Raw genomic sequence first — 108,989 nt, forward strand, 5'->3', positions numbered from 1 at the left:
TCGCGACCCGCGGGCCTCTCGTCGTCGAACCCGAACGGCGGGTCGTCCGGCTGGAGTCCGGCAGCGTGATGCTGTGGGAGCCCGCGGCGCCCACCGAGCCGCTGCACCTGTCCGCCTGCACGGCCGCCGGCCCCCCGGCCCACGCGCTGGTCCTGCACCTTCCCGAGGCCGCGCTGGCGGTGACCGGTGAGGCGCTGCGGGACCTGTCCGGCCGTCCCGTCCCCACCGGTTCGGGCCCCGCGGCCCTCCTGGCGTCGTTCGTCCACGCCCTCGCCGCCCACACGCCCGCCCCCGAGGTCCGGCACGGTGGCTGGCTCGGCTCCGCCGCGGTCAACCTCGTGACCGCCTTCCTCGACAGCGAGACCGGGTCACCGCAGGACACTTCTGGCCCTCAACCGCTCTCCGCCGCAGCCGAGTTCACCCCGTCGGCCACCGATGTGCTGCTGCGGGAGATCAAGACGCACATCGAACGGCACCTCGGCGATCCTGACCTGTCGCCGACCGCGATTGCCGCGGCCGCGCACATCTCGGTGCGCTACCTGCACCACCTTTTCCAGCGGGACGGCCGCACCGTCGGAGCGTTCCTGCGGGAACGCCGCCTGGAGCACTGCCGGGCCGAACTGTCCGATCCGGCGCACGCCGGCCGCGGCGTCTGCGAGATCGGGCGACGCTGGGGTTTCCGCGACCCCGCGGTCTTCAACCGCACCTTCAAGTCCGCCTACGGCGTCACCCCGGGCGCCTTCCGCACCGAGCGCCTGCGTCCCGGCCGGCGGCCCTGACACCCCTGCCGCACAGCCGTGGTGAAGCGTGCGGGTTCCGGCCTGGACGCTCCTCGCCCACCCTGCGCGTGGCATGGCGCTCACTCGTACGGAGGCGAGTAGTGCGGACTGGTGATGGCCTTGAACCCCGCTTCCAGTTCCTGGGACTTGTACGCGTCCAGGAGTTCCGAGACACGCGCCCCGTCCGTGCCGCCGACGGTGTACCTGGTCAGATCTCCGCTGAGCACCTCGCGCAGGGTGTTGCGGTCCGTTGCCTGGTCACCGGTGAGGTGGACCAGGTGGTTCGAGGGGTCGCGGAGCTGGTTCCGCATGGCGAGCAGGGTGAGGGTCTGGGCGAAACCCCCGAGGGCGAGTTTCTCGTTCATCCCGTCGGTGTCGGGATACCTGCCTGCCGACAGACCGAGGTTCTCGATGATCGGGTCGTTCGCCGAGACCACGCTCTGCACGGTGCCCAGGGCCGCTGAGAACGCGATCTTGGCGCCCCATGCCTCCGGTTCCAGGGGACCGGCGAGAAGGAAGACCGCGTTCACGTAACCGCCCTGGACCATGCTCTTGACGAGTGCGTCATCGGGCTGGGAGTCATGCAGCGCTTTGAGGAAGAGCGCCAGGTCCTCGCCGTTCTGCGCGCCCGCGATGTGCTCCCACTCCTCCAGGCCGTCGCGCGAGAAGTCGGTCGGCGCCGGGACGCTGTTCAGCATGCCCGTGCCGTAGAAGGCGCGGACCGGGCCGATCAGCGACTTCCAGTCACTGTTGGAGAGCTTCGGCGCTCCGCTCCCGAACAGCCCGAGGGACACCTTGTGCATGAGCTCGCGGGCGGCCTGCGGAGAGCGCTCGCAGTTCATCGCGGTCTGGAGGACGGCCATCACCTTGCCGCTGTACTGCCGGTCCCCGTAGAACATCTCGCGCACCTCGGCCGGCGTCAGGGCCTTGGCGAAGTGGTAGGCCGCCGACGGGTTGGCGGCGAGGGCGTCGAGCAACTGAGCCTTCTGCTCACTGGTCATCCGGTAGAAGGGGCTGGTCGGGCTTTCGGGACCGCCGACCACCGCCGGGATGCCGATCCGCGCCGCGACCATCGCCGTGGTGTGCGGACTGACGGCCCCGCTGGAGTACGCACTGATCAGAGCCGGGATGCCGCCGAGTGCCAGAACCGTGGTGAGAAGCGGTTGAAGGGTCAGCGCGTTGAAGAACCCCGCGCAGAAATACGGGTCGTTGGCGTGCTTGGCCAGTTCCTCCACGATCGGCCGGGCGGCGTCGGGGTTGTCGCGGTCACCGAGGTCCTGAAGCGGCGTGAGCCTGGCGGCCAGCGCGGCGCCTGCCCTCATCTTCGCCTGGTTCTGCGCCAGCAGCTGGGTGTAGGCGGTGTCGACGTCCGATTCGTGCGCCCTGACCAGACCGCCGGGACCCAACGCGCCGCCGTGCTGCGTGGCCTGGAACGCGCGCGCGACGTCGTGGACGTCCCGGTCGGTGTAGTAGGCCCGGGAGATCGCCACCGCGACCTCACCGTCCAGATCGACGCAGGGCTGACCGGTGTTCTGGTAGGCCAGCAGCGCGGGGGTCAGCACGCTCCTGACCCAGTTCTGGAGCTCCTGGGCGGCCGCGGTGCACGTCGCGGAGTACTTGATGAGGTTCTCAGGAATCGCCGACACCATGGACGGGGCACTTTCTCCTCAGTGATGGGGTTTCCGGTCGTCGGCCAGGACCTGGGCGACCGATTTCTGGAGGGAGGCCGCCGCCGTCTTGAGAGCGACCAGCGCGTCGTGCTGCTGCTTGAACGTGGTGTCGAAATTCCGCCGCTTCGCCCCCTGCCAGTTGTCGCTGTGCGGATGGCCGAGCAGCGCCTTCCTCTGGTCGGTCCGCAGACGGATGAAGACGTCCAGCTTGGCGATGAGCTGTGTCAGTTGCTGATCGAGCCAGTAGGCCGCTCGCGGTGGCGTGGTCTCGGCCATATCGCCGCTCCATCCGGTAGAGGTCGGTGACGAGTGGGTCCCCGCCGGGCGGGAGGTTCACGACCGCAGCTCGGACCAGGTTTGGGTGCCGACCTCGCCGTCGACCGTGAGGTGGTGGGCGCTCTGGAACTTCTTGACCTCGGTCAGGGTGTCGGCGCCGAAGTCGCCGTCCACGCCGGCGGGGCCGATGTTGTAGCCCCGGGCCCTCAGGATGCACTGGACCTCCTTGACCCGGGAGTTCTTCTGGCCGAAGCGGGTGAGCGCGGTGCCGGAGTAGTAGGTGCAGCGCTTCCAGGCCGGGGTGGTGGCGGGCGGCGGGGCGGGCTTCGTGGTCGGCGCGGCGGTGGTCGTCGGGGCGGCCGGCGGCGGGTCGGGCGGCAGGTCGGGCGGCGGGGCCGGTGCGTGGCCACCGGTCGTGCCGTTCCCGGGGACGCCCGGGACCGTGACGGTGACGACGGCCGTCGCGCCCTTCGTGGGCCGGGGCGTCGGCGTCCTGGTCATGGCCGGAGTGCGGGCGGACGTCGTGGCCGCAGCGGCGGGGTGGGTGCCGGTGGGCCCGGACGCGGCCCGCTGTCCGCTCGCGCCGCCGCCGGAGGCCGCCAGCGCCACGGCGGCACCGGCGACCGCGACCGCGACCGCCGCCGCGACGGCCAGCGGCCAGCGGCGCCGACGGGCCGGCCGGTCCGCCGGTTCCTCCGGCCTGGTGCGCCGCAGGATCGTCAACTGCTCCATGGGCTCGACCGCCTGGGCCGTGCCCGTCCAGCCGGCACGGGCCGCGATGGTGTCGGCGATCGTGGCGGGCCACCCGGGGTCGCCGGCGTGCCCGCCGGTGGTCTCGACGACGTCCTGCGGAGTCGGCCGCTGCCGCGGGTCCTTGTCCAGGCAGCGGCCGACCAGTGCGGCGAGGTCCACGTCGCGGCGGGCGGCATCGGCGAGGACCTGGGCGCTGGGCGGGGCGTAGATGATGCGGTGGACGACATCGCCGGTGGTGCCCTCGCCGAAGGGCCCTGAGCCCGTGACGGCCACGGCGAGGACCGAGCCGAGGGAGAACACGTCCGAGGCCGTGCCCACGTCGCGTCCCTCGGCCTGTTCCGGCGACATGAACGCGGGCGTGCCCAGGTGCTGACCGGTCATGGTGAGCGAGCTGGCGTCGGCGGTGTGCGCGACGCCGAAGTCGATGAGGCGCGCCCCGTCCGGGCCCAGCAGGACGTTGGACGGTTTGAGGTCCCGGTGGACGATGCCGACGGCGGCGATCGCGGTGAGCGCCTGGGCGATCTGGTGCCCCAGCCGCCAGACGACCGGCGCGGGCAGCGACCCGCACCGCACGACGGCGTCGGCAAGGCTCAGCCCGGGCACGAAGGCGGTCGCCATCCAGAGCAACTCGTCCCGGTCGTAGCCGGAGTCCAGCAGTTCGGCGGTGTACGCGCCGTGCACCCGGCGCACCGCCTCGACCTCGCGCTCGAAGCGGCGGCGGAACCGCTCGTCCTCCGCGTACTCCGAGCGGATCACCTTGACGGCCACCAGCGACGCCGCCCCGTACGTGCCCTCGATGTCCGCGTCCCGCCCGAGGTACAGCCGCCCCATCCCGCCGCCGCCCAGCCGGGCGAGCACCCGGTAGGGGCCGATGGCGGCCGGGTCGGACCGGCGCAGCGGCGCGGCGCCCAGCAGCGCGAGGTCGTCCTCGGACAGCTCGCCTCCGATCGGCTGACCGGCACCGGAAGCGGCGGGGTTCGTCTCGGACATGCGGTGTCCTGGGTCCTCTCGGAGTTCTTGGTCCCGGTTCTTCGCCCGGCCTGCTCGCGGGTTACGCGCCGCCCGCCTGCGAGATGTTGGTGAGGATCTTCTGGACCTGCTGCTGCAGGTGTTCCAGCGACGCCCTCATCTTGTCGAGGTCGCCCCGGGCCTGCGGCCACACCTCGCCCCTGAACCGCTGCGCCAGCGGACCGTCCCACTGGTTGGGGTCGCTCAGCGTCTGCCCGTGGCTGTTGAGCTGCTGGATGAGCCCCGGCAGCTGGTTGGTGATGAGGCTCATCATCTTCCCGGCCTCCTGGTGGGCCAGGTCCGTGGACTTCACGGTCGCCATCGCTGTTCCTTTCGCAGGCCATTGCCGTCACGGACAGTCTCGGCCGCCGTGCCCGAGCTGTCGTTGACGTCCAGTGCAGACCCGTTGACGCTGCGCGCAGCGGACGTCACCGCGCCACCTGGACACCGGCGGCGACGCCGTCGGTCACGAGGTAGCCGCGGCCCGGCAGGGCGGCGAGGCGGTCGTGGCGGGGGAGCGTCGTGCCGAGGAGGTCGCCGTCGAGGTCGTGGTCGGGGGTCAGGAGGATCCCGCAGCGGCTGTCGCGGGTGTGCTGCGTCCAGTGGCCGTAGGTGCGGCGCAGGGCGTCCGCGCGGCCGGCGGCGACGAGGTGGCGGCCGGGGCCGGGCACGGACAACCACCGCTCCAGGACGCCCAGTTCGTCGTCCACCGCGTCGGCGTCGTCGATGAGGAGAAGGGTGGGGCCCCCGAGCGGTGCGAGAGCCGCCTCCAGGTCGCCGTACTCGGTGACGAGCGCCGTCAGTCCGGGCAGTTCACGAAGGGGCGAGCGGCGGGGGGCGAACGCGACGACGGCCGGCGGCCGTGCCGCGGTGGCCGCCTGGCGGGCGATCGCGCACAGGGTCGTGGAGCGCCCGGACCGCTGCGGTCCCGCGACCAGGGCGTGGTCGTGCTCGTACAGCCGCAGTGCGGTCGGCCCGAGGCCGTCCGCGTCCAGGCCGACCGGGATGCGCCAGGGGTCCCCGGTCACCGACGCCCGCGCGCCGAGGGCCTCGAAGGCGATCTCCGCGGGCAGCAGGCCGATCCCCGGCGCGCTGGTGGCGGCGCCCGGCCAGGCGGCTGCGCGGGCGGCGACGGCCACGGCCAGGTCGTCGCCGGGCAGCGCGATCTGGATCACCTGGCGGGTGGCCGCGACCAGCGCCCGCCCGGGCACGAAGCCCGGAACCGCGCCGCGCGGGACGTCGAAGTAGCCGTACTCGCCCGGGTCCGCCATCCGCATCAGCAGCTTCTGCTGCGTCAGCGCCGCCCAGGCGGACGGCACGGCGCCGGACCGGTCCGCGGTGACGGCGAAGCGGATGCCGACGGCCGGCCCGTCCGCGTAGACGCGGGCGAGTTCGTCGATGAGGTTCATCCCGGCGAGGTCCTTGTCGAAGTCCGCCAGCAGCGCGCCAAGGTTGTCCACCAGCACCAGCCAGTCGGGGGCCGGTCCCTCGCCTCCCGGCGCCGCGCCGCCGCGGGCCTTGCGCGCGTCCAGCTCCCGGCGCAGCAGGCGGATCAGGCGGACCTGCCGCTCGCGCTCGGCCGGCCCGATGTGCGCGCCGGTGTGCGGCAGCCCGGCCAGCGGAGCCAGCGCCCCGGTGCCCAGGTCGAGGGCGAACACGTGGCACCGGTCCGGCGGCAGGGCGCCGGCGACGGACAGCGCGAGGGCGGCCAGCGCGGTCGAGGTGCCGGAGCCGCCGCTGCCGTACACGAGGACGTTGCCCGCAGCGGGATCCCAGCCGACCGCGTACTGCCGCTGGCGGTCCGGGTCGTCGGCCAGCGCGTACGCCGGAAGCCCCGTGGCAGCCGTCTGCAGGCCGCGCTCCGCGACCGCTGGCAGATCGGCGGTCCGCACCACGGCGGGCAGCGGGTCGGGCCAGGGCCTGCGCGGCTCGGCGAAACCCGCCGCGTCCGCCGCGGCGCCGGTCGCCGCGACCAGCCTCCGCAGGTCGGTGTCCGCGTCCGCCACGTCCGGGTCGGCCGCGCCCGGCCCGTCGGCGGTCAGGCCCAGCACGAACGGCAGCGCCGTCACGGCGGCGGCGACCGCCGTCTGCGGGGTGACGCCGGTGGACAGCGCGGTCTGCACCGGCACGACCTCGCGGGCGCTCAGCCGGTAGAAGGCGCGGCCCCACTGCCGGCTGCCGATCGCCGCGGCGGCCGGGTCGTCGATCACGTCCTGCGAGTCGCCGCCGGACTCCAGCCGCAGCGCGATGCGCAGCTTGACGTTGTTCTTGATGGCGTCGCTGACGGACCCGGCGGGCCGCTGCGTCGCCATGATCAGGTGCACGCCCAGGCTGCGCCCGCGCTGCGCGATGCCGACGAGCGCGTCCACGAAGTCCGGCAGCGCCTTGACCAGGGTGGCGAACTCGTCGATGACGACGGCCAGCCGGGGCATCGGCTCCAGGCCGCCGCGCCCGGTGTCGCGCAGCCGCTGGTAGTCGCGTACGTGACTGAGGCCCGTCTCGCGCAACAGCCTTTCACGGTGGTGCAGTTCGGCCTCCAGACAGCGCAGCGCGCGTTCGCTCAGCTGCTCGTCGAGGTCGGTGACGAGGCCGACGGTGTGCGGCAGCGCGGCGCACTCGTCCAGGGCGCCGCCGCCCTTGTAGTCGACCAGTGCGAAGGTGAGGTGCTCCGGGTCCGCGTCCACCGCCATGCTCGCGATCAGCGTGCGCAGCAGCTCGCTCTTGCCCGACCCGGTGGTCCCCGCGATCAGCGCGTGCGGGCCGTCGTCGTCGAGATCGACGGTGAACAGGTCCCGTTCGGTGACGCCCAGCACCGCCCTTACCCGCAACTCCGGGGCCCGCCGCTTCCAGTGGCCGGCCACCGCCGCGCCGTCCACCCGCTCCAGGTCCAGCAGGGGAAGCAGCGCGATCCGGTCGGGCAGGCCGGCACCCTCGATCCGCAGCTCGGGATCCTCGAAGCGGGCCAGCGCCCGGGCCGCCTCCCGCGCCTCGGCCGCCGGAAGGCCGTCGAGCAGCACCCGGTCGACGGTGACGCCCGTCGCCACGTCCCGCACCCGCCCCAGGCCCTCCGGCAAGGCGGTGACCACGGAGGTGCACAACGCGGGCAGGCGGGCGGTGAGCACGAGGGCCCCACAGCGCACGGAGGCGCCCGCGATCAGGTCGCGCAGCCGGTTGGGCCGCCCCTCCAGCAGCGCGGCGCCGTCCACGACGACCAGCAGCACCGGCCCGCCGGCCGCCTCCCGGGGCGGCCCGGCGGCCAGCAGGTGCTGGGCCAGCGCGTCGGCCTGCTCCGGACCCACGGCCACCAGGCGGGTCGCGCCGGATCGCGGGTCCGCACCGTGCGGCAGCCATTTCGTCCAGTCCCAGTCGCCCAGCCGGTCGGCGTCGGTGAACACGGCGACCGTGAGGTCCGCGGGTCCGCTCCCCACCACGGCCTGGCACAGCAGGGACCGCGCGACGGCCAGGCAGGCCCGCCTGCCACCCTCGAAGCCGACCGCCTCACCGGCCGAGACGCCCACCACGACCGGCACCTGCGGCAGAGCGGCCCGGCGCGCGAGCACGGCGGCCGGTTCCGGGGCCGGCTCGCCGGACTCCCGTTCCAGCGGCGGGTTCCACGGCAGGTCGGCGGTGCCGGCGACGAGCTGGAGGAAGTCCTCGGCGGCGGGCCTGCGTTCCCACAACGCAGTGCCGGGAGCGGTCGCGCGGTGGAGCACCTCGGCCGGATCCGGGTGTGCGGCCCGCCGGTCGCGGACCTCGGCGGCGTGGAGCCGTTCCACTGCCGCCTCGAACTCGGCCACGCGGGCGGCGAACGCGCGTCCGCCGCGCCGTGCCGAGGACCTGCCGCGCAGGCGGTCCTCGACGAAGTTGGCCACGAACAGCACCGGGGTGAGGGCGGCGATGGCGGCGTAGCGCGGGTCGCCGGTGAGTGCGACGGTCGCCGCCGCCATGGCCAGCGGCCCGAGCAGCGCGGCGACGCTGAAGGGGGCCCGGTGCGCGCGGGCCGCGGCCGCGGGCACCGTGATCGGCGTGGCGGCAGCCGAACGCCCGCCGCGCGGTGGCCGGTTGAACGGCAGCGTCCCACCGGGCCCCGCCTCGCGCACGGCGTTGATCCGCTGCACCGGTCCGAGGCGGTCCGCCGGCAGCACCCGCAGCAGCACCTCGCCGCCGAGCGACACCAGGTCGTCGGCGTGCACAGGTACGGACCCGCTGATCCTGGTGCCGCCCACGTCCGTGCCGTTCGCCGAGCCGAGGTCGGTGACGGTGACCCGGCCGTCGGGCAGCACGTCGAAGGCGGCGTGCAGGCGTGACACGCCCGAGGCGACGACGCGGACGTCGGCCTCCACCCCGCGTCCCACCACCGTGCGGCCGGCCGCCAACGGGAGCCCGCCGCCCGCCTCCAGCCCACCCACCAGGCGCAGGACGGCCGTCGGCTTCCGCAGCCCGCCGGGCCCGGGCCGGCCCGTCACGGCCGGGCCGGGGGCGAACCGCCCCGGGGCGGCTCCGTGCGCGGCACGTCCGCCGCCGGCGTACCCGTCGGCGCCCGCGACCCGCGAACCGTGCACGAGGCCGGACTCGCGCACCACCGTCTCCGACGGCATGACCCGCCCGTCGACGGCCAGCACCCGGTCCGGCATCCCCACCGCCGCGGCGAGGTCGGCGAGGGTGGCGTCCGGCCGGCCGAACCGCACCTCCACGTCCCACTCGCGTCCACCGTCGACACACACGATCCGCACCGCGCGCCGCCTCCCTACCGGTCCAGATGACGGGGCGGCAAGTCTTCCCCGCCCGCCGGGGCCGGTCATCGACCTCGCGTGCACACCGATTGACCCAGGGCGCAACCGCGGGCGGGGGGCGTCCGCGCAGATCGCCGGACGGCCATCTGACGGGAGCGGCGTCAGAGTAGACCCGTGCCGAGGCGGTGTCCATATAACGCTCAAGTACCGTCGGAGGGCGGGGAGCCCGCGCCGAACCCCGCGGTGCTCTGACGTGCCGATCTGACCGTGGTCCTGCACGCACATCCGGTCCGTCACTGGCACGTTTTAGATCCAGGCAGGTCCAGTCCATTGACACGGCCTGGGCGGAGTCCTAGCTTCTGGCGTCAGTTCCACCGCGTGACAGCGATGTCGTGAACTCCCGGTCGGCCGCGCCTGTTCGGCCACCCGTCTGCAACGTTCGACGTCGTTGCGCCCCGCTCCACCCCCACGTTCGCTCAGGAGAGGGTTCCCCCATTGAGACCGAAGATCCTCACGCGCAGGGCCGGTGCGCTGCTGGCCGCGATCCCGCTGGCCGGCGTCGCGTGGCTGGCCGCGTCCGCGCCCCCGGCGTCGGCGACCGGCGCCTCGACACCTGCCGCCGTGCTCGGCTACCTGCACACGATCAGCGGCAACCACACGATCAGCGGAGTCCACAACAAGGAGCCGCTGAGCAACCCGTCGCAGTACACGGCGCAGGCCCACGCGATCACCGGCAGGTGGCCGGGCCTGTGGGGCGGTGAACTCGGCTTCCGCGCCGACGACATCGCCAACCGGCAGACCATGGTCGACCAGGCGAAGACCGAATGGGCCAACGGCTCGCTGGTCAACCTCACCTGGCACATGTGCCGCCCGGACGTGGCCAGTTGCGAGTTCGACGGCGGCGTCAACGGCAGCACGCTGTCGGACGCCGAGTGGCAGCAGCTGATCACCGACGGCACCACGCTCAACGCCGACTACAAGGCCAAGCTGGACACCGCCGTCCCGTACTTCCAGCAGCTCAAGGACGCCGGCGTCCCCGTGCTGTTCCGGCCGCTGCACGAGATGAACGAGGGCTGGGCCTGGTGGGGCGGCCGGCCCGGACCGAACGGCAGCGCGCGGCTGTTCCAGATCACCCACGACTACCTGGAGTCCAAGGGCCTGACCAACATCATCTGGGTGTGGAACGTCAAGGACACCGACGCCAACGGCGGTTCGGCGGGCGCGTCCGCCTTCTACCCCGGTGACGGCTACGTCGACGTCGCCAGCCTCGACCCGTGGGACCACGGCTTCCCGACCAGTGACTGGTACCAGGCCCTGCTCAACGTCGCGCACGGCAAGCCCGTCTCGCTCGCCGAGGTCGGCACGGTGCCCACCCCGTCGCAGCTGGCCGCCCAGCCGCAGTGGACCTGGTTCATGATCTGGGCCGACTACATCACCTCGGCCAACTCCTCCGCCGGCCTCCAGGCCACGTTCACCTCCCCACGCGTGCTCAGCCAGGGCCAGTTCACCGTCCCCACGGGCGGCGGCACGACGACGCCGGCGGGGGCGATCTCGGGGTACGGCGGGAAGTGTGTGGACGTGGCGGGGGCCAGCAGTGCCAACGGGACGGCGGTGCAGCTGTACGACTGCAACGGGACCGGCGCGCAGTCCTGGACCGTGGGCGCGGACGGCACGATCCGGGCCCTGGGCAAGTGCCTGGACGTCACCGGGCAGGGCACCGCCAACGGCACCCCGCTCCAACTGTGGGACTGCAACGGCTCCGGCGCCCAGCAGTGGACCGCCGAGTCCGACGGCCACCTGAAGAACCCCCAGTCCGGCCGCTACCTCGACGACCCCGGCGGCGCCACCACCAACGCCACCCGACTCCAGATCTGGGACCGCAACACCAACCCCTGGCAGACCTGGCACCTCCCCACCTGACCCCCCACCTCCCGACTCGACGAAGCGCCGCCCCCAGCCCCGCGTTTAGTACGGCTGGGGGCGGCGTGCGCCGTCGCCGGGGTGATCGGCTCGGATCACGAGCCCTTTGAACAGGGACGATACGTTCGCCGATGCGAAACTAGAACGTTCTATGGACAGGGCCCTCCGTTGCGTCTACGTTAAGCAGCCATCAAGCCGCTTCGCCCGACGACGAGACGTCCGTCGCTGCGCGGCATGCAGTGCGGCGCTTTCCGTTCAGTGACAAGGGAGTGGGATCGGCATGCGAAGAACAGCACTTGCGGCCACCGGTGCGGTGCTCGTACTGACCCTCGCCGCCTGCGCCGGCAGCGGCTCGGGCAGCGGCGGTTCGTCCTCCGGCACGGTGCCGGTGCCCACCGACCCGTCGAAGGTGACCGGCACCATCACGGTGCTCACCAACCGGACCGACCAGGTGCAGGACGGCACAACCAAGCGGTACGCGGCGGAGTTCGCCAAGGTCTACCCGCACGTGACGGTGAAGTTCCAGGGCCTCACCGACTACGAGGGCGACGTCAAGATCCGGATGAACAGCAAGAACTACGGCGACGTGCTGTCCATCCCCAACTCCGTTCCCCTCAAGGAGTACCCGACGTTCTTCGCCCCCCTGGGCACCGCCGCGGACCTGTCGAAGACCTACGACTTCACCGACCACGCGACGGTCGGCGGCAAGGTCTACGGCATCGCCAACATCGGCACCGCGAACGGCTTCGTCTACAACAAGGCCGTCTGGAAGCAGGCCGGCGTCACCACCTGGCCCGCGACACCGCAGCAGTTCCTCGACGACCTCAAGGCGATCAGGGCCAGGACGGGCGCCACGCCCTACTACACGAACTACCACGACGGCTGGCCCATGACGAACTGGGGCAACGCGCTGGGCTCGCCCAGCTGCGACCCGGCCGCCAACGACAAGCTCGCCGACACCAAGGAGCCCTGGGCGCCGGGCCAGGACCTCAACGTCGTCGACTCCCTGCTGTTCGACATCGTGCACGGCAAGCTCTCCGAGAGCGACCCCGACACGACCAACTGGGAGAACTCCAAGGCGCTGATCGGCACCGGCAAGGTCGCCACCATGTGGCTGGGCTCCTGGGCCGTGGTGCAGATGCAGGACGCCGCGAAGAAGGCGGGGAGGAATCCGGACGACATCGGCTTCATGCCCTTCCCGGTGCAGAAGGACGGCCACTTCTGCTCGGTGGTGCGCCCCGACTACCAGTACGCGGTCAACGTCCACTCCAAGAACAAGGCCGCGGCACGGGCGTGGATCGACTGGTTCGTCAACAAGTCAGGCGACGCGCAGGCCGCCCTGTCGATCTCCTCGGTGAAGGGCTCCCCGCTGCCCGCCGACCTCAAGCCCTTCCAGGACTCCGGGGCGCGGTTCATCCACCTCACCAACGACAAGACCGCGCTCGTCGACGAGATCGACAAGGCGTCGGAGATCGGCATCAACAACCAGGACTACCCGCAGCACATCGTCGACGTCGCCCGCGGCGCGGCCGGCGGCGACAAGGACAGCGTCTTCAAGGACCTCGACGCGAAGTGGTCCCAGGCCCAGGGCACCCTCGGCTGACCGTCCCCTCCGCTCCCGCTGCTCCGACCCGGCACGGGCCGGGCCGGAGCAGCCCCCCTCCGACGAAGAAGGACCGCATGAGCGCACCGCGGACCGCGGGAAGCCGCACGATCGCCCGCACCCTGCCGCCGCCGGATGCGACCCGCCCGCGGACCCGGCCGCCGCGCCGCCGGCGAGGCCCGCGGCGCGCGTCCGGCGCCCGGTGGTTCACCCCGTGGCTGTACCTGCTGGCGCCCCTGGCGCTGCTGGTGACGTTCACCTGGCTGCCCGTGGCGGACATGGTGTCGTACAGCTTCACCGACTGGGACGGCCTCAGCCCCACCAGCAACTGGGTCGGACTCGCCAACTACACCGACCTGTTCACCCGGCCCCAGTTGTTCCAGGTGTTCTGGGTCAGCCTGTTCTACCTCGCCGCGTCGGCCGTGCAGATCTGCGCGGCACTGTACTTCGCCACCGTCCTCAGCTTCGACACCCGGCTGCGGAACCTGTTCAAGGGCATCCTGTTCTTCCCCTACCTGATCAACGGGGTCGCCGTCGGCTTCGTGTTCCTCTACTTCTTCCAGCCCGGCGGCACGCTGGACACCGTCCTGCACTGGTTCGGCGCCGGCCCGCACCTGTGGCTGGGCAACCCCCACCTGGTCAACACCTCGCTCGCCGGTGTGTCGGTGTGGCGGTTCACGGGCCTGAACATGGTGCTGTTCCTCGGCGCGATCCAGTCCATCCCTCCGGAGCTCCACGAAGCGGCGGCACTGGACGGCGCGAGCCGCTGGCAGCAGTTCCGCCACGTCATCGCCCCGAGCATCCGGCCGATCATCACCCTCAGCGTGATCCTCGCGGTCTCCGGATCGCTGTCGGTGTTCGAGATCCCGTTCATCATGACCGGCGGCTCCAACAACAGCGAGACCTTCGTCATCCAGACGATCAAGCTCGCCTTCAACTTCAACAAGACCGGCCTCGCGTCGGCCGCGGCGGTGGTGCTGCTGCTCATCGTGCTGCTGGTGACCTGGCTGCAGCGCGTGCTGTTTCCCGACGAGAGGGTGGAGCGGTCATGACCGTGCTCGGCAGTCCCGCCGCGACCCGGGCACCACGGTCCCGCGGCCGCTCGATGCCGGCGCGCGGCCGGGCCGCGGTGGTCCTGAAGTACCTGTCGCTGGTGCTGGCGAGCGCCGTCGTGGTGGTGCCGCTGGCCGCGATACTGCTCACGTCCCTGCGCACCAGCCGGGAGATGGCGGACGGCGGCGCGCTGGCCGCGCCGCACGACTGGTTCAACCTGCACAACTACGCCGTGGCGTTCACCGACGGGCACATGCTGCGGGCCCTGGGCAACACGGCGTTCATCCTGGTGTTCTCCGTGTCCGGCACAGTACTGATCGGCTCGATGACGGCGTACGCCATCGACCGCTTCCAGTTCCGCCTCAAGAAGCTCGTGATGGCGCTGTTCCTGATCGCGTCGCTGGTCCCCAGCGTGACCACCCAGGTCGCTACGTACCAGATCGTCAACCGGCTCGGCGTGATGGACACCCGCTGGGCGCCGGTGCTGCTCTACACGGGCACCGACATCGTCTCCATCTACATCTTCCTGCAGTTCATCCGGTCCATCCCGATCTCGCTGGACGAGGCGGCCCGGCTCGACGGCGCCAACTCCTTCACCATCTACCGGCGGATCATCCTCCCGCTGCTGAAGCCCGCCATCGCCACCGTGGTGATCGTCAAGGGTGTCGCCATCTACAACGACTTCTACATCCCCTTCCTCTACATGCCCGACGACAACCTCGGCACCATCTCCACCTCGCTGTTCCGGTTCAAGGGGCCCTACGGCGCCCACTGGGAGGTCATCTCCGCCGGAGCCGCGCTGGTCATCGTGCCCAGCCTCGTCGTCTTCCTGGCCCTGCAGCGCTTCATCTACAACGGCTTCGCCTCCGGCGCCACCAAGTGACGCGCCGCCGCCCGCCGGCCACCGCATCCCTCCCCTCGACTGCCGAGCCCTCCGGGGCCCAAGGAGACCGCATGAAGGTCAGCACGCCGCTCACCCGCGGCTGGACCCTGCGCCTGGACACCTCCAGGCACCACCCCGCGCAGGCCCCCGCCGCCCTCGCCGCGGGCGCACCCGTGGCCGCGACGGTTCCCGGCTGCGTGCACACCGATCTGCTGACTGCGGGCCTGATCCCCGACCCCTTCCTCGACCGCAACGAGACCGCCGTGGCGTGGGTCGGCCGGGCCGACTGGACCTACACCACGAGTCTCCCCGAGGGCGACGACGGCCACGAGCGGACCGACCTGGTCTTCGACGGCCTCGACACCGTCGCCGAGATCCGCCTCGGCGCCACCGTGCTCGGCCGCACCCGCAACATGCACCGCTCGTACCGTTTCGACGTCACGCGGGCCCTGAGCGCCGAACCCGGTCCCCTCACCGTGGCGTTCACCTCGGCATACGTGGAGGCCGAGGCGGTCCGGGCCCGGCTGGGCGACCGGCCCGGCCCCTACACCGAGCCGTTCCCGTTCGTCCGCAAGATGGCCTGCGCGTTCGGCTGGGACTGGGGCCCGACGCTCCCCACCGCGGGCCTGTGGCGCCGGCCGCGGCTCGAGCGCTGGTCGACCGCCCGGCTCGCCGAGGTCCGTCCCGAGGTGACGGTCGGCGAGGACGGCGCCGGAATCGTTTCCGTGCACGTCGACGTGGAGCGCGCCGCGAGCGGCACCGGCCGCGGCGTCCACCTCGCCCTGACCGTCGGCGGGGTCGAGACGCGCGCCGTCGTCCCCGCGGGCACCGACCGGGCGACACTGCGGGCACGGGTGCCAGGCGCCGCACGGTGGTGGCCGCGCGGCCAGGGCGAACAGGCCCGGTACGCCTGCACGGTCACGCTCGCCGACGACGAGGGCGCGCCGCTCGACACCTGGGAACGGTCGGTGGGCTTCCGCACCGTCGAGCTCGACACGGCCGCCGACGAGCACGGCAGCGCCTTCACCCTCGTGGTGAACGGCACGCCGCTGTTCGCCCGCGGCGTCAACTGGATCCCCGACGACGTCTTCCCCTCGCGCGTCACGCCCGAGCGCTACCGGCGGCGCCTGGAGCAGGCCGCCGCGGCCGGCGTCGACCTGGTCCGGGTGTGGGGCGGCGGCATCTATGAGAGCGAGGACTTCTACGACGCCTGCGACGAACTGGGCCTGATGGTGTGGCAGGACTTCCCGTTCGCGTGCGCCGCCTACCCGGAGGAGGAGCCGCTGCGCTCGGAGGTCGAGGCGGAGGCCCGGGAGAACGTCGTCCGGCTGATGCCCCACCCGTCGCTGGTCCTGTGGAACGGCAACAACGAGAACCTGTGGGGCTTCCGCGACTGGGGCTGGGAGGCCGAACTGGCCGGTGCGTCCTGGGGCGAGGGCTACTACCTCGACGTGCTGCCCCGCATCGTCGCCGAGGCCGACCCCACCCGGCCGTACTGGGCCGGCAGCCCCTGGTCCGGCTCCCGCGACCTGCACCCCAACGACCCGGGCCACGGCACCGCCCACTCCTGGGACGTCTGGAACCGCCTCGACTACTCCGCCTACCTCGACGACGTCCCGCGCTTCGTCGCCGAGTTCGGCTGGCAGGCACCGCCCGCCCGCGCCACCCTGCGCCGCGCCCTGAGCGACGACCCGCCGGCCGCGGACTCGCCCGGCATGCTGCACCACCAGAAGGCCGAGGACGGCAACAGCAAGCTCGCCCGCGGACTGGCCCGCCACTTCCCGGCGCCCGCCGACTTCGACACCTGGCACTACCTCACCCAGGTCACCCAGGCCCGGGCCGTGGCCACCGGCGTCGAACACTGGCGATCCCACTGGCCGCGCTGCGCCGGAACGATCCTGTGGCAGCTCAACGACTGCTGGCCGGTGACCTCCTGGTCCGCCGTCGACGGCGACGGCCGCGAGAAGCCGCTCTACCACGAGCTCGGACGCCTCTACGCCGACCGCCTGCTCACGTTGCAGCAACGCGGGGGACGCCTGGTACTGGCCGCCGTCAACCAGAGCGCCGAGGCCTGGAGCGGCGAGGCGCGGGTGCGCCGGGCCGACGCCCACAACGGTCCCGTCGCCGAGGGCCGCGTCGCCCTGCGGGTCGCCGCGCGCTCGGTGCAGCTGATCGACCTGCCGGACGCGGTCACGGCCGTCGGCGACCCGCGGCGCGAGTTCCTCGTCGCGGACGCGGACGGGCTGCGCGCGGTCCACTTCCCCGTCCCCGACCACGCGTTCGCGTACCCCGTCGCCGAGATCAGCACCCAGGTGACGCCCCGGGAGGACGGCGCACGCGTGACGGTCACCGCGCACACCCTGGTCCGCGACCTGCTGCTCCAGGCCGACCGGCTGCATCCGGACGCCCGCACGGACCGGGGACTGGTCACCCTTCTGCCCGGCGAGAGCGCCGAGTTCACGGTCACCGGCTGGAACGGCGGGGAGAGCGACGGGGGAGCGGACGCGCTCGCCACGGCACTGCGCTGCGTCAACGCCACGGGCGCGGCCGACCCGGTCGCCGATCCGGTGAGGTGACGGGCACCGGCCCGGCAGAACCGCGGCGCGTGACGATCCCGGATCGTCACGCGCCGCGCGGCGTCCGCGCTCCGTCGGGCGGCTGGGGGCCGCGCCCTATCCGGCGGCTCCGGCGGGCCGCAGGTCCGCCGCGATCAGCGCGGCCCCGATCAGACCGGCGTCGGCGCGCAGCGCGGCCACCTCGACGCGCACCCCCGCGGCGAACGGCAGCACCGCGTAGGACGCCAGGTGGCGGCGCAGGGGAGGGAAGAGGACGTCGTGCGCCTCGGCCACCCCGCCGCCGATCACGGCGACCTCGATCTCCACGAGCGTCGCCACCCCCGCGATGGCGGCGGCCAGGGCCCGCGCGGACGTGTCGAACGACGCGAGGGCCGTGGCGTTCCCCGCGCGGGCGTCGGCGGCGAGCGCGGCACCGTCCGGGGCGCCCGACGGCTGCCAGCCGTTCCGCAGCGCCCGCCTCGTCAGGGCGGTGCCGCTGGCCAGTTGCTCGAGACAGCCGCGGGCGCCGCACACGCACGGATCGCCGAGCAGGTCGACGGTGACGTGCCCGAGATGGCCGGCGTTGCCGGTCGGGCCGTTGCGCACGGCGCCGTCCAGCACCAGGCCGGCGCCCACCCCGGTGGACACCACCATGCACAGCGCGTCGCGGCAGCCGCGTGCTGCGCCCAGCCGGTGCTCGGCCGCCGTCATGGCCACCGCGTCGCCGCACAGGACCAGCGCGAGCCCGGCGGCCTGCGGCAGTCCGCGCACCCGGTCGATCAGCGGAAAGCCGCGCCACCCGGGGATGTTGACCGGACTCACCAGCCCGCGCGAGATGTCGACCGGCCCGGCGCTGGCGATCCCGAGCGACCGCACGCGCGCCCACTGCGGCAGCGCGGCCAGTTGCTCCAGCACCGCGCGCACGGCCAGGAACACGTCCTCGGGGCCGCCGCCGGGAGGGGTCCGCCGCCGGGCGCGCGCGAGGACGGTCCCGTCCGCGTCGAGCACCGCCCCGGCGATCTTGGTGCCGCCGATGTCGAGGGCGGCCAGCAGCCGGTCGCCGGCCGGCGGGCGGGAGGCGTGCGAGGCCCCGGGAGCGCTGATGACCATGGCTGTTTCTCCGTCCGGATCAGGAAGTCGGGGCGAGGGAAGGCACGACGGCAGGGGCACGCCGTTCAGATCCAGCCGGACAGCGCGGCCATGAACCCGGCGAAGTCGTCACGATGGATCGAGTGCCCCGCGCCGGGCACCGTGCGGAGCGCGAACCCCCGTGTCCGCAACCGCTCCTGCCCGTCCGGGGGGACGCGCTCGCTGGGATCGGCGAGCAGCACCAGGGAGGGCACGGGCGCCGACCCCGGGAGGCCGGGCGGCGGCCGGAGCACCGCGAGCGTCTCCGGATCCCACAGCTCCAGGCAGCGGACCTCGTCGTCCACGGCCGCGTCCTCCCAACGCGGGTTGGCCGCGCGGATCTCCTCCCGCGTGGCGTGCTTGTACGCGCGGGCGCCCGACAGGTCGTGGGGCTCGGTGCGCCACGCGGGATCGCTGTAGACCGCCCGGCGGACCGCCAGCCCGCCGCGGACCGCCCGCTCCAGCACGAGCGCGCCCAGCGAGTGGCCGATCGCCAGGTCCGCGCCGCCCGGGCACGTCCCCGCCACGGCGCGCGCCATCGCGTCCAGGCGGTAGGCGCCCGCGCCGGCCGGGTCCGCGGCGCGCGGACTGCGGCCGTGGCCGGGCAGGTCGGGGGCCAGCACGCGGTAGCCGCGCCCGGCCAGTTCCACGCCGACCCGGGACCAGGTGCGGTGGTCCGCCATCATGCCGTGGACCAGCAGCGCCACCGGACCGCCGGCGGCGCCCCAGCTGTGTGTCGCCAGCTGCATCTCGTCGTCGTCTCCCAGGGTCGTGGAGGGCCGGCCGGCCGCGGCCCGGCAATCCGTCTTCTCGAACGTTTTATAGAGGCAAGGCGGGCGTGCCGTCTACCGCGTGCCGCGGACTGACCGGAGTCCGCACGGTGCGGGCCGGTCGCGGTCACCGGCGGTCCCGCCGCTCGGACCAGGTGATCGCTTGGGGGAGGGGCTGCGGAGAGGTGGTGATAAAACGTTCGACTACGTGAGGCGTGAGAGGCGCGCTCCGCCGTCCGCAGCCGCTGGTGGGCCGCTACATAGAGCCGTGGTGCTCCCTTCGACCAGCGGCTATTGTGGGCCCGTGCCGTCCGGTTCCTGCAGGGCGGGGAACGCGTGAACTCGCGCGCTCTACCGCGAGGGCCGGTCCGGCGCTCGGGCAACGACGTGAAGGTGGACATCCTGGTGGCTCGCACGACAGCGTCGGGGGAAGGCCGCAAGGCCACGATCAAGGACGTGGCGAAGCGTGCCGGGGTGTCGCCGTCGGCCGTCACCATCGCCGTCCACGACAAGCCGGGCGTCTCCTCCAAGACCAAGGAACGCATCCTCCAGGCCGCACGGGAGCTGGGCTGGAGCCCGAACCAGGCGGCGCAGTCCCTGTCGGGCCGCGCGGTGCACACGGTGGGGCTCGCCATAGCGCGTCCGGCGCGGATGCTGGGCCTCGAACCCTTCTACATGGAGTTCATCTCCGGCATCGAGAGCGTGCTGTCCCGGCACTCCTGCTCGCTGCTGCTGCGCCTGGTGGAGCCCGACGAGGAGATCGAGGTGCAGCGCGGGTGGTGGCAGGGCAACCGGATCAACGGCTCGATCCTCGTCGACCTGCGGGTGGACGACCCGCGCATCCCCGTGCTGTCGGAGATCGGCCTGCCCGCCGTCGCGGTCGGACACCCGTCGCTGGCCGGCCCGTTCACGTCGGTCTGGACCGACGACGCCGCGGCGACCGCGGAGGCCGTGCAGTACCTGGCCGCGCTCGGGCACCGCACGATCGCCCGCGTCAGCGGTCCCGAGGAACTCGGCCACAGCGCGATCCGCACCAAGGCGTTCGGTGAGACCGCCGCGCAACTCGGCCTGGCCGCCCGCACGGTGGTCGCCGACTTCTCCGCCGACCAGGGCGCCCGCGCCTGCCGCTCCCTGCTGCTGTCCCCGGAACGCCCCACGGCGATCGTGTTCGACAACGACCTGATGGCGGTCACCGCGCTCGGCGTGGTCGCCGAGTTCGGCCTGTCCGTGCCGCAGGACCTGTCGGTGCTGGCCTGGGACGACTCCCAGCTGTGCCAGCTGACCCGGCCCACCCTCTCGGCCATGCAGCACGACATCTTCTCGTTCGGCGCCGACGTCACTGAGACGCTCTTCGACGTGATGGCCCACCGCGAGGCGGTCTCGCACGCGGCCCAGGTCCCCAGCCTCGTGCCGCGGGGCTCCACCGCACCGCCGCCGCGCTGAGCACCTCGGCCCCGCTTCCCCAGGCGCGCCGACGGGGCCGCGCCGGGCGGCCCGGTCCGGGGCGTTCCGCGGCCGTCCTCCACGCCCCTGCGGTGAACCCTGGCCTGACGTTCACACCCCGGACATCGGCCACGGCCCGCCACGACGCCGCGCGGTGCCACCGTGGGTCCGGGGCCACCGAGCGGGCTCGACGGCGCGCGCACCCGCGTCCTGATCCACATCGGTCCGGCAACGACGTCCGCAACGGCTCGAGCAACCGCGAGGAACCGATGAACCCCCACGACGCCGACCAGCCCGATCTGTCCGAACGGACGGATCAGCCGGACCCCTCCGACCGGCCGGATCGGCCGGATCAGCCGGATCAGCCGGCCGCCGCGGCGGGACCCGACACCACGGCCGGGGCCAGACCCCTGCTCGACGCACCGCAGTCGACCGCGGCCGCCCTGGCGATGTGGACCTTCGTCGTCGCACCCCCGATCGGTCTCGTCGTCGCGATGGCGTTCGCGTGGGGCTGGGGTCTGTCCGGCCTCGACGTCGCCATGGCCGTGGTTGCGTACCTCGTGTCGGGCTTCGGTCTGGCCATCGGCTACCACCGCCTCTTCACGCACCGCTCGTTCAAGGCGCACCGCGGCCTGCGGATCGCGCTCGCCGTCGCGGGCTCGCTGGCGGTCGAGGGCTCGCCGGTCCAGTGGGTCGCCAACCACCGCCGCCACCACGCCTTCGCCGACCGCGAGGGCGACCCGCACTCGCCCTGGCGCTACGGCACGGACACACGCGCACTCCTCAAGGGGATGCTCCACGCGCACATGGGATGGATGTTCCGGCGCGAGCTCAGCAACCGGGCGAGGTTCGCGCCCGACATCGCCGCCGATCCCGACCTGCGCCTCGTCGGCCGGCTCTTCGGGCTGCTGACCGCCGTCTCCCTGCTGCTGCCGGCGCTGGTCGGCGGGCTCGTGACCGGCACCTGGAGCGGCGCGCTCGCCGGGTTCTTCTGGGCCGGTGTGATCCGCATGGCGCTGCTGCACCACGTCACCTGGTCCGTGAACTCGGTGTGCCATGTCGCGGGCCGCCGCCCGTTCGTCAGCCGCGACAAGGCCACCAACTTCTGGCCCCTCGCCCTGCTGTCGTTCGGCGAGAGCTGGCACAACTCCCACCACGCCGACCCCACCGGTGCGCGCCACGGCGTGCTGCCCGGCCAGCTCGACCCGGCAGCCCGCGCCATCCGGCTGTTCGAGAAGCTGGGCTGGGTGCACGACGTGCGCTGGCCCAGCGCCGACCGCCTCACCCCGCGCCCCGTCCCCGAATCCGCCGGCCCCCGGAGCTCCGCGGCCTGACGTTCGCGCGGCCCCCAACGGACCCCCGCCGCAGGGACCTTGGCGCGACTACGGGAGACGGAAGCGGACCGGTCCAGCCGATAGCGTGGCCCGGCACCACCGTTGCCGGCGACCGCGCCGGCCGGACCGACGACACTACGGGGATCAGCACCACATGCCGCACCGCTCCCGACGCACCGCGCCCACCGTTCGTCCCGCCACCCTGCTCGCCGCCGCCTCGCTCGCCCTCGTCGCGGGCTGCTCGTCCTCGTCGGACCCGGCGTCCTCGTCCTCCGACCCCAAGACGACGGAAGCGGCGAAGACCGCGGCCGAGAAGCCGCTGATCGGCGTCGGCGAGGCCAACCAGGTCGTCGACGCCTACCAGAAGCTCAACAACCAGGCCAACGCGCAGCGCAGCCTGACACTGATGGCCAAGGCCGAGGACGGCGCGATGCTCGCCGCCGACAAGGGGTACTTCACGCAGCTGCCCGAGCTCGACCCCAAGCAGGTGGCGTCGAACCTCGCCCCGTTCGCCTATGTCCAGCGCTCGTTCTTCATACCCCCGGCCTCCGCGAAGGCCGACTGGTTCCTGATGAAGGCGCGGTTCGCCGACCTCAAGGGCGGAAAGCCGGCCGCACCGTCCTCGACGTACACCCGCTTCATGGTCTTCCGCCACACCGGCGGCGGTTGGCGCGCGGTGGCCGCCGCGGGCTTCTCCGGCGCCGAGCAGAAGGACATCCCGGCCCTGGCCGTGGACCGGCAGGGGCTGGCGTCGGTCGCCGCCCCCACCACCAGGATCGGCCGCACCGCACCGGCGGACCTGGCCGGACTGGTCGCCGACCTGTATGCGACGGGCGGCGACAAGAGGGTCCTGGCCAAGACCAGGGAACGCGACGACGCGATCGGCGTCTGGGCCGACCGCGGCGAGCACCTGGACGCCCACGCGTACGCCACCTACGCGGTGGCCCGCCCGCACGTCGGCGCGACCTACGCGATGCGCACCGCGGACGGTGGCGCCCTGGTGCTCAGCGACAGCGCCGTCGACGAGACGGTGCTCGCGAAGGACGTGAACTCCTGGGTCACCCTGGGCAAGAGCCTCCAGCCGTTCGTGAAGCACGGCTCCGCGCGCATGAGCCAGGTCGTGCAGCACGACCTGCAGTCCCAGCTCGGCGTCGTCTCCCCGTCCGGCGGCACCGCCGTCTACGCCATCGACCAGCAGACCACCGGCATCGACGCCACACCGATGCCCGCCACCTGAGAACCCGCGGCCCCCGCCGGACGCCGGCCCGCGGCTGCTCGTCCCGCTCGGTGACGACGCGCGCCGGTCAGCCCGGCGGCGGGTCGGTCGCGACGAGTTCGACCTCGAAGCCGTCGTCGTTCTCCAGGTAGGCGGCGTAGTGCTGCGGGCCGCCGGCGTGCGGGTGGCGGTCGGGGTACATCAGCCGCCAGCCGTGGCGCATGGCGTCCGAGACCAGCCTCTCGACGGCGGCGGCGTCCTCGACGTGGAACGCGAGGTGGTTCAGCCCCGGCCGGCACCGGTCGTGCGCGTCGGCGGTGAGGGCGGGTGACTGCTCGACGACGAGGTACGTCGGTCCCAGCCGCCAGCTGCGGCCGGCCTCCCAGCTCTGGAAGGGCCGGTACCCCAGTGCCTCCAGCAGCCGGCCGAGCGAGCCGACGGCGCGCGGCAGGTCCGGTACCCACAGCTCGACGTGGTGCAGCGCGCCGTGCGGCGGGCGGTCGTCCATGGGGGGACCCTAGTGCCGCGGCGCCGGGTGGGGCACGGGCGGGTTCCGGGGGAAAGCGCCGGGTGGGACGTCCGTGCGTACGGTGAAGGTTCGCGGGAAGGCGACACCGCGGAGGTTGATAAAGATGGGACCCTTGCTTCTTGTACTGCTTCTCGCGCTCGTGCTGTTCGGCGCCGGATTCGCGCTCAACATTCTCTGGTGGGCCGCGGTGATCGTGCTGGTCCTCTGGGCGCTCGGATTTCTCGTGCGGGGCACGAGTGCGGCGGGAGGTCGGGGCCGCTGGTACCGGTGGTGAGTCGAGACGGGTGACCGCCGAATCGCGTGACCACGGAGAACGCCGGCACATTTGGCGGCGGGCGGTGCGCCCGTAAGCGCGCGGCGCGCGCGAGAACGGCGGAAGCGGACGGGCGGAGGCGCGGGCCTCCGCCCGTCCGTGCGTGTCTCCGCCCGTGTCAGGGGCGCCGGCAGGCCCTGGCCTGCTCCGCCGTCAGCGTGCGGGTGCGGGCGAGCAGGAGGGTGATGTCGTCGTGGTCGGTCGTGGTGCCGGGTCCGGGGTCGGGCCCGGGCACGAGACCGGGCGCCGCGTCGTGCCAGGCCTGCGGGGTCATGAAGTTGACGACGCGTGAGGCGACGTCGTCGAGGCCGCCGCCGGACCGGGACAGCGCGGCCCGCAGGCGCTCCAGGCCGGCGTCGATGTCGGCGTCACGCGTCTCCACCAGGCCGTCGGTGTAGAGGGCGATGACGCTTCCCTCGGGCAGGGTGAGGTTCGCCGAGGGATACGTCCGGGTGCCGAGTCCGATGGGCGGCCCGATGGGCACGTCGGGGAAGACGACCTCGCCGCCGGGGTGGGCGACGGCCGGCAGCGGGTGCCCGGCGGAGGCGATCGTGCACTCGCGGCTCACCGGGTCGTACACCGCGTAGGCGCAGGTGCACGTCATCACGCGGCCCAACGCGTCGTCCCCGGACCCCTGTTCGTTCATCAGGCCGACGCGGCGGTCCAGCCGGGCCAGGACGTCCCCGGGCGGCAGGTCGAGGTCGGCGAGCGTGGCCATGACGGTGCGGAGCTGGCCCATGAGGGCGGCGGCGCCGATGCCGTGGCCGACGACGTCACCGATGACGAGCCCGACGCGGGCGTCCGGCAGCGGCACCACGTCGAACCAGTCGCCTCCGACGCCCTCGTGGAGGTCGGAGGGCAGGTAGCGCGACGCGACCTCGACGCCCGGGCCGCCGCTCAGCTCGCGGGGCAGCAGCTCGCGCTGCAGGGCCAGCGCCGCGCTGCGCTCGCGGCGGTAGCGGCGCGCGTTGTCGAGGCTGAGCGCGGCCCGGCCGACGAGTTCCTCGATCAGCAGCAGGTCGTCGCGCGAGAACGGCGTGGGGTTGTCGTGGCGGACGAAGACCGCCTCGCCCAGAACGGTGCCGCTGGCCTTGATCGGGACGATGATCAGGGAGTGCATCCCGATCCGCGCGATCCGCTCGGCGCGCCGCGGGTCCTTGTCGAGCCAGGTGCCGTGCGCGGTGTCGAGAAACGGCTCGAAGTGCGTCTCGCCCGAGTACAGCGCCCGCGTGAACGGCGAGGCGGGGGGCACGAACACCGGGTCGCCGACGCGCCAGAGGGACTCCGGCATCCCATGCCTGCGCGACGCGGCGCCCGCACGGCGGAAGATGGGCACGCCGTCGGCCGAGGTCGGCAGGCGGTCGAGCGGCGAGTCGGGGGAGCGGCCGCGGAAGGGGACGTTCTCGCCGAGGTCCACCGTCACGTAGTCGGCGAGCAACGGGACGGCCGCGTCCGCGAGTTCCTGCGCGGTCCTGGCGATGTCGAGGGTCGTGCCCACCCGGCCGCCCATCTCGGCCAGCGCGAGCAGGTGCTGGCGCACGCGGGACTTCTCGAAGTCGGTGCTCATGGTGCAGACGCCGAGCGGGCGGCCGTCCGGTCCGTCGAGCCGGAAGTACGACGCGGTCAGGACGCGGTCGGCGTCCTCGCCGGGTACGCGCCAGGCGTACTCGCGCTCGATCACCGGCTCGCCGCTGGCCAGCACCTGCTCCATCGCCCCGATGACGCCCGGCGCCGCGTCGCCGAGCGGCAGTTCACGGGCCAGCAGGCCCAGCCGGTGCCGGCCGAGGGCGCGGTCCAGCCGCGCGGCCGCCCGGTTCACCCACACGCAGCGCAGGTCGGTGTTCCAGAGGGAGACGCCCACGGGTGAGCGGGCCAGCAGCGGCGCCGTGACGTGGGCGTCGGCCGGCGGCCAGGAGGACAGACCGGAGGGGTCGACGGCGGTCACGAACCAGTCCGTCCGGTGCTCGCGGGGCATCGCCGAGGCTTCGACCTCCGCCGTGACGGTCGTGCCGTCCTTGGCCCGCAGAGTCAGGCAGCCGCGCCAGCGTGGTCGGTCCTGCGCGCGCTCCGTCCACTTGGCGACCGTGCGGTGGGGGTCGGGCCCGGCGAGGAGTGTCGCCACGGAGCTTCCGACCGCGTCGCCCGCGGTGTGGCCGAGCAGCCCTTGGGCGGTGGACGTCCAGGCCTTGATGACGCCCCGCTCGTCCACGACCGCCGCGGCCGGGCCGACGAGGCCCTGCCCGTCCGCTGCCGCCCCGCGGGCGGGGGCCGCTCCTGCGGCCTGCCCCGCGGGGCCCGCGGAACGCGTCGTCGGCCTCTCCATGCCTCCACTCCCGGCCTGCGGCGGCCGCGGTCGACGGCGTGCGCGGTCCGACCAGCGGGCAGGCGACCCTTTTGTCGAGAATAACCCGGTTTCCCGCCCCTCTCCCGGCGACGCGGCGACGTCGGGGCAGTCTGCCGGGAGCTCGTGGGCCGCCCGTCACACGTTGGCGTAACCCGGCAGGCTCTGCTTGATGCGTTCGAACTCGCGCGGGTCGGAGACGCCCTGGAAGTCGCGGCGGGGGGTGTAGGGGGCCTCCAGGCGGCGGGCCTCCTCGTCCGTGAGGTGGAGGTCGAGGGACGCGACGGCGTCGTCGATCTGCTGCACGGTGCGGGCGCCCACGACGGGTGCGGCCACGACGGGGTTGCGGCGCAGCCAGGCGAGGGCGACCTGGGCCCGCGTGACCCCGTGCGCGTCGGCGACCGCGCCGACCTCGTCGATGATGGCGCGGTCGCTGCCCGCGTCGGCGTGGTAGAGCAGGTCCGCGTACGCGCCGTCGGTGGCCGCGCGCTCGCCGGTGTTCGCCTGCTCGAAGGGGCGGGCGAGGCGGCCGCGGGCCAGCGGGCTCCAGACCATCGTGGCGACGCCCTCGTCCGCGCAGAGCGGGAGCATCTCGCGCTCCTCCTCGCGGGCCAGCAGGTTGTAGTGGTCCTGCATGGTCGCGAAGCGCGCCCAGCCGTGGCGTTCCTGCAGGTGGAGTGCCTTGGCGAACTCCCAGGCGTGCATGGAGGACGCGCCGAGGTAGCGGGCCCTGCCGGACTTCACGACGTCGTGCAGCGCCTCCAGCGTCTCCTCGATCGGGGTCTCGCTGTCGAGCCGGTGGATCATGTAGACGTCCACGTAGTCGGTGCCCAGGCGACGCAGGCTGGCGTCGATCTCGCTCATGATCGCCTTGCGGGACAGGCCGCCGCCGTTGGGGCTGCCCGGGCGCATGGTGTGGCGGACCTTGGTGGTGATGACGACGTCGTCGCGGTGCGCGTAGTCCTTCAGGGCGCGGCCCAGGATCTCCTCGCTGGAGCCGTAGGAGTAGAGGTTCGCGGTGTCGAAGAAGTTGATGCCGGCGTCGATCGCGTGCTTGATCAGGGGACGGCTGGCCTCCTCGGGCAGCGACCAGTCGGGGTGCCCGCGGTCGGGCCGCCCGTAGGTCATCGCGCCGATGGCGACGGGGGACACGTCGAGGCCGGTGCGGCCGAGCTTGATGTAGCGCACGGGGAAGCTCCTACAATGGGGAACGGGAGTAAACGGAGAACTCTCCGCCTGACTCCCGAAACACTAACGGAGAACTCTCCGTTTCGCAATCGGTCAACTGCCCGCACGCCAGGAGGACCCGTGGCCGACGCCGCGCAACAGCGCTCCGACGCGCTGAAGAACCGGGAGGCGATCCTCCAGGTCGCCCACGACGCGCTCGCCGAGTCCCCGAACGCCTCGCTCAACTCGATCGCCAAGCGCGCGGGCGTCGGCGCCGGCACGCTCTACCGGCACTTCCCGACCCGCGAGGCGCTCGTCCTGGAGGTCCACCGCCACGACGTGGACCGCCTCGTCGCCGCCGTGTCCGACGTCCTGGCGGCCCACCCCCCGCTCGACGCCTTCCGGCAGTGGTTCACCACGCTCGCCGCCTACGTCCGCATCAAGCACGGCCTGGGCGAAGCACTCCACTCCGCCGCCGCGCAGGAGGTCGTCAGCGCCTCCTGGCCGCCCGTCACCGCCGCCGTCGGCCGGCTCCTCGACGCCTGCGAGCAGGCCGGGGAGGTGCGGCCCGGGATCGACCCGGTGGACGTCATCATGCTCATGAGCTGCCTGTGGCGAACCCCCGCCACCGCGGAGGGCGCCGCCCAGGCCGACCGCCTCCTGGAGCTCGCCATCGACGGCTTCCGGCCGTAGCGCACTCCCGTCGTGCCGGTGTCGATCCTGGCGCGTCCCGTTCGACGCACTGGTCAGGGACGCGTCGCGACCGGCGACGCGCCACGACCGGAACAGGACCGGAACGTCATGGAACAGTTGCTGAGAGTGATGAACTTCAACGTCTCACGTGACGGCATCGGGGCCGGTGAGCACCAGACCCTGGAGCGCCCGTTCGGCTGCGACCGGCCGGAGAGGCTCTTCTCGTGGGCCGGCGCCACGGCGAGCTGGCCCACGCGCACCGATCCCGGGGGCAGCCGCGGGCTCGACGACTACTTCACCCGCGACTTCCCGCGGAACATCGGCGCCGAGATCATGGGGCGCAACAAGTTCGGCCCCCAGCGCGGCCCGTGGCAGGACCACGAGTGGCAGGGCTGGTGGGGCGACGAACCGCCCTTCCGCACGCCGGTGTTCGTCATGACGCACCACACGCGCCCGTCGTTCACGCTCTCCGACACCACGTTCCACTTCGTGACCGGCAGCCCGGCCGCGGTCCTGGAGCAGGCGCGGGAGGCGGCCCAGGGGAAGGACGTCCGGCTCGGCGGCGGTGTGACCACGGTCCGGCAGTTCCTCGACGCCGACCTCGTGGACACCCTGCACGTGGCGGTGGCGCCGGTGACGCTCGGCTCCGGCCTCCGCCTCTGGGAGTCGCCCGACGAACTCCTCGACCGGTTCCGGACGGAGGTCGTGCCGAGCCCGAGCGGCGTGGTGCACCACCTGTTTTGGCGCAAGTGACACCGGGCAGCTCGGTGGTCCGTGGCTCCCGAGAAGGACGGCCACCCGGCCCGCACCGGGACCTGGGACGGTCTCGGCGCGGGCCGGGTGGCCGTGGTGCGAACGAGGTGCCGAGGACGCGCGGCGGCCGCGTCCGCGCTGGTCAGGAAGCGGTCGCGGGCATCAGCTGCGCCATGTTGAAGCCGCGGACGTCCTTGCTGGACCCGATGCCGTCACCCCACTGCGTGTAGCCCTTGCGCACCCCGTTGTCCTTGTCGTTGACGTCCAGCGCGAGGGAGAACACGGTGTTCGCCTCCGGCTGGACCGAGGTGAGGTCGCTCCAGGGGATCGCCAGCTCGTAGAGGGTGGTGTGGGTCGCCTCGTCCCGGGTCACGGTGGCGGCCGTGTCCGTGACCTGGCCGCTGCCCTCGGTCGGGGCGATCCACCGGTAGACCTGCGCGCCGAGCGAGGTGAGCGCGGCACCGTACTCGTAGTGCCCGTCGACCGACGCGGTGCTCGGTGCGGCCGACGCGCCCGGCACGCCCGAGGTGGCCGCCCACTGGAGGCTGTCGCCCTGCCAGATGTCGGCCCCGGTGGCCGGTTCGGACTGGACGTCGTCGGTCAGGTCGGCGGTGACGTACAGGTGCGTGGCGTCCCAGTCGAGCCACACCTTGCCCGACAGGTCCGACGCCCCGCCGTACGGCTGCGCGGAGTCCAGCGTCGACCAGGTCCCGTCCGCGGTGGTGGCCAGGTCGACCGCGGGACCGTCCTGGACCTGCGCCAGCGTCCACGACGAGCCGAGGCTCCTGCCGACCACCGGCAGGAAGGTGACGTGCCCGGAGAAGTCCTCCGAGGACAGGGCGCCGGAGATGACGCTCGTCACCGTGAACGGGTAGGGCCTGGCGAAACTCACGTCCGTCACCGGCACGTCCACTGTGGCCGACGCCTGGGGGGCGATGGTCGCGCTGACCGGCTGCGTGCCCGACCTGTCGCCGAGCTTCCACGTGACGGCCGTGACCGTGGTGGGGGTGTCCGACGGGTTGTGCACCACGACCTTCAGGGACCCGGCCGGCGGGTTCATCCCCGTCACCACCGGGGTGACCTGCTCGGGCGTGGCACCCGAGGTCACGGTGACCGTGCTGACCGCCGCCTCGGAGTAGGCGCCCGCCCCGCCGGAGAACTTCGCCGTGGCGTCGAGCTCCGCCTTCGTGCCGGGACTCGCGCCGCTCGGCACGCCGACGCTCCAGGTGGCCGTCACCTTCCGGCCCGGGGCCACACCGGAGAGCGACACCGGTGAGGTCGCCGTCGCCGTCCAGCCGTCCGGTGCCCTGAGGTCCACCGACAGGTCACGGACCGCCTGCCCGCTGGTGTTGGTGAACGTCGCGGTCGCCGTGACCGTGGTGTCGGGCTTGACAATGGCGGCCGCCTGCAGGGTGAACGGGGCCTGCACCACGATCGGCGCCGTGCCCGTCACGCCGTCCACCGTCACCTCGATCGACGCCGCACCGGGAGCGCGCGCGGTGACCACCCCGGCGCCGCTGACGGTGGCGACCCCCGGGTCGCTGCTGCGATAGCTGACGTGCGCCGTGGACAGGTCGGCGAACGACTGGTCGTTGTTCGCCGCTTCGACGATCCCGTCCGCCGGCGCGTGCTGCTGCTCCAGCGCCGGGTCGGTGTCCGGCGCGATCCACGGGTTGGTCCCGGTCAGGTCCAGGCGGTCACCGGGCCGGAACACGACCTGGCCGGGCTGGACGGTGACCGACCGCACCCGCGGGGTGAGGGCCCCCCGCACCCGCACGGTGCCGGAGCCCGCGACGGTGGCCGAGTCCGGTCCGACGCGGAACTGGTAGGCGCCCGGACGGACGACCTGCTTCAGGGCACCCTCGTCCCACCGGCTGAGGTCCGCGGCCCTGACGGACAGCGTGACGTGCTCGGTGTGCCCCGGCGCGAGCACGGACGTCTTCCGGAAGCCCGCCAGCTGCTCCTTCGGCAACTCCGCGCCCGGTGCCGCGAACTGGGGAGCCACGTAGAGCTGCGCGACCGTCGAGCCCGCCACCGTACCGGAGTTGGTGACGTCGAACTGCACGCCCACCGTGCCGTCGGCCGAGACGGAACCCGGCCCGATCCGCACGTGCGAGTAGGTGAACCGGGAGTAGGACAGGCCGTATCCGAACGGGTACGTCGGCGTACCGGTGAAGTACTGGTAGGTGCGGCCGATTCCGCCGGTCTGCGACGGGGTGAGCCCGTAGTCGTCCATCCCGGGAAGCTGCGAGCCGTCGGTGAACCAGGTGAAGTCCAGGTGGCCCGAGGGGTTCTGCCGGCCGAAGAGCACCTGGGCGAGTGCGCTGCCCTGGCTCTCGCCGTTGTAGCCGCTGAACACGATCGCGGGGAAGTCCTTCTGCGCCGCCCGGACGTCGTAGGGTCCGTCGGCCTGCATGACCAGCGCGGTACGGGGGTTGCCCAGAGCGGCGACCTGGCTGATCAGCGAGTCCTCGTTGCCGGGCAGGGACAGCGACGAGCGGTCGGTGCCCTCGTCGGCCACGCCCATGTCGGAGCCGACGAAGACGATCACCAGGTCCGCCGTCCTGGCCGCGGCCTGGGTGGCGGCCGCGCACGAGGCGGGCGTCGTCGCGGTGGTCGAGGTGCCGCAGGCGTCGAAGGTGACCGTCGCCGACGGATTCGCCGCCCTGACCGCCGCGGTGATCCCCTGCACGGCGTCCACCTTGAGCGTCGGCTTGCCCGAATAGCCGCCCAGCGTCGTGGTGTTCGCCAGGTCGCCGACGATCACGACGCTGTTCAGCTTCGCGGGGTTCGCGGGCAGCAGGGGTGACGACGTGCCCGCCACCTTGTCGTTCTGGAGGAGCACCAGGTCCTGCGCGGCGACCTTCTCCGCCAGCGCCTGGTGCTCGGGCGACTCGATCTGCGCCTTGGTGATCTTCGTGTAGGCGACCTTGCCCGCGGGGTCGAACTCGCCGGTCTGCATGCGGACGGTGAACAGCTTCGTCAGCACGCCGTCGATCACCCCCGGTGTCAGCAGCCCGAGCGAGACCGCCGCGTCGATGTTCTGCGGGGTGAGCTCCCCGCCGGCGCAGTTCAGCTGGGTGCCGGCCCGCAGCGCGAACGCCTGCCCGCCCGCGGCCGCCGGAACCTGCCTGCCCGTCGCCGTGTTCGTCCACGTCGTGCCGTTGGTCGTCCATCCTGGCGGGGCCCAGTCGTGGCCGCCGGACGAGTAGACGTCACCGATGGCCCCGCAGTCCGAGGTGGTGTACCCGCCGAACCCGTAGGTCGCCTGGAGCAGTTCGTTCACCGTGTAGGTGTCGGCGGGCGCGGGCGTGCCGTTCACCGCGTTGTACGAGGTCATCACCCCGGACACGTGCGCCTTCTCCACCAGGTTCGCGAACTGCTTGGTGTAGTAGTCCCGGATGTTCGCGTCGGTGGTGTTCGCGCTCTGGGTGTGCCGGCTGTTCTCGTCGTTGTTGAGCGCGTAGTGCTTGGCGGTCGCCGCGACCTTCAGGTACGGGGTCATCGGCCGGCCGGTGAGTGTCTGCCCCTGGTAGCCGTTGACGAACGCCTCGGCCATCGTGGACGCCAGGTAGGTGTCCTCGCCGAAGGACTCGTTGGTCCGGCCCCAGCGCGGATCGCGGTCCATGTTGACCGTCGGCGCCCAGAACGTGAGGTCGCCGTAGTCCGACGCGGACGGGCCGATGTTGTTCTGCCCCGTGCCCCACAGCGACTTGTCGAGGAACCCGCGGGCCTCGTCCGAGATCGCCGTGGTCTCCTGGTACGTCAGCTCCGGGTCCCAGGACATCGTGGACGCGAAGTTCACCGGGAAGCTGGTCGCCGTGACGTCCAGCTCGCCCTGGCCGCCCGCGGCGGTGTCGGCACCGAGGCGGTTGATGCCGTGCTGCCCCTCGCTCCAGTAGGTGTACCGCTGGACGCCGAGCCGCGGGACGGCCGGCGCGTCGTTGGTCTGGAGCTGCGCCGTCTTCTCGTCCGGCGTCATCCGCGACACCAGGTCGGCGGCGCGCTCGGCGAACGAGTGGTGGGTGTCCAGGTAGACGGGCACCGGCGAGGCCGCGCCCGCCGACGCCGACGTGCCCTGCGGGCTCGCCTGGGCGACAGCCGGGACCCCGGCCACCACGGTCACCGCGACCGCGGCGGCGAGCAGGCGTCCGGCTGATGTTCCGAGTCTTCGGGATCGTTGCGCCGACAACGTTGTCTCCTTCTTTGCGGAGCACCGCACCGCGGGCTGCCCACCGATCTGATGGGAACTCACCCGCACACTGTTCGGCTCGCTGTGAGCAGAAGTCAAGGCTGGGGAATTAGCTGCCGCAGGGGCCGACGAGGTGTCAAATAGGCCTCCTGACACCGAGATCCGACGGGTAGATCTTGTCGGCCGGGGCGGCGGGAGCGGGTCGGCGCCGGTGGTCGTCGTGCGGCCCGGTGACCGATGATCCGGCTCCCCTCGCGTCGGGTGAGGCCACTTCTGTCCAACATCGGCGGAAGTCCCTTGCCGAGGCGGACCGCTGGCCGTCGGGGCCGGCGGTTTCCGTCAACACCTGCTGCCTCACGGGTACTTGTGGACCCCACTGGCGGCGTGGTGCCCTTGTGGCTTGTTGGGCAACTGATGTCAAGGAGGTGCACGGGTCTGATGATCAAACGAATAGTCGCCGTGGCGGCGCTGATCCCGGCCATGCTGGGGACGACCTCGGTTGTCGCCGCGGCGCAGCCCGCGCCCAAGGCGCCCGCGGCGGTGGTCACCCTGACCTACGACGCCAGCCGGGCCGGGACCTGGGCCGCGGCCATCACGCAGGGCGTGGCGAACTGGAACAGCGCGGTGCACAACGTGCACCTGCAACCGGCGAGTTCACCCGGGTCCGCCGACTACGTCTACGTGGCGACCAGCGGCTGGCCGCAGACGACGCTCGGCCCGATCTTCCCCGGCGGCAGCGGCGAGGTGGAGCTGGGCCAGGAGGCGATCACCGAGGGATACGACGCCACCCGGATCGCGGCGCACGAGACCGGGCACATCCTCGGGCTGCTCGACCACTACAGCGGCCCCTGCTCGGAGTTGATGTCCGGCCACGGCCCCGGCACGTCCTGCACCAACGCCAAACCGAACGCGACGGAGGCGGCGCAGGTCGACCGGAACTACGCGAACCGTGCGGCGGCCGTGACGCCGCAGCACCGCCAGATCGTGGTCGACGTCTGGTCCGGCGCGGCACTCGTCCGCGACAACTGACCCGCTCCGGCGGGCCTTGCAGCGGCGTGGACCCGGCCGGGCGGGACGGCCCGGCCGGGATGCGCGCGCGGCACCCGCGCGACGTCGAGTCGTCCGCCGGCCGGAGTGACCCCGGCCGGGCCGGCCCAGGGGCCGTGCCCGCTGAGGGTGGCCGCGAGCGCGCGGACGAGAGCGTTGCCGGCCCCGCCGCCGCCCGACGTCCTCGGCACCGCGCCGGCCGGGCGGCCGGGATGCGCCGCGCGCCTGACGGCGACGCCCCGGGGTGGACAGGGTCGGCGCGGGACAACGTCCGGCGCGCCGACATGGGCGGCCTGGACCGGCCCGCGATGCGCGACCGCTACCGGCCGCTGGCCGACCGCGTCGGCTCCGCCGACGACCTGCAGGACGTGCTGCGGGAACTGCGGGGCGAGACCCGGACCTCACACACCGGCGTGCTGGCGCCCGCCGCGGGCGGCGACATCGAGCGGGGCCCGGGGACTGCTCGGCGCCGACCTCGAACGCACCTCGAACGCACGCCGGACGGCGCCTGGCGGGTCGCGCGGATCCTGCCCGGAGAGCCCGGAGAGCCCGGAGAGCCCGGAGAGCCCGGTGACCGCTGGCCGGCGAGCACGCGATCCGCTACCACGACCTGGTCGCCCGGCAGCGAGCCGCCGTGAGCGAGGCGTCCGGCGGCCGCCTCGGCTACCCGCGGATCCCCGACGTGATGGCCCGGGGCTGGGCGGAGCTCCGCCGCGACCTGGACACCGAGTTCGCGCGGGACGGCCTGATCGTGGACCTGCGGGACGCCGGCGGCGGCGATGCGTCCCACCTGGTGGCCGGGAAGGTGGCCCGGCGTCCTCGGCTGGGACGTGTCCCGCTACGGCCGGCCGGCCAGCTGCCCGCGCGAGGCACCGCGCGGGCCCGTCGTGGCGATCACCGACGGATACGCCTCCTCGGGCGGTGACCTCCTGGCGCAGGCCCTGAAGTCCCTGGGCGTCGCGACCGTGGTCGGCACCCGCACGTGGGGCGGCGTGATCGGCTGCGACGTCAGGTACCTGCTGGTCGACGGGACCTTGGTGGCGCAGCCGAAGTACGCCGGCTGGTTCGCCGACGCCGGCTGGGGCGTGGCGAACCACGGCGCCGAGCCGGACGTCGAGGTGACGATCGCGCCGCACGACTGGGCCGCCGGCCGCGACCCGCAGCTCGACGCCGCCGTGAGTCTGGCCACGGAGGCGCAGGAACAGCACCCTCCGGCGGTTCCGCCCGCCGTCCGAACGGACCCGCCCGGCCCGGAACCGCCGCCGACCCTCGGACAGAGGACAGGGGAGGGGGCCGGCGCCGCGGCCGGCCCCCTCCCGTTCGCCTGCCGGCGGCCGCACGGCCACACTGGAAGTACCGGCAGGTGCCGCTGGCGGACCGAGCGATCCGCCGGGAACGGAGGCAGCCGATGAGCGGGCCGGAAACCCTCCCGCGCAGGACGCACGTCCTCGACCTGGTGGTTCTCGTGCTGGCGGTCGCGGGGCTCGGTATCGACGCGTACCTCCACGCCGACCTGGCGTCCCGCTACGACCCGATCATGGCGGACGTCAGCCAGGGGACGCTGTTCCGGCTGGAGGCCGCCTTCGCGGCCCTGGCCGCACTGCTGCTCATCATCTGGCGGGGGCGGCTCACCGCGGCGTTCGCGTTCCTCGTCGCGGCGGGTGGGCTGGCGCTGCTGCTCATCTACCGCTTCCACGACGTCGGGGCGTGGGGGCCGTTCCCGAACATGTACGAGCCGGTCTGGTACGACAAGAAGGTGATCGCGGTGGTCGCCCAGGCGGTCGCGGCGCTCGCCGCGCTCTACCTGTTCGTCGTCGGGCCGCGCATCGGGCCCCGCGTCGGGCCGCACCGAGACCGTCGGCCACGCGTGGTGTGAGGCGCCGCGACGACGGGCGCGGGCGCGCGGAACACCGCGCACCCGCGCCCGTGCCGTGCGCCTACTTGAGTCCCGAGGTCTTGATGGACTCCACGATCTGCCGCTGGAAGGCGAAGAACAGCACCAGCATCGGGATCGCGGCGACCGTGGCCGCCGCCAGGATGTAGTTCCAGTTCGACGTGTACTGGCTCTGGAACGCCGAGATGCCCAACTGCACCACCGTGAGATCGGGGTTGTTGGTGGCGACCAGCGGCCAGACGAACGCGTTCCAGTTGGCGAGGAAGAAGAACACCGCCAGCGCCGCCAGGATCGGCCGGGACAGCGGCAGCACCACCGACCAGTACACGCGCCAGTAGCCGCACCCGTCGATGACGGCCGCCTCCTCCAGCTCCCGCGGCAGTCCCAGGTAGAACTGCCGCAGCAGGAAGATGCCGAAGGCGTTGAAGATCGCCGGGATGATCAGTCCCGCGTAGCTGTCCAGCAGGTGCAGCTGCCGGGCCACCAGGAACAGCGGGATGAGCACCACCGGCGCCGTCACCAGCAGGGTCGCGAAGATCGCGCCGAACAGCACGTCGCGCCCGGGGAACCGGAGCCGCGCCAGCGCGTACGCGGCCATCGAGTGGAAGAAGAGCGCGGCGATCGTGACCACCGCCGAGATGAAGAAGCTGTTCAGCAGGTACCGGGTGAACGGGACCTGCGTGAAGACGTACTGGTAGTTGTGCCAGGTGACGTGGTGCGGGATCAGCTTCCCGTCGGTCACCTGGTCGCGGGTCTTGAGGGAGCCCGTGACCATGTACAGCAGCGGCAGCACCGCCAGGACCGCGAGCACGGCCGCCAGCACCACCAGCCCGATCCGGCCGCCGCGCAGGCGCCCGCCCCGCCCCCGTCCGCCGGGGACCGCCTGCCGCGGCTCCGTCGCCGTCGCCGTCGCCGTCTCACTCGCCATCGTCGAACCTCCCGCCGCGCGTCAGGGCGAAGATGACCGCGGAGACGATCACCATGATCAGGACCAGGAACGAGCCCATGGCCGAGGCGTAGCCGAACTCCCCGAACACGAACGCCTGCTGGTAGATGTAGAAGATCGCCAGCGAGGTGCCGTTGGCCGGCCCGCCGCCGGTGAGGACGAAGATCATGTCCAGGCCGCCGGTGAGCGCCGCGACGGTGGACATCAGGAGGACGAAGAAGCTGGTCGGCCGCAGCAGCGGCCACGTGATGGACCGGAACGACCGCCAGGGGCCGGCGCCGTCGATGCGCGCCGCCTCGTAGTACTCGGCCGGGATCTCCTGCAGGCCCGCCAGGAAGATGATCATGTAGTAGCCCATCATCACCCACACGGTGATGGCGATCACCGAACCCAGCGCCAGGTGCGGGTCGCCGAGCCAGGAGTGCGCGCCGAAGCCCGCCGACCTCATCGCCCGGTTCACCGCGCCCACCTGGTCGTCGAGCAGGAACTTCCACAGCAGGCCGACCACCACCAGGCTGATGACGTACGGCATGAACAGCGCGGTGCGGAACACGCCGATCCCCGGCAGCTTCTGCTTGGCGAGCAGGCCGAGGCCGAGGCTGACGCAGAACAGCACCGGGACGAGGATCACCACGTACAGGCCGGTGATCCGCATCGAGTCCCAGAACAGCGGGTCGTTCATCATCCGCCGGTAGTTGCCGAGCCCGATCCAGCGGTAGCTGCCGAAGCCACTGACCTGGAAGAAGCCGAGGACCACCGACAGGACCATCGGGACGGCCACGAACACCAGCAGGCCGAGGGCGTCGGGCGCGAGGAACAGCGCCGCGGCGATCCACTCGCGGTGCCTGCGGCTCAGCCGCGGTGAACGGGGCACCGCGGGAGCCGGGGCGTCCGCCACCGCGGGTCGTGACGTGCTGACACTGGTCATACCAGACTCGCCCCCTGGTAGCTCTTGAGGTAGGCCGCGATCGAGTCCGCGGCCCGGCTCGCGTCGCCGGCGACGCCGTGGCCGGCCAGCATGGTGCCCTGGATGGCGTCGGATATCGCCTTGTAGATCACCGGTGGGTAGCGCGGCTCGGCCCGGCCGCCCGGGAACACCTCGTCCTTGAACTTCTTCATGGCCCAGAAGTCGTAACCGCCCTTGCGCGCGCCGCGTTCGAGCGCCGACGTCCGCGGAGCGACGTCGGACTTCGCGACCGTGCACCAGTCGACCATCCGGTCGACGCACGCCTCGTCCGACCTGCCCAGCGCCCACGCGCAGAACTCCGCGGCCGCGCCGGGGTCGCGGCCCTGCGCGTTGGCGCAGAACGACCAGCCGCCGAGCGTCGTGGTGTACTGGCCGCCGGGTGGCAGCGGCAGCTTGAACACGCCGTACTTGAGGTCCGGCGCCGCGGCCCGGAACGCGGCCACCTGCCAGATCCCGCTCTGCCACAGCGCCGCCTGGCCGGAGCGGAACGCGCCGACGACGTCGCCCGCCGCCGGGTCGGTGCGCGGCGCGATCCCGTGGCGGACCGCGTCCTGCCACAACTGCAGTGCCTGGCGGGTCGCCCTGGAGTCGAACGACGGCTGCCCGGCGTGGTCGAGCACGTCACCGCCGCCCTGCCACATCCAGCAGTACCAGGTGAAGTTCTGGAAGTAGCCCGGCGCCGTCTCGAAGACCAGGCCGGCCGGGCCCTTGGACCGCAGCTTGTCGCCGACGTCCAGCAGCCCGTCCCAGGTCGTGGGGATGTCCGCCTCGGACAGCCCGGCCTTCTCCCATGCCGCCACGTCGTAGAACATCGCCAGCGGCTCGACCTCCATCGGGAGGGCGTAGACCCGGCCGTCGACGGTGCGGCTGCTCAACGCCGTGCCGTAGTCCGCGATCGCGGCCTTGTCCATGTGCGGGGTGAGGTCGGCGAGCACCCCGCCGTTGTAGTAGCGCAGGAAGTCGCCGGGGCTGAGCAGGAAGATGTCTGGGCCCTCGCCGGCCGCGAACGCGGTCGGCAGCTTCGAGCCGTTGAGGTACAGCGGCTGCGGGATGAACTGCAGCCGGATCTTGACGGGATGGGTGGCGTTCCAGGCGTCGACGGTCTTGACGAACCAGTCGGCCTGCCGGTTGGCCGCCGGATCCGGGCCGTGCTGCGGCCCGTAGAAGTTCCAGAACGTCAACTCACCACCGGAACCGGCGGAGTCGGTGCCGCAGCCGGACAGCAGCGCGGGGGCGGCGAGCGCGCCCGCCGCACCGGCGGCGCCGGTCAGCAGGCGGCGGCGGGACGGGCCGCGGGACGGGCCGCGGGACGGGGTGGACGAGGGGGTCGGGGCGGCAGGTGCGGGCGGCGGGAGAGGTCCGGCCGATGCGGCGCCGTTGCCGTGCTGGAGCATCGTGCTCTGCTCCTGTCGGGTCGGAGGACGGGGGACGTGACACGTGGGGCATGGTGCGGGGACCGGCGGGCGCGCCGCCGGTCAGTCGACCTCGAGTTCCAGGCGTCCCGGAACGGGCGGTCGCCCGGTGGAGACGGGTGCGTCGAGGTAGAACAGCGCGGTGGAGGCGATGTCGTCGCTGGTGTGGCGGTAGCGGTGGGGCAGACCGTTGTCGTGCCCGGGGCCGATGCCCAGGCTCTGCACGGTCACCCGCAGGTCCTCGGTGAAGCGGATCGGGTCCGGGACGTGCCAGCGGTACATCCCGAAGCGCTGCTGGCTGGCGTACAGCCCGTCCGGCCGCAGGATCTGCGGCAGGCCGAGGTACGGCGTGGTGTAGGAGGTGTAGCCCTGGCCCGGGACGTCGAAGTTCCAGGCGCCGCCGAAGTAGTCCTCGGTTCCGGTGCCGCAGATCGTCGGGAACTCGCCGTCCCCGTCGAGGAAGAACTTCAGCTCGCCCTCGCCCCACCAGCCGGGGCTGTTGACCCCCCAGGCCAGGTACGTGCCGACGTACTGGCCGGTGCCGGTCACCCCGTCGAGCAGGGTGTGCACCTCGCCGAACGGCACGGGGTGGCTGCGGCGCCACTGCGCGTGCAGGTAGCAGGCGTCGTCCGCGACGTCGTCGAGTTCGTAGTCCACCTGGTAGTAGAGCGTGACGGTCTCCGCCGACAGGTTCTCCAGGGTGAGCCGCGCGGCCTGCCGGAAGGGCATCGGCCAGTACGAGTTGAAGCCGCCGTACGGGTTGGCGGCCACCAGCGCGGAGGAGACCTGCGCGAAGCTGTTCCAGCCGTTGCAGAAGAAGTCGCCGAGCGGGACCTCGATCGCCGGGTCCGGCGCGCCGTCCCAGTAGGCGCGCAGCAGGGTGCCCCGCCAGGCGCGGTGCGGGGCGGTGGTGCACCAGAGGTGCCGGATGGTGCCCGGGCCCGCGATGTCGGCCAGGACCGCGGTCTCGCCGGGGGCGATCTCGATGCTGGGGGAGACCTTCCAGCCGCGGCCGAGCGGTCCGGCGGCGACGGCACCCGTTCCTTCCGTGGCCATCCCCCCTTGGCCCTTGCCGCCGGTAGGGTTCTCGGCACTGACGGAACGGCTCACCCCACCGGTTCGGCGGGCCAGGCCGTCCAGGCCAGAATTGATCACGATGCACCTTCCGATGTGAAATCGATTTCAGATGTGAGGGCCAAAGCCCCGGTCGAAAGCGCCGGGGAATCTGCGTCTGGGCGCCCCAGAGTGGAGGATGTGGAGCTGGGAGCGCCTTGAAATCCATTTCACGCGAAGTTAGAGTTCCGGTACGAGGCTGTCAAGGGTTGGCACAAGACCGCCGGTGGGAGCGGACCGCGGTGCGGACGCCGGACCGGCGCGGGAAGGGGCGGGACGGCGGATGGCGACCACGGTCCAGGATGTGGCGCGGGCGGCCGGGGTGTCGGCCGCGACCGTGTCGCGCGTGTTCAACGGCGGGCGCGTCACGGCCGAACGGGCCGAGCGGGTGCGGCGGGCCGCGGCCGAACTCGGCTTCGCGCCGAACCGGGTCGCACGGTCCCTGCGGACGCAGCGCGCCAGCGTGATCGGCCTGCTCATCCCCGACATCGAGAACCCCTTCTTCACGGCCATGGCGCGCGGCGTCGAGGACGCGGCGCAGCAGACCAACCTGTCGGTCGTGCTGTGCAACACCGACGAGGACGTGGACAAGGAACGCCGTTACCTGGAGGTCGCGATGGCCGAGCAGATGGCGGGCGTCATCGTGGCGGCCGCGTCGCGCGACCGCACGGACCTGTCGGTGCTGGAGGGCCGCCGCATGCCCGTGGTGGCCGTCGACCGGCGGCCGCGTGGCAGCGACGTGGACGTGGTGCTCGTCGACAACGCCCGCGGCAGCGAGGACGCGACGGCGCACCTGCTCGCGCGGGGCTACCGGCGGATCGCCTGCATCACCGGCCCGCGTGGCGCCTCGACGGCCGAGGAGCGGCTGGCCGGCTACCGCACCGCCCTCGCCGACCACGCACGCGAGCACCCCGAACTCGCCGCCGGCGGCGGTATGGAACGGCCGGACGAGTGGACGCGGTTCGCCGACTTCCGCGTCGAGGGCGGCCACAAGGCGATGACCGACCTGCTGGCGCGGCCCGAGCGGCCCGACGCGGTGTTCGTCGCCAACAACCTGATGGCCGTGGGGGCGTTGCAGGCCCTCCGCGAGGCCGGTGTCTCCGTGCCCGGCTTCGGCGTGCTGTCCTTCGGCGAGGTGCCGTGGGCGCCGATGGTCGACCCGAGCCTGACGACGGTCCGCCTGCCCTCCTACGACCTCGGCTGGACCGCGGCGACCCTCCTCCAGGACCGGATCGCGGGCACGCCCCGTCCCCTCCAGACGGTGGTGCTGCGCACGGCCCTCGAGATCCGCGACTCAACGGCGGGCCCACGAGCCTGAGCCCCGCGGACGGCTCCCGGGCGAACGGCCGCGCCGAAAGCGGGTCGCCGTTCCCCGCGGGACGTGGGACCGTCCGCTCATGTCGGACGAAGTGGGCGCGGTGCGGGCGGCGTTGGGCGAGGCCTCGTCCCGATCGTGGCGGCGACGTGCTCGGGCCGGGTGCCGTCTCGCGCCGTCCGCCGAGGATCCGGCCGCTGCGGAGGCGCTGTCGGGTCTGCTGCTGGACGGTGCGGACACAGCCGTGAGCCGGCGGACGGCAGCGGCCCTCACCCGCACCGGGACGGCCGCCGCCGTGCGGCTGATCGCCGTCGCGGTCGCCCGGGCCGACGATGGTCACGCCGACTGGATCCAGACCGGGGTGCAGGACGCGCTTGCGGCGCGGGACGGCAAGCCGGACGTCGTGGCGGCGTGCGGGCAGCTCGCCGGACACCCGGATGCCGCGGTCCGTGAGGGCGCGGCGCAGATCCTGGCGTGGGCGGCGAAGGCCGGCCGCTGACGCCGGTCCCGGGGCGGGAGCCGATCGGGCACCCGGCCGCGTGCGAGGGAAGCCCGCGGGGCCGGAGCCGGCCCGGGGTGGGAGTCGGTGGGCGGCCCGGCGGGCCCCGCCCGCGGGTGCCTGGGCCGCCTCCCGGGGCGGTGTGCGTGGGGGTTGACGGTCGGGGGGCCTGGTTCTAGCTTGCGTGGAATCGATTCCACGCACGGCAACTCCCCGGGAGTCCCCTTGTCCAGAGTTGCTCGACACCGCGGGCGGTGGCCCGTGCTGCGGCTCGCCGCCACCGCGGTCGTCGCCGCCAGCCTGTCCCTGGTCACGGCGCCGTCGGCGACGGCGCACGGGCACGCCGCGGCGCCGCCCGGCGCCCTCGCGTCCGCAAGTCCCGCGACCTCGCCTGCTGAAAGCGATTTCTTCTCCACCGTCCAGATCGACTCCGGCGCCACCGTCGGCGCGCCCGCCGTCGGCGACAACGGCGCACACGGCGACCTGTGGCCCAACTGCTGGTCCGACGACGACAACGTCTACGGCGCGTACGGCGACGGCGGCGGATTCGGCGCTCCGGGCAGCGACATCGGCGTCGCGCGGGTCGCCGGGATGCCGGGAGGCCTGCAGGGCACCAGCCTCGCGCAGGGCGACGCCGTCGGCCAGGTGTGGACGGCGAACCACAGCCGCAAGCCCACCGGAATGGCCTGCGTCGGCGGCACGCTGTACCTCGCGGTGCAGGACCTGGCGCTGGACTTCAACGACGCGCCGGCCGCCACCATCGCCCAGTCCACCGACCACGGCAGGACCTGGACGTGGAACCACGCGGCGCCCATGTTCCCCGGCGGGGTCTTCACCACCGTGATGTTCCTCGACTACGGCAAGGCGTACGCCAACGCGCCCGACGGGTACGTCTACGCCTACGGCCTCGACCACAACTGGCGCGACTCGTACACGAACTCCGTCCCCGACCCGGCCGACGTGTACCTCGCACGGGTGCCGCGCGCCTCCGTACTCGACCGCGCCGCCTGGCAGTTCGTGAGCGGCTTCGCCGCCGACGGCACCCCGGCCTGGTCCTCCGACATCGGCAGCCGCGTCGCGGTGCTCCACGACGACCGGCACATCTACCCGAACGTCTACACCGCGGGCCGCGCCTCGAACCTGAGCGTGGTCAGCCAGGGCGGCGTCGTCTACGACAAACCGCTGAACCGCTACCTCTACACGTCGTGGACCGAGTACACCTTCGAGTTCTACGAGTCACCGACGCCCTGGGGCCCGTGGCGGCACTTCGAGACCAAGGACTTCGGCGGCTACCCGTGGACGAACACCAAACACGGCGGCTACGCCACCACCATCCCCTCGAAGTACATCAGCGCCGACGGCACGTCGATGTGGCTGCAGTCCAACGTGTGTACGTGCGGCGGCGGCCTGCCGGCCGGCGACAACTGGGCGTACACGTACTCCCTGCGGCACATGAACCTGGTGCCGTCCACCCCCTCCACGCCGTCCAACCCCCCCGACGCGGCCCGCGACCTGGCCCGCGAGCCGGGTGCGGTGGGCATCGAGCGGGCCATGCACTACGGCAACACCGCCTTCTACAACGACGGCAACCGGTCCGAGTCCGACGACGACTGGAACGACGAGAACAAGACGGGCAGTTGGTGGGGTGACACCTGGCCACGTGCGTACACGGTCGACCAGGTCGTGTACACCTCGGGCAGCATGTTCGCCGACGGCGGCTGGTTCGCGTCGGGGCTGCGCGTGCAGGTCCGCAGCGGCGGGCAGTGGCACGACGCGGCCGGGCAGACCGTGAGCCCGGCGTATCCCTACTCCTCCGCGGCCGGCCCCAACCACACGTACACGCTGTCGTTCACGCCGACCGCAGCCGACGGCGTGCGCGTCATCGGCGCGCCCGGCGGCACCCGCACCTTCACCTCGATCGGCGAACTGGAGGCGTACTACCGCTGAGGGCCCCGGACACACCGGCGGGCCCGTCGCGGAACGGGCCCGCCGGCCACACCGGACGCGACGCCCGGCGAGGCGCCGGGGCACCCAGCCGAACGGCCCCGGCCGCACGGTGGTTCAGCGGGCCGGCACCCCCGAGGCGGCCGGCCCGCGGTGCGCCGCACGCAGGGCCGGACGGTCGGCGGCCTCGGCGAGCCAGGCCAGCCGGCCCGGGTCGCCGACCACCGGGTTGGTGAGGGTGCCGAGGCCGTCCACGCCGATCTCGACGACGTCCCCGTCGGTGAGCGTGAAATCCAGGCCCGGCACGATGCCGGTGCCCGTGGAGAGCACCACGCCGTCCGGGAACGGCTGGGCGGCGGTCAGGTGCCCGACCAGGTCCTCCGGCGCGCGGTGGAACGCCGCGGTGGTCGTCGCGCCCTCGAAGACCGCGGCGCCGTCGCGCCACACGGTCATCCGGATGCCGAGCGCGCCGGGGTCGGCCAGCTCCCAGGCGGGTACGAAGGCGGAGGACACCGCGCAGCTCCCGGCGTAGATCTTCGCCTGCGGAAGGTACAGCGGGTTCTCGCCCTCGATCGCGCGCGAACTGACGTCGTCGACGATGAGGTAACCGACCGTCTCCCCGTACCGGTTGACGACCAGCCCCAGTTCGGGTTCGGGCACGTCCAGGGCCGAGTCCGGCCGTACGGCGATCGGTTCGCCGTCGGTGACCACCCGCCACGGCACGGACTTGAAGAACAGCTCGGGACGCTCGGCGTCGTACACCCGCTCGTAGACCGTCTGTTCGGTGCTCTCGGCGACGCGCGCCTCGCGCGACCGCTCGTAGGTGACGCCGGCCGCCCACACCTCCATCCGGCCGTCCAGCGGCGGCAGCAGCAGCACGTCCGCCGCGGCGTGCGTGGCGGGGGCGGCCAGCGCGCTCTCCACACGGGCGCGCAGTTCTTCCACGCGCTCCTGGAGCAGGCCGGCGACGCGCGGCTCGCCGAAGGCGTGCACGGCCCCGGCGGCGTCCAGCACGCCGGTCTGGGGCGATCCGGAGCGGTCGGCGAAGCGCACGATGCGGGTCATGGGCGGTCCCTTCGGCCGGCGGCGAGGCCGCGGCAAGACGGATGCGCGACGGCGTCAGGGCGGCGACGACGTCTGCGCGGCGCGGTGGCAGCGCGGTGGCGGCGACGACCTGCCGCCTGGCGGGTGACGAACCACGGCCGACGCGTGAGGAACGGGTAGGCAGAGCAATCGATTTCAGCCATACGCCTGGGAGCGTAGGGAGGTCCTGGGGGGCCGGTCAAGGGGACCGACATGATGAGCAGCCTGCGGATACCCTTGTATGTGAAATCGATTTCAGGCACGATGCCGTGCATGCCTCGTAACGCAGTCATCGGCGTGGACATCGGCACGTCGAGCAGCAAGGGCGTCCTGGTCGACGCCGGCAGCGGCGACGTGCTCCGCTCGGCCGTGCGGGAGCACGCGGTGGACCGTCCGGGCCCCGGGCGCTTCGAGATGGACGCCCGGGTGTGGTGGAGGGAGTTCGCCTCCCTGTCCCGCGAGTTGACCGCGGACCTCGACCAGGACGGCCTGGCCGTCGCCGCCGTGGGCGTCAGCGGGATGGGGCCGTGCGTGCTGCTCACCGACGGCCACGACACTCCGGTGCGGCCGGCCATCCTCTATGGCGTCGACACCCGCTCCACGGCCCAGATCGCGCGCCTCGAGGAGGAGCTGGGCGCCGAGGAGATCGTCCGCCGCTGCGGGTCAGGGCTGTCGTCGCAGGCCGCCGGTGCGAAGATCGCCTGGGTCGCCGACGAGGAGCCGGAGGCGTTCGCCGACGCCCGCCGGCTGTACATGCCCAGTTCGTGGCTGGTGCGCCGGCTCACCGGCGCGTACGTCCTCGACCACCACTCGGCCAGCCAGTGCACGCCCCTGTACGACACCAACGCCCAGGAGTGGTACGCGCCTTGGGTGCAGCGGATCGCCCCGCGGCTGGAACTGCCCCCATTGCGCTGGTCCGGCGAGGCCGCCGGGGCGGTGACCCTTGACGCGGCCGCGGAGACGGGGCTGCCGGCCGGGGTGCCGGTGACGACCGGGACCATCGACGCCTGGGCCGAGGCGGTGAGCGTGGGCGCGCAGGGCCCGGGCGACCTGATGCTGATGTACGGGACGACGATGTTCCTGGTGCACACGGTGCCCGGCGCCGGGCTGCTCACCAGCCCGGCGCTGTGGAGCACCGTCGGCGCGCTGCCCGGGACCCGCAACCTGGCCGGCGGCATGGCCACGTCGGGCGCGGTGACGACCTGGCTGCGCGAGCTGTTCGGCTCACCCGACTTCGCCGAACTGCTGCGGCTCGCCGAGGAGTCGGGGCCGGGCGCCAACGGCCTGCTCATGCTGCCGTACTTCGCGGGGGAGCGGACCCCGCTCATGGACCCCGCGGCCCGCGGCCTCATCGCCGGTCTGACGCTCTCCCACACCCGTGGCGACCTCTACCGGGCCGCGCTCGAGGGCACGGCGTGCGGGGTGCGGCACAACATCGAGGCGATCGAGGCGGCCGGCGGCGACATCCGCCGGATCGTGGCGGTCGGCGGCGGCACCAAGGGCGCGTTGTGGACGCGGATCGTCTCCGACGTCACCGGCCGTGCCCAGGAGGTCCGGGCCACCACGATCGGCGCCGCGTACGGCGACGCGCTGCTCGCCGCCCAACTCGCCGGGGACGCCCGCATCGACGACTGGAACCCGGTCGCCGAGGTGGTCCGGCCCGACCCGGCCCGCACCGCCGCCTACGACGAACTGTACGGGTTGTACCGGCAGCTCTACCCGGCCTCCGCCGACGTCGTGCACGCCCTCGCGGCCCGCCAGCACCGCTGACCGCGGTCTCCGCCCCGGCCCCGTCGCGGTAGCCCCGCAGGCCGCCGAGGCCACGGAAGTCGCTGAATCCGTACGGCCGCGGCCGCGGAAGGCCCGGAAGCCGCCGCGATCCCGGAACCCGGAACCCGGAACCCCGAGCCGCGAACCCCGAGCCGCGAGCCGCGAGCCGCGATCCCCGAGAACCCCGCACCACAGTCAGCCAGCCACTGCGAAGGAGTCACCCGGCATGACGTATTCCCTGCCGACGCCCATACAGCCGCCGGCCGCCGAGCCCGGCGTCGTTCACACCGTCGCCAGCGGTGACCTGCGGCCGAGCGCGAACGTGACCTGCTGGCCGGTCCAGGAGCGGCTGGAGGCAGCGCTGTCGGCCGCGGTCGGCTCCCTGGGCTGGAGGGTCGAGCGCGGCCACGAGGTCGACGCGGACAAGGGCCACGGCTTCATCGACAGCCAGCGGGCCGGCATCGAGGTGTTCAAACGCCTGCCCCCCGACGCGCCGCTGATCGTCGTCGAGGCCGTCTGGCAGTACAGCCACCATGTGCTGGCCGGACTGCGCACCCACCGCGGCCCGATCCTCGTCGTGGCGAACTGGAGCGGCGAGTACCCCGGGCTGGTGGGCCTGCTCAACCTGGCGGGCAGCATGACGAAGGCGGGCACGCCGTACTCCGTCCTGTGGAGCGAGGACTTCACCGACGAGGCCGCGCTGCAGGGCCTGAAGACCTGGCTCGGCACCGGGCGCCTGACGCACGACACCAGCCACGTGCGGGAGCTGCCGGCGCTGCCGCCGGGGCCCGAGACGGAACTCGGCACGGCGCTCGCGCGGCAGTTGAGGGACGAGAAGGCCGTCATCGGCGTCTTCGACGAGGGCTGCATGGGCATGTACAACGCCATCTTCGACGACGAACTGCTCAACCCCCTCGGCATCTACAAGGAGCGGCTGTCGCAGAGCGCGCTGGTCGCCGAGATGGGGCGGGTCGGCGACGAGGAGGCGGCGGCCGTCCGCACCTGGCTCGACGGTGCCGGGCTGACCTTCCACACCGGCACCGACGAGGCCACCGAGCTGACCGACGCCCAGCTCCTCAGCCAGTTCCGGATGTACGTGGCCGCGCTGCGCATGGCCGACGACTTCGGCCTGGACGCCGTCGGCATCCAGTACCAGCAGGGGCTCAAGGACACCGTCCCGGCCAGCGACCTCGCCGAGGGACTGCTGAACAACGTGTCGCGGCCGCCGGTGCTCAGCCGTGACGGGTCGCGCGAGCTCTACGCCGGCGCCGCGCTGCCGCACTTCAACGAGGTGGACGAAGGCGTGGCCGTCGACTCCCTGGTCACCAACCGCATCTGGAAGGCGATGGGTCTCGACCCGGCCACCACCCTGCACGACATCCGCTGGGGCGAGGAGTACGACGGCCGGTTCGTGTGGGTCTTCGAGATCTCCGGCTCGGTCCCGGCCTCGCACAACGGCGGCTACGACCGGTCGTGGAGCATGCGGCAGCCGCCGATGTACTTCCCGCTCGGCGGTGGCACGCTCAGCGGTGTCTCCAAGCCCGGGGAGATCGTGTGGTCGCGGGTGTTCCTGATGGACGGAGCCCTCCATGTCGACCTGGGCCGTGCCACGGTGGTCGAGCTGCCCGAGGAGGAGACGCGGCGCCGGCTCGACGCCACGACCCCCCAGTGGCCGATCATGCACGCGGTGCTGCACGGGGTCACCCGGGACCAGTTCATGGCCCGGCACCGCGCCAACCACCTGAACGTCGTCTACGCGCCCGACGCCGAGACGGCCGACAGGGGCCTGCTGGCCAAGGCCGCGATGTTCGCCGAACTGGGCGTGAGCGTCCACCTGTGCGGGGACACCGCGCTCGGCTGACCGGACGTCCCGGGCCCTGACAGGTGCCGGGACGGCCCCGGGCCGTCCCGGCACCTGTCAGGGCCCCGCGCCGTGGCCGCCGCCCCGGACGATCAGCCGGCGCCGTCCCGCGCTCGCGCCGCCCGGTACGCCAGCCCCCGCGTGAGGGTGTCCCGCACACTCGCCTTCAGGTGCCGGGCCCACGGCGGCGGCCCGGGCGCGCGCCCGGCCCGGCGGCGGGGCGGCCCGCGGGGGCGGACTCAGTCGGGGCAGAACGCCGTACCGTCCGCGATGCTCCGCGCGGTGATCTCGCCGGACTTCACCCGGGAGATCATCCACGCCGCGTTGATCAGCCCCACGTGGCTGAACGCCTGGGGGAAGTTGCCCAGTGCCTCGCCCGATCCGACGGCGACCTCCTCGGCCATCAGCCCGACGTCGTTCGCGGCCGCCGCGGCCCGCTCGAACACCCGCTCCGCCTCGTCGACCTCCCCGGCCAGCGCCAGCGCCTCGGCGAGCCAGAAGGTGCACAGCAGGAACGTCCCCTCGCCGCCGGTCAGCCCGTCGTCCATGGCGCCGTACCGGTGGACCAGGCCCCGGTCGTCGGTCAGGTGCTCGGTGATCGCGCGGAGCGTGGACAGCATCCGCGGGTCGTCGGCCGGCGTGAAGCCGACCAGCGGCAGCATCAGCGTCGAGGAGTCGAGGACGCGGGAGCCGAAGGCCTGGGTGTACGCGCCGACGTCGTCGTTCCAGGCGTGCTCCTCGATCGCGGCGCGGATCTCGTCCCGGACGCGGCTCCACACCGGCACGCGGTCCTCGGCGCCGAGCAGTCCGGCGAGCTGCACGCCGTGGTGCGCGGCCACCCAGCACATCAGCTTGGAGTACACGAAGTGCCGGCGCCCGCTGCGGACCTCCCAGATGCCCTCGTCCGGCTCCCGCCACCGCTGGCAGGCGGTGTCCACCAGCGAGGCCAGGAAGTGCAACGTCGTCGTGTCGGCCCGCGGCAGGTAGGAGCGCAGGCGGTGTGCCGAGCACATCAGCTCCCCGTAGACGTCGAGTTGCCGCTGTCGCCAGGCGTCGTTCCCGATCCGCACCGGCGAACTGCCCCGCCACCCCGGCAGATGGCCCAACTCCCGTTCCGTCAGGTCGCACTCGCCACGGACCCCGAACATGATCTGCAGGTCCTGGCGGCCCCGCGGGTCGGCCGCCGCGGCCTGCGCCATCCAGTCGAAGAACGCCACCGCCTCGTCCGGACAGGCCGCGACCCACAGGGCGTTGAGTGCGAAGGAACCGTCACGGACCCACGCGTAGCGGTAGTCCCAGTTGCGAGGGCCGCCCACCGCCTCCGGCAGGGAGGTGGTGGGGGCGGCGATGATCGCGCCCGAGGGACGGTAGGTGAGGGCCTGCAGCACCCGGCCGCTGTGGTGGACCTGGTCCTCCCACATGCCCTGGTACCGCTCGTGCTGGTCGGACCAGACGCGCCACGCGCCGATGGTCTCCCACAACAGGTCCTCGATCTCCCCCTGGCTCCTCAGCCGCGGCGTCTGACCGGCCTGCACGAAGTGCAGGGCGAAGGCGAGCCGGTCCCCGGCGTGCACGGTGAACCTGGCGTGCGCGCAGTCGTCGACCTCGAACGGGACCGGGGAGCTCAGCCCCAGGGTGTGCGGTCCGCCGTGGCACCGCATGCCGCCCTCCACCGGGATCAGCAGCGGGTGGACCAGCCCGTACTCCGGGCGCGGTGCGAACTGCGCCTCGACGTCGACGTCGCCGCGGATCCCCTGCAGCACGCGCACCAGCACCTGCGGGGCCTCGGCCCCCAGCGCGTGGCCGCCCTCGTTGGGTCCGGTGGCGAACGCGTCGGTGACCGCCACCTCCCCGCCGGTGGTGCGGAACGACGTCCGCACCACCAGGGACCCGTCCAGGTAGACGCGACTGCTCTCGAAGCCCGCCGACGGGGCGATCGACCAGTGCCCGGCGCCCTCGCCGAGCAACCGGGCGAACACCGCGCGGGAGTCGAAGCAGGGCACGCACAGCCAGTCGATCGAACCGCCCTTGCTCACCAGCGCCGCCGTCCGGCAGTCGGACAGCAGCGCGTAGTCGCCGATCGCGGTCTGCATCGACACAGCTCCTCTCCCCGGCCCTGAGCGAGGTCGGAGGTGCGGCCTTCAATCAACCGTACGGGGCACCAAGTGGTCGCGCAGCGCGGCGCCGGGCGACGCCGTTCCGGGGCGGGGTCCGGGCTCAGAACCCGATGGCCTCGCGGAGCAGCAGGACGGTGCCGCGCCCCGGGGTGCGCTCGGCGTTGAGGACGAGCAGGCGGTTGACGGCGCTGGGCACCCCGTAGGCCTTCCGCGTGCGGGCGCTCTCCAGCGGGAGGCAGTGGTCCTCGACGCGCCGCAGCGCGGTCTCCAGGTCGGGCACCACCTTCTGCGCCCCGACGACCCAGATGGCGCGGGCGGCGCCGCCCGCGTAACCGGGCAGCTGGCTGCCGCTGCCCGAGGCGATCACGAGGGAGCCGGTCTCGGTGAGCGCGGCGACGCTGCCCACGATGACGTCGGGGCTCGCGAGCAGCCGCCGGATGCCGTCGGCTTCGGTGGTGCGGTCCATCGCGACGGCCCGGGGCTTGATCGCCTCGTACCGCCCGCCGGCGTTGATGTCGTCGTCGATGCCCGACAGGCGGAGTGTCTCGCTGGCGCCGGTGAACACGCTCGCACCCTCGGGAATCAGGTCGCGCATCCGGACACGCGCGGCTGCGGCGTCGTCGAGGATCTCCACGGCGAAGCCGTGTGCGGTCAGGGCGGCGGCCGCGCGCTCCAGGCGGTCGGTCGTCGCGGGGGCCTCGAACTGGGTGGCCGGCATCGGGGTGGTCATGGCTGTGTGGTCTTCCTGTTCGCTGGACGAAGTGCTGCTCTCGGCGGGTACGACAACGCAGCACGCCGGAATGTCAGGCGGCGCGGCGCCGTACGGTGCGTCCACGGCCCCGGCCACGGACCGGCGCGTCGTCGGCCGCGAGGCCCGCCGCCTCACATTCCGGGCCGCCGTCCTGTCGAATGGGGTGAGCGCAGCAGCGAGCGAGGGAGCCGCCGGCACCATGACCACCCGATCCGGGACACGACAGGGCGGGCCCGACGAGGGCCTGGACACGGTGATGAGCGAGCGGCGCCAGCTGATCAACATCGCCTACCGGCTGCTGGGCTCCGTCGCCGAGGCCGAGGACGCCGTCCAGGAGACCTACGCGCGCTGGTACGCGATGTCCCCGGCCGAGCAGGACGCCATCGAGTCGCCCGGCGCCTGGCTGACGACCGTCACCAGCCGCATCTGCCTGAACGTGCTCGGCTCCGCCCGTGCCCGGCGGGAGACGTACGTCGGCGCGTGGATCCCCGAGCCGCTGCCCGGGCACGCGGAGTGGAGCCTCGGCGGCGGGCGGCCCGGCGGCGCCTCGGTGGACCCGGCCGACCGTGTCACGCTGGACGAGTCGGTCAACCTGGCGTTCCTGGTCGTGCTCGAGTCGATGACGCCGGCCGAACGCGTCGCGTTCATCCTCCACGACGTGTTCTGCCACTCCTTCGCGGAGGTGGCCGAGATCGTCGGCCGGACACCGGCGGCGTGCCGCCAGCTGGCCTCGTCGGCGCGCCGCCGCATCAGGACGTCGCGGCCGTCCGCGACGCCGGCCGCCCAACGGGCCGGCGTCGTGCGGGACTTCAAGCAGGCGTGGGAAGCCAAGGACATCGACGCGCTCGTCGCGCTGCTCGATCCCGGCGCCACGGCGATCGCCGACGGCGGCGGGCTCGCCGCGACGTTCCTGCACCCCATCGAGGGCGGCGAGCAGATCGCGCACGCCTGGGTCGAGATCGCCCGCCGCAAGCCGGAGAACATGGCGTTCCTGGAGGACAGCGTCAACGGCCAGCCCGGCCTGGTCGCCGTGCAGGACGGCGTCACGGTCACGGTGTTCGCGTTCGACGTCGCGGACGACCGGATCACGCACATCTGGGTGGTGCGCAACCCCGAGAAGCTCCGCCACTGGACGACGGGCTGACCGCGCCGACGACGGCCCACCGGGCTGACCATGGGGCGATGGTGGGCGGGCGACGGGCGGCGCAGCCGCGTGTGAGCGGCGCGGCCGGCCCGCCGGCCGCCTCAGTCGCCCAGGACCAGCCTCTCCAGGGCCGCGCGGGCACGCGCGTCGGACTCGGCGCGGCGGGCCACCGCCGCGGCCAGATCGGCCGCCCACGCGTCGAGCGGCACCGGCGTCCGCGAGAGGACCACGCCGCGCACCACGGTCGCCAGCTCGCCCTGGGGGCGGCCGTGCGTCACGGTCAGGATCAACCGCTTGTCGTCCAGGGTGACTTCGAGCCGCTCGACGCGGCCCTCACGCCCCGCGAGCCGGTCGCCCACGGTGCGCCTGCGCTCCACGGCGACCGCGTCCGCCGGCAGCGCGTCGGCGAGCGACACGGTCAGCACCTTGGCGTAGGTCTCCAGGTCGGCCGCGTCCCGGCGCAGCGCGGCGGCCAGCTGGTCGAGCACCGCGCCCGGATCCGGCTGCTCCGCCGAAGGTTCCCGCTCACTCATCGTCTTCCCTCACGCTCCGAGACATCGTCGTGCACTGCCGGGCCCGGGCCCGGGCCTGTCAGCCGTCGAGGCTGAGCACCATCGTGGGCCGCTCGATCTCGTGGTCCGGCCGCAGGGGCCGGACCGCCGTGCCGATCGAGAAGAACTCGGTGGTGTGCCCGCCCCACCGGTGGTTGTGCGCGTTGAGCTGCACCCCGACCACGCCTTCCGCCTGGAGCGCCTCGGCCTCCGTCTGCATCCGTGCCATGGCCAGCTCACGCGCGTCGTAGAGGGCCTGCGTGAACTGCTCGATCTCCACGTTGCGGCCCATGTTCGACAGCACCGCGCCCATCTTCTGGTGGGCGATGTGGTAGACGCAGGTGCCCATCACCATGCCCAGCGGCGCGTAGCCCGCCCGGATCAGCGTCCAGAAGTCCTGCCCGGACAGGTCCGAGGTGAAGGGCTGCCCCTTGAGGTTGCGCCACGTGCCGCCGCCGGGCGGCGGGGCGTCGGCCTTGACCGCGGTGCCGATCGCGATGAACTCCGCGATGTCGTTGCCGAACTCCCGCGCCTCCACGGTCAGCCGGACGCCGACGATGCCGTCCGCGCCCAGCGCCGCGGCCTCCGCCTCCATCCGCGTCATGGCCAGCTCCCTGGCGTGGTACATCGCCTGGCTCAGGGTGGTCAGCTCCTGGTTCTTGCCCCAGCGGCCGAGCTGGATCCCCACGTGGTAGATCGAGCTGCCCAGCACCAGGCCGATCGGCTTGAAACCGGCCTCCCTGACGAGCAGGAACTCGTTCACCGACAGGTCGCTGGTGAAGAGGGAGCCGGGCCTTCCGGGCGTCAGCTCGGCCAACCGGCGCATCGCGTCCGCGGGAACGCCTTCGGCGCTCGGCTGTTGGTTCGTCATGTCAGTACCCCTCGTCGACCGTGCGTTGGGCGATGCGTGACAGGCATCGGGAGATGGGCGGCCAGATGGAAACGGGAGCCGGAAAGGGACGGGGAACGGGAGCGGCACCGGGCAGGGCGCGGGGAGATCACGGGGTCCGTCCGCGGCCGCCGAGAGGCATCACGGACAGGGTCCGCGGCGGCGGCTGCCCGACGCGGAACCGGGCGATCGTCGTGCCGATCATCGTCGCCTCGGCGATGTGGTCCTCCTGGTCCCGGTTGCCGGAGCGGATGCACGGCTCCGACCACACCCGCAGTCGGTTCGCGGCCATCACGAGTCCGTCACCGCCCCGCCGCGCGCCCTGAACGCCGAGCTGCGCCCGCGCGTCGGAGCGCACCGCGTGGACCAGGTCGGTCCAGCCCGCCACCTCGGTGTTCCGCCAGGAGTACCGCTGCGACGCGGTCCCGTAGTCGTCGTGCCGGACCCCGATCGACATGCCGACCAGCAGCGTGACCGGTATCCAGCCGGCGCCGACGAGCTTGGCGAAGCCCTCGCCGTTCAGGTGCGAGGTGAAGGGGTCGGCGACGTGCCGCACGCCCTGAGCCCTGACCGCGGTGCCGATGACCTGGAACTCGAGGCAGTTGGCGCGGCCGGTGAAGGGGGCCATGGTCAGTGACGCGGACACGACTCCGTCGCCGCCGAGGGCCCGGCACTCCGCGGACATGCGGGCCAGCGCGGTGCGCCTGGCCTCGTCGAACACGCCGACCAGCGGCGCCGACGGGGCGCCGTTCCCGGACAGTGCGACCTGGGCGCCGCCGCGGCGCGAACCGAGGGTGTAGCCGTACCCGGCGCCGGCGAACTGGCAGTCGTGGTAGCCCCAGTACCTGCCGGTGCGCCCGATGTGGAAGACCGCGGACCCCATGACCTGGCCGACCGGCTCGAAGCCCACCGCGCGGACGGCCGCGAACTCACCGGTGGAGAGTGCCGAGGTCCACGTTCCGCTGCTGCCCGCGGACGCCAGCCGCTCCGTGGCGGCGGGAGGCAGCCCCGCCCCGTTCCATGGCTCCGACACGCGCCCCCCAGTTCCCCCGCCCGACTCGTAGCGCGAGGCTAGCGCGAGGTTACGCCCCGGACGAGCGGTCCTCGCGACAGGGGGTGCGCACGGGCTGGGCGCGACGCGGGCGGGTCAGTCCTCGCTGCGGACGATCGTGGATTCGTCGCCCTCGGGGTAACGCCAGGCTTCCGGACCGGTGCGCCGGTCGCGAGCGGGGAGGCAGGTGCGGGGGCGGCCGATGACCGGCCGCGCGGTGGATATACGGCTGGGGGAACGGTGACCGGCCGGCTGGCCGGCGATCCTCTCGTCAGGCACGATTCCTCATTCGTCGCTGATGGGCAGAGCCGGCGGGTGCGGGCGCGCCCCGGGCCGGGAAACCGGTCCGTGGGCCGGGAGCGGTCTCCCGCTTCGCCGTGACCGCCGTCCTCCTCGCTTCTCCTCCTCGCCTCACCGGTCAGGACGGACCGAAACACTTCGGACATCGCGGTCGCGCCGGGCCGGCGGTGCGGTGCTCACCTCATGGCGACCGCGAGGACGGCGATCAGGACGACGACCGCGGACAGGGCGAGCAGCAGCACGTGGGTCGCGGGCAGCGAGTTCGCGGCGTGGTGGTGCGCGGGCGCGAGACGTGCGTGCCGGGCCTGCGGAGCCGCGCCGGAGTCCGGATCGGTCCGCCGGTCGGTGCCCTCGGTCAGGTCGATGTGCGTCATCGGGTAGTGCGTCATGGGCTTCTTCTGACCGCTCAAACCCCGTTCGAACACGGAAGCCCGGGATGTCCCGTCACTCCACGGGGGACGTGTCCGCCGGGCGCCCCGGGGCCATGGCCCAGCGGACGGCCGAGGTGACGGCCGATCCCAGGGGCCGGACGCACCACTGGTCGACCAGCGGCAGCCGGGGGAGGCCCAGCTCGCGTGCGGCCCACGGCGGGAGCAGCGACACGGCGTTGGCGGCCAGCGCGCCGTACGGCAGCCGGACGGCGAGCGGGACGGGCGGCCGGAGCAGCAGGAACCGGGCGGCCCGGTGCGCCGCGGGGGTGGCGCGCAACTCCGGACGGTAGCCGGCGAGCGTCCGGGAGAGTTCCGCGCGGTCGGTGGGCGGGTCGGCGACACCCAGCTCCTGCGCGATCCGCGCGGCGTCGAGGACGTACCCGTCGTAGCCGGCGGGTGTCAGGGGGTGCGCACCGTAGCGCTGGTGCGCGCGCAGGAAGCTGTCCACCTCGGCGGCGTGCACCCAGCCGAGCAGACGGGGATCGGCGGCGCGGTACGGCTCGCCGTCCGCGGACACGCCGCGCACGCGGTCGTGCACCGCCCGTACCCGGGCGCACGCCTGCTCCGCGAACTCCGCGGTGCCGTACGTCGTGGTGGCGAGGAAGGTGCTGGTCCGCTGGAGCCGGCCCCAGGGGTCGCCGCGATATCCCGAGTGGGCCTCGACGGCCGCCATCGCGAGCGGGTGGAGGGACTGGAGCAGCAGCGCGGACAGGCCGCCGATGAACATCGAGGCGTCACCGTGCACCCGGCGGATGGGGCGGTCGGGGCCGAACCAGCGCGGGCCGGGGGTGCCGTGGATGCGGGCCCGGTTGCGCGGCCCCTCGGGACCGGCGACGCGCGCGAACAGGAGTTGGCCCAGCTGTGCGCGCAGGCCGATGGTGTCGTTCGCATGCTCCATGGACGGGGCTCCCCTCGGATGCCGTGCCCCTTCCACCCTGCCACGGGTGAGCCGCCGTCCGGCTATCCCCGCTGACCTCCGTACGTGCCGTGACCGACGGTGACGAGACCGCCGGAGCCGGTCACTCGCGGCGTGCGGCCGAACGCGCCCCCAGGCAGGCCGCCGCGGAGACCAGGGCGGCCGTGCCCGCGGCGTACAGCGTCTCGGGGGACGCCGTCACGACCGACACCACGAACAGCACCAAGGCGAGTGCGAGGAACCCCTTGGCGACGCGCCGCCCGGCGGCCCCGGGCTCGTCGTCCCCGGTACCGTCCGGGGCCGCGGCGCGTTCCGCCGCGTGCTCCGTGGCGTCGGCTCCGGTCGGCGGGGCCTCCTCCGCTGGCGCGGGCCGCGCCTCCCGCCTGTGCGTCAGCCGCATCCGCGCCAGCTGACGGGCCAGGTGGGGATCCTCCTGTGTCAGTGCTCGCTCCATGTCGGCCAGCACTTTCCGTTCGCGCACCGTCAGGTCCATCGTCGCCTCCACCCGATGTCATGGGCGGCCCCGAGATCCGCGCCCTACGACTACCCCTGGCAGGGCGAACGACACGGGCAGGTCGTCAGAGCTTGAGGTCGATGCCCGCGGACAGCGCTGTCACACCGGCAGGAGGGCCAGCGGCGGGCTGGTGGGCGAGGTGGAGCCGCCGTGGGGCTCGGCGGTGATGCCGACGCCGTCGGCGGCCGCCTGCGACCCCGTGAGGACGGTGGCGCCCGCTGACCGTCCCTGTGCCACCAGCCCGGCGGGGACCATCGTGCCGTGGTGGCTGTACCAGAGCTCGTAGACCTGGGAGCGGGGCAGGGCCGGCAGGCCGTGGAAGAGGACGGCGGCCCGGTCTAGGGCGCGGGAGGAGACGACGGTGGCGGTGCCGCCGCCCTTGAGGGCTCCGGTGTGGAAGGTCGCGTCGGGTGCCGCCGTCAGGGCGCTGAGTTCCGTGGCCTGCTGTTCGGCGCGGACGGCCTGCCGGTGCTGGGAGTCGGCTTGGTTCTGGGCGTCGACAGCGACTCCGCCGGCGACTCCGGCGACCGCCAGGCACGCGGCGGCGGCCGCGTAGGGCAGCCGCCGGCGCCACCGGAGCCGCCGGGCGGACCGCAGGGGAGTGACGTTCACCTCGGGGGGCAGCTGCCTGGTGCCGCCGACGGCCGACATGACCTGGTGTCGCAGTCCGGCCGGCGGCACCTCGGCCACCGCCAGGGCCAACCGGGCAGCGGTCTCCCGCAGTTCGCGGACCTCCCGGGCGCAGGCCTCGCACCGGCCCATGTGGCGCCGGAACTCCTCCGCCTCGGACCGCGTCAGCGCACCGACCGCGTACGCGCCGGTCAGGGTGTGCAGGTCGGTGCCGGTCATGAGCTCACCCCCAGGCAGTCGCGGAGGCGGATCAGCCCGTCGCGCAGCCGGGTCCTGACGGTGCCCGGCGCGGCGCCGAGGACCTCGGCGGTCTGCTGGCAGGTGGAGCCGCGGTAGTGGGCGAGCGTGACCGACTCGCGCGGGAGCCCGGTGAGCTGCTGAAGGCAGCGGCGTACCTGTTCGCGTTCCAGCCGTTGTTCCACCCGCTCGCTCACCTCGTCGAAGGCGGGCGCGTGGTCGCGGCTCCCGGCCCGCACCTCGCGGTCGGCGGCCGCCTGCACGGAGCGCACCCGGTCCACGGCACGGCGGTGGGTCAGCGTCATGATCCAGGCGAGCGCGCCGCCCTGCCGCGGGTCGAAGCGGGCGGCGCACCTCCACACGTCGATCAGGACCTCCCGCGCGACCTCTTCCGACTGCGCCCGGTCCCTGACCACGCGCCGCGCGAGGCCCGGCACGGACCCGGCGACGGCGGTGCGGAGGGCCTCGAAAGCCTCGCGGTCCCCGCGTGAGACGCGTGCGGGCAGCGACTCCAGGACTCGTTGCGCGGGCCGGCCGTGCGCTGGACCGCGATGCGCTGCGGCACGCATGGGCACCTCCTGCCGGCGTGAGCGCTCACCCTGGATTCGGTGCCGCGTGGCACGCGGATTGGTGCCAGGGCAGGATCTCCGCTGGTGGCTGCCCGCCGGGCGTCCCCGCCGCGTTCACGGCGCGACGGCGGCCCGACAGCGGGCGGGGGCGAATGCCGCGTGTGTGACGACGACCGGTTCCGGGGCGACGGACGCCGGGCCGAGCGGTTCGGTGCGGTCGCGGGCGTCGGTCGATCTCCGGAAGCGCGACCGATCGCGACAGCGGGTAGGCCACCAAGGCCGCGGCACGGACGCCTCCGGTAGTCGCCCCCACGGCGGGCGGTCACCCCCGCGGCAGCGCGTCGCCCGCCGGCAGGAAGCGGACCACGGTGAGCGCCAGGAACGGCGCGCCGATGCGTAGGCGACCCCCGGCCGCGCCGGTCGCGCTCGGCGCAGAACGGGCGCGGCACGCGCGAGGCCCTCGGGCACGGCGGCGTCCCGCGATCACCCCTCGGACGTCACCCCGTCCGCCCCGGGCAGCGCCTTCTCCAGCAGCGTGAAGGACTTGGCGGGTCCGCCCGGCTGCGCCTTGCCGTCCTTGCGGCCCACCGCGCGGTAACCGGCGCGCCGGTAGTAGGCGTTGAGCTCCGCGTTCCCGGCCAGGCAGTCCAGCCGCACGAGCGGCCTCCCCGCCTCGGCCACGCGACGCTCCGCGGCGTTCAGCAGGAAGGTGCCGGTGCCGGGAGCGGCGACGGCACGGTCGACCATGAGCCGGTGCACGTAACCGGCCACCGGCGGCTGGGGGCCCCACGCGGCCTGGTCCTCCCACCACAACTCCCAGGCGCCGGCGACGTGTCCGCCCCTCTCCGCGAGCCAGACCTCGCCGTGCGCCATGACGCGGCGGAAGTGGTCCTCGCCCAGCTCGCCCGGCAGCCACTGACCGGCGATCCCTCGGGCCAGCATCCACCGCGCGGCGTCGTCACGGAGGCGGACGAGGGCGGCGACATCGCCGTCGGCGGCCGGGCGGACACGGAGATCGTTCACCCGGGGATCCTCGCACGCCGGCCCGCCACCGCCGAACGCGGTGGCGGGCCGGGCCGCGCGGGACGGTGTCCCCGGGCCGGGGGCTCAGGGCAGGTGGCCGCGCACGCTGCCGGTGGCGTCGTGCAGGTGCGCGGCGGCGCTGTGCGCGATGTCCTCGGTGCCCGAGCGGACGGCCTGCGCGAGGTGCCCGGTCCCCGAGACCACGGCGTGCGCCAGGTCCCCGGTGCCCGCGACGACCGCGTGCGCGGTCCCGGCGACGTCCGCGCCCGTGCGATGGGCGGCCCCGCGGGCCCGGTAGGCCAGGGACGGCTTGCCGTGCGTGTCGGCCGCGGCGAGCAGCAGGCCGCCCGTCAGCGAGACGTTCTTGAGGAACAGCACCCGCTGGACGGCCCGCTCCTCGGGATCCTCGACGGTCCAGAACGCGTGGTCGGTGAGCGTCGTCGGCACCAACGACGCGGCCAGTGCCAGCGACGAGAGCCGAGGCAGCCTGCCGAGGGCGAGCAGCGCGCCGGCACCCACCTGCACGGCGGCGCACACCTGGGCCAACTCCCGCGCGTTCTGCGGCAGATACGGCAGCCGCCGAGCGGCGGGATCCGGGTCCGCCTCGGGGGCCGGGCCGGTCGGTACGGCCGGGGCGCGCAGCGCGCCGACCCCGCTGCCGACGAACACACAGGCCAGCATGGGCCGGGCGACTCTTCTCAGGACAGCCATGTCCACCGGATGCCCTGGCGCGCCCGTGGCATGCCCGGCGGGCCGTCCCGCCGTCCGGAGGCCGCCATCGCGGGGCCCCGGACGTCACCTCGCGGCATGGGCCGGGCGGGCCTGCCTCAGGCCGGCTCCTCGACCGAGTGCGAGTCGGTGAGGGTGAGCGCGCCACCTGCCGCGATCAGGCCCACGACCACTGCCAGCAGGGCGTACGTGATCCGCTCGCCGTGGAAGAACGACTCCACGAGGTCCTTGCTCCAGACGCCCGCGGGCAGCTGGGTGGTGACCAGCGCGGCGATCATGGTGCCGATCACGGCGGTGCCGACGCTGGTCCCGACCTCCTGCGCGGTGTCGTTGAGCGCCGTGCCGATCGAGGTGCGGTTGGCCGGCATCGCGTCGACCAGGGCGATGGCGCAGATCGTCATGACGGTGCGCAGCCCGACGGTCATCACGACCATGGAGACCGCGATGGCGGCGTACCCGTGGTCGACACCCCAGGCGAGGCCGGCCAGCGACCCGCTCAGGCAGGCCGCGCCGACCAGGCAGGCGACGCGGTGCCCGAACCGCTTCGCGAGCCATTCGGACAAGGGCGTCGCGACGACCATGGTCACGATGATCGGCAGGTTGGCCAGGCCGGCCCGCACGGGGCTCCAGCCGTAGGCGTACTGGAAGTGGAGGATGAGCCCGAACATCACGCCGGCCATCGCGATGGACGTCCCGGTCTGCGCGATGGCGGCACCGCGGACGGTGCCGTTCGAGAAGAGGCCGAGGTCCAGCATGGGTGCCGCGCTGCGGCGCTCGTGCCCCACGAAGGCGATGCCCGCGGCCACCGCGCCGAGGACCGACCCGAGTGTGGTCACGGAGAGCCAGCCGTGGTCGACGCCGCTGGTCAGCGCGTAGCAGGCCAGGCCGATGGCGACGACGCTGAGGACGGCGCCCGGCAGGTCGAGCTTGTCGTCGGTCAGGTCCTCCCGCCGGTCGGCCGCGACCCCCAGCCGGACGCCGATGGCCGCGATCAGCGCGATCGGCGCGTTGACCACCAGGAGCCACTCCCAGCTCACGTGGGCGAGCGCGGTGCCGCCCAGCAGCGGGCCGAGGACGAACCCGGACATCCCGACGATGATCATCAGGGTCATCGCGCGCATCCGCAGCGCCTGGTCGTCGAACAGCCGGAAGACGAGCGAGTTGGTGATCGGCGCCATGGCCGCGGCGGCGATGCCGAGACCCGCTCTCAGGGCGATGAGCTGCCCGGTGGAGTCGACGGCGACCACGCACAGACTCAGCAGGCCGAACACGGCGAGGCCGACCAGCAGCACCCGGCGGCGTCCGAGGCGGTCGGCGACGGACCCCGCCGTCAGCAGGAGGCCGCCGAAGGTCAGCGAGTAGGCGCCGGTGACCCACTGCAGCGCGGTCGTGCCGCTGCCGAGGTCGCGGCCGATCGTGGGCAGCGCGATCGAGAGCAGCGTGTTGTCGACCATCTCGACGAAGAAGGCCAGGCAGAGCGCGGCCAGGGGGATCCAGGCCGCGCGCAGCGACGGGTAGGTGCGGGTCGAAGCGGGCGCGGTGGTGGTGGCAGTCATGGCCGGCCTCCTCTCGGAACGATTATCGAACGAGGTTCGATGATAGAACGTCGTTCGATGCTGGCGCAAATTGTGGTTGAATGGATCTCATGGCACCCCCGCGAACACGCTCCGTCGAAGGCGCTCCCCGAGGCCGCCGACGTGCTTCGCACTCCATGGAGGCCGTCCTCACCGCGGCAGTGGCCCTGCTCGACGAAGCGGGCGAATCGGCGCTGACGTTCCGTGCCCTCGCCGCCCGGCTCGGCACGGGCGTCGGGACCATCTACTGGTACGTCTCGAACAAGGACGAGCTGTTCGACCGTGCCACCGACCACGCGATCGGCGGGATCCTGACCGCCGTCGAAGGACAGCCGGGCAGCGACGACCCGATCGCCGACCTCCGCGTCATGGCCGTCACGCTGTTCGACGCGATCGTGGACCGGCCCTGGCTGACGGCGTACTTCATGCGCAACACCGACGTCCAGGGCCACTCGCTGCGGCTGTACGAGAAGATCGGCCAGCAGACACTTCGCCTCGACCTCACGCCGCGGCAGCGGTTCCACGCCGTCTCGGCGATCGTGGGCGTCGTGGTCGGCACCGCCGCCGACCTGGGCGCGGAAATCCCCCAGGAGCTGCTCGACGGCCACGTGGACCGTGAGGAGTTCCTCGGCCGCTACGCCGCGACGTGGCGGTCGCTCGACGCCGCGGAGTTCCCGTTCGTGCACCAGATCGCCGACGAGTTCGCCGGTCACGACGACCGGGAGCAGTTCCTCGCCGCCCTCGAGCTGACGCTGGCGGGCCTCCGCCTTCAGGCCGGAACCTGATCCCGTCCCCCGCCGGCGTCACCGGCCCCGCGGCCCCTCTGCGCGCCGACGACGTCGGTGACCCGTTGGATCGGGTCGGGGGAGCGCTGCCCGAGCCGCTCGACCCCTCCGGCCTCAGCCGCGCATGCCCGAACTGCCGCGGGTGGTGCGCAGGGCGTCGACGAACTCCCGCAGGTCCGCCGTGACGCCGTCCACCTGCTGCCCGCCGCGCTCGACGCGCGCTTCGGGCAGGGGCCGGACGTAGTCGCGGACGAGCATGAGCAGGGCGGCCATGTGTGCCGCGTCGTTCTCCGGCAGGGTGCCGTCCTGGAGGTTCCTGTCGAGGGTCGCGGCGAGGTTCACCACCGCGTCGAGGGCGTCCTGCTCCTCTACGACGCCTCGGGGCGGAGCCGACGGAGCCACGCGCTTCTGGGCGTACGCGGCGAGCAGGGCCTGCATCACGCGGTACAGGCGGTCACTGGCGGGATTCACGTTCAGCATCCCCGCACGCTACGACCCGGGCGCCGCGGAACCCGGTCGTGGCGCGGGCAGAACCACCGGATGGGCCATCGCGGGGCGCGGCCCTCGCTCCGGGGCCACGGCCGGCCGCCCGCGCAAGCTCGGGGGCCGGACCCCACCGAGCCGGGTCGGTGGCCGCGCCACCGAGGCGCGGGTCCGCACAACCTCGTTGGTTTGAGGACGGGTTGAGTGGTAAGCCGCTCGGGCGTAGTCGAGCGGAACGCGTGGTTCCGCAAAGCCCTCGAAAGAGTCACAAGGCGGGCGTGTGGAAGAGGAGCGGCGAATGTTCCCTGGCGGCGATGGCGGGCCCGTGCGGCTGAACACGGTGGGACTGGTGGACCTCCTCGGTGAGTCGAAGGCGTGCCTTCCGGTCGATCTCGTCTACGACCCGTCCGACCCGCTCGCCGTGACGATGGTGCTGGGCGGCTACGAGGGCGAGGAGGTCCGCTGGACGTTCGGCTGGGACCTGCTCACGGCCGGCCTGGTGGCGCAGGCGGGGGAGGGCGACGTGCGGGTGGGGCCGGCGGCCGGGGGCCGGCACGGGATCGAGGTCGCTCTGGCGCCGCCGGACGGCGTCCATGTCCGGCTGCCCAGCCGCGAGGTGGCCGCCTTCGTCCGGTCCTTGCGCGGCACGCAGGAGTGCGATGCCGATCGCGTCGGCGCCGACCTGGACGCGGCGCTCGCGGCGATCACCGCGGAGGCCTGAACGGCGCTGCGACGGCTCCCCGTCTCCCTTCCCGGCGCCCCGGCTCCCCGCCTCCCGCCGATGACGGTTCCCCGCTCCCTCAGCCGCCGGCCAGCGACTTCTGCAGCCGGGTGAACAGGGCGTTCACCGGCGGCAGATGAAGGGCCGCGCGCGCCGCGTTCGCGCCCGGGCCGCCGTGCACGGCGCCCCCGGGGTGGGCCGACGCGGAGGCCAGGAAGAGACCGCGGACGGGTGTCTCGGGGCGGCCCGAGCCCGGGATCGGCCGGAAGAACACCTGCTGGTGGACCGCCGCGGTGCCGGCGTTGATCGCGCCGCCCCGCAGGCTCGCGTCGCGCTGCTCCAGCGTGGGCGGGGCCAGGATCCGGCGCCGCCGGACGAGTGCGCGGAAGCCGGGCGCGTAGCGCTCGACCTGTGCCTCGAGGCGGTCGGCCATCGTGTCCTGCTCGCTTCGGTCCCAGGCACCGGTCAGGCCCTCGCCGCCCGCGTCGCCGCCGACGGCCTGCGGAACGTGCGTGTAGGCCCACGCGGCCTCCGTCCCCACGGGCGAGCGGGTCGGGTCCGCGGTCGTCATCTGGCCGAACAGGGCGAACGGCCGGTCCGGGATCCGCCGGGTCGCCAGTTGCGCCGCGAACCGCGTCAGATCGTCCACGCCGTCCGCGAGGTGCAGGGTGCCGGCGCCCCGCGCGAGCGGCGCGGTCCACGGCACCGGGCCGTCCAGTGCCCAGTCGACCTTGAAGGTCGAGAAGTCCCACTGGAAGTGCCGCAGCCGGCGCAGCACGGAGGCCGGCAGATCCTCCGGACGCAGCATCCGGCGGTAGAGCAGCGGGGCCGGCACCGCCGCGAGCACCGCGCGGCGCGCGGGGACCTCCTCGCCGGTCGCGGTGCGCACCGCGACCGCACGCCCCGACCGCACCACGACGCCGGTCACGGGCTCGCCGCACCGGATGACGCCGCCGCGGCGTGCGAGGCGCCCCGCCAGCGCCGCGGTCAGCATCCCCGCGCCGCCGGCCGGTACGGGGAACCCGACCGACTGGCCGAGCATGCACAGCAGCCAGCCGAACACGCCGCTGCCGGTGGTCTCCGGCGCGAGGTCCGCGTGCAGGGCGTTGCCCGCGAGCAGCAGCCGCCCGCCCTCCCCGGCGAACTGCTCCTCGCCCAGGCGGCGGGCCGGCAGCGTCATCATCCGCGCGAACTCCAGCGCCGGTGCGGGCTTCAGCCGGGCCAGCGTGCGCAGGCCGGCGCGCACCGGCGGGAACGGGGTGAACAGGCAGTCCAGCACGTCCGGCCCGATCCGCTCCCACAGCGCGTGCCACTCCTGCCAGGCGGCGCCGTCACCCGTGGCGAACCGGTCGAGGTTCAGCCGGGTGTCCCGCACGTCGCGGCTGAGCAGCGCACATCGCCCGTCGGGCAGCGGGTGCGCCAGGACCTGCGGCGCGTGGCTCCAGCGCAGTCCCTCGTGCTCCAGGTCCAGGGCGCGCAGCACGGGAGAGGCCGCGCCCAGGGGATAGAAGGAGCTGAACACGTCCGTGACGAAGTCCGGGTCGACCGCGTGGTCGCTGCGCACCGCGCCGCCCGGCTGGTCCTGTGCCTCCAGCACCTCGACGCTCCAGCCGGCGTCGGTGAGGACGTTGGCGGCGACCAGGCCGTTGGGTCCCGCGCCGATGACGACGGCGTCAGGCATCGCGCCCGTCCCCGCCGCCGGACCCGGAGTGCCGGTCGCGCCGGCCGGTCGCGTGCGCGCCGCCGGTGTCGTCGGTCTCGCTCGCCCACGACGTGCCGTTCGCGCCCTCCACCACCTCCGCGAGCCGGGCGAGCATCCGGCGGTGGCGCAGCTGCAGCACCGCGTCCAGGGCCACGTTGTGGAGGCTGCCCGCCGGGCCGGAGAGCGGGTGCTCGTCGACGATCACGAGGCTGTCCTCGCCCCACGGCCGTATCTCGATGTCGACCCTGGCCGTCCCCAGCCGTCCGCTGTCCACCTCCAGGGCGAGCCGTTCGGGGCGCTCCTCCTCGCGGACGACGGTCCTGCCTTCGAGCGACCAGGGTCCGAGGGCCACCGTGTAGTCCAGGGACGACCCTTCGGCCGGCCACTCGCCCTCTCCGCCGTGGGAGGAGGACGTCCCGGCGACCCACCGGGCGTACTGCCCGCGATCGGCGAGCACCGACCACACGTCGTCCCGGGGCCGCTTGATGAGCTGGTGGCGCACTGCCATGGGGCACCTCCGGACGTACGAGCCGACAAAGGTCGGCTTTCCGTGCGGATCCGTCCGAAACGTCCGGTGCGGTGCCTGCGGGGCAGGGCGGGTGCCGCCGGCGACCCGGGCGGTCCGTCGTCGCACCCCGCCCGCGCCGGTGGACGCGCACCGTGGCCGAAGCGCCGCTTCGCGCATCGACCGCGCCGCCCGAAGCAGCGGCCGGGCCCGCCATGGCGGGGCGCATCCGGGGTAGGGGGCGGGGGGAGGAGGCGGCCATGACCTTGGGAGTGGAAGAGGAGTACCTCCTGCTCGACGTGGAGTCGGGCAGGCCGACGCCCCGAGCCTCCATGGTGCGGGACGACGCCGGCATCGAACCCGGGCTGGGGCGCCACGAGGTCGACGACGAACTCCTCCAGGCGCAGGTGGAGGTCGCCACTCCGGTGTGCGAACGCCTGGACGAGGTCGCGTCCCATCTCACCCGTTTTCGGCGGGCGCTCGCGGACGTGGCCGAAGGCGAGGGGTGTTGGCTGGCCGCGACCGGTGCGGCCCCGTCGTCCGAGCCGCGGGGTGTGCCGGTCACGAGCGGGGAGCGCTACCGCCGGATGCGTGTCGACGCGCCCCGGCTGGTCGACGAGCAGCTGATCTGCGGCATGCACATCCACGTGGGGGTCCCCGACCCCGCGGCCGGGGCGGGCGCGCTCGGAAGGATACGCCCCTGGCTCCCGGTGCTGGTGGCGCTCGGCGGCAATTCGCCGTTCTGGGAGGGGCGGGACACCGGGTTCAGCAGCTGGCGCACGGTGGTCTTCGGCCGGTGGCCGGTGAGCGGGCCGCCGCCGTTCGTCGCCGACGGCGACGCGTACGAGGAGCGGGTCGAGGCGCTCATGGCCACCGGCGTCATTCCCGACCGCGGGCAGATCTACTGGCAGGCGCGTCTGTCGGAGACGTATCCGACCCTCGAAGTGCGGGCGCCGGACGTCCAGCTGGACGTCGCGGACGCGGTGACACTCGCCGGGCTGACCCGGGCCCTGGTCACGACGGCGCTGCGGGAAGCGGCCGACGGAGTCCCGCCGCTCGATCCGCCGGCGAGCATCCTGCACGCGGCGGGGTGGCACGCCGCGCGTCACGGCCTGTCCGGCACCCTGGTCGACCCCCGCTGCGGGCGGCCGTCCGCAGCGTCCGAAGTCGTGGACGCTCTGCTGCACCACGTCGGCGCCGCCCTGGAGGGGAGCGGAGACGCCGAGCGGGTCGGCGCCGGCGTGAGGCGCCTGCTCGACGAGGGGACCGGTGCCGTGCGGCAGCGCGCGGCGGAGGCCGAGGGAAGCCTGAAGGCCCTCCTCGAGCTGGTCACGCAGACCGGCCGCAGGTCCGGCCGCCAGGGAAGGAACCCGGATGAACGGGTCGAATGAGTCGTAAAATGGCGGAAATGCCATGACTCCACGCGTGCGCGAGGAGACGGCTCATGACCGACATCCACGGGTTCATGAAGTACCCGCGCCGCCCGGCCCCGCGGCGCCCGGTCCAGGAACGGCTGGGGGACTGGGACGAGGTGTACGCCGGGCAGCCGCTGCTGCCGCTCGTCTCCGAGCAGGCCGCCCGCTGCATGGACTGCGGAATCCCGTTCTGTCACCACGCCTGCCCGCTGGGGAACCTGATACCGGAGTGGAACGTGTACGCCGCGCACGGCGACTGGCGCGCCGCCGCCGAGCGGCTGCACGCCACGAACAACTTCCCCGAGTTCACCGGGCGGCTGTGCCCGGCGCCGTGCGAGGAGGGGTGCGTGCTGGCCATCAACGCCGAACCGGTGACGATCAAGAACGTCGAGCAGGCCATCGCCGACCAGATCTGGGAGCAGGGGTTCGCCGAACCGCAGCCTCCCGAGCGGCTCAGCGAGAAGAGCGTCGCCGTCGTCGGCTCCGGCCCGGCCGGCCTCGCGGCCGCGCAGCAGCTCACCCGCAGCGGCCACACGGTCGTCGTCTACGAGCGCGCCGACCGCGTCGGCGGGCTGCTCCGCTACGGCATCCCCGCGTTCAAGATGGACAAGGGCCAGCTGGACCGGCGGATCGGGCAGATGCGCGCCGAGGGGACCACCTTCCGCACGGGCATGGACGTCGGCGGCGGCCTGGACGCCGCCGAGCTCACGACACGGCACGACGCGGTCGTCCTCGCCGTGGGTGCCACCGAGCAGCGGGACCTCCCGGTTCCCGGCCGCGAACTGGCCGGAATCCACCAGGCCATGGAGTACCTGACCCTCGCCAACCGGACGTCGGAGGGCGACTACGCGACGTCACCGCTCACCGCCGCGGGCCGGCACGTGGTGATCGTCGGCGGCGGGGACACCGGTTCCGACTGCCTGGGCACGGTGCTGCGCCAGGGCGCGGCCTCGGTGCTGCAGCTCGACATCAACCCCGAGCCGGAACGGGTCCGGCGGGAGACCGAGCCCTGGCCCGTCTATCCGAGGGTGTACCGGATCTCGCACGCCCACGAGGAGGCCAGGGACCGGGCCGGCATCGACCCGCGGGTCTTCTCCGCCGCCACGCTCCGCTTCGACGGGAGCGCGTCCGGCCGGGTGCGCGCCCTGCACCTGACGGAGGTCGAACCCGCGGCGAGGCGTCCCCGGCCGGGAACGGAACGGGTGATCCCGGCGGAACTCGTGCTGATCGCCCTGGGGTTCTCCGGCCCGGAACGGAACGCCGGCCTGGTGGGACAGCTGGGGCTGGCGCTGGACGCGCGCGGCAACTACGCGCGCGACGCGGACTTCGCGGCGACGGGCGCGGGCGCGGCGGCGTCCGGCGACCGGTCCGGCAGCCGTGGCGGAGTCCCGTCGGATGGACCGGCGGGCGGACCGGACGGGGTCTTCGTGGCCGGCGACGCCGGACGCGGCCAGTCCCTCGTGGTGTGGGCCATCGCGGAGGGGCGCTCGGCGGCGGCGGCCGTCGACCGCTACCTCACCGGCTCCACGGCACTCCCCGCGCCCATCGCGGCGGACGACCGTGCGCTCACCGTGTGACGGGCGGCGCGTACCGGTCCGGCCGGAGAGGACCGCCGTCAGCGGATCTCGTAGGTGCCGTCCAGCCGGGCCCGGCCGAGGACGTGCCCGGCGATGGCGGCGACCGCCTGGTCGAGGGTGAAGCCGGCGGGCAGGCCGGGGGCCCGGTCGAGGGCGAAGAGCTGGAAGACGTAGGCGTGCGGTCCGTGGGACCGGACCGGCATCGGACCGGCCCAGCCGCGGCGCCCGAGGGGGCCCTTTCCGTGCCGGACGCCCGCGACCGGGCTCGGGTGGGCGAGGCCGTTCTCGGGGATCCCGGTCAGCTCGGGGTCGATGCCCAGCGCCAGTGCGTGCGTCGCCGGCTTCCCCATCGGCACGTCGGGATCCTGTACGACGAGGGCGAGTTCGACGGTGCCGGCCGGCGGCCGCGTCCAGCCGAGGGCGGGGGAGACGTTCGCGCCGAACAGCCTGCCGCGGTACCTCTCCGGTATCGGCGCCCCGTGCGCGAAGGCGGGGCTGGTCAGGGTCAGGTTCTCCGGCGCGGCCAGGTCCGGGCGGGCCCAGACGAGCGTGTGGTGGCCGGCGCGACGGTTGCGCAAGGCGACGCCGAGGGGGTTTGCGGGCATGCCTTCGGTCCTCCCGTGTGCCCGGTTCTGCGCGAACCCGGCACTGTTTAGGTATAAGAAGGAGTTTTTTTAGGTATACTAACGAGCCATGGGGAGCGACGCAACCGAAGACCCGGCCGCGGGCACGGGCGACACCGGGGGAGCCGAACTCGGCGCGCACCTGCGCGCCGCCGTCGGCCGCCTGTACCGCCGTTTCCGCAGCGAGCGCCCCGAAGGCGCCCTCGGGGACGCGGCCCTCGCCGTGCTCACCCACCTGCACAAGCACGGAGCGCAGAGCCTGACCGCGCTCAGCGAGCACGACCGGGTGTCGCCCGCGTCCATGAGCCAGACCGTCAACCGCCTCACCTCCGCCGGCTACGCGGTCCGCACCCGCGCCCTGGACGACCGCCGCAAGGTCCTCTTCACCGCGACCGAGGAAGGCCACGCGCTCGCCGGCGCCGCCCGCGCCCAGCGCAACGCCTGGCTCGACGAACGGCTCCAGGCCCTCAGTGCCGAGGACCGCGAGATCATCGTCCGCGCCACCGAACTGCTGAACCGCATCGCCGACGCCTGACGGCGGCGGCCGGCCCGGAACGCGAACCGCCACCCTCCAGCCCGACCGCGGCCCTCCCGCCCAACCGGCCCGGCATGGTTGCCTTTTCCCGCCCGTTCGCGTGAACCCGACTCCCGTGCGCGGCAATAGAGGGAGTGATGGACGACGACGAGCTGATCGCCCGCCTGGCCGGCGGCGACGAGAACGCGCTCCGCGAGCTGTTCGGCCGGCACGCGCCGTGGCTCGCGGCGCGGCTTCGGGCGGCGCTGCCGGCCCGGGACGTCGAGGACGTGCTCCAGGAGACGTTCCTGGCGGTGTGGCGCAGCGCGCCCGACTACCGGCCGCAGGGATCGCCGGGCGGCTGGCTCTGGGTGATAGCCCGCCGCCAGGCCGCGGGCTGGCTGCGCCGCCACGGACACGACGCGAGCCCGGTCGACACCGCCGGACTCGACGACACCGCGCTCGACGGCGCCCTCGCGGCTGCCGGACGCGCTGCCGCGAGGGATCCGGTCGAGGCCGTGATGGCGCGGACCGATCTGGCCGCCGCGCTGGCCGTGCTCGGCCCGCAGGGCAGCCCCGAGCGCGAGGTCTGGCGGCTGCTCTACGTGGAGGACCGGCCGGTCGCCCAGGTGGCGCGGGCACTGGGGGTGCCGCAGGGCACGGTCAAGAGCCGGGCCCACCGGGTGCGGCGGCTGATGAGGACGGCGCTGGCCGGTCGCGCGGCGCAGGAGGAGGGGCTGTGAGGGAGGCACCACGTGGCACGGGCGGTACGGGCCAGGACCGTACGGCCCCCGGCGGCCCGGAACCCGAGGCCGTCCCGGACGCCGGGAGGCCGGTCGGCGCGACCCCGACGGCGCAGGTTCCTGACGTCCGCGACCACGGCGGCCCGCGCGGCGTGGACCCGGGCGACGTGGACCTGGACCGGGTGTGGCTCGGTGTCGCCGCCCAGGTCTGGGAGCGGCGGCCCGGACCCGTCGAGCGGGCGGCGGCCCGGCTGCTGCGCTCACCCGGGCTGGCCCGGGTGCTGCTCACCACCCCGTCGCTGCTGCTGCCGTGGCTGGCCGCCACGGTCGTGGTGCTCGCCGCCGGAGCCGTGGCCACCGCCGGGACCGGGCAGCCCGTGGTGGCGCTGGCGGCGCCGGGCCTGGCGGGAGCGGCCGTCGCCTACTCGTACGGGCCCGGACTCGACTCCGCGTGGGAACTGTCGCGCACCATGGCGGTCAGCGACCGGATGGTGCTGCTGGCCCGGGTCCTCACCGTCTTCGCGGTCAACGCCCTGCTGGCCTCGGCCGCTTCCGCGGTGTCACCCGCGGCCGCGGGCATCGCCTTCGGCTGGCTGGTGCCGATGGCCGCGGTGTCGGCGCTCGCGCTCGCCGTGGCCACCGTGACGGAGTCCGCCAACGCCGGAGTCGGTGCCGCCCTCGCCGTGTGGACCCTCACCGTGGTGGCGAGCCAGTCCGCGACCCGGGAGACCGCGGCCGCCGTCACCCGGTCCGCCCTCGTCCTTCCCTACCTGGCGGTCGCCGCCTGCTGCGCCGCCGTCGTACTGCACTCCACCAGGACCACGAAGGGGAGCCGGTGAACATCGAGATCACTGACCTGACCAGGCGGTTCGGCCGCACCCGGGCGGTGGACGGCGTGGACCTCCGCACGGGGACGGGCGTGTTCGGCCTGCTCGGGCCCAACGGCGCGGGCAAGACGTCGCTGCTGCGGATGCTGGCCACGGTCATCCCGCCGAGCTCCGGGAGCATGCGCCTGCTGGACCTCGACCCGGCCCGGCACGGACCGCGCCGGGAGATCCGGCGCCGGCTCGGCTACCTGCCGCAGAACCTCGGCTACTACCCGGGGTTCACCGTCGTGGAGTTCGTCGAGTACTTCGCGCTGCTGAAGGAGATGCCGCCGCGAGAGGTCCCGCGCGCCGTCGCCGCCGCCGTGGAGCGGGTCGGCCTGGGCGACCGGGCCAAGGCGAAGCTGCGCACCCTGTCGGGTGGCATGCTGCGCCGCGCCGGGATCGCCCAGGCGATCGTCAATGAGCCGCGGTTGCTGCTGTTCGACGAGCCGACGGCCGGGCTCGACCCGGAGCAGCGCGTCGAGTTCCGTTCCCTGCTGCGGGAGTTGGGGCGGACCTCGACCGTGGTGGTCAGCACCCACCTGGTCGAAGACGTGGGAGCCGCCTGCGCTGAGGTCGCCCTGATGCACCAGGGCCGGATCGCCTTCCAGGGCACGCCTGACGAGCTCGTCGCGCGCGGCGCCGGCCACGGCACCGGCGACGCACCACTGGAGCGCGGCTACAGCGCGGTCCTCGCGGCGGTCCGGGTATGAGCGCCGTCCCCGCCCCGGCACGCGGCGGCAGGCGGCCGCTCGGCCGGAGGATCCCGGACGTGTGGACGCGCGCCGGCGGGCGCCTGCTGCGGCTCGAACTGCGCCGCAACACCATGATGTGGATGGTGCCGCTCGCCCTGCTGGCGTTCTGGCTGGACACCTACCGCAGCAGCATGGCCCTCTCGCCTCTGTGGAGTTCACGCACCCTGATCCTGCGTCAGGGCGCGGCCGTCGACGACTTCGCACCGTTCGCGGTGGGTGCGGCGGCCTGGGTCGGCGGCCGCGACCGCCGGCGCGGCATCGTGGAGCAGGTGGACATCACCGCGCTGCCGCGCTGGGCCGGCCGGGCGGCCACGTGGGCGGCGACCGCCGGCTGGGCGCTGGGGGCGTACCTGGCCTGCGTCGGCTTCCTGTACGGGGCGATCGCCTGGCAGGGGGCCGCGGGAAGCCCGCCGTGGTGGCCGGTCGTGGTGGGCGCGGTCGCGCTGGTGGCGTGCAGTTCCCTGGGCTTCGCCCTCGGCGTGCTCGTGCCCAGCCGGTTCACCGCACCGCTGGCGGCCGTCGCCACCGCGCTCGTGCTGCGCCAGACGCTGCGCAGCGGCGGCCGGTACGTCCTGCTCTCGCCGGTCGCCTCACCCGCCTACTCGCTGGCCCCGCCGAAGCCGGACGCCGGTGTCTTCTACCCGTACCTGCCCGACCTCTCCCTCACCCAACTGCTGTTCCTCGGCGGCCTGGCGGTGGCGGCCCTCGGTGCGCTCGGCGTCCAGGCGGTGTGCGGTGCGGCCGGGCTGCGCCGCCTGGCCGCGGCCGTCACCGCGGTCGGTCTCGCGTCGTGCGGGACCGCGGTCGCGCTGATCGGGACCGCCCGCGTGGAGGCGAACGGCGTCGTCGTCCCCGCCCTGCACGACGCCGCGGACGACCGTCCCCTCACCTACACGCCGGTGTGCGGTGGCCGGCGGATCAGGATCTGCCTGCACCCCGTCTACCAGGCCTACCTGCCCACCCTGACCGCGGCGCTGGACCCGCTGCTGCGCGAGGTCGCCGGGCTGCCGGGCGCGCCCGTCCGCGTCGACCAGGTCGCCCTGTCCGGCGCGCGGGCCCCGCTGGCCGGCGCGGACGTCGGCGGCGACCCGCCGGTGGCGCACCTGGCCCTCGACATCGGCTACGACGGCGCGATGTGGATGGGCCCCAGCCCGGCCGGACAGGCGCTGCCACGGCGCTGCTGCACCTCCGAGCAGATGTGGACCAGCGTCCCTTACGTCACCGCGGAAGTGCTGCCGCCGGTCGCCGGCGCGATCCTCGACCGGCTCGTCGGCCACGCGGACCCAGCACAACAGGCGGTCGTGGAGGGCTTGTTGCGTGCGTCCGGCGTGCCGCTCGACAGCATGGCGTCCGCCGCCCGGATCGACGGGTCACCGATCGGCCTGCCGCAGCCCGGAACCCCCGCCCACGCCGCCGGCGAGCGCTGCGCCGCGCTGTCCGCGAACGCCCGGCACGCCTGGCTGACCGCCCACCTGGCCGACCTGCGCGGCGGCCGCGTCACCCTGGAGCAACTGCCGTGACCGGCACGGCCCTGGCCGTCGGACGGCGGCGGCACGCCGGTCCGCGGCTCGTCCGCCTGCACCTGACCAGCCGCCAGGTCCCCGGCGGGTTGGCCCTCCTGGCCGGATGCGCGGTGCTGCTGCGCGTCGCCCTGCACCTGCACTGGATGCCGGACGACGGTGCCGCCGCCCGACAGACACTGCTGCTGATCGAGTGCGCCGCCGCGTCCGTCGTCGCGGTCGCCGCCCGCACCCCGTTCGGCGAGAGCGAGCGGGCCACCGGACCGCGGCTGCCCGTGCTGCGCCTGGCCGCCTCGCTGCTGCTGACCGCGGCCGCCGCCGGGAGCCTGGCGCTCGGCGCCGCCGCCGCACGGGTCCCCGGCGGCGCCCTCGGACTGCTGCGCGACGTACCGGGGCTCGCGGGCATCGGCCTGATCGCCGCCGCCGCCCTCGGCGGCGCCCTCGCCTGGACCGGGCCGCTGGCCTACACGGTGCTGGCCGAGCTCGCCCTGATGGACGGCTGGCGCACCCCGTGGACCTGGCCGGCCCGCCCCGCGCACGACGCGGGCGCCTGGTGGTGCGCCGCCCTCGCGTTCGCCGCCGGCACCGCGCTCGTCGCCGCCCGCGGCCCCCGGGACACCGGCGGCGACGGGTGACCGGGTTCCGCCCTCGCCGGTCATCGTCGCGGGCGGCCCGAGGCGTGGCGGCGTGGGGGGAGGGGGAGGAAGCCGCTGGTGCGGGCGGCGTAGGCGGCGTATCCGGGGCGGTCGGCCATGTGGCGCTCCAGCAGGCGCTTACCGCTGCCGAAGACGAGCAGGTACGACATGAGGACCGGCGAGAGCGCGGAGACGGCGGCGGACTGCCACGCGTCGCACGCCATCGCGAACAGGCCCCACCAGACGAGGAAGTCCCCGAAGTAGTTGGGGTGGCGGGTCCACGACCACAGGCCGCGGTCCATGAGGCGCCCGGAGTGGGCGGGATCGGCGGTGAAGCGGGCGAGCTGGTGGTCGCCGACCGCCTCGAACGCCAGGCCCGCCGCCCACAGCACGCCGCCCGTGACGGCGCCCGCACCCAGCGGGCCGGGAATGTACTGCGCGGCCTGCACCGGCAGCGACACCACCCACACCAGCGCGCCCTGCGCCAGGTAGACCGTGCGGAAGGCGTACGCGTTGCGGCTGCCGGGCGCCTTCGCGAGCATCTTCTCGTACCGGGCGTCCTCGCCCTTGCCCCGGCCGCGGCGGGCGATGTGCGTGGCCAGCCGCAACCCCCACAGGGCCGTGGCCGCCGTGACCAGCACCCGCCGCCCGTCGTCGCCGTGCCCGGCGGACACGCCGCAGGTGACGGCGGCGACCGCGGTGAACGCCACCCCCCACGCGACGTCCACGACCCGGTGCACGCCCTTGACCACCGCGACGGCGAACGTGACGCCCATGACGGCGAACGCGGCCAGTGCCGACCAGCCCAGACCGGCGGCGAACGCCGCCCACGGGTACCCGCTCACCCCCCGCTCACCGCCTCCCGGTCCGGCGCGTACCACGGCCACGGCGTGTCGGGCATCCCCGAGCCGCCGGCGTCGTCGGGCCGCACGGCCAGGATCTGGTCGACGCCCATGCGGCGTTCGGCGAAGGCCAGCCCGGCCCCGGCGAGATAGAGCCGCCACACGCGCGCGGTGGCCTCGCCGGCGAGCGCGGTGAAGCGCGGCCAGTCGTCCTCCAGGGTGCGGCGCCACGCGTCGATGGTGCGGGCGTAGTGCTCCCGCAGCGACTCCACGGACCGCACCTCGAGGCCGGCCGCCTCCAGCAGATCGACGGTCTGCCCGACCGGACGCATGTGCATGTCGGGCGCGATGTACGTCTCGATGAAGGCACCGCCACCGGGTGCGGTGGCCCCCCGGGACATCTGCTGCACCAGCAGGCGCCCGCGGGGCCGCAGCCGGTCGTGGAGCAGCGCGGCGAAGCCCGGGTACTCCCGGTCCCCGACGTGCTCGCCCATCTCGATCGCGCACGCCGCGTCGAACCCGGAGGCGTCGATGTCGCGGTAGTGCCGCAGGCTCACGTCCACCCGGTCCTCCAGACCCTCCGCCGCGACGCGCGCGGCCACGTGGTCGCGCTGCTTCCGGGAGAGCGTGACGGCGGTGACGCGCGCGCCGAACTCCCTTGCCGCGTAGAGCGACAGGCTGCCCCAGCCGCAGCCGACGTCCAGCAGCCGGCTGCCCTCGGCGAGCGCGAGCTTGCGGCATATCAGTTCCAGCTTGTCCCGCTGCGCGTCGGCGAGGCCGTACGCCGGATGCCCGGGGGCCCGCCAGTAGGCGCAGGAGTACGCCATGGAGGGGTCGAGCAGCGCCCGGTACCAGTCGTTGGACAGGTCGTAGTGGTGGCTGATGGCGGCGCGGTCGCGGGACGTGCTGTGCAGCGCGCCGTCGAGGCGCGCCTTCGGCGCCGCCGGAGCGGGCGGGCGCGGGCCCACCGCGCCGAGCATCAGCGCGGTCAGCGTGGCCGACGCCAGCACACGCGGCGCCGGCAGCGCCGGGCCCGGCCCCCTGTCGCGCATCGCCCTGCCGACGAGGCTCAGCCCGGCGGCGAGGTCCCCCTCGACGTCCAGGTCGCCCGCGATGTACGCCTCGGCCACGCCGAGTTCGCCGGGCTGCCACAGCATCCGGCGCAGCGCGCGACGGGATCGCATGACGACGACCGGCCCGTCCGGCGGCCCGGCCTGCGTGCCGTCCCAGGCGCGCAGCCGCACCGGCAGCGGACCGCCGAGCCCGGCGGCGACGAGACGTCCGAGGCGGTCGGCGGCGCCCGTCATCGGACCTCACCGCCCCGGTCGGCGCGGTCGGCGGAGCCGGTCCCGCGCGCGGGCGCCCCCGCGGGCCGTTCCGGTGCGGCCCCGGCCGCTGCACCCGGCTCGCGTGCCAGCGCGAGCTGCCGCACGTCGAGGTACCCGGACCTGAACCCCGCCTCGCTGTAGGCGAGATAGAACCGCCACATGCGGCGGAACGTCACGTCGAAGCCGAGCGCCGCCACGGCCTCGGACGACGCGTCGAACCGCTCGCGCCACAGCCGCAGCGTCTCCGCGTAGTGCGCTCCGTAGCCGGACGTCTCCACGATCCGCAGCCCCTGGCCGGCGCCGAGCCGCCCGATGGCCTCGGCGGAGGGGATGACGCCACCGGGGAAGACGTACTTGCCGATCCAGCTCTGCTGGTTCCTCGTCGCCATCATGCGGTCGTGCGGCATGGTGATCGACTGGAGCGCGATCCTCCCGCCGGGCGCGAGCAGGCGTTCCAGGGCGGCGAAGTAGTCGGGCCAGAACTCCGTGCCGACCGCCTCGATCATCTCCGCGCTGACCACCGCGTCGTACCGTCCGCGTACGTCACGGTAGTCGCGGAGCTCGACGGCGACGCGGTCCGCGTACCCGGCCGCCGCCACCTTCGCGACGGCGAGGTCGCGCTGCTCCGCGGAGAGCGTCACCGTCAGCACCCGGGCGCCGCGGGCCGCGGCCCGCACCGCCAACTCGCCCCAGCCGGTGCCGATCTCCAGCAGCCGCGTGCCGTCGCCGACACCCGCGAGGTCCAGCAGCCGGTCGATCTTGCGGTGCTGCGCCGACGCCAGCAGGTCCCAGCGGGCCGGGAGTCCGCGGAAGACGGCGCTGGAGTAGGTCATCGTCTCGTCGAGGAACAGCGCGAACAGGTCGTTGGACAGGTCGTAGTGGCGGTGGATGTTGTCCCGGGCGCCGGAGCGGGTGTTGCGCTCCACCGCGGGCCGGCGGTGCTCCCACACGGCGCGCAGCCGTTGCAGGGACGGCGGGACGAGCGACGCGACGTTCGCGGCGAGCACCGTCAGTACGGCGACGAGGTCGTCGGCGTCCCACTCCCGCGCCATGTAGGACTCGCCGAAGCCGATCAGCCCGTCGCGGGCGATCCGCCGGTGGAAGGCGCGCGGATCCCGCAGGACCAGCACGGGGCCCTCCCCGCCGGTCAGCGAGCCGTCCGGCCACCGCACCCGCAGCGGCAGGCGGGACAGCGCCCTGCCGACGAGGAACCGGGCGACGGCCGTGCGCGGTGGTGAACTGCGCGGCACGCGGGCCACATCGGGCCACGCGACCGGGTCCACCGGCCCGGTGTCCGCGGGTTCCGTGCCCGCGGGTTCCGTGCCCGCGCATGCGAGGTGCGTGGATGCGAGGTGCGTGGATGCGAGGCGCGTGGACTCGACGTCCGCGCCTACGGCGTCCGGGGGTTCGACGTGCACGCGGGCGGCGGCCGCCGGGTGGGATCCGGTGCGGGACGAGGGCAGGCCGCTCACGTGAGACCTTCCTGGCCGGGGTGGTGGGGACGGGGATGCACGGGCACGCCGCGCAGGTACAGGCGGATGCCGTGGTGGCGGATGCCCAGCGACACGGCGGCGGTCGACCACGGGTGCCGCAGCGCCGCCGCGACGACCTGCCGGGTCGTCGCGGGCCGCCGGCGGCCGCGCACGGTGGCCGTGAAGGGGTGCGGGCCGGCCCCGACGAGCTGCACCGACAGCGCCAGGCGCTCATCGGGCTCCGGCAGGCGCATCCGGTAGGCGCCCTCCACCGGCTGGAACGGCGACACATAGAACTCCTTGGGCACCAGCGCACGCCCCTGCGCGTCGGTGCGCATCAGGTAGCAGTGCCGCTCGCCGTACGTGTTGTGGACCTCCGCCACCACGCACCGCAGCGCACCGCCCCGGTCGTGGCACCAGTAGACCGTCAGCGGGTTGAAGACGTATCCGAGGACGCGGGCGTGGGCAAGCATCACCACGCGCCCGCCGTCCAGCGACACCCCGTTGGCGGTGAGGTACCGCTCCAGCCCGGCGCGCAGCGTCGGCTCGGTGCCGGCCAGGTGGTCGCGCGGGTCGAACCGGGCCAGGGGCCGCAACACCCGGGGCAGGCGCGGCAGATGGTCGAGGTCGACCAGCCACAGGTACGTGCGGTGCCGGAACGCGTGGCGCACCGGCTCGACGCGTGCGTGGGAGATCACGCACTCGTACAGCGCGGGCACCGCACCCGCGTCCGGGCCGCGGAGGCGTTCCGGGTGCCGCATCGGCGTCGGCGCCCTCACCAGCGCACCCCCAGAGACGCGGCCGCCCGCACCCCCGACAGGCATCCGTCCTCGTGGAACCCCCAGCCGTGGTACGCGCCGGCGAAGGCACTGACGGCCGTGTCGAGCAGCGGCAGATCCGCCTGTGCCCGCACCGACTCGGGCGTGTAGACGGGGTGTTCGTAGACCATGCGGGCCAGGACCCGGTCGGGCGCGATCGCCTCGGGGGAGTTCAGCGTGACCACGTAGTCCTCGTGCGCGTCGAGCCCCTGCAACCGGTTCATGTGGTAGCTGACCTGCACCTTGCCGGCGGGGGCGGCGCACGAGGGCAGGTAGTAGTTCCACGAGGCGCGGGCGGCCCGAGCCGTCGGCAGCACGGACGCGTCGGTGTGCAGCACCGTCTCGTTGCGGGAGTAGCGGAACGCGCCCAGCACCCGCCGCTCCTGCTCGGTGGCGTCGGCCAGCACCCGCAGTGCCTGGTCGGGGTGGAGTGCCAGCACCACGGCGTCGTACTCCCGTGCGGCGCCGTCGTCGGTCGTCACCTCGGCCCGGTCCACGCCGCGTCGCACGGCGCGCACCGGCGTCGCGGTGTGCACCGCGGTGAGCTGCTTGCCGACCCGGCCGACGTACTCCGCGGAGCCGCCGCTGACCGTGCGCCACTGCGGGGACCCGGTCACCGCCAGCAGTCCGTGGTGCTGGAGGAACCGGAACAGGTAGGCGGCCGGGTAGCGCATCGCGGTCTCCGGCGCGCACGACCAGACGGAGGACACCAGCGGGACCACGAAGTGCGTCACGAAGTACGCGGAGAAGCGCCGCGTCCGCACGAACTCTCCCAGCGTCTGCCGTGCGGCCTGCCCGGACGCCAGCGCGCTGCGCGCGGCCCGGTGGAAGACCGGTATCTCGACCAGCATCCGCAGGTAGCGAGCCTGCAGCACCGCGCCGGGCCGGGGGAACAGCCCGGCGGGCCCGCGGGCGCCGGCGTACTGCAGCCCGCACTCCTCGCAGCGCACCGACAGGCTCATCTCCGCGTCCTGGGTGGCCACCCCCAGCTCCCGGAACAGGCGCAGCAGCGTGGGGTACGTCCGCTCGTTGTGGACGATGAAGCCGGTGTCGATCCGGAGCACCCCGCCGTCGCGTCCCGCGACGTCGTGCGTGTGCGCATGGCCGCCGAGCCGGTCGTCGGCCTCGTACAGCGACACGTCGCAGGCCCGCTGCAGCACGTAGGCCGCCGTCAGCCCGGCCACTCCCGAACCCACCACGGCCACGCGCCGCCGCGGCACGGACGATTGCACGGACGATCACCCCTTCTTTCTCATCCCTGCGGTCTCCCGCGGGCCTCCCGGCGGCACGGCACAGCACGGCTGGTGGAAGACCCGCTGTCAGGGATTCGGAGCCGCGGCGGCGGCGGATTGGTCGGCGTTCAGACCTGGAGCAGGACGAGCGGCTGCCCGGTGGGCGACGTCGATCCGCCGTGGGGCTCCTCGGTGATGCCCACCCCGTCCGCGCCGGCGGGGCTGCCCGCCAGCACCGTCGCACCCGCGGAACGTCCCTGCTCCACCAGGCCGGCCGGCACCATCGTGCCGCCGTGGCTGTACCAGATCTCGTAGACCCGGGAGCCGGGCAGCGCCGGCAGGCCGTGGAAGAGCACGGCCGCCTGCCCGAGGCTGCGGGAGGACACCACCGTGGCGGTCCCGCCGCCCTTGAGGGCACCGGTGTGGAAGGTGGCGTCGGGGGCGGCCGTCAGGGCGCTCAGCTCCGTGGCCTGCTGCTCCGCGCGGGCCGTCCGCTCGCGCTGCAGGTCGGCCTCGTGCTGCGCGTTGACCGCGACGCCGGAGGCGACTGCGGCACCCGCGAGGCACGCGGCCGCGGCCAGGTAGGGCAGGCGCTGCCGCCAGCCCCTTCCCGTCGCCGGGCGCAGCGGCACGACGGTGCCGTCCGGCGGCAGTTGCCGGACGTCCGGCAGCGCCGCCATGACGCGGTCGCGCAGGCCGGGCGGCGGCACCTCGGCCACCGCGAGTGCCAGCCGGGCCGCGGTCTCGGTGAGCTCGCGGACCTCCTGGGCGCAGGCCTCGCACTGCGCCATGTGGCGGTGGAACTCCTCCGCCTCCGGCCCGGCCAGTGCCCCGACCGCGTACGCGCCGGTCAGGGTGTGCAGGTCGACGCTCGTCACGAGCTCACCCCCAGGCAGTCGCGGAGCCGGATCAGCCCGTCCCGCAGCCGTGTCTTGACCGTGCCCAGCGCGACGCCGAGGACCTCGGCGGTCTGCTGATAGGTGTAGCCGCGGTAGTAGGCGAGCGTGACCGACTCGTGCTGCAGTTCGGTCAGCTGCTCCAGGCAGCGGCGCACCTGCTCACGCTCCAGCCGCCGCTCGACCTGCTCGCTCACCTCGTCGAAGGCGGGGCTGTGGTCGCGGACGCCCGCCTGCACCTCCCGGTCGGCGCTGGCCTGCGCGGAGCGCACCCGGTCCACCGCCCGGCGGTGGGCCAGCGTCATGATCCACGCCATGGCACTGCCGCGGTGCGCGTCGAACCGCGCCGCGCACCGCCAGACCTCGATCAGGACCTCCTGGGCGACCTCCTCCGACTGCGCCGGGTCCCTGACGACCCGCCGCGCCAGGCCCAGAACGGACCCGGCGACGGCGGTGTACAGAGTCTCGAACGCGTCGCGGTCGCCTCGTGCGACCCGGTCGAGCAACGCCTCCAGCGGTCCGGGGGACCGCTCGGGAGACGAGCCACGTTGTGCTGCGGCGCGCATGGACACCTCCTGGCTGACACGGCGCTCAGCCGTACTTCGGTGCCGTGCGGCACAGGGATTGGTCCCGGCGCGAAAAAGAATCTACTGGGGCGGCATGAGCACGGTGTCGATGATCTGCACCGTGGCGTTCGCCGTCGTCACATTGCCGCACACCACGTTGGCCGTGCCGTTCACCTTGTACGACTGCCCGGAGCCCGACGTGGTCAGCGTTCCCTTCTCCAGCGTCGTGTACGTGCCGTGCGCCAGCCCGTCCGGCGCCTTCACCGGCTGGCCCACCACGTGGTAGGTGAGGATCTTGGTGAGCATCGCCTTGTCGGCGAGCACCTTGTCCAGCGTGGCCTTGGGGATCTTGGCGAACGCGTCGTTCGTCGGCGCGAACACGGTGATGTTCTGTGCGTTGTTCAGCGTGTCGACCAGGCCCGCCTTCTTCACCGCGGCGACGAGCGTGGACAGCGCCGGGTTGTTGGACGCGGCGGTGGCCACCGGGTCCTTGGACATGCCGTCGAAGCTGCCCGCGCCGTTCTTCGGGACGGAGGCGCAGCCGGGCCCGAACGGCTGGTCCATCGCCGCCGTGGTGGACGCGGGCGGCGAACTCGGAGCCGGCGCGGACGTGGCGGCGGCGCTGGACGACGCCGGGTCGGCGGAGGACTTCTTGTCGCTGGAGCAGGCGCTCAGCGCGAGCGGGAGGACGGCCGCGACCGTCACGGCGACGGCGATACGGCGGGAACGGCGGGTACGGAAGGTCATGATCTCTACTCCTGAAGGCGCATCGGTGCTGCGGGTGACGTCGGGACGCAGGGGCGTCGGGACGTCGGAGTGCCGGGGTGTCGCGGTTTTCCGGGGGCGGGCGCTGCCCGCCCTGGTCAGGCCACGGTGACCACCACCGAGTGCCAGCCCGTCGCGCCGTCCGGGACGGTCCCGGCGCGCTGTTCGGTCTGCGTGGCTCCCGTGCGATCCGTGGCGCGGACCTGGAGGGTGTGGCCCCCAGGGGTCGCGTCCCACTCCCACCGCCACTGCCGCCACGTGTCCGCCGTGTCCTCGGCGGCCAGCGTCGCGACGTGCCAGGGGCCGTCGTCGACCCGCACCTCGACCCGGTCGATCCCGCGGTGCTGAGCCCAGGCGACGCCCGCCACCGGCACCCGGCCGGCCTTCGGCGTGGCGAACGGCTTCGGCGTGTCGATCCTCGACGCCGTCTTGATCGGCGCCCGGCGGGACCAGCCGCGCCGCACCCAGTAGGCGTCGTACGCGTCGAAGGTGGTGAGCTCCAGTTCGCGCAGCCACTTGCACGCCGACACGTAGCCGTACAGGCCCGGGACCACGACCCTCACCGGGAAGCCGTGCGCGAAGGGCAGCGGCTCGCCGTTCATGCCGAGGGCCAGCAGCGCGTCCCGGCCGTCGAGCACGGTCTCCACGGGCGTGCCGATGGTCATGCCGTCCACCGAGCGCGCCACGAGCTGGTCGGCGGGCCCGCCCTGCGAGGGCGCCACCACGCCTGCCTCGCGCAGCAGTTCGGCCAGCGGCACGCCGATCCAGCGGGCGTTGCCCGCGTAGGGCCCGCCGACCTGGTTCGAGACGCAGGTCAGGGTGATGTCGCGTTCGACCAGGTCGCGGCGCAGCAGGTCGTCGTAGGTGTAGACGACGTCGCGCGGCACCCCGCGGCCGTGCAGCCGCAGCCGCCACGTGGTGGCGTCGACCTTCGGCACGACGAGCGCCGTGTCGACGCGGTAGAAGCGGTCGTTGGCCGTCGTGAACGGGCTCAGACCGCTCACCGGGAAGCCGGCGCCGCGGGGCACCGGGGCCGCCGGGGAAGCGGGCCGGGGCAGAGCGATCGCGTGCCGCGAGGCGGTGGCCGCCGCGCCCGCGTGGCCGTTGAGGGTCCTCCCCAGCGCGCCCGCGCCCGCCGATGCGGCGGCGGTCGCCGCGGCGGCGATGACGAAGCCGCGGCGGTCGAACGCCGGACGGGGGGACGATCCCGCGTCCGTCCCGACCCCGCCCCCGGTCCTGGGCCCGCTCCCGAGCCCGGTTCCGGTCTCACTCCCCGTCCCCGTTCCGGGCGTCGGCGAGGCGGGCGCGGCCTGGTCGTTCGACGGGCCCACGCCGCCCGCCGGGCCGGCCGGCACGGCGGGGGAGAGGCGGGCCGACAGCAACCACAGCGCCACGGCCCCCACGAGCGCGCCGGCCAGCGGCGGCAGGACGTCACCGACCCGGTGGTCGGGGCGGCTCACGGCCGCCAGGACGCCGACGACGCCGAACACGGCCACGCCGGCGACCGCGGCCCGCCGGAAGCGCAGCGCGGCCACGCCGAGGGCGATCGCGAACAGGGCCAGGACGGCCACGATGCCCAGCTGCAGGAACAGCTTGTCGTTCGTCCCGAAGTGCCGGACCGCGTAGTCCTTCACGGACCCCGGAGTGCGGTCGATGACGGCGCCGCCGACCGCGACCACCGGGCTCGCCTGCGGCCGCACCGCCGCCGACACCAGCTCGGCGCTCCCCAGCGCCGCCGCGGCCGCCAGCAGCCCCGCGAGGCCGCCGAGCAGCACACGCAGCGCGCGGCGCCCGCGGGCTCGCGTCGCCGCCTGACGCGACGTCATGTCCCGCTGACGGCCGTCCTGGTCGCTGCTGCTCGGCTTTCCGCTCACACCCCGCATTCGGCGCGGCGGCGCCGGCGGATTGGGCCGAACTCGCGGTTACCCCGAACGGGTGACCCGGCCGGCGGCGGCCGGGCGCCGGACCGGCGGCCCCGGGCGGGCGCGGAGCCCGTCGCGGTGCCGGTGACGTCAGGCGGGCCTGAGGCCCAGGCGGAGCAGGCCCTTGCGGTCGTAGTAGCGCGTCATCGCGAAACCGAAGAGGAGGGCGACGGCGAAGCCGATGCCGATCATGATCCAGCCGCGGTCGAGCCCGGCGTCCGCGCGGGCGTCGAAGTACAGGATGGCGCGCACGCCGTCGGTGACCTGGCGGAAGGGCTCGAAGACGGCCAGGAAGCGGTAGAAGCCCGGGACGGCCTGCAGGGGCACGGTGGCGCCCGACGACGGCAGGGCCAGGGCGACGAACACGAACATGGACACCACCTGGCCGATGCCGCCGAAGGCCGCGTTGATGGCCTGCACGCCGAGGCCCACGGTCAGGCTCGCGCAGTAGGAGAAGATCCACAGCAGCGGGATGTGCGTGGCGTCCATGCCCAGGATGACGACGGTGGCGATCATCACCAGGCTGCTGGTGAGCACGACGATGCCCGCCGTCATGATCATTTTCAGCAGGAGCGTCTGCGTGCGGCTGATCGGGACCGTGGGACGCCGCGTGTGCCAGGGGCCGATCTCGTTGTCGGTGTAGCCCAGGCCCGCGTCGACACCGTTGTTGATGATGTTCCCGCCCACGAACGCGGTGAGCACCAGGAGCAGCGTGTAGTAGAAGGCGGTCAGGCCGAGGCCGCTGTGCCGGCCGATCGGGTGGCCCACGGCCGTGGTCACGGTGACGGGGTCGGTCAGGAGCACGCGGAGCGTGGGGTCGGCGCCCTGGGAGGCCGCCCGGGAGGTCAGCTGACGCCCGATCACCAGGGAGCTCTGGTGGGCGGCGCGCTGGGTGATCTGGCTGGCCAGCGAGGAGCCGAGACTGCCGAGCCCGGGGTTGGTGAGGACGGTGAGCGTGGGCCGCACCGTGGCCCGGGCGGTCGTCAGGGCCCCCACGGAACGGGTGAATCCGGCCGGCACGACCAGTGCGCCGTAGATCTTCCCCGACGCCAGCTGGTCCTGCATCTGGGCCTGGCTGATGCGGCGCCACTGCACGGCCTTGGTGGGGGTGCCCGACACGACGGCCTGGGTCAGCTGCGCCCCGAGGGGCTGCTGCTGTCCCGGCAGCGGCGGGCCCTGGTCGTTGTCGACCAGGGCGATCGGCAGATGGTGCAGGCTCCCGTTCGGATTGACGATGCCACCCATGTAGAGCAACCCCAGGAACAGCGCCACCAGGCAGGACAGGACGGTCGGCACGAGCCAGAGCTTCGCGTGGCGGGCCACGGCGACGGCGCGTGCGCGCGGCTGCGGCTGCCCGGAACCCGCTGAGGTCATGGCACTCCATCAGAGTCCGGCCCCGCACGGCCCGGACCCTTGCTCTGGCGTCGACGGTCACCGGGGCCGCGCGTGCCGCGCGCCGCCGCTCCTCCCGGAAGAGTGTGCGAGCGCCGGCCGCCCCTCAGGTGACGATAACGCCCTAGGTGCCCCATATGCGCGATAACCGTCACGACACGACCCGCGGCGGTCCCGCCCGGCCCCGGGCCCGCCGGGGACACGGGGGCCCGGGGCCGGGCGTGCGGGCGGCCGCCCGGCGGTCAGCTCAGTGCGAACTCCTGCGCCGCCGTGCCGTTGCAGTCGTGGATCTGCAGCCGCGTGCCGTTCGCCGTGGCGCCGTCCGTCGCGTCCAGGCAGCGCCCGGACTGCGGGTTGAGCAGCGACCCGTCGGACTGCTGCACCCACACCTGGCCGCCGGCCGAGCCGCAGTCCCAGAGCTGGACCAGGGCGTTCTGGGCGGTGGAGTTGCCCGCGATGTCGAGGCAACGGCCCAGCGTGGTCAGCCGGTTGGTGGAGGTGTGCACCCAGTGCTGGTCCAGCGCGTAGGACTGGCAGTCCCACAGCTGAGCCGCCGCGCCGTTGCCGCCGACGTCGTCGGCGGAGATGTCCAGGCACTTGGCGGCCGGCCCCGCGACCATGCCGCCGCCGTTGACCGCGAACTTCTGGGCGGCGGTGCCGTTGCAGTCGTGGATCTGCAGCCGGGTGCCGTCGGCCGTGGCGCCGTCCGTCGCGTCGAGGCAGCGCCCGGACTGCGGGTTGAGCAGCGACCCGTCGGACCGCTGCACCCACTTCTGGCCGCCGACGCCGTTGCAGTCCCAGAGTTCCACCTGGGTGTTGTTCGCGGTGCCGTTGCCGTCGATGTCCAGGCAGCGGCCGAGTGTGCTGAGGGAACCGTCGGCCTCGTGGAGCCAGTGCTGGTCGGCCGCGTAGCTCTGGCAGCCCCACAGCTGCACGGCGGCCCGGTCGCCGGAGACGTCGTCGCCCGTGACGTCCACGCAACTGCCGCCGGGCGCGGAGATCGTCGCGGGTGCGACGGCCGCGGTGTCGCCCGCGTAGCCCGCCGACACGATGTCCGCCTGCACGGAGTCGTCGGCGGCGTCCGAGGGGTAGCCCGAGGTGATCGCGCCCTCGAAGAACGAGCCGCCGGACCTGTTGCTGTTGTCGCCACCGGTCCCCATGACGATCGAGCCCTCCTGGCGCATGGGCGCGTAACCCGGCGGCAGGGCGCCGTTCCACCAGGTGGCGAGGCCGCCGGACCGGGCGTCGCCCCCCTTGAGCGCGAACGCGGTCTGCCCGTTGTTCTTCAGCAGGGCCGTCACGAAGGCGCTGGAGTTGCCGCCGTTGACGCTGTGCGCGTTGGTGTCGGCCTGGAAGATGCCGTTCTCCAGGTCGGCCTGCACCCACGGCCCGGTGCCGTGGCACGGGTTGCAGGCGGTGATCGGGGAGATGTTGAGGGCGTCCATGTGGCCGGCGCCGGTGTCGTTCTCGGCGGCCTCGACGTTGCCGAAGTCGAAGCAGCAGTCCCGGATGGTGTGGGTGCCGCTGGCCACCATGTACATCCCCTCGGGCTGCCCGTTCGTGGCGACGCCGGCCGCGCGGGCGTGCCGGTACCCCACGCCCGGCGGCACGTACACGCCGTACACCGCGTGCCCGGCCACGGTGACGTGCAGCACGTTCGCCATCGCCCCGACGTCGGCGGCACCGGCGGTGCCCGCCCCGGCGATGGTCAGGTCGTTGTGCTGCGGCGACTGGTCGTAGATCGTCGTGATGACGCAGACGGCGCCGGTGCAGAAGGCGTTCTGCGCGGAGGCGGCCGCGTAGCCGCCGGGGGAGAGCACGCCGACGTCGAGCGTCGCGCCGTCCCGGACGCGGACGACCCGGTAGAGGTTCCCGTCGTACGACGAGTACAGCGCGCGGACGGTGCTGAAGGCGCCGACGCAGGGCGTGCCGGAGCCGCCGTAGATGTCGCAGGGCAGAGTGCCGGCGGCGTGTGCCGTGCCGCCGGCGCCGGCGAGCAGACCCAGCGTCAGGGCGAGCGCGCCGCCCAGGCCGAGCAGAGTGCGGCGCCAGCGCCGCAGGAGTGCGCGCAGGGCTGCGCGTGGGGGTGAGCCGGTCATCGTCGACCCTTTCTCCGTCGGGAGTGGTGCGGGGCGGCGTCCGCCCCGGGACCGCGGGGCGGGCGCACGACGCGCAGCGGGCGGGGCGCGGCGCGCCAGGCGTCGAGGGGTGGGCGATGTTCGACGTGCGTCGTGGAAGGCGCGGTGCGGGGGAGCGAGGCAGGGGGAGCGGCCCGAAGGGAGCGCTGAACGCGAGGCGGCGCGGGACGAGGCGGCGGCGGTCGGGCTGCCGCGAGCGGCGCGCGGACCGCCCGGGCGCCTCCGAAGCTAGGGTGCGCGGTCGCCCCGGTCAACGGTCGGAAACGGGCCACGGACCACTCGGAACCGCCCCCGGCCGGGCCGCTGCCTGCTCTTTTCGGGCGAGCCGAGGGCCGCGTACCGCGCGGTGCGGCCTCCGGCCGGGTTTTCTGGAGGGGTGACCGTCCTCGAGCGGCCACCCGCACGGGTCACGCCGTGCGCGCGGACGGAGAAGGGGTGGCCCGGCGGTGAGCGAGGGAGGAAGCGGCGGAGGTGGCGGCGGGCCCGGCGGAAACGGCGGCGCCGGCAGCGCGGACGGCGCCGACGGCGCTCATGGATCGGACGCCTCTCCGGGCGGCACCGCGGACGGCACGGGCCAGGACGACGCCGAGGACGCGTCCGGCGCCGCCGGGGACACCGGTCCGGCCGGCGCCGGCGCCGTCGACTACGAAGCGCTCTTCGCGGCCGTGCCGGTGGCGTGCCTGGTCCTGGACAGCCGGCTGCGGATCGTCACCGCCAACGACGCCTACCTCGCCGTGACCGAGCGCTCCCGCGAGGAACTCGTCGGCCGCGGCTTCTTCGAGGCCTACCCGTCCGACCCCGACGAGCCCGCGACGAACGGTGCCGTGGTGCAGCGGCGCGCCCTGGAGGCCGCACTCGCCTCGGGCGAGCCGACGCTGCTGATGCTGCACCGCTTCGCCATCCCGCGGCCCGGCGCGGGCCGCTACGAACCGCGCTGGTGGAACGTCGTCAACCAGCCCGTCAGAGGCCCCGACGGGACGGTGCAGCTGATCATCCACCGGATCGAGGACGTCACCGCGTTCGTGACGTCGGCCCGGCGCACCGAGCCCGCGGACCCCGTGGCGCGGGCCGAACTCCCGCGGGTCGACGTGTTCAACCAGGCGCAGGAGCTCCAGCGGGCCAACGCCCGCCTGCTGGAGTCGACGGCGGCGGTCCACGACACGGCGCTCATCCTCCAGCAGGCGATGCTCGCCACGCCCGACCTGGCCTCCCACCCCGAGATCGCCGTGCGCTACCGGCCCGCCGTGCAGGGCATGAACGCCTGCGGCGACTGGTACGACGTGGTGGACCTGCCCGAGCGGCGGATGGTGCTGACCGTCGGCGACGTCGTGGGCCACGGCGTGGGCGCGGCCAGCGTGATGGGCATGCTGCGCAGTGCGCTGAACGCCGCCGTCCGGGTCGCCGACGGGCCGAGCGGCGCCCTGGAGGCCCTCGGGCTCTACGCCCGCGCCCACGAGGGCGCCCTGGCCACGACCACCTTCGCCTGCCAGGTCTTCCCCGGCAGCCGGCTGCTGACTTACAGCAACGCAGGCCATCCGCCGCCCGTCCTGGTGCACCAGGACGGCTCGCACGAGTTCCTGGACCGGGCCACCGATCCGCCGCTAGGGGTCCGGGTCGAACACGTGCCGCGCCCGCAGGCCACCCTGGAGTACGCCGTCGGCGATCTGCTGGTGCTGTACACCGACGGCCTGGTCGAGCGGCGTGGCGAGGACATCGACGTCGGCATCGGCCGGCTCGTCGACGCCCTGCGCGAACTGCGCACCCGGTCCGTCCACGAGGTGGCCGACGCCCTGCTGGCACGGCTGGCCGACCCGAGCGGCCAGCACGACGACATCTCCGTCCTGGCGGCCCGGCTGTGAGGTGCCGATCCGCGACGTGACCCCGCGCACCGCTCCCTCCGGCGGCGGACCCGAGCACCGTCGCCGGCGCCATCCGCGGCGCGAGCGCCCCGCCGACGGCCGGCCGCGCGAGCCCGGTCCCGCGACGTGGATCAGGCTCCGCCACCGGACGTGAGCGCCCGGCCGGTCAGCGCCCGGCCTGCCCGTGCCCGTCCGCGTCCCCCGGCGCGCCCACCGGGCCCGGTGGGCGGGGCACGGTGGCGGAACCCGCCGCGAGGAGAGCGCGGGCACGCGGGAAGTCCCGCAGTTCGGCGGCGAGCAGGTCCAGCGCCGGTGCCAGGGGCAGGGCCAGGTCGCCGCGGGCGCTGAGGACGCCGGAGGCCCAGGAGAGGAACCCGGTGAAGAGCGAGGGATCGTCGGTGTAGAGGGACACCGCGAGGAAGTCGACCATGTGGCCCAGGTCCTCGACCGTGTGCTGCCGCTGGAGTTCGGTGCAGCCGCGCAGTGTCGGCACCCCGTCGTCGAGGCCCGCCATGACCGTGCCGACCAGCCGGGACCTGCTCCGCGTGACGAGGGTGTACTCCTGGTCCGACAGGTGCGGCAGGTCGTCGACCGGCTGGTGCGCGCGGGCGGGCCGCGGCAGCCCCTCGTCGAGCAGGGCTGCCGCGGCCCGGGCGTCGGGGGCCCACAGGTCCGCCCCGAGCCGCCGCGCCTGCCGGCCGTCCGGACCGAAGGCGGCGCCGCCGGCGAGCACCGGGGTCCCGGTGGCCTGGCAGGCGGCGATGGCGGTGTGGGCGGCGGGCAGCCGGGTGCTGAGCGACGCGGACAGCGCCACCGCGTCCGGCGCGGTGCGGTGCAGGTGCTCGACCAGGTGCTGCGTCGGCACCTGCGCGCCGAGGTAGTCCACGCGCCAGCCGTGCAGGCTCAGCACCTGGGCCAGGATGCGGGCGGGCAGGGCATGCCACTCGCTGTCGATGCAGGCCACCGTGACCAGGCCGCGCCGGGCCGCCGGCCGGGCCGCGACGACCAGGGGATGCCGGTCCAGCGCCGCGATGGCGCGCTCGTTGATCGCGGTCGCCGCGTGTTCCTGGGGCACGCTCAACCGGTTGGCCGCCCACTCGGCACCCACCTGCCGCTGGACGGCCGCGACCACGTCGACCAGGATCGTCTCGGCGTCGACGCCGGACTCCAGCGCGGCGAGGAGCACGTCGGCCGCCGCGTCCTCGTCGCCGGCCGCCACCGGCGCCCACAGCTCCTCCGCCCAGTCCCGCGGCGCCGCGGCGTCACCGCCGGGCGGACCGGCCGCTGCGGTGCCGGACGTTCCGCCCCGCACGGGTGCGGTCATGCCGTGTACCTCCCTGGTCCGGAGCCGCCGGTCATCGACAGGTGCGCGCCGCGCGGCATGGCGACCACGACCACGGCCATGTCGTCGTGCCGTTTCGCGCCCACCCACTGGGCCGCGATCATCTGCACGTGTTCCACCACCGTCTCCGCGGACATGCCCGCGCAACCGGCGAGGTGGTCGCGCAGCCGCTCCTCGCCGAACTCCTGGTCGCCGAGCGGGCCGCCACGGGCCTCGGTGATGCCGTCGCTGAACATCACCAGCGACTCGCCGGGGCCGAGCGTCACGTCGGCGGTGGTGCTCGTCACGACGGGCAGCACCCCGACCAGGCTGCCGTGGGTGGGCACCTGCTCGACGGTGCCGTCCGCCCGTACCACCAGGGGCGCGGGGTGCCCGGCGCTGGTCACCCGCACCCGGGCCTGGTCCCCCCGGCGGCGGACCGCCGCCAGCACGAGGGTCGCGAACCGGGTGTGGTGCGACGTCAGAAGGGCGCGGTTCAACAGGTTCAGCAGACGCTGGTGGTCGGTGGTGAGCGGCAGCAGCGCGTGCAGCGTGTTGCGGATCCTGCCGGTGAGGACCGCGGCCTCCAGCCCCTTGCCGCACACGTCACCGAGGACCGCGAGCGTGTCCGACTGCTCCGCGGTCGCGGGATGGACATCGTAGAAGTCGCCGCCGACACGGTTCTGTTCGCTGGCCGGCCGGTACCCGCCGGCGAACTCCATACCGCACGTGTGCCGCAGCGTCGGCGGGAGCAGCTCGCGCATGAGCGTCTCGGTGATGGCCGCCTGCTCGCTGTACAACCGTGCCGACGAGACCGCGGCCCCGGCCCGCGCCGCGAAGATCCTCGCCAGAGTCTCCTCGCTCTCGTCGAAGGCGGCCCGGGTCCCGTGGCGCAGCAGCACCAGGGCGCCGGCGGGCACGCCCGGACCCGGCAGCGGCACCACCGCCATGGACCCGACGGGGCCGAAGCCCTCGGGGACCAGCCAGGTGGGCGCGGCCGCCGGGTCGATCCAGCGCGAGGGCACCGGCGGGAACCCCTGCAGGGCCTCGGCGAGGCCCGGTACGGCGTCGGGCGGATGCGTGGTCGTGGCAGCGGTCGGAGAGCCGCCGCGGACGCAGCTGACCAACTTCAGTCGGTGCCCGGCGTACGGGCCGATCGCCACGGCCGCGTCCGCCAGCCCCCGGACCGCCTCCAGCACGATCACGTCCATGCAGCGCTCGACGTTGAGCGAGGCCAGCAGGCGGTTCGACGCCTCGGCGAGGAAGACACTGCGCTCCCTTTCCCGCGCCAACTCCCGCTCGGCACGCCACCGGTCGGTGTCGTCCAGGAGCCACCAGGTGACCGAGCCGTCGGCCCCGGGCACCGGCCGGCCCTCCAGGCTGCGGCCGTCGAGCCGGCCGCGCACATGCCGGTCCCCGGACCCGGCGTCGGGGGAGACCCCGTCCGTGCCCAGCGCGACATGGGCGGCCGCCAGCCACGGCAGCCTGGCCCGCACGGCCTCCGGCCGTCCCGGGGGGAGGTCGCCGAGCAGCACGCGGGCGGATTCACTGGTGCGCAGGACGCCGCCGTCGGCGCCCAGCACCACCACCGGATAAGGAGAGGCGTCGGCCGCGGCGTCCGCCCATCGACCGGGATTCGGCTCGGTTGTCTTCGCACCAGCCACACAGCGGGTCCGCACCCTGGGGGACCCTCACCTCATCACGTTCGTCCGTCGGGAACCCTGCGTCCCACAGCCACCATGGCGCAGTTCGGCAGCCTCAGGCAACTGCCCGTCACCCGTGAGTCAGTTCGAAGCGGTCGCGCCCGGACCCGGACCCGGCCGGGCCGGCCGCCGGGCGCCGGCCGGCGGGCGATGGCCTGCGGATGCCGGCTCGCCGCAGGCCGCGCGGCCCGCGGATCAGATCAGCGGCAGGACGACGACGATCCGCTTCCCGCCCTGCGGCAGTGCCTCCACCTCGACGGAGAGGGCCAGGTGTTCGACGATCGGCCACCCGAAGCCACCCGGCCGGTCCACGTCCACACCGAGCGCGCCGCGCGCGACGGGCAGCGCGTCACTCATGTCGTGCACGAGTACCCGCAACGCCTCGCCGTCAGGGGTGAGTTCCGCGCCGAACCCGGCCAGGCCCCCGCCGTGCCGCAGGGCGTTGCTGACGAGTTCGGCGACGACCAGCTGCACGTCGGTGCGCGCCCTCTCCGTGCCGCGGTCCACCTCGTCGAGGAGGCGGATCACCGTGTGCCGGGCATCCGTGGCCAGTTGCGGGTCGTTCCCGTTCACGGAGAGTGCGGGCGGGCTGTAGGGCTGTTCGGTCATGAGGTGACCTCTGGGAAGTCTTACGGCGAGCGGCTCGAAGCGTTCGTGCGCGGGACGCCGTTGCCGCGCTCCTGGACTCGGTTGCCCTGCCAGCCCGGTGTCACACAGGGCCGAGCCGGGTTCCCGTCCGCTGCTCCGTCTCATCTCAGGTCTCCGGTCAGGTCTCCGGCGACCGCGGTTCCCGCTCCGCGAGGTGGTCCGGCGGGCCGTTCTCCAGCGCGTGGCGGGCCGCCGCGGTGTCGGCCGCGAACTCGAAGTGGCCGGAGGTCATGGTCAGGTCGAACAGGCGGCGGATCCCGGCACCGAGCGGGCCCGCCAGCACCAGCCGGCCACCCCGGTCCGCCAACTCGCGGCGTGCCTCCAGCAGGACGTGCAGCGTCGAGGAGTCGGCGAACACCGCCGCCGAGAGGTCGACCACCACACGGGCGCCGTCGGCTCGCGCCGCCTCGCGGATCCGCTCGGCGAACGCCTGCGACCGCTCCCAGTCCAGTTCGGCCTCGGCGCGCACGATGCGCAGGCCACCGTCCTCGTGCAGGTCCATGTCCTCCCCGCTCCCGCGTCGCCCGTCGTCACCGCCCCCGGCGGAGGATACCCCGGGGGCGCACCGGACCACCGCCCGGGCGGGCGGGTCCCGGAGGAGTGATCCGCCCCCGCGGGGGCAGGCCACCGTAGCCGCCCGTAGGGTGCCGCGAATCGCGGGGCAGAGGGCCGGGAACCAGAGGAGAAGGTGCGCGGATGACGAACGTCGGTGATTCGGACCGGTTGCTCGGTCTGCTGACGGAAGGCCGGGAGGAGTTCACCGGGCAGTGGGTGAGGAGTGTCACGTCGACCCTGGCCGGCCGCCTTCCCGCCGCCGAGGTGCAGCAGGATCTCCACGAGCTGTATCCGGCGCTGCTCGACGCGTTGCGGTCGGGCGGCCTCGCCACCCGTGACGAGAGCTACGGCGAGGTGCGCAGCCTGCTGACCGAGCTGTCCCGCAACCGGGCACGTCAGGGATTCAGCCCCACGGAGACGGCGTTCAGCGTCCTGTCCCTCAAGGACGTGCTGGAGCCGGCGCTCACCGCCGGCGAGGACGTGCGCGCCTACCTGCAACTGGCCCGCGTTCTCGACGACTTGGGCCTGTACACGATCGAGGTGCACGCCAAGACCCGCGAGGAGATCATCTCCGCCCAGGCGGAACAGCTCCTGGAGCTGTCCACACCGGTGGTGAAACTGTGGGAGGGCGTCGTGGGCGTGCCGCTGGTCGGCACCCTGGACTCCGCCCGCACCCAGGTGGTCATGGAGAAGCTGCTCCAGTCCCTGCTCGACCTGAACGCCACCCACGCCATCGTGGACATCACCGGCGTGCCGGCGGTGGACACCCAGGTCGCGCAGCACCTGCTCAAGACCGTGGTCGCCGCACGCATGATGGGCGCGGAGTGCGTGATCTCGGGCATCCGGCCGCAGATCGCCCAGACCATCGTCGCGCTGGGCATCGAGTTCGGCGACATCACCACCAAGGCGACGCTGGCGGACGCCCTCCGGCACGCGCTGGACCGCATCGAGGCCCGCGGTCCGGTCGAGATCGGCGGGCTGCTGTGAGCGAGCGGGTGCCGATCCTGAAGATCGGCGACGTGCTCCTGGTCTCCATCCAGTTCGACCTGGAGGACCAGATGGTGATGGACCTCCAGGAGGACCTGTCCCAGCGCATCGTCGACACCGGCGCGCACGGTGTGGTCATCGACATCTCCGCGCTGGAGATCGTGGACTCGTTCGTCGGCAGGATGCTCGCCTCCACCGCGGCCATCTCCCGGGTGCTCGGCGCCGAGACCGTCGTGGTCGGCATGCGGCCCGCGGTCGCGATGACCCTGGTCGAACTGGGGCTCTCCCTCGGCGGGGTGCGGACCGCGCTCAACCTGGAGCAGGGGATCGGCGAGCTGCGCCGTTCCCGGCGCAACGGCCCGGTCCCACGGTGACGTCCTCGTCGCAGCCGGTGGAGGAGTCCGACGCGCAGGAGTCCCCGATCACCGGCAACGGGGACGTGGTGAAGGCCCGCCAGGCGGTACGGGCACTGGCCCAGCAGGCCCGCCTGTCACTGGTCGACCAGACCAAGCTGGTCACGGCCGCCAGCGAACTGGCCCGCAACACGCTGTCCTACGGCGGCGGCGGGACCATGCGCGTGAGCATCGTCACGCGCGCCGGCACCACCGGGGTCAAGGCCGTCTTCAGCGACCAGGGCCCCGGCATCCCCGACGTCGACCTCGCGCTGACCGACGGGTGGTCGTCCGGCCGCGGCATGGGCCTGGGGCTCAGTGGCGCCCGCCGCCTGGCCGACGAGTTCACCCTGGAGTCGGCGCCCGGCCGGGGCACCACGGTGTCGGTCGTCAAGTGGGCACGGTGAACGCCGCACCGCCCATGGAGGCGGGCGAGGTCGTGTGGCTGCGGACCGACGAGGCGCTCGCCTCGGCGGGCCGGCGCGCGGCCGCCGAACTGGCCCGGCGGGTGGGCCTGGGCGAGGACCGCTCGGGCGACCTGGCGCTGGCCGTCACGGAGGCCGCGACCAACCTCCAGCGGCACAGCGTCGACGGGGCCCTCGCACTGCGGGTGGCCGCACGCGGCGGGCAGTCCGACGTGGAACTGCTCGCCCTGGACAGCGGTCCGGGCATCGCCGAGCTCTCGGTCGCCCTGCGCGACGGGAGTTCGACCGCCGGCACGCTGGGCGTGGGCCTGGGCGCGATCCGGCGCCTGGCGGACGCGTTCGCCATCCACTCGGTGCCGGCGCGCGGCACCGGTCTGTACGCCGGCTTCACCGGGCCGTCCGTGGCTGCCCCGTCCAGCGTTCCCGCCCGCGTCGAGATCGCCGGGCTCACCCGCCCGATCAGCGGGGAGACCCAGTGCGGCGACACCTGGGCGGCGCGGGGCGAGCCGTACGGGACCGACACCGACGACGAGCCGTCGGCGGTGATGGTGATGATGTGCGACGGCCTGGGACACGGCCCGCTGGCGGCGCGGGCGGGCGACGAGGCGCGGATCGCGTTCCGGGAGAGCCGGGCCGGCGATCCCGCCGGCGTACTGGCCGCGATCCACAGCCGGCTGCGCGGCACGCGGGGCGCCGCGGTCGCGGTGGCCCGGGTCGACCTGGCCACCCGCCGGGTCTCGCTGTGCGGGGCGGGCAACATCGCCGCTCTGGTGATGGGCGACAGCAGCCGGCAGTCGCTGCTGTCCACCCCGGGCATCGTCGGCCACAACGTCGGCCGCCCGCAGGTCTACGAGGCGGCGCTGCCCCCCGGTGCCGCGCTGGTCCTGCACTCCGACGGACTGCGCAGCCGGTGGCAGCCCGGCGACTTCCCCGGACTCCTGGCCGTCGCCCCCGCGCTGATCGCCGGACAGCTGCTGTGGCAGGCCGGCACCCACCGCGACGACGCCGCGATCGTCGTGGTCAAGGTGCCGTCGTGACCACGCCCCCCGCGCCGGACCCGGCCTCCCCCCGCGGAGCCGGGCCTTCGGCCCGACGCCGGCGGCTCGACGTGCTGCGCCGGGCGGTGGCGGGCGAACGCGATCTGCTCGCGCTGCGGCGGGAGGTCCAGGTCGCCTGCCGCGGCCTCGGCATGCCGGAGACCGACACGGTGCGGCTGGCCACCGTGGTCAGCGAGGTGGGCCGGGGCCTGCTCGCGGCCCCCGGCCTGACCGGCCGCCTGACCCTGGACCGCGCCGCCGGACGCCCCACCGCCGTCGCGGAGTTCGCCTGGACCGGGGCCGTGCGGCCGGCCGCCGGGACCCTCGCCGCGGCCGAGCGGCTCCTGCACCGGACGGCGTGGGAGGAAGGGCCGTTTCCCCGAGTCCTCCTGGGGCAGCCGCTACCCGACACACCGGAGTCGTTGGAGCAGCGCGCAGCCGCGGCACGAGAGGAGTTGAGGGTGCTGAGCCGTGTCAGCGTGGGCGAGGAACTGCGCAGCCAGAACCACGACCTGCTCCAGGCCCTCCAGGAGGCCCGTGCCCAGCAGGAGGAGCTGCAGCGCCTCAACGACGAACTGGAGCGCACCAACCAGGGCGTCATGGCCCTCTACACCGAGCTGTCGAACGAGTTGGAGACCACCAACAGCGGCGTGGTCGCGCTCCACGCCGAGCTGGAGGAGACGACCCGGCAGCTCAGCCTGGTCAACGAGGCCAAGACCCGCTTCTGGGCCAACGTCAGCCACGAGCTGCGCTCGCCCGTCAACGACGTGATCGGCCTCACCCGGCTGCTGATCGCCCCCGGCGCGGACCCGCTGACCGACGAGCAGACCCAGCAGGTGTCCATGATCGCGGCGTCGGGCAGCACCCTGCTGGCCCTGGTCGAGGAACTGCTCGACGTCGCGAAGGCCGAGTCGGGCCGGCTGGAACCCGAACTGGTCCCGGTCGACCTGCGGATGCTGCTCCACCAGCTGCGCGGCACGCTCGGCGGCTCGGCGCGCCCCGGGGTGGTCCTGGCCATACCGGCGGACGAGGGCTTCGCCCCGCTCACCACCGACGAGGTGATGCTCACCCGGATCCTGCGCAACGTGCTGTCCAACAGCCTGAAGTTCACCGAGCACGGCGAGGTGCGGCTGACCGTGGAGCGGCACGACCGGGCCGGCGGACCGTGGTTCGCCTTCGCCGTCTCCGACACCGGCGTCGGCATCCCGGCGGAAGAACAGGGCCGCGTCTTCGAGGAGTTCTACCAGGTGCGCGGTCCCCACCAGCGGGCCCGCTCCGGCACCGGCCTCGGGCTGCCCTACGCCCGCCGCCTGACCTCGCTGCTGGGCGGCCGCATGAGCCTGTCCAGCGCGCCGGGCGCCGGCACCGTGGTGACCGTCGAGATCCCGGCACACCCCCGGCATGAGCCCGCTCCCGCCCAGGACTGGGCGGTGCCCGGCACCGGTGACGGTGCCGCCGCGGCCCGCACCGCCGGGGACGGGCCCGGGGGCGGCGACGACGAGGGACGACTCCGCTTGCGGTCACTGGTGATCGTCGACGACGACCCGGTCTTCCTGGCGTCCGTCCGCCCTGTGCTGCGCGAGCTGGCGTCCCTGGTGACCGAGGTCGGCGACAGTGCGCACGCGGTGCGCACGATACGCCGGCTGCAACCCGACGCGGTGCTGCTGGACCTCAGCATGCCGCCCCCGGACGGTTACCAGCTGCTCGCCGTGCTGGCCGGCGACCCCGTGCTCGCGCGGCTCCCGGTCGTGGTGCTCACCGCGGGCGACCGCTCCGAGCTGGACCGGCCCCGCCTGGCCCACGCGCGGGCGGTGCTGGGCAAGACCAACCTGTCCGCGTCCCGGCTCGCCGACGTGATCGCGCCGGCGCTCGGCACGGTGCCGCCGCTGCCGCGCCGGCAGGGGCCGCGCCCCGATCGGACCGGCACGGCGCACCCGAACGCCCAGGACGCGGACGGCGCATGACATCAGTCCCGCTCGCCGACGGCGGTTCCGCTCTGATCATGCTCGTCGACGACAACCCGACCAACCGCTACGTGCTGGGCACCTACCTGCGCCGGGCCGGCCACGAGGTGGTCGAGGCCGAGGACGGCGCGGGCGCCCTCGCACTGCTGCGGGACCTTCCCGCACTGCCGGAGACGGCCGTCGTCGACGTCCGGCTGCCCGACATGACCGGCTTCGAGGTGTGCGAGGCCATCAAGTCCGAGCCGCGCACGGCGGCGTTGCCCGTGATCCACGTGTCCGCCTCCGCGATCAGCACCACCGACCGCGCCCAGGGGCTGAACCGCGGCGCCGACGCCTACCTCACCGAGCCGGTGGCGCCCAACGAGCTGATCGCGACCGTCGCCGCCACCCTGCGGTACGCCCGCGCCCGGAAGCGGGCCGAGACCCTCGCCGCCCGGCTGAGCGAACTCAACCGCGCGACGATGGACTTCTACCGGGCCGAGAACACCGCCGAGCTGGCCGCCCGCACCGCGCTCGGGGCCACCCGCATCTACGGGGGAGCCGCGGCGGTCGTGGTCCGCAGCGCCGAGGACGCCCCGATCCATGTGCGCAGCACCGGTGACGGCGAGACCACGGCGTCCGCCGACGACCCCTCCGAGCGGTTCGGCCGGCAGTTCCTGGGGCGGGCCGGCCAGGCCGGAGCGCCGGTCAGGCTCGACGTCCTCCCGGCCGCAGAGGTGCCGCTCCCCGCAGTGCCCGCCGATGCCGAGGGCACCGTGGCGGTCGCCTCCGCCCAGGTCAAGGGCACCGGCTCGGCCGCCAGCGTGCTGGTGCCCGGCAGCGCCCTCCACGGGGACGGCGACGTGCTCAGCCAACTCGCCCACGCCTGCGCGCTCTCGGTGGAGGCGCTGCGCTCCTACCGCCAGGAGCACACCCTCGCGCTGACCCTCCAGCGCACCTTCCTTCCCGTGTCGCTGCCCCGCACCTCCCTCGCGGACCTGGCCGTCCGCTACCTGCCGGCCAACAGGACCGCGGAGATCGGCGGCGACTTCTACGAGGCGCTGACGGTTCCCGACGGCCTGCTGCTCGCCGTCGGAGACGTGGCGGGCCACTCCCTGGACGCCGCGGTGGTGATGGGGGAGCTGCGGCACGCCCTGCGCGCCTACGCGCTGGAGGGCCATGCGCCGGACGGGATCCTGACCCGCCTGGACAACCTGCTGTACCGGGTCGACGCGACGATGGGGGCCACGGTGTGCGTCGCCGTGCTCGGCGGCGACGGGACGACCCTGCGCATCGCCAACGCCGGCCACCTGCCTCCGCTGCTGCGCGAGCCGGACGGCACCACCCGCTACGTCACCCGGCACGGCCCGATGCTGGGTCTCCAGCTGCCGCATCCGCCGGCCGAGGAGCTCGCGGTCCGGCGCGGCTCGCAGATCGTCATGGTCACCGACGGCCTGGTGGAGCGTCGGGGGACGGATCTCGACAGCGACCTGGGCAGGATGGCCGACGTGCTCGCGGGCGGCCCGGACGACGTCGAGGAGGTCTGCGAACTGATGCTCCGCCACTTCCCGCCGGACGGCCGGGACGACGTGGCGCTGCTGACGGCCCGGATCCGCTGAGCTCCCGGCATGCCGGCCGCCCGGCGGGCACGCGTCCGGACCCGGATGCCGGCCCACCCGGTCCGGGGCCGGTACGCCTCCTGGCCGTCCGGCGGGCGCGGTCAGCCCGGAACGATGGAGAACGAGCCGTCGAGCGCCGTCTCGGCGTACGGGCCGCTGTCGATGGCCTGCAGGCCGTACGCGGAGAACGACTGGCCGTTGACGGTGATGCCGCTGAAGTCCTGCTCCTGGAAGGACGGGTAGCTGCCGGCCGGCGACTCGATCACGGCCTCGGCGCTCGCGTCCTGGGCGCCCGGCGACGCCTGGGTGGTCTTCGACGAGCCCTTGGTGGTGTCCGACAGCGTGAGGCTGTAGGCGCCGCCGCCGTTGCCGACCACGCCCCCGCGGACGTTCGGTCCACGGGAGCGCGGCCGGGCCGGGCCGGCTCCCTCGTCAGCCGGCCGGTCGCGTCACACGTCCAGGGCGACCTCGTCGCGGCGGCCGGTGCCGGTGCCGGCGGTGGCGTGGGCCGAGTCCTTCGGCGTCGAGGCGCGCTCCGCCGCGGCCACGCGGCGCCAGGCCGGGTTGGTCGCGACGGCGCCGAGCCGGGCGGCACTCAGCGGCGGTTCGGGGCGGGTCACCGGAGCGCCCTTCTCCGCGGGCGCGTTCCACTCGCTGATCTCGACCAGGGTGCCGTCGGGGGTACGGAAGTCGGCGATCCAGTCCTTGGTGTCGGCCCGGTGGTCCGGGTACTCGTAGGTCTTCATGACGGTCAGGACGCCACCGTGGACCTGGGTCTGCGTGCAGGAGTCGCCGGGAGGCAGGTCGGCCGTGCAGTCGGCCCCGGCCGCGCCGTCGGTCTCCACGATGGCCTCGATCGCGGACGCGCCGTGGCCGTCGTCGAAGACCACGTGGGCGTAAGGCGGCAGTTCGTCGTCGGTGCCGCGTCCGTCGCGCCCCGAGATGCTGCCGGGCGGCAGCATCGAGGCCAGCAGGTCCTCCATCTGCCGCGCGCTGATCGGCCGGGCGCTCGCCGACGTGTCCACCGCGTGCGCGCCGGCCGTGGCCGAACGCGACGGCGCGGAGGCGGCCGTGACGTCGTGCGCCGCGCCCGGCGCAGCGTGGCCCGAGGCGGTGGCCAGTACACCGCCGGTACCGGCGAGCGCGAGGACGGCCGCGCCCGCGGTGACGACCGCCGCCCGGCGGCGGCGCAGGGTGCGTCCGCGGGAGTAGCCGGCCGACACCAGCGCCCGGCTGTCGGCGGGCGGGAACCCGTCGGCGGCGCGGTGCAGCGCGTGGAGGAACGCCGCGGCCTCCACGGCCTCGTCACGCTCGCCGGACCCGGCGGCGGGGGAGTACTCGGGCTGTTCGGACATGGTGGACCACCGTTTCGTGAGTCGTGAGTCGTGAGTCGTGAGTGGTGATGCGTGAGTGGTGATGCGTGAATCGTGACTGGTGGGTCGTGAGTGCTGAGTCGCGGCAACGCGTCGCGTGTCGTGGCCGGATCCGGAGCGGATCCGGGGCGGGGCGTGGTGCGTGCGCGGTCACCCGGTGACGAGATCGACGAGGCCGCAGTCCAGCTCGCCGCGGAGCCGGGCCAGCGCGCGGGTCGTCCGGGTGCGGACCGCGCCGGGACTGGACTGCAGGACCGCCGCGGTCTCCTCGACGCTGCGGTCCTCCCAGTACCGCAGGACCAGCACGGCCCGGTCCTTGGGTCCCAGCGCGGCTAACGCCGTGAGCAGGGCGACCCGCAGCGCGGTGTCGCCCGCCGGGTCCGGCGCGGCCCGGTCGGGCAGCACGGCCGCGGGGCTCTCCCGGCTGCTGCGCCGCCGCTGGTGGGTGAGGAAGGTGCGCACGAGGACCGTCTGCGCGTAGCCGGCCGGGTTGTCGACCCTGTCGATACGACCCCAGACCACGTACATCCGGCCCAGCGTCTCCTGGACGAGGTCCTCGGCCAGGTGGGTGTCGCCGCCGGACAGCAGGCACGCCGAGCGGAAGAGGTGTCCCGCCCTCGCCACCGCGAAATCCCTGTACGCGTCCGCAGCCGCCTTGCGCATCCGGCCTCGCCCTCCCCCGTACGCTCCACACTCCAATGACGCGCCGGGGGCCGGAAAACGTTACGCCCCGGGACCGGCCCGCAGGCCGGGGCCTGGCGGGGGCCGGTCCCGGGACGAGGGACGCGGGTGGGAGCGTCGGGTCAGCCGACGGCGTCCGCGAGGATCTCCAGGATGTGGCGGTAGGGGCGGCCCGTCGCGCGGCTCATGCCGATCTCGCAGGTGAGGTTGCACGACGCGTACGCGTCGTACGTGCCGCGGTTGATCTCGGCGGCCTGCGCGGCCGTCGCCGAGGCGGTGACCTCCGGGTGGAGCAGCCCGCGGTCGCCGGCGAAGGCGCAGCAGCCCCAGGAGTCCGGGACGGTGACGTCGGCCGCGACCGCGCCGGCCAGGGCGCGCAGGTCGTCGGTGATGCCGAGGTGCACGGTGGAGCACGTCGGGTGGAGCGCGAGGGAGTCCATTCGGGGGAGCTCCGGCAGCGACGGCAGCACGTGCTCGCGGGTGAACGTCACGCTGTCGGTGAAGCGCAGCGCCTCGTAGCGGCCGCGGTCCTCCTCGGGGAGCGCGGACGCGAGCTGCTCCAGGCCGTGCGTGCACGAGGACGCGTCGCAGACCACGGGGAGCCGCCCGTGGTCGCTGGCCTCCCACAGCACCTCCAGCGTCCGGGCGGCCATGGCGCGGTGGCCGCCGGTGTAGCCCTTGGACTGCCAGGGCGTGCCGCAGCACAGACCCGACAGGCCGTCCGGCACGGTCACCGGCACGCCCGCCCGGTCGCACAGGTGCAGGAACGCCGCCGCGGCCCCGGCGGGACGCGCGCCCGGCGTCCCGGCGGCGTTCCCCTCGGCCGGCCCCGTGAAGACGTCGCCGATGCACGCGGCGAAGAACACCGCCCGCGTCCCGGCGGGGTGACGGGGCGCCGGCCGCGGCGTCCCGGACCGCGGCACGCCCGTGGCCCAGTCGGGCACGAGTTCGCCCGCGCCGAGCCGGCGCACCGCGGAGGTGGCGGCGCGCACGACGGGCGCGGGCACCGCGTGGGCCGCGGTCAGTCCGAGGCGCACGCCCTTGACGGCGCCGCCCCAGTGGCGGGCGGTGGTGCGTCCCGCGGCCTGTGCGAGCGCGCTGTGCCGGTCGCCGCGCAGCCGCTTCATCACCGCGCCCGTGTCGATGGTGACCGGGCAGGCGGTGACGCACAGGCTGTCGGCGGCGCAGCTGTCGACGGCCGCGTACGCGTAGTCCGCCTCCAGCTCCCTGCGGCGCTCCTCGTCGCCCGCGGCGGTCGCCAGGGCGATCTCCCGCTGCAGCGCGATGCGCTGGCGCGGGGTGGTGGTGACGTCGGCCGTCGGGCAGACCGGCTCGCAGTAGCCGCACTCGACGCAGCGGTCCACCGCCGGGTCCACGTCCGGGACGTCCTTGAGCCGCTGGAGGTGGACGGCCGGGTCGTCGTCCAGCAGCACGCCGGGGTTGAGCACGCCCGACGGGTCGCACAGCCGCTTGAGCTCGCGCATCACCTCGTACAGGTCGTCGCCGTACTGGCGGCGGACGAAGGGCGCCATCGCGCGGCCGGTGCCGTGCTCGGCCTTGAGCGTGCCGCCCTCGCGCAGCACGAGGTCGACCATGTCGTCGGTGAACCGCGCGTAGCGGTCGACCTCCTGGGCGGTGTCGAAGCGCTGGGTGAGCATGAAGTGCAGGTTGCCGTCACGGGCGTGGCCGAAGATCACCGCGTCCTGGTAGCCGTGCCGGTCGAACAGGCCGGTCAGGCCCTCGCACGTGCCGGTCAGCCGCTCCATGGGGACGGCGATGTCCTCCAGCAGCGCGGTCGTGCCGGCCGGCCGCGCCCCCGCCACCGCGGTGTACAACCCCTTGCGCGCGTGCCACATCGCGGCGCGCTCCCGGGCGTCGCGGGTCAGCGCGGTCCCGGTCACCGCGGGCAGCGCGTCGAGCACCGGGCGGGCCGCGGCCAGGACCTGCTCCAGCTCCTCGGCGCGGTCCTCGGCGAACTCCACGAGCAGGGCGGCGTGTTCCTCGACCCGCAGGCCGCGCAGCGCGGGGCTCGCGTCGGCCGCGGCCTGCGCGACGCGCAGCGAGGCCGCGTCCAGCAGCTCCGCGGTGCGGGCGCCCGCCGCGAGCAGGGCGGGCAGCGCGTCCGTCGCCTCGGCGAGCCCGGGCAGGATCAGCAGCCCGGTCGCGGAGTGCGGCAGCACCGGGACGGTACGGAAGACGGCCTCGCCGACGAAGCCGAGCGTGCCCTCGCTGCCGATCATCAGATGGGCGAGCATGTCGGCCGGTGAGGAGTGGTCGAGGAAGGAGTTGAGGCCGTACCCCATGGTGTTCTTCATGGCGAACAGCCGCTCCACGGTGGCCCTGGCCTCCGGTGAGGACCGGACCCGGTCGCGCAGCCGCAGCAGGCCCGCGTGCAGGTCGGGCTCGCGGTCCCGGAGCCGGTCGTCGGCGTCGCGCGCGCCGGAGTCGACGAGCGTGCCGGACGGCAGCACGAACTGCAGCGACTCCAGGGTCCGGTAGGCGTTGTCCTTCGTCCCGCAGTTCATGCCGCTGGAGTTGTTGGCCACCATCCCGCCGACGGTGCACGCCGACTCGCTCGCCGGGTCCGGTCCGAGCCGGCGCCCGTAGCGGGCCAGCCGGGCGTTGGCCTGGCGGATCGTCAGACCCGGCTGGAGGCGGATGCGGAGGCCGTCGTCGAGCACCTCCGCCTCGCGCCAGTGGGTGCGGACGTCGACGAGCACGCCGTCTCCGCCGGCCTGCCCGGCCAGGCTCGTGCCGCCCGAACGCAGGGTGAGCGGGATGCCGGCCTCGCGGGCGCCGGCCATCAGCGCCGCCACCTCCCGGGTGGACGCCGCCCGCACCACGGCCTGCGGCGTGAGCAGGTACGGGGACGCGTCGTGCGCCAGGGCGGCCCGGCGCGGCAGGTCGGCCGACACCCGGGCCGGGTCGGTGACGCACGAGCGCAGCATCGCCAGCAGGCCGGCCGGTCCGCCACCGGCACTGCCGTCCGGTGCGGCTGCCCCGGGGGCGGCGGTGGCGGACGTACGGGCGGTGGGCTGGCTCATGCGGCTTCTCCAGGACGTCGTGGGAGGGGAGTTCAGGCGGTGGCGCACGCGGCCGGCGGCTCGTCACCCGGGGCGCCGGCACCCGCCACCCGCAGGGTCCGCGGCGCGACGGCGGCGGGCTCGGGCAGACGCAGCGGGCCGCGGCCGGGCGTGATGCTGCCGAGCACCGAGGCGTGCCGGGCGCCGGTGGTGGACGGCAGGGTGCCGGGCAGACCGTGCACGGTGAGGAAGCCCAGCACGGCGAAGGCCAGCGCCTCCTTCGCGTCGGACGGCACCCCGAGGTCGTCGCTGGACAGCAGCCGCACCTCCGGGAGTTCCTCGGCGATCATGCGCATCATGACGGGATTGTGCGCGCCGCCGCCGGATACGGCCAGTTGCGTGACGCCCTGGGCGCGGCACGCGCCGGCCACCGTGACCGCGGTCAGCCGGGTCAGCGTCGCGAGCACGTCGTGGTGATCGGGGGTGGGCACGTCCTCGAGCGCGGCCAGCAGGTACGGCAGGTGGAACAGTTCCTTGCCGGTGCTCTTGGGCGCGGGCAGCCGGTAGTAGGGCTCGTCCAGCAGCCTGCTCAGCAGGACGGGCGAGACCGTGCCGGCCGCGGCGCCCCGCCCGGACTCGTCGTACGCGGCGGCGCCCGCCGTGAAGTGCCGGACCGCCGCGTCGAGCAGCGCGTTGGCGGGTCCGGTGTCGAAAGCGACGGGGTCGGCGTCGGGGGCGACCACCGTGATGTTCGCGATGCCGCCCAGGTTGAGGGCGGCGGGCACGCCGGGCAGCCCGCACAGCAGCAGCGTGTCGGTCAGGCCGACCAGCGGGGCGCCCTGGCCGCCCGCGGCCACGTCCCGGCTGCGCAAGTCGGACACCACGGGCAGCCCGGTGGCCTCCGCGATCCAGGCGGGCTGGCCGAGTTGGAGCGTGCCGCGCACCACGCCGTCCTCCACCCAGTGGTGCATGGTCTGGCCGTGCGAGACGACGAGGTCGGCCCGGCCGTCGCACAGTTCGCGCTGGGCGAGCACCGCGGCCTCCGCGAACGCCTGCCCGATGCCGGTGTCCAGCGCGCACACGACCTCCGTGGACGTCGCGGCCGGGGGCAGGGCCGCGGTGATCGCCCCGCGCAGCGCCTCGGAGTACTGCGTGCTGACCCGGCCCAGGGGCCGCATCACGAGAGTGTCGCCCTCCAGCGCGATGTCGGCCGCCGCGGCCTCGATCGCGTCGTAGGACGTGCCGGACATCAGGCCGATGACGCGCATGGTGCTCCAGTGGTTCGGAGGGTCCGGGGCCGGACGCCGGGACGGGGGCGGGCCCCCGGCCGCGGCGTCCGGCCTCGGGCGGACGTGGATCCGGGCGGGGCCGGCCGGATCGCGGCCGCCCCGCCCGGAGTCGGGTCAGGACCTTCCGGCCGCCGGGTCGAGCGACTCGGCGCCGAGGGCCGGTCCGGTGGCGGTCCCGGTTCCCGGGTCCGCGGCGGGTGCCACGGCCGGGGCGCGGTGGAACAGGCTCATCACGCCGCCGACGACGAGGGTGACCACGACGCCGATCGGCACGAGCCACTGTGCGGCGATCGCGGTGGGCACGGTCGCGCCCGCCACGTGCACGTCGATCTTCACCTGGCGCACGATGTAGGTCATGACGCCCACGGTCACCAGGAACGCGACGAACGCGTCGACCTCGTTCGCCCGCTTGACGAGCCGGCCCAGCAGGAACGCGCCGAGCAGCGCGCCGTAGGTGTAGCCGGCGATGGTCAGGCCGGTCAGGTAGACGTTGCCCGTGCTGGTGCTGAACGCCATGGCGAACACGGCCATGAGCACCGCCCACACCAGCGTCATGACCCTGGCGAGCTTCAGCAGCGTCTCGTCCGACGGCGACACCTTGAACAGGTTGTGCGCGATGTCCGAGACCGTCGAGTTCGACATCGAGTTCAGCGCCGAGGACAGCGAGCCCATCGCGGCGCCCAGGATGCCCGCGACCAGCAGGCCCGAGATGCCGACCGGCAGGCTGTGCAGGATGAACTGCGGGTAGAGGTTGTCGGAGCTCTTCAGCCCGAGGTCCTTGAAGCTGGCGCCCTTGTTGTACGACCAGAGCAGGGCGCCGACCAGGGAGAACGCGGCGAACTGGATGGTGACGAAGATGCCGGAGGCGATCATCGCCTTCTGGCCGTCGCGCAGGGTGCGGGTGGCCAGGATGCGCTGCACGATCAGCTGGTCCGAACCGTGGCTCGCCATCGCGAAGATGGCGCCGCCGATGATCGCGGTGGGCAGGGCGAACGGGCTGGTGAGGATGTGGTCCAGCGCGAAGTTGGTGTCGAACAGCTTGAACTGGCCGTTGTGCAGGCCCTGGGAGAAGCCGTGGCTGCCGACGTGCCCGGTGAGCACCGCGATGGCGAGGATGGCGCCGCCCAGGTAGAGGCCCATCTGGATGGCGTCGGTCCAGATGACCGCCTTGATGCCCCCGAGGTAGGTGTAGACGACGGTGATGACCGTCAGCACCAGGATGATGACCTTGTAACTGGTGTGCACGCCGAGTTCGTCGAGCAGCAGCTTGATCGGGATGGCCGACGCGAACAGCCGCACGCCCTCGGCGAGCAGGCGGGTGAAGACGAACGTCACCGACGCCAGCCCCTGGAGCTTCAGCCCGAAGCGGTGGCCGAGGTACTGGTAGGCGCTGACGAACCCGCCGCGCTTGTACAGCGGGATCAGCACGGTGGCCACCACGACGCGGCCTATGACGTAGCCGAGGGCGAGTTCGACGTTGCCGAAGCCCGAGCCGCTGTACGCCGCCCCGGGAACGCTGATCACGGTCAG

General features: G+C 73.9%; 95 protein-coding genes (1 of these 95 cut by a window edge). 40 read left to right on the plus strand and 55 right to left on the minus strand.

Annotated features, from left to right (window positions below; translation table 11 throughout):
* A protein-coding gene (locus tag BMW99_RS12395) for a helix-turn-helix transcriptional regulator (RefSeq protein ID WP_141726248.1) crosses the window boundary here: on the plus strand, positions 1-779 show its 3' portion. The gene continues 331 nt to the left of window position 1, outside the view; 779 of the gene's 1,110 nt are visible here — the last part of the coding sequence; the start codon falls outside the window, past its left edge; its stop codon occupies positions 777-779.
* Positions 780-859: 80 nt separating this feature from the next.
* Here BMW99_RS12395 and BMW99_RS12400 read toward each other — a convergent pair whose 3' ends face one another.
* The 5 genes from BMW99_RS12400 to BMW99_RS12420 form a co-directional block, all read right to left on the minus strand.
* Positions 860-2,428 carry a hypothetical protein gene (locus BMW99_RS12400; protein WP_069465022.1) on the minus strand — a complete coding sequence of 523 codons (1,569 nt, stop codon included), beginning with the start codon at positions 2,426-2,428 and terminating at the stop codon, positions 860-862.
* A gap of 18 nt (positions 2,429-2,446) precedes the next feature.
* Positions 2,447-2,725 (minus strand): hypothetical protein, encoded by a 279-nt coding sequence (locus tag BMW99_RS12405; RefSeq protein ID WP_069465021.1) that lies wholly within the window; start codon positions 2,723-2,725, stop codon positions 2,447-2,449.
* 57 nt (positions 2,726-2,782) lie between these two features.
* On the minus strand, positions 2,783-4,468 hold the full coding sequence (locus BMW99_RS12410) for a serine/threonine-protein kinase (protein WP_075016789.1): 1,686 nt from the start codon (positions 4,466-4,468) through the stop codon (positions 2,783-2,785).
* 61 nt (positions 4,469-4,529) lie between these two features.
* Complete coding sequence (locus BMW99_RS12415) at positions 4,530-4,808, minus strand: hypothetical protein (RefSeq protein WP_069463300.1); 279 nt, start codon at positions 4,806-4,808, stop codon at positions 4,530-4,532.
* Positions 4,809-4,914: 106 nt separating this feature from the next.
* Positions 4,915-9,219, minus strand: a complete 4,305-nt coding sequence (locus BMW99_RS12420; RefSeq protein ID WP_069463301.1) for an FtsK/SpoIIIE domain-containing protein — start codon at positions 9,217-9,219, stop codon at positions 4,915-4,917.
* A gap of 495 nt (positions 9,220-9,714) precedes the next feature.
* Here BMW99_RS12420 and BMW99_RS12425 point away from each other — a divergent pair, with 495 nt between their 5' ends.
* From BMW99_RS12425 to BMW99_RS12445, 5 genes are all read left to right on the plus strand, one after another.
* Positions 9,715-11,139 (plus strand): glycosyl hydrolase, encoded by a 1,425-nt coding sequence (locus BMW99_RS12425; protein WP_075016790.1) that lies wholly within the window; start codon positions 9,715-9,717, stop codon positions 11,137-11,139.
* Between the two features lie 280 nt (positions 11,140-11,419).
* Positions 11,420-12,742, plus strand: coding sequence for an ABC transporter substrate-binding protein (locus tag BMW99_RS12430; protein WP_069464865.1), 1,323 nt, complete (start codon positions 11,420-11,422; stop codon positions 12,740-12,742).
* Between the two features lie 77 nt (positions 12,743-12,819).
* Positions 12,820-13,794 (plus strand): carbohydrate ABC transporter permease, encoded by a 975-nt coding sequence (locus BMW99_RS12435; protein WP_069464864.1) that lies wholly within the window; start codon positions 12,820-12,822, stop codon positions 13,792-13,794.
* Positions 13,791-14,678 carry a carbohydrate ABC transporter permease gene (locus BMW99_RS12440; protein WP_069464863.1) on the plus strand — a complete coding sequence of 296 codons (888 nt, stop codon included), beginning with the start codon at positions 13,791-13,793 and terminating at the stop codon, positions 14,676-14,678. Before BMW99_RS12435 ends, BMW99_RS12440 begins: the two co-directional genes overlap by 4 nt.
* Before the next feature lie 71 nt (positions 14,679-14,749).
* On the plus strand, positions 14,750-17,254 hold the full coding sequence (locus BMW99_RS12445; RefSeq protein ID WP_075016791.1) for a glycoside hydrolase family 2 protein: 2,505 nt from the start codon (positions 14,750-14,752) through the stop codon (positions 17,252-17,254).
* Positions 17,255-17,350: 96 nt separating this feature from the next.
* Here BMW99_RS12445 and BMW99_RS12450 read toward each other — a convergent pair whose 3' ends face one another.
* Both BMW99_RS12450 and BMW99_RS12455 read right to left on the minus strand, forming a co-directional pair.
* Positions 17,351-18,343 (minus strand): ROK family protein, encoded by a 993-nt coding sequence (locus BMW99_RS12450; RefSeq protein ID WP_075016792.1) that lies wholly within the window; start codon positions 18,341-18,343, stop codon positions 17,351-17,353.
* Between the two features lie 65 nt (positions 18,344-18,408).
* Entirely contained in the window at positions 18,409-19,110 is a 702-nt protein-coding gene (locus BMW99_RS12455) for an alpha/beta fold hydrolase (protein WP_075016793.1), read from the minus strand.
* 426 nt (positions 19,111-19,536) lie between these two features.
* Here BMW99_RS12455 and BMW99_RS12460 point away from each other — a divergent pair, with 426 nt between their 5' ends.
* The 3 genes from BMW99_RS12460 to BMW99_RS12470 all read left to right on the plus strand — a co-directional run bounded on the left by BMW99_RS12460 (position 19,537) and on the right by BMW99_RS12470 (position 23,145).
* Positions 19,537-20,574, plus strand: coding sequence for a LacI family DNA-binding transcriptional regulator (locus BMW99_RS12460; protein ID WP_069467345.1), 1,038 nt, complete (start codon positions 19,537-19,539; stop codon positions 20,572-20,574).
* Between the two features lie 269 nt (positions 20,575-20,843).
* Positions 20,844-21,908, plus strand: a complete 1,065-nt coding sequence (locus BMW99_RS12465; RefSeq protein ID WP_079176025.1) for an acyl-CoA desaturase — start codon at positions 20,844-20,846, stop codon at positions 21,906-21,908.
* Between the two features lie 154 nt (positions 21,909-22,062).
* Complete coding sequence (locus tag BMW99_RS12470) at positions 22,063-23,145, plus strand: hypothetical protein (protein WP_069463359.1); 1,083 nt, start codon at positions 22,063-22,065, stop codon at positions 23,143-23,145.
* 67 nt (positions 23,146-23,212) lie between these two features.
* Here BMW99_RS12470 and BMW99_RS12475 read toward each other — a convergent pair whose 3' ends face one another.
* Positions 23,213-23,632: a VOC family protein gene (locus BMW99_RS12475; RefSeq protein ID WP_069463360.1), complete on the minus strand. Its 420-nt coding sequence runs from the start codon at positions 23,630-23,632 to the stop codon at positions 23,213-23,215.
* Between the two features lie 124 nt (positions 23,633-23,756).
* On the opposite strand from BMW99_RS12475, the gene BMW99_RS12480 reads away from it, so the two are divergent.
* Entirely contained in the window at positions 23,757-23,927 is a 171-nt protein-coding gene (locus tag BMW99_RS12480; protein WP_069467691.1) for a hydrophobic protein, read from the plus strand.
* A gap of 157 nt (positions 23,928-24,084) precedes the next feature.
* Here BMW99_RS12480 and BMW99_RS12485 read toward each other — a convergent pair whose 3' ends face one another.
* Positions 24,085-26,289 carry a SpoIIE family protein phosphatase gene (locus tag BMW99_RS12485; protein ID WP_075016794.1) on the minus strand — a complete coding sequence of 735 codons (2,205 nt, stop codon included), beginning with the start codon at positions 26,287-26,289 and terminating at the stop codon, positions 24,085-24,087.
* A gap of 156 nt (positions 26,290-26,445) precedes the next feature.
* The gene (locus BMW99_RS12490) at positions 26,446-27,495 is read right to left on the minus strand and encodes an aldo/keto reductase (RefSeq protein WP_069464790.1); all 1,050 of its coding nucleotides are present in this window, start codon (positions 27,493-27,495) and stop codon (positions 26,446-26,448) included.
* 120 nt (positions 27,496-27,615) lie between these two features.
* On the opposite strand from BMW99_RS12490, the gene BMW99_RS12495 reads away from it, so the two are divergent.
* Both BMW99_RS12495 and BMW99_RS12500 read left to right on the plus strand, forming a co-directional pair.
* Complete coding sequence (locus BMW99_RS12495) at positions 27,616-28,167, plus strand: TetR/AcrR family transcriptional regulator (RefSeq protein ID WP_069464791.1); 552 nt, start codon at positions 27,616-27,618, stop codon at positions 28,165-28,167.
* 108 nt (positions 28,168-28,275) lie between these two features.
* Complete coding sequence (locus BMW99_RS12500) at positions 28,276-28,920, plus strand: dihydrofolate reductase family protein (protein ID WP_069464792.1); 645 nt, start codon at positions 28,276-28,278, stop codon at positions 28,918-28,920.
* A gap of 142 nt (positions 28,921-29,062) precedes the next feature.
* Here BMW99_RS12500 and BMW99_RS12505 read toward each other — a convergent pair whose 3' ends face one another.
* The gene (locus BMW99_RS12505; RefSeq protein ID WP_079138617.1) at positions 29,063-33,112 is read right to left on the minus strand and encodes a glycoside hydrolase family 3 C-terminal domain-containing protein; all 4,050 of its coding nucleotides are present in this window, start codon (positions 33,110-33,112) and stop codon (positions 29,063-29,065) included.
* A gap of 438 nt (positions 33,113-33,550) precedes the next feature.
* Here BMW99_RS12505 and BMW99_RS12510 point away from each other — a divergent pair, with 438 nt between their 5' ends.
* The 5 genes from BMW99_RS12510 to BMW99_RS12530 all read left to right on the plus strand — a co-directional run bounded on the left by BMW99_RS12510 (position 33,551) and on the right by BMW99_RS12530 (position 36,035).
* On the plus strand, positions 33,551-34,141 hold the full coding sequence (locus BMW99_RS12510; protein WP_069464793.1) for a snapalysin family zinc-dependent metalloprotease: 591 nt from the start codon (positions 33,551-33,553) through the stop codon (positions 34,139-34,141).
* A gap of 230 nt (positions 34,142-34,371) precedes the next feature.
* Positions 34,372-34,797 carry a hypothetical protein gene (locus BMW99_RS39210; RefSeq protein WP_176735557.1) on the plus strand — a complete coding sequence of 142 codons (426 nt, stop codon included), beginning with the start codon at positions 34,372-34,374 and terminating at the stop codon, positions 34,795-34,797.
* Positions 34,794-35,084, plus strand: coding sequence for a S41 family peptidase (locus tag BMW99_RS41290; RefSeq protein WP_069464795.1), 291 nt, complete (start codon positions 34,794-34,796; stop codon positions 35,082-35,084). The genes BMW99_RS39210 and BMW99_RS41290 overlap by 4 nt, the downstream gene beginning before the upstream one ends.
* Entirely contained in the window at positions 35,047-35,571 is a 525-nt protein-coding gene (locus BMW99_RS12525) for a S41 family peptidase (RefSeq protein WP_069464796.1), read from the plus strand. Before BMW99_RS41290 ends, BMW99_RS12525 begins: the two co-directional genes overlap by 38 nt.
* Positions 35,568-36,035: a hypothetical protein gene (locus BMW99_RS12530; protein WP_069464797.1), complete on the plus strand. Its 468-nt coding sequence runs from the start codon at positions 35,568-35,570 to the stop codon at positions 36,033-36,035. Before BMW99_RS12525 ends, BMW99_RS12530 begins: the two co-directional genes overlap by 4 nt.
* A 61-nt stretch (positions 36,036-36,096) precedes the next feature.
* Here BMW99_RS12530 and BMW99_RS12535 read toward each other — a convergent pair whose 3' ends face one another.
* The 4 genes from BMW99_RS12535 to BMW99_RS12550 all read right to left on the minus strand — a co-directional run bounded on the left by BMW99_RS12535 (position 36,097) and on the right by BMW99_RS12550 (position 40,434).
* Entirely contained in the window at positions 36,097-36,981 is an 885-nt protein-coding gene (locus tag BMW99_RS12535; RefSeq protein WP_079138620.1) for a carbohydrate ABC transporter permease, read from the minus strand.
* On the minus strand, positions 36,971-37,927 hold the full coding sequence (locus tag BMW99_RS12540) for a carbohydrate ABC transporter permease (RefSeq protein WP_079138621.1): 957 nt from the start codon (positions 37,925-37,927) through the stop codon (positions 36,971-36,973). The genes BMW99_RS12535 and BMW99_RS12540 overlap by 11 nt, the downstream gene beginning before the upstream one ends.
* Positions 37,924-39,360: an ABC transporter substrate-binding protein gene (locus BMW99_RS12545; protein WP_079176026.1), complete on the minus strand. Its 1,437-nt coding sequence runs from the start codon at positions 39,358-39,360 to the stop codon at positions 37,924-37,926. The genes BMW99_RS12540 and BMW99_RS12545 overlap by 4 nt, the downstream gene beginning before the upstream one ends.
* Before the next feature lie 81 nt (positions 39,361-39,441).
* Entirely contained in the window at positions 39,442-40,434 is a 993-nt protein-coding gene (locus BMW99_RS12550) for a glycoside hydrolase family 172 protein (protein WP_245791406.1), read from the minus strand.
* 340 nt (positions 40,435-40,774) lie between these two features.
* Here BMW99_RS12550 and BMW99_RS12555 point away from each other — a divergent pair, with 340 nt between their 5' ends.
* The 3 genes from BMW99_RS12555 to BMW99_RS12565 all read left to right on the plus strand — a co-directional run bounded on the left by BMW99_RS12555 (position 40,775) and on the right by BMW99_RS12565 (position 44,252).
* Positions 40,775-41,809, plus strand: a complete 1,035-nt coding sequence (locus tag BMW99_RS12555; protein ID WP_069465623.1) for a LacI family DNA-binding transcriptional regulator — start codon at positions 40,775-40,777, stop codon at positions 41,807-41,809.
* A gap of 79 nt (positions 41,810-41,888) precedes the next feature.
* The gene (locus BMW99_RS12560; RefSeq protein WP_245791408.1) at positions 41,889-42,305 is read left to right on the plus strand and encodes a hypothetical protein; all 417 of its coding nucleotides are present in this window, start codon (positions 41,889-41,891) and stop codon (positions 42,303-42,305) included.
* 225 nt (positions 42,306-42,530) lie between these two features.
* Positions 42,531-44,252 (plus strand): hypothetical protein, encoded by a 1,722-nt coding sequence (locus tag BMW99_RS12565; protein ID WP_069465624.1) that lies wholly within the window; start codon positions 42,531-42,533, stop codon positions 44,250-44,252.
* A gap of 114 nt (positions 44,253-44,366) precedes the next feature.
* Here BMW99_RS12565 and BMW99_RS12570 read toward each other — a convergent pair whose 3' ends face one another.
* The gene (locus BMW99_RS12570) at positions 44,367-45,314 is read right to left on the minus strand and encodes a fumarylacetoacetate hydrolase family protein (RefSeq protein WP_069465625.1); all 948 of its coding nucleotides are present in this window, start codon (positions 45,312-45,314) and stop codon (positions 44,367-44,369) included.
* A 291-nt stretch (positions 45,315-45,605) separates the two neighbouring features.
* Here BMW99_RS12570 and BMW99_RS12575 point away from each other — a divergent pair, with 291 nt between their 5' ends.
* Entirely contained in the window at positions 45,606-47,102 is a 1,497-nt protein-coding gene (locus BMW99_RS12575; protein WP_069465626.1) for an FGGY-family carbohydrate kinase, read from the plus strand.
* Between the two features lie 226 nt (positions 47,103-47,328).
* Positions 47,329-48,963 carry a fucose isomerase gene (locus BMW99_RS12580; RefSeq protein WP_069465627.1) on the plus strand — a complete coding sequence of 545 codons (1,635 nt, stop codon included), beginning with the start codon at positions 47,329-47,331 and terminating at the stop codon, positions 48,961-48,963.
* Positions 48,964-49,202: 239 nt separating this feature from the next.
* Here BMW99_RS12580 and BMW99_RS12585 read toward each other — a convergent pair whose 3' ends face one another.
* Both BMW99_RS12585 and BMW99_RS12590 read right to left on the minus strand, forming a co-directional pair.
* On the minus strand, positions 49,203-51,056 hold the full coding sequence (locus BMW99_RS12585; RefSeq protein WP_069464932.1) for a glycoside hydrolase family 15 protein: 1,854 nt from the start codon (positions 51,054-51,056) through the stop codon (positions 49,203-49,205).
* A 124-nt stretch (positions 51,057-51,180) separates the two neighbouring features.
* Entirely contained in the window at positions 51,181-51,810 is a 630-nt protein-coding gene (locus tag BMW99_RS12590; protein WP_069464933.1) for an LUD domain-containing protein, read from the minus strand.
* A gap of 220 nt (positions 51,811-52,030) precedes the next feature.
* Here BMW99_RS12590 and sigJ point away from each other — a divergent pair, with 220 nt between their 5' ends.
* A complete protein-coding gene (sigJ, locus tag BMW99_RS12595; RefSeq protein WP_069464936.1) occupies positions 52,031-52,975 on the plus strand; it encodes an RNA polymerase sigma factor SigJ in 945 nt (314 codons plus the stop codon).
* Between the two features lie 101 nt (positions 52,976-53,076).
* On the opposite strand, the gene BMW99_RS12600 is transcribed toward sigJ, so the two are convergent.
* From BMW99_RS12600 to BMW99_RS12650, 12 genes are all read right to left on the minus strand, one after another.
* Positions 53,077-53,508, minus strand: a complete 432-nt coding sequence (locus tag BMW99_RS12600; protein WP_069464934.1) for a hypothetical protein — start codon at positions 53,506-53,508, stop codon at positions 53,077-53,079.
* Between the two features lie 58 nt (positions 53,509-53,566).
* Positions 53,567-54,397 carry a heavy metal-binding domain-containing protein gene (locus BMW99_RS12605; protein WP_107451637.1) on the minus strand — a complete coding sequence of 277 codons (831 nt, stop codon included), beginning with the start codon at positions 54,395-54,397 and terminating at the stop codon, positions 53,567-53,569.
* A 127-nt stretch (positions 54,398-54,524) separates the two neighbouring features.
* Positions 54,525-55,448, minus strand: coding sequence for a heavy metal-binding domain-containing protein (locus BMW99_RS12610; RefSeq protein WP_075016796.1), 924 nt, complete (start codon positions 55,446-55,448; stop codon positions 54,525-54,527).
* A 114-nt stretch (positions 55,449-55,562) separates the two neighbouring features.
* Positions 55,563-55,745: a hypothetical protein gene (locus BMW99_RS40730; RefSeq protein WP_141726321.1), complete on the minus strand. Its 183-nt coding sequence runs from the start codon at positions 55,743-55,745 to the stop codon at positions 55,563-55,565.
* A 197-nt stretch (positions 55,746-55,942) separates the two neighbouring features.
* Complete coding sequence (locus BMW99_RS12615) at positions 55,943-56,155, minus strand: hypothetical protein (protein WP_069465704.1); 213 nt, start codon at positions 56,153-56,155, stop codon at positions 55,943-55,945.
* Positions 56,156-56,210: 55 nt separating this feature from the next.
* The gene (locus BMW99_RS12620; protein ID WP_069465705.1) at positions 56,211-57,095 is read right to left on the minus strand and encodes an oxygenase MpaB family protein; all 885 of its coding nucleotides are present in this window, start codon (positions 57,093-57,095) and stop codon (positions 56,211-56,213) included.
* 121 nt (positions 57,096-57,216) lie between these two features.
* Positions 57,217-57,606 carry a DUF3040 domain-containing protein gene (locus tag BMW99_RS12625; RefSeq protein ID WP_075016797.1) on the minus strand — a complete coding sequence of 130 codons (390 nt, stop codon included), beginning with the start codon at positions 57,604-57,606 and terminating at the stop codon, positions 57,217-57,219.
* Positions 57,607-57,726: 120 nt separating this feature from the next.
* Positions 57,727-58,476 (minus strand): anti-sigma factor, encoded by a 750-nt coding sequence (locus BMW99_RS12630; protein ID WP_069465707.1) that lies wholly within the window; start codon positions 58,474-58,476, stop codon positions 57,727-57,729.
* Positions 58,473-59,063 carry an ECF RNA polymerase sigma factor SigK gene (gene sigK, locus BMW99_RS12635; protein WP_069465708.1) on the minus strand — a complete coding sequence of 197 codons (591 nt, stop codon included), beginning with the start codon at positions 59,061-59,063 and terminating at the stop codon, positions 58,473-58,475. The genes BMW99_RS12630 and sigK (BMW99_RS12635) overlap by 4 nt, the downstream gene beginning before the upstream one ends.
* A 483-nt stretch (positions 59,064-59,546) precedes the next feature.
* A complete protein-coding gene (locus tag BMW99_RS12640) occupies positions 59,547-60,086 on the minus strand; it encodes a GNAT family N-acetyltransferase (protein ID WP_069465709.1) in 540 nt (179 codons plus the stop codon).
* Positions 60,087-60,170: 84 nt separating this feature from the next.
* Positions 60,171-60,797, minus strand: a complete 627-nt coding sequence (locus BMW99_RS12645) for a DoxX family protein (protein WP_079138771.1) — start codon at positions 60,795-60,797, stop codon at positions 60,171-60,173.
* A 116-nt stretch (positions 60,798-60,913) separates the two neighbouring features.
* Positions 60,914-62,371, minus strand: a complete 1,458-nt coding sequence (locus BMW99_RS12650; RefSeq protein WP_069465710.1) for an MFS transporter — start codon at positions 62,369-62,371, stop codon at positions 60,914-60,916.
* A gap of 155 nt (positions 62,372-62,526) precedes the next feature.
* Between BMW99_RS12650 and BMW99_RS12655 the strand changes: the two genes are divergently transcribed.
* Positions 62,527-63,174: a TetR/AcrR family transcriptional regulator gene (locus BMW99_RS12655; protein ID WP_069465711.1), complete on the plus strand. Its 648-nt coding sequence runs from the start codon at positions 62,527-62,529 to the stop codon at positions 63,172-63,174.
* 114 nt (positions 63,175-63,288) lie between these two features.
* On the opposite strand, the gene BMW99_RS12660 is transcribed toward BMW99_RS12655, so the two are convergent.
* Entirely contained in the window at positions 63,289-63,654 is a 366-nt protein-coding gene (locus BMW99_RS12660) for a hypothetical protein (RefSeq protein WP_069467670.1), read from the minus strand.
* 301 nt (positions 63,655-63,955) lie between these two features.
* Between BMW99_RS12660 and BMW99_RS12665 the strand changes: the two genes are divergently transcribed.
* Positions 63,956-64,378: an SsgA family sporulation/cell division regulator gene (locus BMW99_RS12665; protein ID WP_075016799.1), complete on the plus strand. Its 423-nt coding sequence runs from the start codon at positions 63,956-63,958 to the stop codon at positions 64,376-64,378.
* 79 nt (positions 64,379-64,457) lie between these two features.
* Here BMW99_RS12665 and BMW99_RS12670 read toward each other — a convergent pair whose 3' ends face one another.
* Positions 64,458-66,059, minus strand: a complete 1,602-nt coding sequence (locus tag BMW99_RS12670; RefSeq protein ID WP_075016800.1) for a phytoene desaturase family protein — start codon at positions 66,057-66,059, stop codon at positions 64,458-64,460.
* The gene (locus BMW99_RS12675) at positions 66,052-66,588 is read right to left on the minus strand and encodes an SRPBCC family protein (RefSeq protein ID WP_069467765.1); all 537 of its coding nucleotides are present in this window, start codon (positions 66,586-66,588) and stop codon (positions 66,052-66,054) included. Before BMW99_RS12675 ends, BMW99_RS12670 begins: the two co-directional genes overlap by 8 nt.
* 257 nt (positions 66,589-66,845) lie before the next feature.
* On the opposite strand from BMW99_RS12675, the gene BMW99_RS12680 reads away from it, so the two are divergent.
* Together BMW99_RS12680 and BMW99_RS12685 are read left to right on the plus strand one after the other, a co-directional pair.
* Positions 66,846-67,976, plus strand: a complete 1,131-nt coding sequence (locus BMW99_RS12680) for a carboxylate-amine ligase (RefSeq protein WP_075016801.1) — start codon at positions 66,846-66,848, stop codon at positions 67,974-67,976.
* A gap of 53 nt (positions 67,977-68,029) precedes the next feature.
* Positions 68,030-69,577: a glutamate synthase subunit beta gene (locus BMW99_RS12685; RefSeq protein WP_075016802.1), complete on the plus strand. Its 1,548-nt coding sequence runs from the start codon at positions 68,030-68,032 to the stop codon at positions 69,575-69,577.
* A 38-nt stretch (positions 69,578-69,615) separates the two neighbouring features.
* On the opposite strand, the gene BMW99_RS12690 is transcribed toward BMW99_RS12685, so the two are convergent.
* Complete coding sequence (locus BMW99_RS12690; protein WP_069466701.1) at positions 69,616-70,182, minus strand: YbhB/YbcL family Raf kinase inhibitor-like protein; 567 nt, start codon at positions 70,180-70,182, stop codon at positions 69,616-69,618.
* 88 nt (positions 70,183-70,270) lie between these two features.
* Here BMW99_RS12690 and BMW99_RS12695 point away from each other — a divergent pair, with 88 nt between their 5' ends.
* The 6 genes from BMW99_RS12695 (at position 70,271) to BMW99_RS40045 (ending at position 75,233) form a co-directional block, all read left to right on the plus strand.
* Entirely contained in the window at positions 70,271-70,735 is a 465-nt protein-coding gene (locus BMW99_RS12695) for a MarR family winged helix-turn-helix transcriptional regulator (RefSeq protein ID WP_079138954.1), read from the plus strand.
* A 137-nt stretch (positions 70,736-70,872) separates the two neighbouring features.
* Positions 70,873-71,457, plus strand: coding sequence for an RNA polymerase sigma factor (locus tag BMW99_RS12700; protein WP_069466700.1), 585 nt, complete (start codon positions 70,873-70,875; stop codon positions 71,455-71,457).
* Complete coding sequence (locus tag BMW99_RS12705) at positions 71,454-72,296, plus strand: hypothetical protein (protein ID WP_218108511.1); 843 nt, start codon at positions 71,454-71,456, stop codon at positions 72,294-72,296. Before BMW99_RS12700 ends, BMW99_RS12705 begins: the two co-directional genes overlap by 4 nt.
* Positions 72,293-73,036, plus strand: coding sequence for an ABC transporter ATP-binding protein (locus BMW99_RS12710; protein ID WP_107451734.1), 744 nt, complete (start codon positions 72,293-72,295; stop codon positions 73,034-73,036). The genes BMW99_RS12705 and BMW99_RS12710 overlap by 4 nt, the downstream gene beginning before the upstream one ends.
* A 59-nt stretch (positions 73,037-73,095) precedes the next feature.
* The gene (locus tag BMW99_RS12715; protein WP_075016803.1) at positions 73,096-74,598 is read left to right on the plus strand and encodes a hypothetical protein; all 1,503 of its coding nucleotides are present in this window, start codon (positions 73,096-73,098) and stop codon (positions 74,596-74,598) included.
* Positions 74,595-75,233 carry a hypothetical protein gene (locus tag BMW99_RS40045; RefSeq protein WP_075016804.1) on the plus strand — a complete coding sequence of 213 codons (639 nt, stop codon included), beginning with the start codon at positions 74,595-74,597 and terminating at the stop codon, positions 75,231-75,233. Before BMW99_RS12715 ends, BMW99_RS40045 begins: the two co-directional genes overlap by 4 nt.
* Before the next feature lie 20 nt (positions 75,234-75,253).
* Here BMW99_RS40045 and BMW99_RS12725 read toward each other — a convergent pair whose 3' ends face one another.
* From BMW99_RS12725 to BMW99_RS12775, 11 genes are all read right to left on the minus strand, one after another.
* A complete protein-coding gene (locus tag BMW99_RS12725; RefSeq protein ID WP_075016820.1) occupies positions 75,254-76,078 on the minus strand; it encodes a DUF1295 domain-containing protein in 825 nt (274 codons plus the stop codon).
* Positions 76,075-77,382: an SAM-dependent methyltransferase gene (locus BMW99_RS12730; RefSeq protein ID WP_075016805.1), complete on the minus strand. Its 1,308-nt coding sequence runs from the start codon at positions 77,380-77,382 to the stop codon at positions 76,075-76,077. The genes BMW99_RS12725 and BMW99_RS12730 overlap by 4 nt, the downstream gene beginning before the upstream one ends.
* Entirely contained in the window at positions 77,379-78,686 is a 1,308-nt protein-coding gene (locus BMW99_RS12735; RefSeq protein WP_075016821.1) for an SAM-dependent methyltransferase, read from the minus strand. Before BMW99_RS12735 ends, BMW99_RS12730 begins: the two co-directional genes overlap by 4 nt.
* A 185-nt stretch (positions 78,687-78,871) precedes the next feature.
* Positions 78,872-79,636, minus strand: coding sequence for a DUF1365 domain-containing protein (locus BMW99_RS12740; protein ID WP_069466837.1), 765 nt, complete (start codon positions 79,634-79,636; stop codon positions 78,872-78,874).
* 14 nt (positions 79,637-79,650) lie between these two features.
* On the minus strand, positions 79,651-80,925 hold the full coding sequence (locus BMW99_RS12745) for an NAD(P)/FAD-dependent oxidoreductase (protein ID WP_245791409.1): 1,275 nt from the start codon (positions 80,923-80,925) through the stop codon (positions 79,651-79,653).
* A gap of 128 nt (positions 80,926-81,053) precedes the next feature.
* Positions 81,054-81,803, minus strand: a complete 750-nt coding sequence (locus BMW99_RS12750) for an anti-sigma factor (protein ID WP_075016806.1) — start codon at positions 81,801-81,803, stop codon at positions 81,054-81,056.
* Positions 81,800-82,387 (minus strand): ECF RNA polymerase sigma factor SigK, encoded by a 588-nt coding sequence (gene sigK / locus BMW99_RS12755; RefSeq protein ID WP_069466040.1) that lies wholly within the window; start codon positions 82,385-82,387, stop codon positions 81,800-81,802. The genes BMW99_RS12750 and sigK (BMW99_RS12755) overlap by 4 nt, the downstream gene beginning before the upstream one ends.
* Before the next feature lie 81 nt (positions 82,388-82,468).
* Complete coding sequence (locus BMW99_RS12760; RefSeq protein ID WP_069466039.1) at positions 82,469-83,134, minus strand: fasciclin domain-containing protein; 666 nt, start codon at positions 83,132-83,134, stop codon at positions 82,469-82,471.
* 116 nt (positions 83,135-83,250) lie between these two features.
* Positions 83,251-84,978: a molybdopterin-dependent oxidoreductase gene (locus BMW99_RS12765; RefSeq protein WP_079176027.1), complete on the minus strand. Its 1,728-nt coding sequence runs from the start codon at positions 84,976-84,978 to the stop codon at positions 83,251-83,253.
* A 186-nt stretch (positions 84,979-85,164) separates the two neighbouring features.
* The gene (locus BMW99_RS12770; RefSeq protein ID WP_069466175.1) at positions 85,165-86,448 is read right to left on the minus strand and encodes a YhgE/Pip domain-containing protein; all 1,284 of its coding nucleotides are present in this window, start codon (positions 86,446-86,448) and stop codon (positions 85,165-85,167) included.
* Positions 86,449-86,708: 260 nt separating this feature from the next.
* Positions 86,709-88,565 (minus strand): arabinofuranosidase catalytic domain-containing protein, encoded by a 1,857-nt coding sequence (locus tag BMW99_RS12775; RefSeq protein ID WP_069466176.1) that lies wholly within the window; start codon positions 88,563-88,565, stop codon positions 86,709-86,711.
* Between the two features lie 485 nt (positions 88,566-89,050).
* Between BMW99_RS12775 and BMW99_RS12780 the strand changes: the two genes are divergently transcribed.
* The gene (locus BMW99_RS12780) at positions 89,051-90,463 is read left to right on the plus strand and encodes a PP2C family protein-serine/threonine phosphatase (protein WP_079138404.1); all 1,413 of its coding nucleotides are present in this window, start codon (positions 89,051-89,053) and stop codon (positions 90,461-90,463) included.
* A gap of 166 nt (positions 90,464-90,629) precedes the next feature.
* Here the strand turns inward: BMW99_RS12780 and BMW99_RS12785 are convergent, their stop codons facing one another.
* From BMW99_RS12785 to BMW99_RS12800, 4 genes are all read right to left on the minus strand, one after another.
* Positions 90,630-91,787 carry a cobalamin B12-binding domain-containing protein gene (locus BMW99_RS12785; RefSeq protein ID WP_107485359.1) on the minus strand — a complete coding sequence of 386 codons (1,158 nt, stop codon included), beginning with the start codon at positions 91,785-91,787 and terminating at the stop codon, positions 90,630-90,632.
* On the minus strand, positions 91,784-93,448 hold the full coding sequence (locus BMW99_RS12790) for a PP2C family protein-serine/threonine phosphatase (RefSeq protein WP_407640287.1): 1,665 nt from the start codon (positions 93,446-93,448) through the stop codon (positions 91,784-91,786). The genes BMW99_RS12785 and BMW99_RS12790 overlap by 4 nt, the downstream gene beginning before the upstream one ends.
* Before the next feature lie 234 nt (positions 93,449-93,682).
* Positions 93,683-94,096, minus strand: coding sequence for an ATP-binding protein (locus BMW99_RS12795; protein ID WP_075016807.1), 414 nt, complete (start codon positions 94,094-94,096; stop codon positions 93,683-93,685).
* Between the two features lie 157 nt (positions 94,097-94,253).
* The gene (locus BMW99_RS12800) at positions 94,254-94,637 is read right to left on the minus strand and encodes an STAS domain-containing protein (protein ID WP_069466833.1); all 384 of its coding nucleotides are present in this window, start codon (positions 94,635-94,637) and stop codon (positions 94,254-94,256) included.
* A gap of 194 nt (positions 94,638-94,831) precedes the next feature.
* Here BMW99_RS12800 and BMW99_RS12805 point away from each other — a divergent pair, with 194 nt between their 5' ends.
* From BMW99_RS12805 to BMW99_RS12830, 6 genes are read left to right on the plus strand one after another with little or no spacing between them, the layout of a single operon-like run.
* The gene (locus BMW99_RS12805) at positions 94,832-95,677 is read left to right on the plus strand and encodes an STAS domain-containing protein (protein WP_069466832.1); all 846 of its coding nucleotides are present in this window, start codon (positions 94,832-94,834) and stop codon (positions 95,675-95,677) included.
* Positions 95,674-96,051 (plus strand): STAS domain-containing protein, encoded by a 378-nt coding sequence (locus BMW99_RS12810; protein WP_069466831.1) that lies wholly within the window; start codon positions 95,674-95,676, stop codon positions 96,049-96,051. Before BMW99_RS12805 ends, BMW99_RS12810 begins: the two co-directional genes overlap by 4 nt.
* Positions 96,048-96,476 (plus strand): anti-sigma regulatory factor, encoded by a 429-nt coding sequence (locus tag BMW99_RS12815; RefSeq protein WP_069466830.1) that lies wholly within the window; start codon positions 96,048-96,050, stop codon positions 96,474-96,476. The genes BMW99_RS12810 and BMW99_RS12815 overlap by 4 nt, the downstream gene beginning before the upstream one ends.
* Positions 96,473-97,531 (plus strand): ATP-binding protein, encoded by a 1,059-nt coding sequence (locus BMW99_RS12820; protein WP_322900199.1) that lies wholly within the window; start codon positions 96,473-96,475, stop codon positions 97,529-97,531. Before BMW99_RS12815 ends, BMW99_RS12820 begins: the two co-directional genes overlap by 4 nt.
* Positions 97,528-99,495 carry an ATP-binding response regulator gene (locus tag BMW99_RS12825; protein ID WP_265736953.1) on the plus strand — a complete coding sequence of 656 codons (1,968 nt, stop codon included), beginning with the start codon at positions 97,528-97,530 and terminating at the stop codon, positions 99,493-99,495. Before BMW99_RS12820 ends, BMW99_RS12825 begins: the two co-directional genes overlap by 4 nt.
* The gene (locus BMW99_RS12830; RefSeq protein WP_069463121.1) at positions 99,492-101,093 is read left to right on the plus strand and encodes a fused response regulator/phosphatase; all 1,602 of its coding nucleotides are present in this window, start codon (positions 99,492-99,494) and stop codon (positions 101,091-101,093) included. The genes BMW99_RS12825 and BMW99_RS12830 overlap by 4 nt, the downstream gene beginning before the upstream one ends.
* 101 nt (positions 101,094-101,194) lie before the next feature.
* On the opposite strand, the gene BMW99_RS12835 is transcribed toward BMW99_RS12830, so the two are convergent.
* The 6 genes from BMW99_RS12835 to BMW99_RS12860 all read right to left on the minus strand — a co-directional run.
* Complete coding sequence (locus BMW99_RS12835) at positions 101,195-101,470, minus strand: hypothetical protein (RefSeq protein ID WP_069463120.1); 276 nt, start codon at positions 101,468-101,470, stop codon at positions 101,195-101,197.
* 72 nt (positions 101,471-101,542) lie between these two features.
* A complete protein-coding gene (locus BMW99_RS41295; RefSeq protein WP_069463119.1) occupies positions 101,543-102,448 on the minus strand; it encodes a hypothetical protein in 906 nt (301 codons plus the stop codon).
* 168 nt (positions 102,449-102,616) lie between these two features.
* A complete protein-coding gene (locus BMW99_RS12845; RefSeq protein ID WP_069463118.1) occupies positions 102,617-103,129 on the minus strand; it encodes a SigE family RNA polymerase sigma factor in 513 nt (170 codons plus the stop codon).
* A 140-nt stretch (positions 103,130-103,269) separates the two neighbouring features.
* Positions 103,270-106,191: an FAD-binding and (Fe-S)-binding domain-containing protein gene (locus tag BMW99_RS12850; RefSeq protein WP_069463117.1), complete on the minus strand. Its 2,922-nt coding sequence runs from the start codon at positions 106,189-106,191 to the stop codon at positions 103,270-103,272.
* A 32-nt stretch (positions 106,192-106,223) separates the two neighbouring features.
* Positions 106,224-107,438 carry an anhydro-N-acetylmuramic acid kinase gene (locus BMW99_RS12855; RefSeq protein WP_069463116.1) on the minus strand — a complete coding sequence of 405 codons (1,215 nt, stop codon included), beginning with the start codon at positions 107,436-107,438 and terminating at the stop codon, positions 106,224-106,226.
* 135 nt (positions 107,439-107,573) lie between these two features.
* The coding region (locus tag BMW99_RS12860) for a sodium:solute symporter (protein ID WP_075016825.1) at positions 107,574-108,989 on the minus strand (1,416 nt) is incomplete at its 5' end.

It is taken from the genome of Actinacidiphila rubida, assembly GCF_900110255.1.
In the GTDB taxonomy this organism is placed as follows: Bacteria; Actinomycetota; Actinomycetes; order Streptomycetales; family Streptomycetaceae; genus Actinacidiphila; species Actinacidiphila rubida.

What these genes read in the sequence shown, in the direction of transcription:
- BMW99_RS12400 (WP_069465022.1), bottom strand. Translation starts at nt 2,428, where the DNA reads ATGGTGTCGGCGATTCCTGAGAACCTCATCAAGTACTCCGCGACGTGC.
- BMW99_RS12405 (WP_069465021.1), bottom strand. Translation starts at nt 2,725, where the DNA reads ATGGCCGAGACCACGCCACCGCGAGCGGCCTACTGGCTCGATCAGCAA.
- BMW99_RS12410 (WP_075016789.1), bottom strand. Translation starts at nt 4,468, where the DNA reads ATGTCCGAGACGAACCCCGCCGCTTCCGGTGCCGGTCAGCCGATCGGA.
- BMW99_RS12415 (WP_069463300.1), bottom strand. Translation starts at nt 4,808, where the DNA reads ATGGCGACCGTGAAGTCCACGGACCTGGCCCACCAGGAGGCCGGGAAG.
- BMW99_RS12430 (WP_069464865.1), top strand. Translation starts at nt 11,420, where the DNA reads ATGCGAAGAACAGCACTTGCGGCCACCGGTGCGGTGCTCGTACTGACC.
- BMW99_RS12435 (WP_069464864.1), top strand. Translation starts at nt 12,820, where the DNA reads ATGAGCGCACCGCGGACCGCGGGAAGCCGCACGATCGCCCGCACCCTG.
- BMW99_RS12440 (WP_069464863.1), top strand. Translation starts at nt 13,791, where the DNA reads ATGACCGTGCTCGGCAGTCCCGCCGCGACCCGGGCACCACGGTCCCGC.
- BMW99_RS12445 (WP_075016791.1), top strand. Translation starts at nt 14,750, where the DNA reads ATGAAGGTCAGCACGCCGCTCACCCGCGGCTGGACCCTGCGCCTGGAC.
- BMW99_RS12450 (WP_075016792.1), bottom strand. Translation starts at nt 18,343, where the DNA reads ATGGTCATCAGCGCTCCCGGGGCCTCGCACGCCTCCCGCCCGCCGGCC.
- BMW99_RS12455 (WP_075016793.1), bottom strand. Translation starts at nt 19,110, where the DNA reads ATGCAGCTGGCGACACACAGCTGGGGCGCCGCCGGCGGTCCGGTGGCG.
- BMW99_RS12465 (WP_079176025.1), top strand. Translation starts at nt 20,844, where the DNA reads ATGAACCCCCACGACGCCGACCAGCCCGATCTGTCCGAACGGACGGAT.
- BMW99_RS12470 (WP_069463359.1), top strand. Translation starts at nt 22,063, where the DNA reads ATGCCGCACCGCTCCCGACGCACCGCGCCCACCGTTCGTCCCGCCACC.
- BMW99_RS12475 (WP_069463360.1), bottom strand. Translation starts at nt 23,632, where the DNA reads ATGGACGACCGCCCGCCGCACGGCGCGCTGCACCACGTCGAGCTGTGG.
- BMW99_RS12480 (WP_069467691.1), top strand. Translation starts at nt 23,757, where the DNA reads ATGGGACCCTTGCTTCTTGTACTGCTTCTCGCGCTCGTGCTGTTCGGC.
- BMW99_RS12485 (WP_075016794.1), bottom strand. Translation starts at nt 26,289, where the DNA reads ATGGAGAGGCCGACGACGCGTTCCGCGGGCCCCGCGGGGCAGGCCGCA.
- BMW99_RS12500 (WP_069464792.1), top strand. Translation starts at nt 28,276, where the DNA reads ATGGAACAGTTGCTGAGAGTGATGAACTTCAACGTCTCACGTGACGGC.
- BMW99_RS12510 (WP_069464793.1), top strand. Translation starts at nt 33,551, where the DNA reads ATGATCAAACGAATAGTCGCCGTGGCGGCGCTGATCCCGGCCATGCTG.
- BMW99_RS39210 (WP_176735557.1), top strand. Translation starts at nt 34,372, where the DNA reads ATGCGCCGCGCGCCTGACGGCGACGCCCCGGGGTGGACAGGGTCGGCG.
- BMW99_RS12530 (WP_069464797.1), top strand. Translation starts at nt 35,568, where the DNA reads ATGAGCGGGCCGGAAACCCTCCCGCGCAGGACGCACGTCCTCGACCTG.
- BMW99_RS12535 (WP_079138620.1), bottom strand. Translation starts at nt 36,981, where the DNA reads ATGGCGAGTGAGACGGCGACGGCGACGGCGACGGAGCCGCGGCAGGCG.
- BMW99_RS12540 (WP_079138621.1), bottom strand. Translation starts at nt 37,927, where the DNA reads ATGACCAGTGTCAGCACGTCACGACCCGCGGTGGCGGACGCCCCGGCT.
- BMW99_RS12545 (WP_079176026.1), bottom strand. Translation starts at nt 39,360, where the DNA reads ATGCTCCAGCACGGCAACGGCGCCGCATCGGCCGGACCTCTCCCGCCG.
- BMW99_RS12550 (WP_245791406.1), bottom strand. Translation starts at nt 40,434, where the DNA reads ATGGCCACGGAAGGAACGGGTGCCGTCGCCGCCGGACCGCTCGGCCGC.
- BMW99_RS12555 (WP_069465623.1), top strand. Translation starts at nt 40,775, where the DNA reads ATGGCGACCACGGTCCAGGATGTGGCGCGGGCGGCCGGGGTGTCGGCC.
- BMW99_RS12560 (WP_245791408.1), top strand. Translation starts at nt 41,889, where the DNA reads ATGTCGGACGAAGTGGGCGCGGTGCGGGCGGCGTTGGGCGAGGCCTCG.
- BMW99_RS12570 (WP_069465625.1), bottom strand. Translation starts at nt 45,314, where the DNA reads ATGACCCGCATCGTGCGCTTCGCCGACCGCTCCGGATCGCCCCAGACC.
- BMW99_RS12575 (WP_069465626.1), top strand. Translation starts at nt 45,606, where the DNA reads ATGCCTCGTAACGCAGTCATCGGCGTGGACATCGGCACGTCGAGCAGC.
- BMW99_RS12580 (WP_069465627.1), top strand. Translation starts at nt 47,329, where the DNA reads ATGACGTATTCCCTGCCGACGCCCATACAGCCGCCGGCCGCCGAGCCC.
- BMW99_RS12585 (WP_069464932.1), bottom strand. Translation starts at nt 51,056, where the DNA reads ATGCAGACCGCGATCGGCGACTACGCGCTGCTGTCCGACTGCCGGACG.
- BMW99_RS12590 (WP_069464933.1), bottom strand. Translation starts at nt 51,810, where the DNA reads ATGACCACCCCGATGCCGGCCACCCAGTTCGAGGCCCCCGCGACGACC.
- sigJ (WP_069464936.1), top strand. Translation starts at nt 52,031, where the DNA reads ATGACCACCCGATCCGGGACACGACAGGGCGGGCCCGACGAGGGCCTG.
- BMW99_RS12600 (WP_069464934.1), bottom strand. Translation starts at nt 53,508, where the DNA reads ATGAGTGAGCGGGAACCTTCGGCGGAGCAGCCGGATCCGGGCGCGGTG.
- BMW99_RS12605 (WP_107451637.1), bottom strand. Translation starts at nt 54,397, where the DNA reads ATGACGAACCAACAGCCGAGCGCCGAAGGCGTTCCCGCGGACGCGATG.
- BMW99_RS12615 (WP_069465704.1), bottom strand. Translation starts at nt 56,155, where the DNA reads ATGACGCACTACCCGATGACGCACATCGACCTGACCGAGGGCACCGAC.
- BMW99_RS12620 (WP_069465705.1), bottom strand. Translation starts at nt 57,095, where the DNA reads ATGGAGCATGCGAACGACACCATCGGCCTGCGCGCACAGCTGGGCCAA.
- BMW99_RS12625 (WP_075016797.1), bottom strand. Translation starts at nt 57,606, where the DNA reads ATGGACCTGACGGTGCGCGAACGGAAAGTGCTGGCCGACATGGAGCGA.
- BMW99_RS12630 (WP_069465707.1), bottom strand. Translation starts at nt 58,476, where the DNA reads ATGACCGGCACCGACCTGCACACCCTGACCGGCGCGTACGCGGTCGGT.
- sigK (WP_069465708.1), bottom strand. Translation starts at nt 59,063, where the DNA reads ATGCGTGCCGCAGCGCATCGCGGTCCAGCGCACGGCCGGCCCGCGCAA.
- BMW99_RS12645 (WP_079138771.1), bottom strand. Translation starts at nt 60,797, where the DNA reads ATGGCTGTCCTGAGAAGAGTCGCCCGGCCCATGCTGGCCTGTGTGTTC.
- BMW99_RS12650 (WP_069465710.1), bottom strand. Translation starts at nt 62,371, where the DNA reads ATGACTGCCACCACCACCGCGCCCGCTTCGACCCGCACCTACCCGTCG.
- BMW99_RS12655 (WP_069465711.1), top strand. Translation starts at nt 62,527, where the DNA reads ATGGAGGCCGTCCTCACCGCGGCAGTGGCCCTGCTCGACGAAGCGGGC.
- BMW99_RS12660 (WP_069467670.1), bottom strand. Translation starts at nt 63,654, where the DNA reads ATGCTGAACGTGAATCCCGCCAGTGACCGCCTGTACCGCGTGATGCAG.
- BMW99_RS12665 (WP_075016799.1), top strand. Translation starts at nt 63,956, where the DNA reads ATGTTCCCTGGCGGCGATGGCGGGCCCGTGCGGCTGAACACGGTGGGA.
- BMW99_RS12670 (WP_075016800.1), bottom strand. Translation starts at nt 66,059, where the DNA reads ATGCCTGACGCCGTCGTCATCGGCGCGGGACCCAACGGCCTGGTCGCC.
- BMW99_RS12675 (WP_069467765.1), bottom strand. Translation starts at nt 66,588, where the DNA reads ATGGCAGTGCGCCACCAGCTCATCAAGCGGCCCCGGGACGACGTGTGG.
- BMW99_RS12680 (WP_075016801.1), top strand. Translation starts at nt 66,846, where the DNA reads ATGACCTTGGGAGTGGAAGAGGAGTACCTCCTGCTCGACGTGGAGTCG.
- BMW99_RS12685 (WP_075016802.1), top strand. Translation starts at nt 68,030, where the DNA reads ATGACCGACATCCACGGGTTCATGAAGTACCCGCGCCGCCCGGCCCCG.
- BMW99_RS12690 (WP_069466701.1), bottom strand. Translation starts at nt 70,182, where the DNA reads ATGCCCGCAAACCCCCTCGGCGTCGCCTTGCGCAACCGTCGCGCCGGC.
- BMW99_RS12695 (WP_079138954.1), top strand. Translation starts at nt 70,271, where the DNA reads ATGGGGAGCGACGCAACCGAAGACCCGGCCGCGGGCACGGGCGACACC.
- BMW99_RS12700 (WP_069466700.1), top strand. Translation starts at nt 70,873, where the DNA reads ATGGACGACGACGAGCTGATCGCCCGCCTGGCCGGCGGCGACGAGAAC.
- BMW99_RS12730 (WP_075016805.1), bottom strand. Translation starts at nt 77,382, where the DNA reads ATGACGGGCGCCGCCGACCGCCTCGGACGTCTCGTCGCCGCCGGGCTC.
- BMW99_RS12740 (WP_069466837.1), bottom strand. Translation starts at nt 79,636, where the DNA reads ATGCGGCACCCGGAACGCCTCCGCGGCCCGGACGCGGGTGCGGTGCCC.
- sigK (WP_069466040.1), bottom strand. Translation starts at nt 82,387, where the DNA reads ATGCGCGCCGCAGCACAACGTGGCTCGTCTCCCGAGCGGTCCCCCGGA.
- BMW99_RS12760 (WP_069466039.1), bottom strand. Translation starts at nt 83,134, where the DNA reads ATGACCTTCCGTACCCGCCGTTCCCGCCGTATCGCCGTCGCCGTGACG.
- BMW99_RS12765 (WP_079176027.1), bottom strand. Translation starts at nt 84,978, where the DNA reads ATGACGTCGCGTCAGGCGGCGACGCGAGCCCGCGGGCGCCGCGCGCTG.
- BMW99_RS12770 (WP_069466175.1), bottom strand. Translation starts at nt 86,448, where the DNA reads ATGACCTCAGCGGGTTCCGGGCAGCCGCAGCCGCGCGCACGCGCCGTC.
- BMW99_RS12775 (WP_069466176.1), bottom strand. Translation starts at nt 88,565, where the DNA reads ATGACCGGCTCACCCCCACGCGCAGCCCTGCGCGCACTCCTGCGGCGC.
- BMW99_RS12785 (WP_107485359.1), bottom strand. Translation starts at nt 91,787, where the DNA reads ATGACCGCACCCGTGCGGGGCGGAACGTCCGGCACCGCAGCGGCCGGT.
- BMW99_RS12795 (WP_075016807.1), bottom strand. Translation starts at nt 94,096, where the DNA reads ATGACCGAACAGCCCTACAGCCCGCCCGCACTCTCCGTGAACGGGAAC.
- BMW99_RS12800 (WP_069466833.1), bottom strand. Translation starts at nt 94,637, where the DNA reads ATGGACCTGCACGAGGACGGTGGCCTGCGCATCGTGCGCGCCGAGGCC.
- BMW99_RS12805 (WP_069466832.1), top strand. Translation starts at nt 94,832, where the DNA reads ATGACGAACGTCGGTGATTCGGACCGGTTGCTCGGTCTGCTGACGGAA.
- BMW99_RS12830 (WP_069463121.1), top strand. Translation starts at nt 99,492, where the DNA reads ATGACATCAGTCCCGCTCGCCGACGGCGGTTCCGCTCTGATCATGCTC.
- BMW99_RS41295 (WP_069463119.1), bottom strand. Translation starts at nt 102,448, where the DNA reads ATGTCCGAACAGCCCGAGTACTCCCCCGCCGCCGGGTCCGGCGAGCGT.
- BMW99_RS12845 (WP_069463118.1), bottom strand. Translation starts at nt 103,129, where the DNA reads ATGCGCAAGGCGGCTGCGGACGCGTACAGGGATTTCGCGGTGGCGAGG.
- BMW99_RS12850 (WP_069463117.1), bottom strand. Translation starts at nt 106,191, where the DNA reads ATGAGCCAGCCCACCGCCCGTACGTCCGCCACCGCCGCCCCCGGGGCA.
- BMW99_RS12855 (WP_069463116.1), bottom strand. Translation starts at nt 107,438, where the DNA reads ATGCGCGTCATCGGCCTGATGTCCGGCACGTCCTACGACGCGATCGAG.